Here is a 115,343-nt window from a genome sequence, read left to right on the forward strand (position 1 = left end):
TTTCAACCTGCATTTGATTACCTGGCACCATCATGTAGCTATCCGGACCCTCCAGCTTTCTTTCAATAAACCGGAGAATTCTAGTAACTGTAAATGTCATGATAAAGTATAGAATACACGCCACAAAGAATGACTCAAAATAGCGGAAGTTGTTTCCCGCAATCGATTTTGTTGCGAAGAATAATTCTGATACTGAAATAACGTTCAATACTGAAGTATCTTTAATGTTGATAACAAACTCATTACCTGTTGCCGGTAGGATGTTGCGAATAACCTGTGGTAAAACAACATGTAACATGGTTTGTATATGGTTCATACCAATCGCTTGAGCAGCCTCAAATTGACCTTTATCAATTGATACAATACCACCGCGGACGATTTCAGACATATAGGCACCCGTGTTGATAGATACGATGAAAATAGCAGCGGCTACCCGGTCCATATCTACTCCTAAAGCCAAAGCTGAACCGTAGTATATAACCATTGCTTGTACGATCATTGGTGTTCCTCTGAAAAATTCGATATAAATAGAAAGAATGGCATTAATAATTTTTAATAATATTTTCTTAGAACCACGGTCCGGATTTGGGATTGTCCGGATCACACCTACTAATAAACCTATGATAGAGCCTACAATTGTACCAATAATCGAAATGTATAGCGTTATTCCAGCCCCGCGAATAAACATGGGCCAGTTTTCTGTTATTATTTTTATTACCCATTCAAAGGTCATATTTCCCCTCCTATTTTAGTCAAAACAAAAGGCTGTCTCAAGCACCCCGTACAATTGTACAGATCACCCAGCACCACTAGTTGTAGCTGGACAATTTTGAGACAACCTCTTTCCTTTTCCTTACTGTGCTGCAGGTTGATTTTTAATAGCAGCATCCATAATACTAGTACGTTCTTCTTCTGAGATACCTGCTAAGATTTCATTAATTTTTGGAGTTAATTCACTGCCTTTTGCTAAACCTACTGCGATTGCTGTGTCATCATCTGATGTATCAAATCCTTCTGTAAATTCTACGAAGGCAAATTTTTCGTTGGCAGATGAAGCACTAACAGCCTCCGGACGTTCTGAAACGTAACCATCGATAATTCCTGATTCAAGAGCAACCCTCATCGCCGGGAAATTATCCATTGCAGGCTGTTTTTTAACACCGTCAATTTGATCAATAACTGAATAGTGGAATGTATTTAATTGTGCTGTTACTTTAGCACCATTAAAGTCCTGGATTGAAGTAGCGCTTTCATACTTCCCACCTTTTTTAACGACCATTACTAAATCTGATTTATAGTAGTTATCTGAGAAGTCGATTGTCTCTTTACGTTTGGCTGTTGGTGACATACCCGCAATAATGGCATCGATTTTTCCTGATGTTAAAGCAGGCACAAGTCCATCCCATTCAGTTTTAACAATCACTAATTTTTTCCCTAAACCTTCAGCTAGTTTCTTTGCAATTTCCACATCATACCCGCCTGCAAACTCTGCAGCACCATCTATCGGAACAGCACCATTAGAATTATCCATTTGAGTCCAGTTAAACGGCGCATACCCTGCTTCAAGTCCTACTTTAAAAGTCCCGCCATTTGTAGCTGCTGAATCTGGAGCTCCCGTATTTTCATTCTCAGCTGCTTTATTACCTGTCCCACAGCCAGCCAAAAGAAGCATTACTGAAAGTGAAATGGCAAATAATAATGATAAACTTTTTCTCATACTTTTCCCCTCCTGTAAAATACTTGTATTTACCCTTTTTAAGTATACTAAATTATTACTACTAATTGGAAACTTTAAAGCATAAAAATAATAAAGACCTGAGATAAACTCAGGTCGTAGTAAGCAGATTACCCAAATTCCTCTCTGTTTCCCAATGAGATAGCACACCTCAATAAACCGGGACGTTTATTGAGACAGTCCTGCAGATATTAACTGCAGACCCAACAAGTAATAAATGAGGTTCATTACAAGTTTCGGCGACATTTCCTTCTCTGTAGTTTCATGGCTCCTCGGGCTCCTCTATAGACTGTTAAATATCGCACCTCTACCCCACTGTTTGAAAAGTGAGGTCATTATTTAATTGTTTTATACTATATTTATATATTATTCTTTCAAAATTGTCAACTTTCAATCATTTAGCTGTTTTTCCCAAAAATAAAACCGGCACCCAATTTTAGTGCCAGTTTTATCTTAATTATTAAGCTGCATTTTTAATGGAAGCATAGTATTGTTCTTTCTTCGTATTGTCGAAACGACCTTCCCATTTTGACATAACGATTGCAGCAAGAGAGTTACCACAAACGTTTACAACTGTACGTGCCATATCAAGAAGTCTGTCAACCCCAGCAATAAAAGCAAGTCCTTCTAATGGAATTCCTACTGTTCCTAGAGTTGCTAAAAGTACTACGAATGATACGCCCGGTACACCTGCAATACCTTTAGATGTAACCATTAATACTAATATTAATGTAATTTGTTCACTAATGCTAAGATTGATACCGTACATTTGCGCGATAAAAATAGCGGCAAGCGCTTGATATAATGTTGAACCATCAAGGTTAAAGGAATATCCAGTTGGGACAACAAAAGAAACAATATCTTTTGGACAACCGAACTTTTCCATTTTTTCTATTATTTTTGGTAACACTGTTTCAGAACTTGATGTGGAATATGCCAAAATTAGCTCTTCTTTTAACACTGTGAAAACATGGAATATATTAATACCAACTATTTTAGCTATACCGCCTAGCACCACTAAAATAAAGAATGCCATTGTTACATAAACAAGGATCATCAATTTTCCAAGTGGAACTAAAGATGCTAAACCAAATTTAGAAACTGTAACACCGATTAAACCGAATACACCAAATGGAGCAAACTTCATAACAAAGTTTGTTACCCAGAACATGGCATCTGCTACACCCTCGAAGAATGCAAGCACTGGTTTTCCTTTTTCACCAATTGCTGCTACCCCTAATCCGAATACTACTGAGAAAAAGATAATAGCTAGCATATTGCCATTTGCCATTGCTGATATAACGTTTGTTGGAACTATGCCTACTACAATGTCTAATATACCATGACCTTGACCTGAAACTTGTTCAGTTGTTTCAACATAGCTACCTATATCTGTTTTTGTAAGTTCAGACATATCGATGCCTGCACCAGGTTGGAAAATATTCGCAGACAATAACCCAACTAGAATTGCAATTGTTGTAACAATTTCAAAGTAAATTAGTGTTTTACCACCAAGTTTACCCAACTGTTTAAGGTCGCCAGTTCCTGCTACCCCAATAACTAGTGTAGAAACGATAATTGGAACTACGATCATTTTAATCATATTAAGGAAGATAGTTCCTAGTGGCTTTAAGTAAGTATCAATCGCTGGGTTTCCATAAAAGATTGCACCTACGACAATACCTAGAATTAAACCTACCAAAATTTGATAAGCAAGAGGAAATTTAAATTTTTTCTTCATTAATAGTCACCCCTTTTTTCGTATAGAAAACGCTTACTACATAAATGAGTTCGCTTACATACTCAGTTTAAGGGTAACCTATTGAATCCGACTTAATCCGACATAATGAATTAAAAAAATTTCCTTTTTAATTTTTAACTATGACTGAATTTTTTCATAGTTTCCACATATAATACCTGAAGAAATTTACGAATATTAATTTTGTATTTCGCCTGATCATTCCTGCCTTCCTCAATCATGATCATATGGTTTCTTACTTCTTGAAAATCAAAATAACGGGGTGCATAATATTCAAACTCAGGATTAGTATAATCAATAGCTCCTAATGAAGCTAAATTATTGATCGCGGCTTGAATTGTTCTCCGTATGCGCTGTTCAATTGCTTTACTTTCTTTAGCTATGTCCACATTAGCAGATTCACCTTTCATCGCAATTGCTTCATATAAATCCTTCAATGGTGGTAATTGGGCAGTTTTATCAGTTTGGTTCATCAAAAATTCAATAATGGCAACAATATCATCACTGCCGGCTTCACCAATAACTCCCATATCATTTAAAATGGATAAAACCGTTTCCTTTACTGTAACCTTTCTTTTAATTGTGCCAAGCCCAATTTTTGTGAGGGATTCTTGGATCGCTTGAAGGGAATCTTTAAGTTTATACTGCTCAGCCGTTCTTTTTAATATACTTTGGACCTCTACACGATTAATCGGTTTATTTATAAAAAACTCGACCCCTTTTTCATATGCTTCTGCCACCATGTCTTTATTGACAACCTGGGAGATCATAATAAATAGTCCTTTAAATCCTTCTTTTTTCAGGTATTCAATTGTTTCAATTCCGTCTAACTCCGGCATTAGAAAGTCAATCAAAACTACGTCGGGATGCATCGTAATAATGGATTTAAGACCTTTCGACCCACTTTCAGCCTCTCCAATTACAACCCCAAGATCCCCTTCTGTAATAATATTCTTCAACATCATTCTACTAGCTCTATCATCATCTACAATGAAATACCGCAGTTTTAAACACTCACTTTCGCAAAATAATTGTTGGGATTTTAATTTTAAAAATAGTTCCATTTTCTGAAGTATCTACTTCAACTTGACCTTGAAGAGTATGAACAATCTCTTGTACATGGGAAAGTCCAATTCCTGTGGCAGCAACACCATGATCATTGAATTTTGTTGTATAGCCTGGTTCAAAAATAATCGGGAGATCTGCTTTTGGAATACCAGGTCCAGAATCTACAATAACAAAAAACGTATTTTCCTGCTCCTCAAATATATTTATATTTATTTCGCCTATTTCCTCAATTGCTTCAACAGCATTGGCCGTAATATTATTTAATAAAGCAAGCAGGGGAATTAGTTGAACGGTTTGATAATCAATTGAGATATTTCCTATTAAAATTATTTTCTTTTGTAAAAGCTCACTATATTTTTCATTGGCACTTATAACAAGATCCATGACATCAGATAGTGAGACAGTATTATCCATTTTCTGTTCTCCTATTTTTGTAAGTCCAGCTAATATTCGCTGGGAATCTTTTTTTACCTCATGAATTTCTTGTGCGATATGTAATGCTTGTGCACTTAATTGATTAAAATTTTCTTGCTTTAGCTTACGATAAAGATCATGACTCTCAGCTGTTATTTTTTCAATATGGTTCATTGATTTTTTTAAGTATAAGGTTTCACCATATAATTCTGAGCCGACCTTTAACAGCTCCTCTACTCTTTTTTTCTGTTCGGAAACGGTGATGGACCCATATAATCCTACTACAAAGTAGCTCCTCATTATTGCAACGCCACCTAATAGTGCAAAATCCTTTAACCCTATACCCGGTTGATCCAATAATAAATGCCTTACGAAATGTTCAGACCCGTTTGCAATAACCTCAAATACTGACGCCCATGCACCTAATATCAAAGGAAATGTTTTATACTTTTCGATTTTAATTATATGCAAACCGAGGGCATAGATAAAATAGTATAAAAAGGCCGCAACATGCTTTAAAAAGCTTTTTGAAAACAAAACTTCATAAAGGATAAAATCCTCAATCATCCGAAAACATACGACTGTGATCCCTGTTACCACACCAATACGGATTAGTGAAACTACAGGGGGCCTAACTAGTATGAGAAGGAAAAAGGTGATACTTCCCAACCCAAAACGAAAAGCGTCCCCTTCATAAGGGACGAATCTAAATTCACCGGCAAACGTCGTCAGTAAAGCCGCAACCAATACATATAATCCATTGGCTTGATGTTGATTGTTGCTAAAAAAATTGTTTGTAATAGCCATTGATATCTCCTGTCAACGTCTTCCCTTTTCTCTTAATAATTAATATTATATACATTTCACTTAAAAAGGTCAGCAATGAGTCCAACGATAAATATTACAATAAATGATCCAACAAGCACCGGAATCAACGAAATCCCAAAAACCGTTGGGCCCCATGGTCCGAAAATCACCGTGCCTATCCATTCACCAATAAAGCCCGCTATTATTAGCCCTGCCCAACTTCCCGGCATACTAAAAGGGGATAATTTTTCGGCCACAGCAGCTATTATTAAAACAATAATGGCTGTGAGCAAAAATGAAAGAACACTCATTTAAAAAACTCCTTTTTACTATCATATGCAAGTCCTTTATTTTTGTGTTCAAGGTTGCATATGAAAACAAAAAAGGGGCTCCAATAATCGTCCTCGACTTATTGGATGCCCCTTTTCTTATTTATTAACACAAAGTACTCCACATTCTGCTACTGTCTGCAGATGAGTTTTTTTCAATGATCGAGTATGCCGCATTAGTAATTGCTTGTGCAAGCGTTTCTCCCGTACCAGTTGCATCATTAAAGCTTACCTCAGATGTTCCGTTTGTTTTGTAAGTAAATCCGAACTTTTGTAGTTTGTCTACGATCAACATTGCATGATCAAGATTTTTTTCAGGCTGGAATTCTGAATCATGGATGAAAGTGCGGCTTTCATGATCATACCATCTATCCCATCTATTTAATTTCCAACCAAAGATTCTCCGAGCGATCGCATCAATTTTATTCATTTCCGATTTCCCCTTTTCACAAAATTTTTAAAGTTTTATTTGAAATTTTGTTGTTATATAACAATTTGTTTTATTGATTTTAATTATATAACAGAAATAAAACAATTGCTACACCTTATTTCATAATTTTTCGGAAAAGCGGGACATGTGGTCGGGGGCGGGACACAGGGTCGGGAACTCCGTCTCATTTAATATCCTCAATAAAAGCAGCTACTGCTTCTTCCTTCGTTGCCCATGATGTTACTAAACGGATCGCAGAGTTTTCTGCGTCAACCTTTTCCCAAATATGAAAATCATATTTATTTTGAAGCTCACTAATCACCGCATTAGGCAAAATCGGAAAAATTTGATTGGATGGTGAATCCGTTAAAAAGCTAATATGGGCTCCGGCAAGTTCCTCTTTAAGTTTGTCTGCCATCTTATTTGCATGGGAGGCTAGTTCAAAGAACAAATCGTCCCTGAATAGCTCCAGAAATTGGATTCCTACTAGTCGGCCTTTCGCTAGGATCGCTCCTCTTTGCTTCATATAAAAACGAAAATCATCTTTTAGTGAATCATGGCAAATAACTAAAGCCTCACCAAGAAGTGCACCATTCTTTGTTCCACCAATATAAAATGCATCAACTAGCCAAGGGAGGTCGCTTATTTGTACATCATTTTCTTTGGAGCAAAGAGCGGACCCCAGTCTCGCACCATCCATAAACAAAAGAAGGTTGTTCTCATCACAAAAGGCTCTTAATTGCTCAAGTTCGTTCTTTTTATAAATCGTACCTATTTCAGTAGAATTGGATATGTAAACAAGCTTCGGCTTCACCATATGCTCATCTGTATGAGCATCAAGTACATCCCGCAAATGAGAAGGATTCAATTTTCCATCCGCTACATCGACCGTTACTATTTTGTGACCCGTAGCCTCAATCGCGCCTGTTTCATGTGTATTGATATGTCCTACACTAGCTGCTATGGCAGCCTCATGTGGTCTTAGAAATGCTGATAAAGCAGTAAGATTCGTTTGCGTTCCCCCTGTCAACAGATGGATATCTACGTCACTCCGTTCGATTTTTTTCTTAATCAGCTCTGCTGCCTCAAGGGAATATCGATCCAATCCATAACCCTCTAACTGTTCAAGATTTGTTTCCACTAATGCTTGTAAAATTCTTGGATGCGTACCTTCACTGTAATCATTCTTAAAACTGTACATTCGTAAGCCTCCGTTTACATTATTTTCATAAAGTTTTTTATTAATTTATCGTACCACATTTAGGTTACACAGAAAGAGTTTGTCTTAAATTTTTTATGAATGCTATGATACGATCATTCTTCAAATCCAAAGTTTATTTCACCTATGTAGTGAACAAATTGGACACTGGAGGTGCTGCAATTGATTGCGTCGTATATTAAGTGTCCTACCAAATTTCACAAATAAGTTAGAATTTCAGGATTTACAAAGTAAAATGGGTAGTAAAATTATTATGTTGCTAAAATTAAAGAGATTTAAAATTGCTAGAGTCTAAGTAATTTTTAAAAATAATAAAATGTCTTGAAGGAGATATAGAAATGGCCAAAGATGTAATCACCAAACCTCTAGTGGAGTTAAATAAACCTAAAAAAAGTTGCAAAGATATTTGTGCTGAATTCGAATTGGTTATTAATTCTTTAGATTGTTTGAGTGATTGTTATTTTTCAATAGTCGATGCAACAGGTAAAATTGTGTTCATATCAAAAGAATTTGAAAAATTTGACGGCTATAAAACCAGTGATATTTTAGGAAGAAATGTATTGGATGTATACAATTTAGGAGAACAAAATAGTGTGCATATGATAGCAATTCATGAAAGACGGATCATGAAGAATACGCTATTAAGGTACTCTGCAGCAAATGGTAAAATTGTTGAGCTCATAATGGATATATACCCAGTTTTTTCTGAACAAGAGGTAATTGGTTCTGTTGCAATTAGCCGGGATACAAGCAAAATAAAAGAGCTTACAGATAAATTATCACAACTCCAAAAAGCCCTGTATCACCAAATGCAGAAAACGAACAATAACGGAACCCAGTTTTGTTTTGACGACATTATCGGATCCGGCGAAAGATTGCAAAGAGTTATTAATAATGCAAAAAAAATGGCTAGTTCAGAATCAAGAATTATGATATTAGGAGAAACAGGAACAGGAAAGGAACTCTTTGCCCAAAGTATCCATAACTTCAGTTCAAGAGCTGCTGAACCTTTTATCGCAGTAAACTGCTCCGCCATACCCGATACTTTATTAGAGAGCATCTTATTTGGAACAACGAAAGGTGCATTTACAGGTGCCATGGATAAAGCTGGACTGTTTGAAGAAGCAAAAAATGGCACACTCTTTCTTGATGAGCTTAATTCAATGAGTATCGTTCTTCAGGCTAAATTATTGAGAGCGCTGGAAACAAATCGAATTCGCAGGGTTGGTGGCAACAAAGAAATACCTGTAAACCCCCGAATTATTAGTGCTATGAATATAGATCCAATCGAAGCCATTGAAACTGAAAAACTAAGAAGTGATTTTTATTATAGGCTTGCTGTGGTCACTTTAGATATTCCGCCTTTACGGGACAGAAAAGAGGATATTACCACTTTATCTTGGTGTTATATTAAAAAGTATAACAAAATCTTAGGTAGAAAAATTGACAAGATTTCTGATGAAGTAGTTCAAATGATGGAAAGTTATAACTGGTCAGGAAACGTTCGTGAATTAAGCCATTGTATTGAACATGCAATGAACATTATTGATCCTAACGATACTTCCTTGCAGGCTCGGCATTTACCTCCTTTCCTTCAGGACAAGACACTCAAGAAAAATATACCACCGATCAATGTCTCGAAATTTAATGATTATAAACAAATGATGCAACAGGTTGAAAAGGATATTTTGACAGAAGCATTGAAAAGAAATAACGGCAATATCAACCAAACTGCTAAGGAGTTTAATCTATCAAGACAATGCTTGCATTATAAATTAAAGCGTTTAGATATTGATGTACAGCATGAGATTCATATTGAATAACTCCCCAATCGTATTAGCAAAAAACATGCTGGTACGATTTTTTTATTTTAAATTACTTATTCGCTTTTTCACGGGTGACGTAATCTTTAGCTAGATTTGAATATCCAATCAGAATAACAGCAGAAATAATCATTATACACCCCATCGATGTTTGCCAACTTAGTGGTTCATCTAAAATGAAAATACCCGCCACCAGACTAACCACCGGTTCAAATGTACTAAGTATAGAAGCATTGATTGATCCAATACTTTGTACACCTTTTATAAAGAAAATCATTGCCATAGAAGAACAAAAAAAGCTTAACAAAGTTACATAAAAAAAGCCTTTTAATGTAATCGGTAGCATCATTGACCAATTCCCTCTCATTAAAATGAATATCAGAAATACGAGCGATGAAATTAGGCACGAATAAAATGCTAACACTAGACTGTCCATCTTTTTTAGCTGATGATGGTTAATTAACAAAACATAAATGACAAAAAATACAGCTGAACTAATCGCAAGGGTAACGCCGCGTAGAGAAAAATTACTTCCCCCTGGACTAGCTACTAGATAGATGCCTGTCAAAGATATTACTAGGGCCATCCATTTATAACAGTTTAATTTTTCATGATAAATAAAATAAGCTAACAGCATAATAATTACTGGAAACAAGTAATGTAGCGAGGTAGCAATGCCGGAGCTTATATATTTATAAGATAATGATAGAGTAAGATTGGTGGCGATATAACCAATGAAAATCGATAAAAACAATGGTCTTATCTGTTGTTTCCTTACACGCGAATCAATCCTGCGATAGTGCATAGCTATTCGTATCATAACCGCAGCTAAACCAAAACGAAGAAAGCTAATCTCCGAAATAGAGAGGCCGGTTGCATAGGCCTGTTTGGTCCATATTGGCATAAATCCAAAAAGAGTTGCGGCAGCAATAATTAGACTCATTCCTCGAAGTTGTTTCATAAAATGGACCTCTCATAGATATTGCATAGTTTTTTGGTATCAGAGAAGCCGGTAGCTAGGAGAGAAGATCCCATTACCGGCTTTTATTTCATTTGTGTTGAATTAACAATGGTTTAAGCAAGCTTATTCTTTTTATATTTAAAATCTACAGAACTTGATTGTGCTAACGTTAATCCTTTTGTCTCAGGAGCCATCGCTATTGAAACAATCAATCCAAGCACGGAAATAGCGACCCCAATCATCATTGTTGGTCCAATGCCATGAGAAGCCATGAAAATAGGTAATGTATAAGTGGATAAGACTGTTCCTATCCGACTAAAAGCCATTGCAGCACCTACCGCCGAAGCCCTAATCTCTGTTGGAAAAAGTTCATTTGGATAAAGCCATTGCAGAATACCAGGACCGCCGGAAAAGAATGCGTATATAGCAAAGGCAGCTACGACAACCACTATATTAGCATTGGGAAAGATCCCTAAAACAGCTAATGCCATACTCATGATGGCGAAGCTCCCAATAAGCAAGGGGCGGCGTCCAATTGAATTCAGCCAGAACATAGCAGGTATGCAACCGATTAAGAAAAACATACTGATCACAATATCTCCTAAAATCACCTGTTTTCCAACACCGAATCCAAATGCACTCATAATCTGCGGGCCAAACGTATATAAACCAAACATCGGAACAACCTGACAAGCCCATATTGTTCCAACAAACAACATTCTCTTAAAATAGCCTTTTTCAAAAATCTTGCTATAGCGAGTCTTTTTTACTTCTTCTTTTTCCAATTCGATATCATCGCCAAATAACCTATGAACGATTGCCCTAGCCTCATCAGTGCGCCCTTTGCTCAGCAGCCATCGTGGTGACTCTGGCGTGCCCCATCGACCAATCAGTAAGATCACACATGGAATAAAAGCACTTCCAAGCATAAAGCGCCAACCGTCTTCAACGTCAATGAGATAATAACCAACAACATCAGCAGCGGTAGCACCGATGTACCAAACCGCCGCGATAAAGCCAATTGAAATAGCTCTGTATTTCCTTGGCGTAAATTCTGCTACTAGTGAAGTGGCAATCGGATAATCTGCCCCAATCACTATTCCGATTAAAAACCTCATTATAACGAGCTGCAAAGGAGTGGTTACAAACATGGTTGCAACAGAAATGAGCGCAATGGCAATGATATCGATGGTAAACATTTTTTGGCGTCCAACTATATCTGTTAAATAACCGAATACGGCTGTACCGATAAAAATACCCGCCAATGCCGCTGCACCAACTAATGCATTCCAATGTGCATCTAAATGCAGTTCTGGACCCAGTTGGGCAAGGGCGACTCCTATAATAACGAGAACATAGCCGTCCAAGAATGGTCCGCCACTAGCAAAAAGGATCATTTTCTTGAGAAAAGGCGTTAACTCAAAATCATCAAGTGTTTTTTTCGTCTTCATAGTTTTTATCTCCCTTTTCCTAACCACTATCAACCTGTTTTGCTTTCTACCACAGCAGCCCGTTTACATTTTCATTGCTTACAAAATTCCGCTAACGTTATTATTTCCATTCAATAATGCCAAAGTTCAAATATGGCTTAGCTTGTGTATAAGCATCAATTACTCTGAAATGAATTTTATTGTCCGCCATTTTCCACATTTGCGTCTTAATTGTTGCACCAGGAAGAAGAGAAGCAGTAATACGAGTTTTAAAGCGTGTTAATCTTTCAGGTTCCCCAGGAATAAATGTATTAATAAAATGACGACAAGCCACACCTGCAAAACTCACAGCATGAAGAATGGGCTTCATTTGACCATTTGCTTTGGCATATTCCCAATCGATATGCTGAGGATGATAATCTCCTGACAATCTGTAAATGAGTGCTTGATTCTCAGGAATTCGTTCCTCAACTTCAAAATCAGGTTCTCTATCTGGAATTTCAACGATATCCTTTGGTGGTTTTGGACCTCCGAATCCGCCATCATAAATTAAACAATCCCAGCTTTCGTTAGTGAAGATCTTCTCACCTGTTTTATCAAAAGTTTCTCCTATATGCTGTGCTAATAAGCCTCTGTCCGGGCCGCGATCATATAACCCTTTTAGTAGTACATACGTGCTTAATTTCCCCGATAATTTGGTCAGCGGCTTGTGAAATTGCAAATCAAAGCCCCAATGAAGAGAGCCTGCATAATTATAGCCATAATCAATTGTTTTCGTAACTTCACTATCTACTATTGGCATTGCTGCAAACATAGGAAGGATTTTTAAATCCTTTTCGTAAACATATTGCAAGTCTGTTTTTCCATCAATGCCAGCACCGCAGCCTAGCGCAAACAAAATTAAATCTCTGAAATTGTACTCTCTTTCAAAAGGTCCAAATGTTTGTCCAACCATTTCCATCTTAATAGCCACTTTACTCATCCTCTCGATTATTTAAGTAATTTTTTTTGCACTTTATAAGTACAGGTTCTTGGTAAGGACTTCCTTATTTCTATAAAAGAAGGCACTTTAAATTTTGCCATATGACCCTTACAATATTCTAAAATTTCTTCTTGATTGAGCACTTCACCATCTTTTACAATAATAAAGGCTTTAACCGCCTGATCACGAATAGGATCAGGTACACCGATTACAGCAGCTTCTTCAATTTTCGGGTGAGTCATAAGAACATTTTCAATTTCCGTAGTGGAGATATTTTCACCAGATCGTTTAATCATATTTACTTTTCGGTCAACAAAGTAAAACCAGCCTGATTCATCTACATAGCCCTTATCACCTGTATGCATCCAGCCATCAGGACTTAATGTCTTTCTTGTTGCTTCCGGATCATTATGATATTCCTTCATGAGTGTTCTGCCGGGTACACCTTTTATATAGATTTCTCCGATTGTATTTGGAGGGAGTTCATTGCCTTCCTCATCAATAATTTTCGCTTCATACGTTAATCCTGGCTTTCCTATTGAAGGCCAATGTCTTTCCCCACATGGAGAGTCACCGATTACACCTACGAGAGATTCGCTTAAGCCGTAAGAATTGAAAAGTCTCACATTAAAGCGCTCTTCAAACTCATTCTTTTCCTTTTCTGTAAGCGCAAGGTAAAAAAACACTTCGCGAAGACAATGGTTTTTTTCCCACTTCTGTTGTGGCTGCATCATCATTGTTCGAATCATCATCGGTATACATTCGGTTATCGTTGCTTGATAACTAAAGATCTGCTTCCAAAACCTTCTTGCACTATATTTAGCAACTGAAATTAATGTTCCACCGGCAATTAAGATCGGCATCATCGTGTTGAGTTGAAAATCAACATGAAATGCTGGCATGATCGTTAAAAACCGATCATCGTTCCTTAATGAAAGCTGCCAAGCAGTGAAAATACCTGCAAAAATCATATTGGCATGTGTGATAACAACCCCCTTTGGCATGGAGGTAGTACCTGATGTAAACAAGATTTCCGCAACATCATCACTCGTTAACGGTCTGTTTTCCTTTAATTTAACGGGTTGTGCTTCTTTATTTTCCCAAAAGTTGATCGTACCGGGAGTATGGTCTTTACTTCGGGCAAGTAGTAAATGTTTGATGCCATTATCGGGAATTTGTCCATTGGTATGATAATAAGGCAAAAACTCTTCTTCAATAACGGCAGCAACAACACCTCCACATTTTTTAATGATATATTCACATTCCTCTTGGGTTAATTGTGTATTTAAAGGAACCATGATAGCTCCAATTTTTGCGAGTCCAAACCAAGACATTAAAAACTCCGGGCAATTATAAAGCTGAATTGCAACCTTATCCCCTTTTTGGATTCCTAAATCAAGGAAAAGATTGGCCGTCTTATTGATCTCTTCGTTAAAATGTTGATAAGAAAATTCCTGTATCTTATCATCGCAGCCATGAAAGATCAAGACCGTTTTTTCACCGTTAATCCAGACCATCTCATCCCAGATATCTCGTATAGTCTTGTTCCCCACTATATCTGCCATTTCTTCCACCTCTTAACATAACTCAGATCTTACACCTGTTAGATTTGCTAAGCATCGTTCCTTGTTGTAAATTATCCGTGGCGAAATTCTACTCCCATTGTTCCCTCAGGAAACTCCCATTTCTTGATAATTGTACCTAAGCACAGAATCCTGCATGTACCGCATTCGAGACAGCCCGCGTAATCAAAAGACAGGCTGCCATTTTCATTGAGCTTGTACAGCCCACCTGGACAGGCATTGACGAGCTTCATTTTCTCCTTCATATCTGGGTAATTAGGGTCAATCTCAATATGAGCATTTCCCTCATCAACAAAATACTTATTCACACCTAATTTTTCTTCAATAGATACACTCATACGGATTTAACCCCCTTAAGACCATCTTTCGCTAGATTCATAAGACCAACGGCTTTTAAGTGCTTCATCGCTTTTTTGCGTAATGGAACAGCAGGCTTTCCGTCTATTACAAACATATCTGCCATAATATCTGCTAACATAGCTGGATATTGATTGAAAATGCGTGGATTTTCCATAAATCCTGGGAAGTTTTTATATACATCTAGGTCATTCATAATAAAGCTTTGATCAAGCATTGTTTTGTAGCTTTTGAGAGTCGATGCACTAAAGTTGCCCCTTTTCTTCGCTTCAAGAACCGCCTTGGCTGCCAGTTCTCCGGATGTTATCGCTAAATCCATTCCTCTAACCATATAGCCGATATTCAAACAAAATCCCGCAGCATCACCGCAAATGAGGAAGCCATCACCATATAATGTTGATACCATAGATAATCCTGCTTCAGGAACGACGTGACCGCTTCTTTCAAGAAGCTTGCCATCCTTAATTAAAGGGGCAACTTCAGGATGACTCGTAAATGCAGTTAGCATTTCGTCTATTGTTTTGTCACTTTCGCCGATATGCTCAAGACCTAAAACTAAACCAATGGAGATACTTTCCTTATTCGTGTACAGGAAGCCCCCACCGACAAGTCCGTTGCTTGGGGAACCGGCAAACAAACAGGCTGCACCTTCATTGCCAGTTAATCCAAAGCGGTCTTCAATCACCTCTTTTGGCAGACCATAGACTTCCTTGACGCCAACAGCCACCTGGGATGGCTTGACTCTTTCTCTCAATCCAGCTTTTTCCGCTAGAAGGGAGTTGACACCGTCTGCTAAAATCACAACATCAGCTTTCATTTCCTCCCCACCGCAAATTACACCAGTGACACGATTATTTTCTATAATTAATTCGTCTACCCTTATTCCAGCAGCAGTAACGGCACCTGCTTCTTCCGCCTTTTCAAAAAGCCAGCGGTCAAACTCACCACGCATCACGACATAGGAATCACTCCCATTTTTAGCAAGGCGCGGGGAATGATAATCCATTGTTACTGCATCTTGTTCCGTCATCATGCAAATACGTTCTTTTACAACCCTTCTCTCTACTGGTGCTTCTTCGGCAAAGCTAGGAATTATTTTTTCTAAACTGTGAGCGTAGAGACGCCCACCAGTCATATTTTTGGAACCACCGTAATTCCCTCTTTCAATGAGTAAAACCTCAAGGCCCTCCTGCGCCAAAACATAAGCTGCAGTTGAACCAGCAAGACCTCCCCCAACAATAATGGCGTCAAATCCGTTCTCGCTCAACGCTTCTCACCTCTCTATGAAAATTTTGGTAAAGCCTAGAAAACTCACTAGGCTTTAAGTTTTTCAATAATCTGTGGTAGTACTTTATAAATATCAGCAACAAGACCAATATCAACCTGTTTGAAAACTGGCGCATTTTTATCCTTATTAATAGCCACTAATGTTTTTGCCTGATTAACCCCAACCATGTGCTGAATTTGACCTGATATACCGATAGAAAGATAGATATCTGGCTTAAGTACTACACCTGATACACCGATATAGCGCTCCTTGCTCATCCACTTCTCGCCTTCCGCAATTGGACGGCTACATGCCATTTCAGCCCCTACTAAAGAAGCAAGTTCCTCCGCCATTTTTATGTCATCTTTAGATGCAAACCCTCTTCCGACACCAACAACTCGTTTTGCAGCACTTAAATTAACGACTTCTCCTTGTTTTGGACGAGTTTCAAGAACACGAATTCCAGACTGCTCAGCTTTAGCCTCAAGCTTAATCACATTCACTTGCCTTGATTCGTCTTTTGGTATTGCTTCAAATACACCTGTTCCTGTTGTTACGATCACTGTTTCAGATAATGCTTTTTCCGTTCTAATTGCTGCTCCACCGTAAACCAGATGTTTGACAACGATGCTGCCATCTTCTGCGGCAAACTCAGAAATATTTGATAGAGTGCTAGTACCTAGTTGTGAAGCAATTTTTCCAGCAAGGAGCTTTCCTCTTGTAGAGGAATAAACCATCACAAGGTTGGGCTTTTCTTCACGAAGCAATTCCGCTATAGGTTGTGAATTTGCTTCCATTATGGCATTCCCATTTTGTTCAAATAAATAGACTTGGTCCGCTCCTAGAAAGCTTGCTTCTTCTGCTTGGGCTTGGCCCCCAAATAAAACAGCCGTTACATGCTCACCAAGCTTACGTCCGCCACCGCATAATTCCCCAATAGTATTTTGATCGTCAGTTATTATCCATACTTTTTTTACTGCCATGATATCTCCACCTCTTTTTATCAAATTACTTCAATTCAGCACTAATTAATTTTACAAATGCATCGACAACATCTTCTGATTCGCCTTCAAATATATTTAAACGGCGCTCCACCTGTTCAGGTGCGAGTGTACTAACTACTATACTTGAAGGTTGATAATCTGTTGCCTCAATATCAGCTAATGTGTATGTCGTTACAGGTTTCTTATTTGCTGCAATAATGTCTTTCATTCCCGCAATACGGGGGACATTAATTTCAGATGTAACAGATAATACCGCAGGTAATGTTATCTCTAGAACTTGAATCTCATTTTCTAGCGCACGTTCTACAATGACTTTATCCCCATCAGGTGTAATCTTATTCACGGCATTAACTACCGGAACACCTAGCAATTCACCTAATTGATTACCGACTTGCTGTGCATAAAAGTCAGAGGATCCTGCACCGCATAAGACAAGATCAAAGTCACCCATTTTTTTAATAGCTGTTTCTAATATTTTTGCAGATTGATAGGTATCAGCTTGTACCAATGCTTCATCGGTCACAATATATAAGTCATCCAAACCTCTAGATAGAATATCTTTTTTCAGTTTTGCATTTTCAAGGATTTTTCCTCCAGCACACAAACCAGATAATTGACCTCCTGCAGCCTCAACAATTTGTTTTCCTGCTTCAACGCCGTTGAGATCATAGGATCCAAACTTCCATTCCGCTTTTTCAAAGGAAACTTGTCTATCTTTCGAAATCACAATATCTTGTTCCTCAGGTACCGCTTTACAACATGCAATTACTCTCATCTATTAACACCTTCTTAATAATTTTGTTTGATTTAATATAGATCATTTTTCACTGGACGAGAGGATATGCTCCTCCCATCCATCAATTTGGGTATTAGGATTTTTTAATAATGCCCTTTTCAGCTAGTTCGTGAATCTTTTCACATGAATAACCTATTTCAGTTAAGATACTTTCTGTATCCATTCCAAGGGTTGGCATACCCCGCCAAATTTGCCCCGGATTATTTTTGAACTTAGGGAATATATTAGGACCTTTGCATTTTTTGCCGTCAATTGTTTCCCATTCCACGAATGCTTCACGAGCGATAAAATGCGGATGATTTGGCAACTCTTCAAACGTCATCATTTTATTTGCTGCAATCTTACAATCTGAGAAATCCTTTTCTACCTCGTCAACCGGCATACTTAACAAGTATTCTTCTATTTTTTGTTCGATAAGCTCCGCCTTAGGACCATCCAACCAAAGTGCTGTTGTACCTTCCGGGTATTCATCCGTTCCCCATAAATAACCAAGTCCAATTCTTTCAAGGATCGCCTTATTCTGCTTTGCACCATATAGGCATAAGCTTAAGAAACCATCTTTACACTTGTACACTCCGATTCCACATAAGTTTTGGTGTTTGGCACCTGCACGTGGATAGAGAATTCCTGCATTAAGGTAATCCATCATGTAATAAGCACCCATGCGAAGCATCACTTCATACATGGCAATATCAATGCTCTCGCCAACTCCGGTTTTCTGTGCTTTGTAAAGGGCTGCAAGTGCCGAACCCACGACCATTTGTGAGGTAAAATAATCACCAGTATAAGGTGAAGCAATCATCGGCTGCTCTGGAGATCCGTTTTGACTTAGATAGCCGCTAAACGCTTGAGCTGTTTGGTCATAAGCCGCCCTGTTTACTCTTTCCATGTCGCCATACTGACCATAGCCGGAAACATGCACAATGACTAAGGAGTTATTATGTTCCCATAGCAATTCATCTGTAATGCCACGCCTTGCAAACGCTGGTCCCTTGCTTGATTCAATAAATATATCTGCTGTTTCAATTAGTTTTAGAAATACTTCTCTTCCTTCTTCCGAGAAGATATCCAACGATAAGCTCCGCTGATTGCGGCGTTCGAGTTCTTTCACATAGGTTGTGTCTCTCATTGAATCGCCATTAAATGTATTTTCAATCCAAGTAACATCTGCCCCCCATTCGGCCATTAATTGTGCAGCCTCAGGTCCTGCTATTTCTACTGCGGAATAAACCACTTTTAAACCATGTAAGTTTCCAAATGCCGGCTTGCTTGTTGCGGTTGACATCAACATTACTCCTTTCACCAGGTCCAATATCTATTAACCTATAAGTTTCTTACTATATGTGATTAGCGATATTTTTTTAGTACTGCTCTGCCGGCAGTAAGAATTTGCATTTCGTCTGATCCACCAGAAACTCTATCGACACGAAGGTCACGCCAGAATCTGGTAATACGGTGTTCACCAGCGATACCTACTCCGCCTAAAACCTGCATAGCGTCATCTACCACTTCAAAAGCAGCATTTGCACAGTAATATTTACACATCGCAGCATCTCCGGAATCTGCTAAACCATTATCAATCTTCCAAGCAGTTTCATATAACATGTTGCGCATATTCTTAACTTTGATCGCCATACGGCAAAACTTCTCTTGAATTAATTGGAATCGCCCAATTGCCTCACCAAATTGCTTTCTTTGGTTGGCATATTTAGCTGCATCCTCTAGTGCGCATAGTGCAGTAGCATAATTCGTACAGCCAACTAGGAAACGTTCAAAGTCGAACTCTTCCTTCACACGGTTAAAGCCGTTTCCTTCTTTTCCAAACATATCTTTTTCTTCTAATTCAACGTTATCGAAATAGATTGAACAGCAACTATCCATGCGCAACCCTAATTTTGGAAGTTTCTCAATTTTAATGCCTGGTTTTGTCATATCAACAAACCATTCCGAAAAAGTAGAGTAATTGTCAGAATCTCTCGCCATTACTACTAAATAAGGAGCACCTGCACCACTTGTAATGTAGATTTTTTGGCCGTTTAAATAGACTTTTCCATTTTTGCGAGTGTACGTTGTCTGCAGGCTACCAACATCTGAACCTGCTCCTGGCTCAGTAATCGCTGAATTCCACATTTGTTTTCCTGTGCCGCGCAGGGCCATGATTTTTTCAATTTGCTCTTCAGTTCCTTCCCGAAGAACCGTATTAAAGCCAGGAAGCTGATATAAAACGTATGTTGGTCCACCTAATCTGCCTAGTTCTTCCCAAACAGCTGTTAATGTTACAAGACCTGCATCAAAACCACCATGTTCCTCCGGTAATAAAAGACTATCAATTCCTAAATCAGCAAGCTCCTTAACCCATCTTTCTGGATACTCACTTTTTTCGTCACACTCAAGAAAGTAACTTTCCCAGTTCTCTCTTCCCATTAATTCACGAATCCCTGCAACGATTAATTCCTGTTCATCTGTAAGTCTAAAATCCATTATGAAACCCCTCCATTATATTTATAGAATTTAGGTAATGTATCTACTGATTATCCAGCTCTCTTTTCATCATCATTTTTAGTTTTTTTACTGTTTTTCCAACCCGTTTTTTGAACCTCTTTAAAGAATGAAAGCGGGATAATGATACAAACAATCATCATTGGCAAGCCGCCTAAAACCGAGGCTGTTTGCAAAGGTTTAAGTCCCCCTAGCATCAGCAGTGAAATCGCAAGTACACCCAGTAGTAATGACCATGCGATCCGATTTACTCTTGATGGTTCATCATCCTCTGTGATTTCTTTAGTCGTTACCATCGCCAATGTATAGGCAACACCATTAATGAATGTCGCTGTAGAAATAAAAGCGTAAACAAGAAATACTGGGAGTACAATTTTTGCTAATGGCAACGTGTTATATATTCCGACAATAGCGGCAGCCGGACCAGCTGTTTCCATTATCGTGCCGATATCTACTAGTCCTTCGTAATGGGCGAACATTCCATAGTTTGTAAACACACCGAAGAAAACCATTTCTCCTAGAACAATTGCGCCTAATACTCCTAATGAGAATTCGCGAACCGTTCTCCCTTTTGAAATTTTTACTAGATAAATAGAATAAGTAACAACGCAGTTTAAGAACCAAGCCCAATAGAAAATCGTCCATCCTTGTGGGAAACCAGACTTACCATATGGGTCTGTATAGAATGTCATTCTAGTAATATTTTGCAGCATTGTTCCAAGCGCATCTGTAAAACCATTTAAAATAAATGATGTTGGACCAAACACTGCGACAAAAATAATAACACCAAAAGCTAAATACACTCTTATATCGCTAAGGATTTTAATCCCTTTCTGTAATCCAAAATAAATGCTAGTTGTAAATAAAGCGATCCAAGCGATTAGAATCCATCCATCCATTGACAGCGTATGTGGAATTCCAAATATCTTAGAAATTAGTTCTGCAACAAGCGGTGTACCTAAACCTAATGATGTACCTACTCCGGCAACCATTCCGATAATGTAAAGGATGTCAATTACTTTCCCTGTAAATCCATCCTTTTGTTTTCCTAATAAGCCGCACACACTACTCGGCTTCACAACATTCCTTTTCTTAACAAAGAAGTTATAACCAATTGCTGTTCCGATTACCACATACATAGCAGATGGAATTAGTCCCCAATGGTACATACCATATGCAGAAGCCCATTGTGCAGCTTCAGTAGAAAATGGTTCTGCGCCAAAAGGAGGAGCTTGCATGTAATAATACCATTCAATTGTTGCCCAATATAAAAGGGCCGCGCTTGAAGTTGAAGTGAAGATCATTCCTAACCATGTACTAGTCTTAAATTCCGGTTCGCCATCTCCAAATCTTTTATCCTTGTACTTACCAAAGATAAAGTACATAGCAATAAGGAAAAGAATAATTACGTACCATTCAAATGACCAACCGAGTTTGTCTGTTGTCCAAGCCAAGGCAGCATTTGATATTTCATTTGCTTTGTCCGGATTTTTAATGATTAATCCACAAATAATGGAAATAAATAGTAATGGTGGCCAGAAGATAATATGATCAATCTTCATTTTCTTTTTCATTTGATTTCCTCCTCATTATCCTTTTATCTATTCCTGGCTCGTGAATAAATTCTAATTACTCAATCGGTTGAGCATAATATTGACTGCTCTCTCACCTCCCATATAAAAAATGAAATCTTTAATTAAGTGAAACCATGGTTTTTCTTTCACTAAATTATATAAGCAATAACTGTTCCAACTTTTTCGTCAGTCTCTTAATAAAAATAAAATTTTTCACCTGAAACTAAACATACTTTGTGATTTATTTCACAAAAGATGACACAAACAAAAATCTATGTTGTACCTTTTCGAAAAATATTTTTACATGTTAAATTTTTTTGACGTACAAGTCTGTTGGTATTGTATGGGTTAGATAATATGTAAAAAATTTTTAACAAAAAGTAGAACTTTCTTTCCAAATTGAAGTAGAAAATAAGTTTATAGGAGTTTTAGACTTTTAAATATAGGTGAAGGTTTTGTGAACAAAGCCGTTTTAATAACAAAAAAAGGAAGCAAAGGATGTTTCCCTTGCCTCCGTCTAATATTCTTAAGAAACAAATAATGTATTAGTTCACTGCTAAGCATAGCTACCTGCTTAACATTGTGAGTTTTTTCACATGTTTAAAGTCAATATCGCTTACGTTTAGATGATGAAGGAACGCCTAGTTGTTCACGATATTTAGTTACCGTTCTACGAGTAAGAGTAAGTCCTTCATTGGCAGATAATATATCTAAAATTTTTTGATCTGATAATGGCTTGCTCTTATTTTCATTTTTAACTATTTCAACTATCAAATCCTTAACAATCTCCGAGGATATTTCGTCATTTCCATTTGTACTTATACTTGATGTAAAAAAGTATTTTAATTCGAAAAGACCATGTGGTGTCTGCACATATTTACCGTTAACAGCTCGACTTACAGTTGATTCATGTAGTTCAACCAATTCCGCAATTTCTTTAATGGTTAATGGTTTTAAATAGGAAGTACCTTTTTGAAAAAAGTCATTTTGTTTATCTATAATTGCTTGCATTACACGTACTAAAGTTGTCTTCCGTTTTTCAATTGATTTCTTCAGCCAATTTAAGTGCTCATACTTCTCAGTTAAATAATTTGACTGGTCATACTTTGAGAGTTGATCCATTCGTTCATTATAGTAGGAGTCGCATGACAACTTTGGATAGAGAGCGTTATTTATCTTAACAATAAATCCTTGCCTATCTTCGCTTATGATTAATTCTGGTTTTATGAGTTGAGGATAATCATTTTGATAAGAACTGGCTGGCCTAGGATTTAGATTTTTTAATAAATCAAATACGTTTTGAATTTCTGTAATATCCACCCCCATTTTATTACTAATTTCTCTCCACTTTCTTTCAACTAATAATTCGAAATAATGAGCAACTACTAATTCAGCCAGTTCATTATGATTGCTAACATCTCTTATTTGAAGCAAAATACATTCCTGTAATGTACGGGCACCTACACCAATTGGCTCAAAAGTTTGTAAGCGATAAAGGGCTTGTTCTACCAAATCAACAGGTACTGCAAAGTGCTTGCTAACATCCTGTAAATCTCCTTGAAAATATCCATTTTCATCGACTAGAAAAATTAAGTATTCCATTATTTCTTGTTCTTTAGGTTTAAGTGTTAAAAAACTTAGTTGTTCCAATAAAAAATCATATAAATTTCTCGGTTGCTCAATATTATTTAACCAATCTTTTTCACTATTTTTATCATTTTGATGTTTTTTTAAAATAAGATGGTTGTTGTCAAAAGACTCCATATCTATTAATGGGTTTTCCAGAGCCTGGTCCATTAAAAACCTCTCCAACTCAACCATGGGCATATGCAATAGTGAAAGCTGTTGTTCCATCTTGTTTGTAATAACAAGTTGTAACCTCTGGTTTTGAAAAAGTCCTTGTTCCATAATAAATTGCTCCTCTGATTAGCTAGATATTTCCGTTAATCTATTCGAAAAAATTTTTCTCATATAAAATAAGCTATCATAACTAATCAAAGTCAAATTGCAAAAATATATCCATTTCATTAACTTTTTGTGAAAATTGTATGGATAATTATAATTAATAAAAAGGAAAGGGCTTAAGTGACAACTTTTGCCCTTTCCTTTTTATCTTTTCTCGATTCGGCCAAATTCTGGCTCAAGCCGACTTAGAAATTCCTCTGCAGCACTATAGCCCTGCTGCCTTAAATACCAATTATTTGCGGCGGCCTCAATTAATCCTGCCACATCGCGACCGGGTTGTAGCTGAATTTCTAATGAAGGAATTTTAACACCCATGTAGTCTACATATTCGGGCTCCTGTTCCAAATCATTATTCAGATCGTCTTTCTGCCATTTTGTCAGATTAATATCAAGTGCAATTCTTGTTTCATCTTGAAAAGCTGTTCGTCCGTACATACGAACTACATTTAATAATCCTAAACTACGAAGGGCCAAGAATTCTTTCGTCTTCTCATCATGAGTACCGAGAATTGTTTGTGAACTAAGCTTTTTTAAAACAACAACATCGTCAGCCACAAGTCGGTGTCCCCTGCCGATTAATGTGTGTGCTGTCTCACTTTTTCCAACCCCTGAGTTGCCTCGAAGTAGAATCCCAATTCCAAACACATTCATACATACTCCATGCACAGTCATTTCGGGTGCCAATGCCTTTACCAAATATGCATCTATCTTCAAAATGAATTCCGAGGTTACTTCACGTTTTTTTGTAATTAATAAGGGAATTCCCGCTTTAATACAATGATGTTTTAAATACGTAAGTCCCTCTTCACCAGAAGGCACAATAAAACAAGGCGGATGATAGCTAACAATATTCCCAATTCGGATAATACGTTCCTCTTTACTTAGCTTATGCAAATAGTTTATTTCTTTTTTTCCTAAAATTTGAACTCTTTCTTTTGGAAAAAAGTCAAAGTGTCCAACAAATTCCAAACCAGGCCGATGTACTCGTTGTTGTGTTATTGTATTCTGTAAATGTTCTTCACCAGCTAACACTGTAAGTGAAAACCTTCGAACTATGTCTTCAACCGTTATTTTTTTTTCTATCATAAATTCCACTCTCCCTTTATACCCCAAACCGCTTTCTGTAACCACATTTCCTGCACATTTCTTCCACAGCTTCTCTTCTTGAAAAGCCATCGTATAGATTATTAGCTCGCTCACCTTCGACAATATCGGAGAAAGGTGTTTGATTAATATTACCTAATTTAATTACGCCTTCACCGTCAAGACAACAAGGGACAACAGTTCCATCAACAAGTATAGCCGCTTGGGTTCTTAGGGCATGGCAGAATCCTTTTCCATCATCTTCCGGGGCCTGTAAACTCGGCCATTCAAATTCATAATCCTGGTTGAGATAGATTCGATCAGCAATTTTGACTCCGTTGCCAGGCATAACTTTTTCTTCAATTTTAAAATCAAGATTAAATTCTTTTTCGATCATTTCGAGGGTCTCACGATTCCTTCTCTTTTCCGCACTTGTTGCATTTTCCCGTTGCAGGTTCCATAAACGAAATGAAATTAGAACACCACTCTCAGCTGCTTCACGAGTAAAAGAAAGAATCTGAGACAAGTATTGTTCCCGGTTCAAAGCCCCTTCATTTCCATCAAAACTGTGGAGGGAGAAATTCATCTGGCGCAATGCCGGCTTCCCTAATAGTTTTTCCCTATTTTTAGCAATTAAAGTTCCATTCGTCGTAATATTCACCTTAAATCCCTTGGTATAAGCAGCCTCCAGCAATTCGTCAATCCTTGGATGAAGGAGAGGCTCCCCTTTTACATGAAGGTAAATATAAGATGTATGCGGTTTAATCTGGTCTAATATATTATTAAATTTATCTAATTTGATAAAATTTGCAAGCCGTTCCGTAGGTGGGCAAAAACTACAAGCTAAATTACATACGCTCGTAATTTCCACATATACTTTTTTGAATGTTTTCAAGGCTTGTTCACCCTTCTAAGTTTTTTATAAGGATAAATACACTTTTCTCATTTTAGCAGAATTATTATGTTTTTAACATTTTCAGAATTTTCTATAAAATAAAGGTTACTATTTCTTTAAAAACCTCTTCGGGACGTTCTTCAGTTAGCAAATGACCTGCTTTTTCGTATGTGATCAGCTTCGCATTCGGAAGATCATCTGCCAATCTTTGACCAATACGGTAGGACACAACCCGATCCTCTTTCCCCCAAAGTAATAATGTCGGATTTTCGATTGTTTTCAGGTCCTTACTGTTTAAATCCCCTTCACGATATCGTAATAACCTCATTAATGAAGTGTAAAAACCCTTTTCCTCCAATGGCTTGCCAAATTCTCTAATGTGATTTTCGGTAATAAGCGAAGGATCATAAAAGACATTTTTCAAAACGTCTTTTACCTCTTGTTTATGTACTTGGTGTTTTACATAATGCCCGAAAAAAGGAAGATACGTGCAAAAAATGATTGCTTTGTTTGCCCTTTTTAAATAACCGGAGCTTGATACTAACACCAGTTTGTTAATTCTTTCCGGAACCATTTTCGTCGCATATAAAGCAATTTGTCCACCCATTGAGTGTCCTATGATATTTACATTTTCTAATTTAAAATAATCGATACAAGCTGCGACTACTTTGGCATAGTTTTGAAATGAATATATGAATAATGACGATTTTTCACTCCGTCCAAACCCAGGCAGATCTATAGCAATGATTGAGAAATGGTCTTTTAATAGTGGAATTAAGGAATTGAATGTATACATAGTGGCGGCAACTCCATGGATGAGGAGAAGTGGAGGCCGATTCTCAACGAAGGAATATTCACAATAAATTTTAACACCACAGAGGTCAATATATTTTTGAGTTAATGCCATCATTCACATCTCCAACATAGTTAGTTGGGAATATTTTATGCTTAACGGGGCTTTTCATTCGCCCCGCTGCTTAGACTGTTTTTCGTCTCCTCTTACTCTTTTACGTTTTTTTGACGTTCCCATTCCGCCAAAAAAAGTAGAACCTAAAACGAGTGCACCACCGATCATTTGCAAGAAACTCATACTTTCGCTGAAAAATATCGCAGCAAAGATCACAGCGGAAATCGGATCAATATAACTTAAAATGGCAATCGTATGCCCTTTAAGTTCTTTAATGGAACCAAAATACAAATAATAAGCAAAGCCTGTATGGACAATTCCAAGAATCAAAATGAAAACAATAGACTGAAGGCCAAGCTCTGTTACATAAGTGATGCCCTCTTGCCAATACACATAAGGTGCCAGCACGAGTGATGCCAGCATTAATTGAATTAACGTCGTCTCAAAGCCCGATAATTTTTTAATAAATTTATTCATTAAAATAACGCTCGCATATAAAGCAGCCGCCGAAAGTCCATATAATATTCCAACTGTATGATTATAGGAACCGCTTGCACTGCCTGCTCCATTATTAACAACTAAAAATAAACCGATCATCGCCACAATAATGCTGCTTACCTTACTCGCGGTCAGTTTTTCTTTTAAAATCATAGGTGCAAGCGCCATAACAAATACAGGTGCAAAATAATAGCTGATCGTTGCATTTGATATCGTGGTAAAACGATAGGCCTCAAACAAAAAAATCCAATTAAAGCCAATCGCTGCTCCAGATAAAATTAAAAGAATACCATTCCTTTTAATTGCTTTAAAAGAAAGCTTTTGTTTTACCAAAAAACTAGCACAAATTAAAAATATACTCCCTATCGCACCCCTAAAAAGTGCAATTTCACTCGATGATAGATTTATATTTTTCACAAAAATACCCAAACTACCGAAAATCAACATTGCTGCAATTAATTTTGCCTGCCCCTTCACGCCGGTTGTCCCCCTTGTTGTCCGTTTCCCCATAGAATTTAGTATAACGAAATTTCAAATTATTTTTCCAGTATTTTTCTAAAAGTTGCTACAAAACTCGCGGTTTGCAAACAAAATATCTATTATAATTAAATGGTAAGGAAAAGAATGGAATGAGGGAAAATTTATGAAGGAACGCTGTTTTCAAGAGTTCTTTAAAAAATCTCCTATTGCCTATTCATGTCATAGAGCTATATTTGATAATGAAGGTATACCTTATGACTATGAATATTTATTATTAAATGAGGCTTTTGAAGATTTATTAAAAATTCAAGGAACTGATCTTATTAATAAGACATTCTATCAAGTTTTCCCTGAAGGCTGGGAAGGCGAAGAGCAATGGAAAGAACTCTTACAAAATGCTGTTGTGAATTATACATCTACTCAATTCGATATACATCGTGAATCGATTCAAAAATGGATCCGTGTCCTTGTTTTTCCATTATGTCGCGAAATAATTGGGTGTATTTATCATGATGTAACGACAGAATATGCACTTAACAAGGAAACTCAAAAATTGGAAATGGAGCTCTTTAGGAATAATAGAAGTCTATTAGAACTTACGAAAAAATTAGAGCAAAAAAATAAAATCCTAAACGATCTTGCTATTAAAGATGAATTAACCGGACTTTATAATCGCCATTTTTTAGATCAGTGGATTGAAAAAGAAATGTCCCGTGCGGACCGGGATCATCAACCTCTTTCGATGATTATTTTCGATTTGGATCATTTTAAGCGCGTTAATGACATTTGGGGGCATCCAGTTGGGGATGAGGTGCTAAAAGAAACGGCCAATCTTGCAAATAGCTTAATTTGCGACCCGGATTTCCTCGTTAGGCTTGGTGGAGAGGAATTTGTTATTATCATGCCTGGAAGCTCCATTCAACGAGCACTTGCAGTGGCGGAAACGATTCGTCAAACCTTGGAAAAATATAAATACCCGATTATTGGGCATTTAACCGCTAGTTTCGGTGTTGCGGAAAGAATGGAATTGGAATCCTATTATAGCTGGTACAAACGTTCAGACAAAGCGATGTATCGAGCTAAAGAGGGCGGAAGAAACCGAGTATATCGTTCGGAAGACCAAGACCGCTTACTCAACGCACCCGTTAATATTAAGTGGAAAGCGGAATGGGAAAGCGGTAACCATATGATTGATGAGCAACATCGGGAGCTTGTCGAAAGTGCTAATAGTCTTTTATATCTGTTCCTTGCAGAGTCAGAAAAAGGTAAAATCATGCCAGCGGTCGATAAAGTTTTAGACCGTATAATTAAGCATTTTCATGATGAAGAACAAATATTGGTAGAAACAGGCTACCCTGATTATGAAAAACATGCCGAAATTCATAAAACATTACTTGATAAAGTATTTCAATTTAAAAAATCTTATCAGGCAGGCGATCTTAAACTATCCGAATTATTTTCATTTATTGTGAACGATCTTATTATTGGTCATATCCAAAATGCAGATACAGAATTTTTTCCATATACTCAAACTAAAGCTTTGGAATTGAATAATGCAAGCTATTGATAAAATATCATTCTCTTGACTTCCTTATGAATGTTTTGTATATTTTAAATTATAAAAAAAAAAAAAAAAAAACGAAGCACAAAATGGGGTACACCACCGAAAGGGTGTAAGGGCCATTTTGTGCTTTTTTTATGCAGATTTTTAGAAAGGGTGGAAGAAGTGAAAGTAAATGGCTCATTTATTGAATTAGAAAAACAGCAGACATTGTACGATTTTTTAATGCTGCAAAACTTCAATTTAGGGATTATTGTTGTTGAACGCAATGGAGAAATTGTACCCAAAGATACCTATCAAGAAGTTTTGCTTACGAATGAAGATACGCTAGAAGTCGTCACCTTCGTTGGTGGGGGTTGAGCCACGGGGGTGGTGTGGGACACAGGGTCGGGAACTCCGGCTCAGCATGAGAACAAATGAATTTTAGGAGGATTTTAATAATATGACTGATAAGTTAGTAATTGGTGGACATGAATTTCAATCAAGATTTATTTTAGGATCAGGAAAATTTTCTTTAGACCTCATGAAGGCTGTTATTGAATATGGTGAGGCTGAAATAGTAACGCTTGCGCTAAGACGTGCTAATACAGGTGGAGAAGAAAATATTGTTCATTATATCCCTGAAAATATTACATTACTTCCAAACACTTCTGGTGCCAGAAATGCGGAAGAAGCCGTTCGTATCGCATGTCTAGCAAGGGAGCTTGGCTGCGGTGATTTTATTAAATTAGAGGTTATCCATGATTCAAAGTATTTACTGCCTGATAACTATGAAACTATTAAAGCGACCGAAATCCTTGCCAAAGAAGGATTTATTGTAATGCCCTATATGTATCCGGATTTGTATGTAGCAAGATCATTGGTGGATGCCGGCGCAGCCGCTGTCATGCCGCTTGGGTCTCCAATCGGAAGTAATAAGGGGCTTTCCACCAAGAATTTTATTCAAATTTTAGTTGATGAAATTAACGTCCCTATCATTGTCGATGCCGGTATTGGCCGTCCATCACAAGCTTGTGTGGCCATGGAAATGGGCGTTGACGCAATCATGTGCAACACAGCTGTTGCCACTGCCGGTGATGTAGCTTTAATGGCGAAGGCTTTCAAACTTGCAATTGAAGCAGGACGATCCGCTTATCTTGCAGGCTTAGGACGTGTATTAGACTTTCAGGCAGAGGCATCAAGTCCTTTGACTGGATTTTTGGAGGATTAATATGGCGCTCAACAGAATAGATCATATGGAGTATCTTGATGGTATGGATGTCATAGAATCAGATTTGATGGAAAAGGTGTTATCGGCTGTTGAAAAATATGATTATAGCCAATATTCTAGTAGAGATGTAGAAATTGCTCTACATAAAGACCATCTTTCCATTGATGATTTTGGAGCGCTTCTTTCTCCTGTTGCCTTATCTTATTTGGAGGATATAGCAAGAAAGGCTAAGCTTGAAACGAGAAAGCACTTTGGAAATTCTATTTCCTTATTTACACCTTTATATATTGCGAATTATTGCGAAAATGAATGTGTTTATTGTGGATTTAAAGCAACGAACAAAATTCAACGTGCTACATTGTCAAAGGAAGACGCGGAAAGTGAACTAAAAGCGATTGCGGCGACCGGTCTTGAAGAAATTCTTTTGTTAACAGGTGAATCTCGTTATAAATCCGATGTTGAGTATATCGGTGAAACAATTCAATTAGCAACAAAATATTTTAAAACTGTGGGTATTGAAATTTATCCATTAAATGTAGAAGAATATACCTATCTGCACAACTGTGGTGCTGACTTTGTTTCAGTCTACCAAGAAACGTACAACCCGGATAAATATGCTGAGGTCCATTTATGGGGGTCAAAACGAATTTTCCCTTACCGTTTTTATGCCCAAGAACGTGCATTATTAGGAGGTATGCGTGGCGTTTCATTTGGTGCTTTGCTTGGACTCGATGATTTCCGTAAGGATGCTTTTGCAGCTGGATTCCATGCAGCATTGATCCAGCAAAAATATCCGCATGCTGAGATAGGGTTTTCTGTCCCACGTTTACGACCTTTTAAAAACAATGCGGACAATAATTCTAAAGATGTTCATGAAAAACAGTTACTGCAGGTCATGCTTGCTTATCGTTTGTTAATGCCTTACGCCGGAATTACGATTTCCACTCGAGAACGTGCAGGTTTTCGGGACAATGTAATCGGCTTGGTTGCTACAAAAATGTCAGCCGGTGTAAGTGTTGGTGTTGGTGGCCACGATGAAGAACAAAAAGGTGACGAACAGTTTGAAATTTCCGATGAACGTTCAGTAACGGAAGTTCATGAAATGATTGTTAATAAAGGGCTGCAGCCTGTTTATACGGATTATATTAGGGTATAACTTTATTCAGCAGAAGTCCTTCACTTCCATGAGTGGCGGGATGAACACAAACCAGTATGTAATTCAGTAGAGGTTTCAAGCTCCTACTGAATAAAGTTAAAGCCTCCGGCGGATGCCTCAGATTTTCAAAGGTAGTTTTTCGAGCAAGCTCGAAAAAATCTGGGCGCAAATACGCCAAGGCGCATTTTGATTTAAGGAGAGCCAACATGCTCATTTGTGTAACAAATCGAAAGCTTTGTAAGGATGATTTATTAACACGAATTGCTCAAATAGCTAAAGGCAAGCCACATGGAATCATGCTAAGGGAAAAAGACTTAACTCAAATCGAATATGAAGCGTTGGCTTTTGTAGTTAATAAAATCTGTAAGAAAAATGGGGTCCCACTCATTATTAATCAGAATATAAAAGCTGCTTTAAAACTAAAAATACCGAATATCCATTTCTCCATGGAAAACCTAAGAAGTTTTCAAAATGAATTAGTGGTGTTCTCTCGGGTTGGTGCCTCTGTTCATTCAATCGAAGAGGCAAAAGAAGCTGAAAGATTAGGTGCCACCTACCTAGTTGCCGGTCATATCTTTGCAACTGATTGTAAAAAAGGAGTGCCTCCAAGAGGGCTCCAGTTTCTAAAGGAAGTATGCGGATCCGTTGCGATTCCGGTATTTTCGATTGGCGGCATCACTAAGAATAATGTTACTGAGGTTGCTAAAACTGGAGCAAGTGGTGTCTGTATCATGTCTGAGGCGATGACTTGTGCAAATCCAGTTGAGCTTGCTAGTCAATTTCGGTTTTAAATAGGGTTGGGAGTAGAGTCGGGTTGGTGGGACACAGGGTCGGGTTCTTCGGATTATTGACTCTCTTTGATTCCCGAACTAAGTACCATAAGCAGTAAACGGGAATCAAAGCCCCACTCGCTCCCAACCCACACTAATCAAGTACCACAAAAAGTTCGATATGGTACCGTTGTTGGTACTGGCAGTTCACAATACTCGTCCTGATCGGGCGAATAGGCATATGGATCAGATAGAACTTCAAGAAGTCGGTGCATCACAGTGTAGTCACCGTCGTTTACCGCTGCTTCCAGTGCCTCTTCAACCCTATGATTACGTGGAATTACAGCAGGATTGCTATGTTGCATTAACTTTTGCGAATCCAATCTTGATTGTGACTGTCTGCTGCGTCTTGTCTCCCATTCCGCATACCACTTTTCAAACCCAATAACCTCAGTGAGGCCTGTATCTTCAATTCGATTTAAGGTCAATGCACGGAATGTATTCGTAAAGTCCGCACGATTCTTTTTCATCAAGCTAAGTAAATCTTCAATTAGAGATTCATCCTGTTCTTCTTCATTATACAGGCCGAGCTTTGCTCTCATACCGGATAACCAATGCTTATGAAACAGCTTTGGAAATTCTGATATTGCATCCTGGGCCAATTGAACAGCCTGCTCCTCATCTTCATGCAATAATGGCAACAGGGTTTCGGCGAATCTGGCAAGGTTCCAGCCCCCGATCGGCGGCTGATTTCCATAAGCATAACGTCCTTGCCTATCAATGGAACTGAAAACTGTTGCAGGGTCATACGTATCCATGAATGCACAAGGGCCATAATCGATTGTTTCACCACTTATAGCCATATTGTCAGTATTCATTACTCCATGAATAAAGCCAACTAACTGCCATTTTGCAATCAGCTCTGCCTGCCGTTTTATAACCTCTTGTAGCAGAAAAAGATAACGGCCCGCAGCAATTCCCTTACGCAAGTCAGTTTCAGTAGCATTTTCAAAGTCTGTCGCACCGCCAAAATGTCTCTGCAATGTATAATCCGCCAATGCTCTAACATCCCCATCAGTTCCGAAATTGGCTGCAAATTCAAAAGTACCTACCCGAATATGACTAGACGCCACACGAGTGACAATGGCACCAGGAAGAGCTGTTTCCCGGAATACTAACTCACCCGTTTTCACTACTGCTAAACTGCGAGTAGTCGGTATTCCAAGTGCATACATCGCCTCACTGATGATATATTCACGAAGCATTGGTCCTAGTACAGCCCGACCATCGCCACCTCTTGAATAAGGAGTTCTACCTGAGCCTTTAAGCTGAATATCAAACCGTTCACCTTCGGGACTTAAATGCTCACCTAGCAAAACAGCACGGCCATCCCCTAGCATCGTAAAATGACCGAATTGATGGCCTGCATATGCTTGAGCAAGCGGCGAAGCTCCATCAGGAATCTTATTGCCTGCAAACACAGCAGCACCTTCATTATTATTCAGCACCGCATCGTTCAACCCTAGTGAGGTTGCCAACGAAGAATTGAATAGGACCAACTCCGGTGCGGTAACAGGATCAGGGCTTTGACTGCTATAAAACATCTTCGGTAATCGCGTATAACTATTATCAAAATTCCAACCAGCTTCAATTATTTCATGGCTCATAGTCATTAAACTTCCTTTTATTCTTATTTCACATAAAATTAGTATTCATAATATATCTCTAATTATGCTTTTACCCTAAAATATTGAAATTAAACTACTAAAAAAAAACCTTCGCAAGGAAGGCTTTAATTTTTAAGAATTTATTTATATTTTCCCTTTAATATCCATCGCATACTTAATCATTACAGCAAGACCGCCTATAAAGTAGAAAATTAAAAGGATCCAGCCTGTAGGATCGATCGACATCATTGACCAAAGAACATTTAATGGAAGAACGTAGTATACGATATCTTTTAAATAATTTAGAACAATCGATGGACTGAATGTTCCCGTCCAAAAAGATTTAAAAAATCCTAAGAGAAAATCAATAATCATTAGTCCAAATACAGCCATCATCATATAATTAGACATGCTCACAGCAGTAAATTCCATATATCATCACCACCTTTTTACATTCTATGCATTTGCAAAAAGACAGGTGATGACAAGTTATATAAAATTTTCATATTAGGTTAAACTACGAAGCATATAATCTATCGTTTGTTTTACTCCATCTTGATAAGGTGTTTTAGGAATACTTTTAATCGCCCGCTCTAGCTTCCCACCATCTAAAACTACCGGATCTTCCGTCAAATAGAACATTTCCACAACTTCTCTCATGTTTTTATCAAATAAACCTAGAAACTTTACCATCCCCTTTGATACCGTGCCTACCTTTTTGCTATAGCCAGTATGTTCACACAAGATATCTACGATTTCGTCACCAGTAATGACCCCACTGCCTGGTATATTCCAATGCTGCCCGTAAGCTGAATCAAGGAATGCCAGCTCTACTAAAGCTTTTGCTCCATCCGGAGTAAAAATGTACTCCCTTGAAATTTTCTTATCCCCCACAAATAATGTTTTTTTGTTTTTTATTACGCCTTCCAAAGTGTAATTTAGTATTGTATTGGTGGCATTCGGGCCATAAAAATCAGGAAAATGAGCAATTAAGAAAGGCAGATTCGATTGTTTTACCATTGTCTCAAGCTGCAAGCGAATGTTTCCTTTTTTCGTATGAGGCTTTTTCGGAGTATCCTCCGTAACTAAGTGGCCCGGGTTCTTTCCATAAGCATAGATGTTATCTACCAAAACAAGCTTTGCATTCGCGTGTTTTGCTGTTTCCAAGATATTTTTCATAACAATGTGCAAATCTTGCTCCCACTCAGAATACGGTATACTCATCGCTTGAAAAATCGTATCTACTCCGGCTGAAGCCTCCTTCAAACTCTCCAAATCGAAAACATCACCGGAATTGATCGTGACCCTCGCATTATCCTGAAAAAGCTTTTGAAGTTTTTCCTTTCCACGGGCAAAAGCAACTACATTAATCCCTCTTTGCGCCAATTCCTTTACAATTGAATATCCCATACCGCCTGATGCTCCCAGTACTAATACCTTTTTCATATAATTTCCCCCTATTAATTAACCATTGGTCAATAAAATTCAAAAAAAATTATTTCCTTAACATCGCTCTTAAAATAAAATTCACATGTGTTTCAGCTAAGGAACGCACATCTTTGTACGTTTGGCCACTTCTGCAATAATGGGAAACAAACCCGTGTAAGGACAGAAACATAGACCAAATCTCAGTTAAAGTAACTTGGTTTCCGCATAAAGAGAATACGGCTTTGGCAAATTTCTCATAACTTAGAATTGGCTCCTCTTGCTGACAACTTCTCACTTCTTCGTCTTTTATAAGAAACATAATTTCATAATGACTTTGATGTGTCAGACCGAATTCGATAAATCCTAAGAAAACCTCCTTGAGCTTACTTTCCGGATCTAATGGCTTATTCATAATGTCTTCAAGCGTCTGATCAAGTAAGAAAAAATCTGCCTTCACGAGCTCATAAAATAAGCCTGCTTTATTCTTAAAGTGATAATAAATTGCCCCATGACTATAGCCTAAGGCCTTTGAAATTTGCCTCATTGACACATGTTCATAGCCATTTTTCATGAACAATTCTCGTGCTGTATCCATTATGATTTCACGTGTAAGTTCTTGTTCAACTGCTTTTCTTGGTGACATTTTTATCCCTCATCAAGATTTTATTAACCGCCGTTCAATAACAATATATCACGATCAGTAATATTTTCCAATTATTAATTTTTATTATTTTTTTCCCAATAATCGTAAATAGCTTCTTTTATTACTTCGGCTACATCCTTACTTTTCTGCTTTTTCAGCCATTCAACTTGATCTATAGGTAAAGTTAATTTTAAAGTAACCTTTTCATTTGGCATTTCATATTTCCTTATTTCTTCTAATGTTATTCCCTCCTCTATATTTGGAAATGATAAATCATTCTCATTTACTATTTGAAAATCAATGTATTCACTGACATCACTTATCTCACAGAAAAGATTTAGCTGTGGTAGTCCACCTGACAGACTTTTTAGGTTCATATAAGACGTTATCATTCTGCCATCCTGTAATTCTATTTCAACAATTAAGTTTTCTTCATTTCGATATTTTTTAACGACAACTTCACTAACAATAATATCCAAGTCTAAGGTGTAGCCTGAACTAGACTCCAGAATATAAATAGCGCTATTAAATATATGAATATCTTCACCATCGATTTTTACAGCTTTAACCTTAACCATATTCTATGCTCCCTCCCATACACTATTTCGACAAATAACAGCAATAACCTGTATATAATCTGGACTTTTTAAGTAACTTAACAAAGAAATTATATTTTGATTTTATATATATCAATATAGCACTTACAAATATTTCAATATAATAATTTGTTTCACAATTTCTAATATTCATGTTAAAATAAGTGTAAATTTCTTGTGAACATTTGTCTTCACACGGTGAAATGCCTGTATTTTCTAATAATTATTTTTGGAGGGAAGTCAATGAAGGATTTAATTCGCAAGTGGGACCAAATCAGCCTAGTAAAACGAATTCTTATTGGTATTATTATTGGTATTATCCTAGCTATTACGATTCCAGATGCAGTAAAATGGATCACAATTTTTGGTTCCTTATTTGTAGGTGCATTAAAGGCAGTGGCACCAATACTAGTTTTATTCCTAGTTATGTCAGCCATTTCCAAACATAAAAGTGGTCAGCAAACAAATATGAAATCAATTCTTGGCCTTTATGCAATTGGGACATTCCTTGCTGGGGTTACAGGAGTTATTGCAAGCTTTCTTTTTCCTGTTAGTTTAACTCTTACTACCGGTGCAGAAGGTGTAACCCCTCCTAGCGGTATTGTAGAGGTACTTAAATCATTGCTATTTAATATAGTTGACAATCCAGTAAATGCTTTATTGAATGCTAACTATATCGGCATTTTAACTTGGGCTATTGTTTTAGGTATTGCTTTAAAGCATGCTTCTGATTCGACAAAGGACATGCTATCTAATTTTTCTGATGCCATCTCCCAATTAGTTAAATGGGTTATAAGTTTGGCACCACTTGGAATCATGGGGCTTGTCTTCGATGCTATTGTTACAAGCGGACTTTCTGCTTTACTTGATTACGGAAAATTACTTTTAGTATTACTCGGATGCATGTTTTTTGTAGCTCTAGTAGTGAATCCAATTATTGTATACATGAATACTCGTAAAAATCCATTTCCACTTGTTTTACAATGTTTAAGGGAAAGTGGAATTATGGCATTCTTCACACGTAGTTCAGCTGCAAACATTCCAGTAAATATGAGTTTATGTGAAAAACTTAAATTAGATAAAGATACGTATTCAGTTTCCATCCCATTGGGAGCTACTATCAATATGGCTGGTGCAGCTGTTACGATTTCTGTCCTAACACTTGCAGCCGTTCATACTCTAGGCATTCAAGTTGATTTTGCTACTGCGGTAATCCTGTCCGTTTTATCAGCAATCTCAGCTGCAGGTGCTTCAGGTGTTGCCGGAGGTTCATTGTTATTAATTCCGTTAGCATGTAGTTTATTTGGAATTCCAAATGATATCGCAATGCAAGTTGTTGGTGTTGGTTTCATCATCGGTGTCTTACAAGACTCATGTGAGACTGCACTTAATTCCTCTTCTGACGTACTGTTTACAGCAACTGCTGAATACGCAAAGAATCGTAAAGAAGGAAAAGGACTTGTTAATAAAAAGACTGCGTAAACAGTTTTTATGTTTATAAAATGATAAAAAACCCACTTACAAATATCTGCATTGTAAATGGGTTTTTCTTATGGAGTGTACATATATGAAAGGATCTATTTTCTCTTACATAGCATTATTTTTTGGAGTCTTTGCTCTATCAACTTCAGCCATCTTCGTTAAGCTTGCTGATGCGCCATCGGCCATTATCGCCTTTTATCGTTTATTTTTTGCAACTACGATTCTTATGCCCTTTTTGCTAGTCAAAAGAGAGCTTCGCCAAGAGCTGTTGGGCTTGTCCAAAAGACAATGGAGATTAGGCATCTTGTCTGGTTTATTTTTATCCATTCATTATGTACTATGGTTTGAATCATTACGCTATACGTCTGTGGCGAGCTCGACGGTTATTGTTACTTTACAGCCTTTGTTCACCATCGTTGGGGGATATTTTTTATATAAGGAGCGTTATTCCAAGATTGCATTGTTCGGATGTTTAGTAGCCATTTTCGGAAGCTTCATAATCGGGTGGGGTGATTTTCAAATAAGTGGTCAAGCCCTATTCGGTGATATATTAGCGTTTATTGCTGCCGGGGTAATTTCCGGGTATTTTTTAATCGGACAATCTGTTCGTAAAGATTTATCCCTTGTTCCTTATTCCGTGATTGGCTATGGAAGCAGTGCCGTATTCCTTACTATTTATGCACTTACACAGCAACAATCATTCTTTAATTATTCTACCAATACATGGTGGGCATTTTTTGGACTTGCATTTGTTGCTACTATTTTGGGCCAAACCATTTTTAATTGGTTGTTAAAATGGATCAGCAGTTCTGTTATTTCGATGAGCATTCTTGGTGAAACAATTGGAACTTGCATTCTTGCTTATTTCATACTGGGAGAAATTGTTTCACTGCAACAAGGGATTGGAATCTTTATTATTTTAGTTGGACTTGGATTGTTTTTGGTTAGACAAGCGCAGGCTAAATAACATTTAAGGAGCATAGGTTTAGCCCATGCTCCTTATTAATTATTCTGAGGATAGTTCTTTCTCTCTTTTCCCCATTAGCACACCACCAATAGCAATGGCCACCAACGCCAAAATAAATAATAAAATAAACACCGTGTGCAAACTTGACTCCAATTCATATCCCTTTAATTCATCACTTAACCACAAGCCGGAAACGGCAATTCCAATTGCTTGTCCCAAGTTTCTCATAAGATTATTGGATCCAATAGCTGCACCCCGCAAATTCCAATCAACCGCAGATTGGACGATAACCGTAAATACTGTCAATGCCAATCCAAAGCCAAAGCCAAGAATCGCTGTAACAACCATCATGAATGGCAAAGTTGTATTTGCATGAAAGAAAACTAACCCAAAACAGCCAGCTGCATTAATTGCAATGCCAATAACAGCTAGACGTCCAATCGACATTTTACCAAGCCATTTACCTGTTAAAAAGGCTCCGATTGGCCATGTTATTGACATTGGCATAAGCGTTATGCCTGATAGAGTTGCATTTAAATTGGTAACTCCCTGCACCCATAACGGGATATAAAATGTGACGGCCACCAGAATAAAACCTAACAAAAATCCAACTACATTGGCCACCGTAATAGAGTGAATCTTAAATAAAGAAAGCGGCAGCATTGGTTCTTTTCCTTTTGCTTCAATATAAAGAAATAGACAAACACTAACCAAAGCAATTATAAATAAGGCGAAAATACCAGTTGTTATATGTTTTTCTTGTTTCAATAAAGTTAAAGCATACAAAAAGCTTGACATACTTACGGTAAAAGTAAAAATACCTGCATAATCAATAATTTGTTTTTTCTTCTCCACTTGTTCGTGCAAAGAAACTGATAAAAGAATAAATGAAAGGATTCCGAACGGAAGATTCAAAAAGAAAATCCAATGCCAAGTGATTTGGTCAACAATGAAACCACCAGCAAGCGGTCCAATGATTCCAGAAATCCCCCAGACGCTACTGATCAATCCTTGTATTTTCGCACGCAGCTCAAACGAAAAAACATCGCCAATAATTGTGAACGGGATCGTCGTTAATGCTCCTGCACCAATGCCTTGAATTAAACGAAAAACGACTAATTGATGCATCGTTTGCGAAAAGCCCGAAAGCATGGAACCAATTAAAAAAATGATGACACCAATGGTAAACATCTTTTTCCGCCCATATAAATCGGCTAATTTGCCGAAAATAGGTGTACTTATTACTGTTGCCAATAAGTAGATTGAAATGACCCACGTATATAAATGACTTCCACCTAGATCTTCGACAATTTTAGGCATGGCGGTACTTACAATTGTTCCTTCAATTGCTGTTAAAAACGTAGCAATTAACAAAGAAGTAACAACCAATTTTTTATTTGTTTCAGAATTACTGCTCATTTAATATTCTCCTTGTTCTATGATGCTAAATCAAATTTGTCCTAATCCACTATAATACGGCTTTTTTGTTTAGTCAAAAATAAAAAAAGAGCCTCCAATGGACCAAGGGGTCGGGTTCTCTGGCCCATCCCCCTAAAAACTTGCAAAATTATTCAAACAATAGATTGCGAACGGAATTGTAAACAAACTAATAAGCGTCGTTACTAGAGTATTAAAAGAAACCAAATTGGGGTTTACATCAAATTGAATGGCCAGCATCGTCGTATTGGCCGCAACCGGCATTGCGGCTAATAAAATATATACATATTTAATAGTTTCGTTTACAGGCATGAATGAAACTAACACAGCAGCAAGTAAAGGCGAAATAATCATACGAATTAGTGTGACTGTACTAACATATCTCATTGCAAATACTTGTGGTTTAATTTCCGCTAATTGCATACCAAGAAGTAACATCACAGTTGGAATAGAGGCTGACCCTACTAAACTAACACCATCAATAATCGTTGACGGCAATTTTATATGTAAGACCTGCATTAACATCCCTAAACAGGCCCCATAAAGAACAGGCATCCTGACAACTCTCTGAAGTGCTTCCTTCACCGTAGTCGATTTTTCACTTCCAAACGCCGCAATGAAAATCCCAATTGAATTTATGATAAAGGAGTGGAAAACCATAATGATAACCGCATAATCAAAAGCCAACGCCCCAAAAGCGAACATTGCAACCGGCGCCCCATAATTCCCGCTATTTGGAAAAATACTCCCCAACAACATGACTGACAAATCGGTTTTATCTGCTTTAATAATTTTTCCAACGAGAAAAGTTACAACAATCAACAAAATTACAAGTAGAATTGTAAAAAGAAACATATAAAAATACTCGATATTTAATCGATTCTTATAAAAAGTAGAAAAAGTTAAAAATGGTGACATTAAATAAAGAGACATTGTTGATATCGTTTTAATATTCAATTTAAGGACCTTTTGCCCAATAAAGCCGGTCCCAAAGATTAGAAATGCAGGTAAAACTATTAGAAGTAATTCCAATGCAAAAGCGCTTCCTTCCCTATACTTTTTACTATCATTCTTTAAAAATATGTTACTCTGATAATTTACCATGAATTTAGTATAAGGACTAATATTGGGAGTGTTCGGTTCAATTTTATTTAGTTAATAATCAAGGAATTACAAAAAAAGACCCAGGAATCAGATTGGATGAACTGTTCCCAGGTCAGTATTTATTTCAACTTTTATTAAAAAGTTTATTTATAAGTAACCTATCCTGCTCTTTTATTTGAGCTAAATTTGGCAAATCGCAATCGTTACAATATCTTTGGAATTCACAATCCCAACATCTCTTTTTAGAGCGTGGTTCTGGAAAATACTCCTCATTAATAATTTTCTTTATCATTGAAGTAACTTTGCGAACATAAATTTTTTGCTCGTCGGTAATCACTATTGGATATGCTTTTTGTTTAGGGATGATATAAATGTATCCTTTTTTTACCGGTGTATTCGTCATTTCTTCAATACACAATGCATAAGCGGCCAGCTGATATAGAATATTACTATAAATTTTTCCGTCAGTATCTTTACACTCAATTGGGAAATACCGTTGACCAGTTTTATTTTCTGTATCTATAAGGATATCAATTTTTCCAACTAAATTAAGAGACTGCGAGGAAACTGACGGCCCGTAATATCTTTTCCCCTCTAATAGGTCATACCTCTTCAGCGTTCTTCTTTTTTCTTTCTGATTTAATTCATAATGCTGGCTTCTAGCATACTCCATTTTAAAAGTAACTTTTCGAGGTACTGGCTCAACATAATTATAATAAACCACCCTTGGACAATAGATGAACTGTTTAATATCCGTAATATTGATTGACATATTTCTCACCTTTCTTAGATTGCTTCATCAGAATAGTTAAAATCAATTTTAACAACATTTTCAAGGCTATCTTGGCTTAAAGGAAAAATGATGACACTACTCCTCTCACTTTCTCTCAACAAATGTTTTATACGTCGTGTTAATTCTCCATGCAGATTCCTGCTAATTTCTCCAAAAAACGCACTATACTGTACACGAAAAAGGCCATAATCCTTGCACATATTTGCGGTTTTTGTCCGAAGTTTGTCCTCGGTAATATCATAGATTAAAAGAATTTTCATAATTTACCACCTCGAAATGTATCCTTTGAACTTTTTTCCTTCCCTAAAGAAGGTAGCAATTGATCTCGCCTGTAATTGAATAATAGTACGAAGGTGATAGTCATTGCCCTTAAATTCTTCTTTTGATTCAAGACGTTCATTAATATACTCTCTAAGTAATTTTAGTGTTTTATTATCAAGAAAAGTGGACCCATCTTCCTTCTCCTCTGTTCCTGGTTTATGTCCCCTTGTAATCAGGGAAATTATCGGACGATCAACAATAGATGGTCGAAAGATTTCCATTACATCTAATACAAATGAAATACGCCCAGATCGATCCACATGGAAAAAACCCGCGTATGTCTCAAGTCCCGCACGAATAATGGCAGATGTTACCCGCGAGCGTAATATAGCATATCCATAGTTCAACATCATGTTTACCGGATCTTGTAAATGCCAAGCCCTTCCAGGAAATTCTATTCCTTTTTCAGCCAAGATTATTTTTACTGCCTTCCAATAATGCTTCGCTGCATGTGCTTCAGAAGAAATGATTTGGCTTCTAACATTTTCGATTGATACCCCTTCCACTTCTTTTATTCTTTGAATATACATTTTCATATATTCCGTTTGACTTCTTAGATCATCAGCGATTGGAAGCTCTTTTCTACTTTTTAAAAAATATTTGATCGTATTAATCTGATTTTGAACTTTAGCCGTTAATATTTCTTTAGAAAGCTCAATCCCCCGCTCATCATGGTAGCCTCTTAACTGCTCCCTTCGGGCTTTAACGGACCCGTGGTGTGCAGGTGTATAAAGTGTACTAAATGGCTCTTCTTTAAAATCAACAAAATGGACCTGCGTCCCGTTTTCAATCAATTCTTGTATAAGGCTAATTGAAATCATGCCACATTTGTTGCTAATTATTAAATCCTGCAATTCCTTAATGGCATGTTCCTCCACCACTTTCCCTTGTTTTTTTAAAACTAATCGTTCACTTACCTTATGGAGATTCATTCCATAATCATCAACAATTAATTCTTTTAACATTTCTCTTCCCCCTTTATAGCTTTTATTCTAGTTATCTCCAAAAATGGCAAAAAAAATAAGCCTTTTTTGAGGCTTTTTGAAAATTTTTTAATTTCCTATTTTAATTTGGCTTTTTCAATCCTCTATATTTGAGGTTCTGCTTTAATACTCGTTCTCAGAAAGGATGTTCTAGATTGATTAAAGATCGGTTGCAATCCTTTATAATCGAGACTCCGCTTTAATACTCCTCCCCTAAATACTCATACCAGCCGGTTCTTGCTACGTTGCAATCCTCTATAATCGAGGTTCTGCTTTGATACCTTTGCGGTTACGAACAGCATTGTAACGTCTTTGAATGTTGCAATCCTCTATAATCGAGGTTCTGCTTTGATACGGAACAGTAATTGCTGGATTATTAAGCGGAATTAGTGTTGCAATCCTCTATAATCGAGGTTCTGCTTTGATACGGTACAGTTGGTAGGTTGGATGCAGATGTAATAGTTATGTTGCAATCCTCTATAATCGAGGTTCTGCTTTGATACGAAATGGCATTAAGGCAACAAATTGCCGAAGAATCAAGTTGCAATCCTCTATAATCGAGGTTCTGCTTTGATACGAAGAACAGGCACGAATAGCACAAGCTGAACAAGTGCGTTGCAATCCTCTATAATCGAGGTTCTGCTTTGATACATTTTTGAAGTAGTAGGAGAAGTAGATAACTGTTTTGGTTGCAATCCTCTATAATCGAGGTTCTGCTTTGATACCTTAAATTGGTTATCTAGGTCCCTTATTCTGTAATCGTTGCAATCCTCTATAATCGAGGTTCTGCTTTGATACTGATATAAAGAAACAAACTCATCGAAACTATAAGCTGTTGCAATCCTCTATAATCGAGGTTCTGCTTTGATACAATCGGCGTGGTGGGTCAGATGAACATTACAAAGCATGTTGCAATCCTCTATAATCGAGGTTCTGCTTTGATACAATGAGAGTCTATAAAAAAATGATGCAAACTGAACAGGTTGCAATCCTCTATAATCGAGGTTCTGCTTTGATACCGGTCCTTTTCACCGATTCGCATCGATTCACGGAAGAAGTTGCAATCCTCTATAATCGAGGTTCTGCTTTGATACTTGGTTTAACCAGCACCTCGGCGGAATAACAGCTGCGTTGCAATCCTCTATAATCGAGGTTCTGCTTTGATACTTAATGCACATTCGATTCAAATTGCGAAGTAAGAAGTTGCAATCCTCTATAATCGAGGTTCTGCTTTGATACTCGACGATGACGGAATCACCGGCTTTTAATTCATACTCGTTGCAATCCTCTATAATCGAGGTTCTGCTTTGATACACTTGGGATAAAGATTTAGGTAAATACAAATTGGTTGAGTTGCAATCCTCTATAATCGAGGTTCTGCTTTGATACAGACCATGTTTGACTTATCTATGCAAGAAGCGATTTCGTTGCAATCCTCTATAATCGAGGTTCTGCTTTGATACAGGGATTGACGACATGATTGACGACGGAATGAATCGGTTGCAATCCTCTATAATCGAGGTTCTGCTTTGATACACAAGCTAAAGGCTATTTACCGCTTAACCTTTTTATGAAGTTGCAATCCTCTATAATCGAGGTTCTGCTTTGATACACTGTGGTGGGGCCCCGTTGGGGTGGGGCCGCGGTGAGTTGCAATCCTCTATAATCGAGGTTCTGCTTTGATACCGTATTTTTTCATGACGGTCAAAAGCTTATGTATCAAGGCTTTCAAAATTCTTACAATATATCAATTCTAATTTTAATACGAATATGCTTTTTCTGCAATAAATGCCCCCTCTCCTTCGAAAACATAAAATAACGATATAATGACCACAAAAAATAATCATTCCAATTATAATAAAAAGTACCATCAAAAATCATATAGGTTTGCTGACGGTACCTAAATAAGGTTTCATTTAATAATTACTTTTACACTTCCTAAACCGAATACTGGATTTTTCCCTATATTGCACCATTCAGCTAGTTTCAGCCAAGGTAAATACGGCTGAAAATCTCCTTTGTATATTGCGTTACCCACAATTCCACCCATTTTCAATCTCTGCTTTTGACGATTAGAATACCTTTCCCAGCTTGTCCATTCTACATTTGCATTTAAACAAGTAACTTCTTGCTCGGCTTGTTGAAAAAGTCCATTGAAATCAAAATCAAGTTTTGGTTCATCCTGATGAAAATACAATAATGCTGTAATCCGACGGCAGGCGGACCGTAGGAGCATATGAAATTCAGGCGTAGATACAAATTCCCCTGCATATTTTAGACGTACTGGTGAAATAAAATGAATATGGCATGTTTGAGCCGTTGAATCAGCTTTGGAATTAAAAATATCTTCACCAGTTAGAGGGGAAAAATCATTTCTAAGTAATCGGTCATCAGCTTGATAAATAGATTTAATCCAATCTCCATGCTGATCGACGGTAAAAATCTGTCTTAATTTTGCATGTTTCCTCCCCTTTCCAAATCCTTGCAACCCCATGGCATCAAGCACATATATAAAATAAGGTAAATATTCAATCCCTTTGCCAAACAGAGTAAACCCTAAAGTAAAACGCTCACCGGGTGCATAATATGTTCTCATATCATTTGGAGGTTCCAAAAGGAACGGTCTTGGAATACTTTCATTATTAACTAAAACTTCCGCACCATCTATTGTGGCTGTTTCAAAAATATACCCATAAGCACATTGTTCTAGATGCTTCGAAGCAAAACCATTTTCTCTATGCGGACACGTGCAGGCAACTTCCCGGAAGACATGTCCAAAGCTTCCCCGGAAAGTTGCTCCTTTGTATGGTGGTAGTTCTAATCCATCTGGGCCTGCCTCATAAATGGCCGTGAATTTGGCTAACTTTATTTTTGATAGATAATGAATGATTTCTTGATTACTTTTCATTAATCAATATACCCCTAATCGATTCTCTCATAATGAGAAAAGCCTCTACTAGACTTTGTTAATTTATATGGCACCCCTACTTGCTTAAATATCCTATCTTTCCCAATCGAGGCTGATTTTGAACCATAATTATTAATAGATTCAAATTTAGCCTTTTCACCCATATCGTCTAAGTACTGAATTATTAAAGATTTCGGCATACTTATTTTTTTATCCTCGAGCAGAAAAGTAAAAGTTTGATCTAATGACATTGCTTCTGTTATATCCAAAAATTGAACAAAACAACCCCGTTTGCCTAGTTGATTAATATGTATGAGTAGTTGTTTCAATTTTTGAACATTAGCATTTGCCAACTTCTCAATGTGTATTGCCACATATAGTGAGCCACTGAATAATATATATTCTCTTAATGCAACTGATGATGTAAAAACTTGACTAGGGTCTTCCGCCAATACTTCTTTCCTTGATTCTTTAAGAATTTTTACAAATGAATTTTGAACAGTTGCTTTTTTAGGCGGCTTAAAACGAATATCCAATTCTTTAATCCACTTAAATTCAGCTTCTCCATCCAAACCAATATTATAGGAGGCATTAATTAAAGCCATTTTAAAAGCAAACATTGTCGGCAATAAATTTGTTTTTCCGCCTGAACTAGTTGCTAATGAACTTTTCAAGGAGAATGGAGTTGTAAAAGTGTATTCGGCTATTAGCCATTTCATACCATCACCTTCTAATCCAATTCTTGAATAAGGTCTGTCATAAATTGAGTAAATTCAACCTGGCTATCAAATTTCTTAGCCTCAAGCTTACCTTCATAAATACGATTTAACTGTCCAACAATTCCTTCAACCTCTTCGCGATAATTACTATTTAAGGCACTAATCGATGGTGCGGGTACAGTTGAATTGGAAAAACTTAGAACTCCCTCAAAACCTAAAATATGTGGATTTTGCGTATTTCGGTGCGCACCCAATGGCTTAATGAAGGTAAACAATATACTTTCAAGTAGAGCTTTTGCCCTGTTTACTCTCTCTTCATCAGTCAACACATATTCCCTTGTAATATCATTAAAACCAATCCTGCTTAATTCCAAGTTTACAACAACAGCATATTTCCCTGAACTTGCTGGTCGATAAAAAATATTTTGCCCTAAATTTGCTCCTGTTTGATCACCTGACCCCGCCGCACGATTATTATCAAATTTAACATGAAAATACGATTCCGTCCGCGTAGAATTCGGCAAGCCCACTAACCACCCAAACTCTACAACGGATTTTCTTGACACGGACCTATTATCTCTGGTAATCATAATTCCTTCAAGATCATCTACTGTACAATATGGCAATAACTGATCAATAATTTTAGCGCTATGTTTTTCTCCATCTAGGTTATCAAAAAAGGCATCATCTCTATTAATCCTATTGGCATCAAGCTTCTTACAGCCATCACATAATGCTAAACTTTTATCGATTGAAACATTTGCTAAATGTTCCGCTTGAATATGCTTTAGCATATCTCCACTGATTGCATTCACTACTTGAAGTTCACCCTCCCCATCTATAATATGGACCATTCTGGTTTGTAATTGGTTTCCTTCACCGCCCTCATTGTTTAAAGCATGCATATCAAGAGTTAATAAACCTGAAATTGTCAAATTATTTATCATTCCCCAGTTCCTCCTTCAACTTTTTTAGGTTTTCCATCATAACAGGATGCAGCGGCAACTAGCATAAGTGCTATTGTTTCATGCTTTTTTGGAAATTGATCAAATAAGCTAATAAAGTCATTAAATGCATCTAATGAAACTAACAATCTTCCTTTGTAGTTTTCTCCTTTTTGTTCCATTTTTCGAGCTGTTTCACGATTATATTCAGAAATAAAATCATTAATCACACTGATAACTTGATCTTCAAATTTTGCCTTTCGTTTTATTTCCTGAAATAATCCATATTGAATTTCAAACTGTTGTTTTCCCTGCGTTTTTCTATATTGTTCATTTACAGTCGCTTCACGCATAGCCTTTGCAATTTCTTGAAAGCCTTTATTGCTTATGATTTCCTTATATATTTGACCCACTCTCTGGCACACTCCTTTAAAAATTTCAAAATTATGTTGGGCAAAATATTTTTTTCGTTCTTTCTGGTTTAAATAAAGTCCTGCATAGGAGGACGTGTACTCGAAGTATTTTTTCCAATCTGAAGTTGATAAAAAGTCTCTGTAAGTATTCAACAATTGCATCTCTTCACTTTTAGTTTCATCTAGTTTTCCTAAAACATTTTTATGATCTTGGATTACATTTATCCAAAGATCGGCGTCTTTCTCATTGTTAATTGGGAACCAATCTGGGAAACTAATAAATGAATTATTGATTAATACCCTACCCGATCCTAAACTTTTAAAATAAGCACCTGATAAGCCTGAAATGATCGTTTTAGGCGTAATATCCATAATCGATAATAAAAAATCATCTTCAGTTGTTGCATTAATGAATCTTTCGGAATTTTCAACCAAAAACTTAACCGTATTAAAAATGACAAATATATCATTTTTACAAGATGTATAATCTCTTTGCTTTAAGAAAGAATCATGCAGGATTAATAAACCTGCAACTGTTACATTATTAGGGACTAAAGTTAAAAATTTCAAATCATCCCATATCGGATAAGCATTCAATACTAAATTTGAGCCAATAAATCGGAGCCATTCCTCAAACCAATCAACAAATTTTGCAGGAATCGAACCGACAGAAATTGATTGTGCTTTTGCTTTGTTAACACCTTTTCCAATAATCGGATTATATGCTTGTACTGCTGAAACAGATGGTTTAAACGCTTCTTTATCAATTGCTTCTTGTTCAAGGGATGAATAAATGTTAAGTCTTCCAATAATTGTTTGTTTTAAATCCTTAATTGGGGCTGCTTGAATATCCTTGTATAATTTATTACTGGTGCCAAGTGCCTGCAAAACTCGCAAACTTTGCATTAATAAATAAATTGGATCTGGTGGCAGAGGGGCTTCCTCCGCATTGTCACTTAAGTTAACGTTAGATTTTTTTCTTCCCCTTTCAGCTTTATATAATTCTTGGTCTCTATAATATTTAAAAGCTTGAACGGGTGCTCCTTCTTCATTCTCTGTAAATTGGACATACCGAAAAACAGGATTTCGCTTTAGTTCCTCAATGTCCATTTGTTCGTAGTCAATTTCCTCGGGAAGCAAGCACCTAAAGTAACCAGGCTGCTCTTCAATTTGAATATCATGTCTATGAAAGAGTATGGATAAGAGCCGCGCTAGTCCAACGGCCGCCAGCGCATCCCCATAACTTCCGAATTTTTTTTGAATATAAAATGTCATTCCACCCATTAAATCACCTCCTAAAGTTTTTCTTGTTGAGATAATTGATCTGCTAGTCTAAGTCTTCTACTAAAGAACCAATACAATAGCCAGCCTAACTTCTGTTTTTCTGCAGCATTTAAAACAAATTTTTCATATAGCATTGCTTTCGACGGCCCTACCTCCCTATTTAAAGGAGTTTCATTTTCGAAAAGTCCTTGTAAACTTTTTCTAATTACTTTAGAAGCATCTTCTATCAAACAATACTCTTCCATTTTTTTAGTATAAGCGCCATGGTGCCTTTTTATGGTTGAATACATTGATAGAATTATTTGTCCGGCTATTTCTTTTTCTAGCTGTAAGTTTTTTGTTTGCAATTCTAAAATTGGTAGAACTGCACATGCTCCTTCAGCAGCATGATGGGCTCGTTTAAATTCTTTCTCTTTTTCTTTTTGTAAATGATATGGATTTGATGGGTCAAAATCTGTATGTGCTAAATACTCTTTCGTTTCATCACCAATAATTTTCTTCTGCCATTTTTGGGAAACTAGGACATTCTTTTCAATTAGTTTTCCAGCATCATGCAAAGCGCCAACTAATTCTGCAAGTTCACCTACAAAATTTGAATTACAATTCAATATTTGAGCAAATTGACTAGTTACAACATTATATTTATCATCAGAACTGCGTATTTTTTTCCGGACATCCAAAGCATGTTCCACATATGTTTCTTTTTTATATGAAAATCTTTGCCTTTTTTCAATTTCAGATAAAGTTTCCTTTGAAATAAATTCTCCTTTATCTAAAGAAAATCCAATTTCCTTACTATAACTGGCTATCTTAGGGGATAACGCAACAAATAAATAATTATAAATATTTTTTATATCTTCTACTAAGTTCCAATGGACTTCTTTAGAGTATTTGCTTTGATAATCGTTTGGAAACTCAGGATAAAAGACATACTTGCTTGGCTGTTCAATATTTCTTAAATAATTTAGCAAAGTACTATATGGAATTGAAAAGTACTCTGGTTTTTTATATAAGTCAAGCTCCCAAGGCTTAGGATGGATAAGAACTTGGATATTATCTATATCTCTAATTAGATTTTTAATAGATGAACGATTGCCTTCACTTTGCGTCTTTTCCACCAATTCTCGAACTTTACTAAATGATAAGCTGTTTAATAACTTTTCCTCACGATTTGCATGAACAGTTTCCACCATTTCTAATTCCTCAATCGCTGTCATAAATAATGGAGTTTGTTCTTTCAAATAATCCCCGGTTCGATTTACCAAATCCTCATCATATGGCAAATGATTGTTTATTGCATATACAAATACTTTGCCGATAAATTCTCCATATCTCTCACATCTTCCGATTCTTTGAATTAATGCATTTGCAGGACATAAGTCAGAAATTAATACTGATGCAGATATGTCCAATCCAACCTCAACAACTTGATTTGCGATTACAATTATTTCTTTTTTTGAGCTGCGTTTTAGACAATCCTTTATTTTGAGCTCCAATGTATCTCTATCTTCCTTGAGAAATCGAGCATGAAGACAAACTACTTCAATATCAAAACCACTTCTTTTTATCTTTTCTGTCAACTCATTGTACAGTGCCTGAACTTTCTTAACAGTATTAACGACAACTAATGTTCGATCTTTATGTTGTTTTAAAATTACTTCAGCATCTATCGGAATATCACACCAAATAACTTCTCTTTTCCTTACCTCATTCATAGATGTTTGTAATTGGACAATGTCTTGACCTGATACAACTTGATACTTGCCTTTAATTTTACTAGAAATAGCATCCAAATATTTTTCTGTAGCTGTTGCAGTCATCATACAAGTCCGAACAAAAGGAGATAGAAAATTCATCATATCTACATAGGTAGCTAACGATTTGTCTGCTTCAAGCAAATGGAACTCATCTAATACAATGTAAGATCCCATTAAAGCACCAGGAGCTATATTACTTGCATTTTTAGATGTTCCGTAGGAAAGGCCAAGATAGGCAGCTAGTATTTGATCAATGGTTGTAACAATAACATCTCCTTCAAAATATGGATCTTCATTTTGTCCACCCATTTGAACAGTGACTTTTAAATTTCTTTTTTCTAAAATAGGTTTTATTGTATTTGCCACAGCTGTCACTAAAGTCCGTTGCGGCAATACGTAAAACATACGATCGGCAAATAATATATTATTTTCTTTGGCATATACAAAGGGAATGACGCTCATCCATGTCTTTCCGGAACCTGTCGGGGCCGTTATAACAAACTTTTCATTTTTAAAAATCTCTTGACTTGCTTGTAATTGAAATGGATAAGGATTGTACCCTGTTAGTTCTTTAAATAATGTTTCTATTACCACACACCTCCCCTTTCTAAAAAGCCCCTAAACGGGGAAAAAATAAATACTCACAAATAAATAATAACTTTTTCAATCCTCAATAAGAGTAAATAGCAATACAAGTGGAAACAATTATTATTGGTAGAAAGAGAATTTTAATCTCTTTCTACTTACACATTTTTTTCTGAAGCGCTAAGATAGATAATTGTCTTAGCGCCTTTTTATGTTTTTCTTAATAATTTTTCAATAGTGATTAAACTGAACAATCAATCAATGAGCAATGCATATATTACAAATCCCTCCATTTTCAAACCTCCTTTCACTATTTAGTAATTTCCGTTTTGAGCCTTTATAATACGTTATTTACAAAAAAATATTAACTGGGTGTCATTATTCGACAATATATATCATACTTGAAATTTTCTTCTACCAGGTACGATAACCGTATCGGTAAATTAATATTTATTCATATAAAGAATTCTAAATTTCTTCAATGATCCCTTTTAAATTATTTGAATATTTTGCGTAAAAAATTCAACAAAATAATTTTATAAAAAGAGTCATTATTTTTTCTGACTCACTCTAAATCACTCTTAACTTCCTGTATAATAACCTAATGTTTTTACGAAGTTTAATACACGAGTTGTTTACAAATAATAAATATTTGTTCATGAATCATTGACTTTCGTTTAACTTGTATATTACAGTAACCTTAAGGAGGAATCTACAATGAAAACAATTTTTGAGGCTATTGGCGAGAAAATTACTCTTTTTATTGAAAAACATCATATAACCCAACAAGAATTCGCTGATCGGATTGGGGTTTCTAAGCAAGTAATGAGTAAAATCGTTAAGGGGCAAAAGGCTACAAATATTCAAGAAATACAGAAAATTGCTGATGTAATGAATATTTCAGTTGATGAATTAATCAATCATGAGTCCCAAACAAATGTGATTGAAGATCCTATTCTATTTATGATGGATAGAACCGGAAATTCAAAGATAAGGCAACATTTGCAATTTCTTGACTTTGTTATGGATGAGATCATTGAATTAGAGGAACTTTCTCAAGAATCCAGGAGGATCATTCATGAATAAGATTCCATATTTACCCCATCTGGAAATGAAGGATTTAGAGGAAAAGGCAAATAGTAAATTGATTGAACTCCACAAGACATCTCGCATATTAGGTAGACATGTATTAAATATTGTTAAAAAAGAAGCCACTCTCCTGCAATCTCCTTTCCCAGATGATAATCTCTGTGCGTTTGTTTGTCAAAAAAAAGGGTATTTATTTGTTTATATTAATAGCCAAATACCTGAAGAAAAGCAGAACTTTGCAGCCGCCCACGAACTCTACCACATTTGGTTTGATAAGGATTTTCTTACTAACCCTGAAATGTTAAATAGTACCACTTTAAATGATGAAACTGATAATATTCGTGAATTACGTGCTAATTTATTTGCAGCTTTGCTGTTGATACCAAAGCATGTCCTAGAGCAAGAGTTAATGTTTTTAGAAATTACAAAGAACGAGCTTAAATCAGAACATGTTGTAGAATTAGCCCATACATTCGAAGTTCCATATAAATCAATGGTTCGAAGACTTTATGAGATTGGTTATATAAATAAAACTATGACGGAGCAGCTTTATAGTGAACCATATGTATCAATCATTCGAAGAAAATTACAACTAGAAAATGGAGAAATTATCAAACCAGTTATTCATTACGAAGGGTTAACAAAGAATGCAATTGATCTTTATCAAGAAGGGCTCATTACACCAAAAAGGCTTCGAAATCTTCTTTCCCTTCTTCAAAAAGAGCCAAAAGATTTTGGAATTGAACTTCCCGACGAACTCCCAAGTGAAGATGAAATAGATAAACTTTTGGAGGAAGAAGATGGATAATTTACAATCTTACATTTGGCCAAAAGCTATCTTAGATGCTGATTTTGCAATTAAACTAGGGAGATTAAGAAAATATAAAATTATTGAGAACATCTTGCCAAATTATGTTGGGAATTTACTGATTCATGAATATGTGTATAAGAATGAAATTCTTACGCCCAAGGATACCAAAGACCAGATTGATTCATTGATATACGATAAACGTGCAGAGATAGTTAATGAAGAAAAGTTAGCAAAATTAGGTGCCGTTTTTTTGACTTTGTACCAAGATATAATTGAAAAATTAAGAAAGTCAAAGAAAACTAGGGAACACGGAAGTCACTGGGGAGAAATCGTTTCTATAGCTTTTGCCCAGACAGCTAATATACCCTATTTTCTTTCCGATGAAACAGATCAACAATCATTTATAAATGAACACTTTACCTCCCCTACTCAAGTAATACGAATTGAAAATTTAGTCCAAACAATAAAAAAACAAGGCGGTAAACGAAAAGACGCTTTGCTGATATGGACAATTGCTGGATATAGCAAAGAACGTTTCAAAAATGACCTGTGGCCTCAAAAATAGAGGCCACTTTTTTATATAACTCTCCTAATCAATCTTTTTATCACACCACCAAAATTACCTCATTTTTCAGGTATACCCTCCTCCATTCCTGTCAATACTTCTACTAAACAGATAATAGGAGGGGATAGATTTGGAGGAAACCCGGTTGGAGCAGCTTCCAAATATTGAGTACATTAGTGGCTTTTCGTATTTATTCCGATTATTAAGCCATTTAACAAGTTCAAGAGAATTATTCGAGCATAAGATGCATGTCATTATGCAATTATCAAGCGATTTAACCAGCGGAAATTTTTCTAAAGCTGATATTGAAGCAATGTTCCCTCAATATCACAAAAGACAATTAGATTCTATTATCAATAGTTTAATAGATGGGGGCTGGCTTGATCGACAAGATGGAACACTTACATACGAATTCACTAACCCTGGTATGCTATTTGCCCGTTTTCTTCCTTTTTTATATGAAGGGGATGAGCTGGACAGCATGGCATTTCAGCTTGCCTTAAAAGATATGCTGGAAGCCGCTGAACACATGAATCTTGGAATAATTTCTCTAGAATTCCTTCGCAACCAGTCGATTCACGCTGTAATGAGAAATATTGATGAAATTGAAACTGCACTTATCTCAAAAAATGAAGCCAGAATAAAAGATGCCCTTCATAAGACGGACAAGTTCCTTGATAACATCGGAGATTTCATCAAGCGTTTTAAAGACATAAACCAATACAAACGTAAGAACAAACTAGAAATCACCGAGAAAGATAAAGAGTCTATTCAATGCCTCTTTGATTTTGAAATGAAAATTACTACATTATTTGAATATAGGAAAAGAGCCCTTATACAAGTTGCTTCAATGGGCAATGGTGTATTTACAAAAGAGGATGTTGATCGTTTCTTATATCAGACAACCTTTGACCAGTTATCTTTATTATTATGGAACGCCCATTACACACCGTCCCATTCCAAATGGATTGATACAGATGGAATTGTAGTAGCATTGGAAGAATTCCTTAGACTAAAAAAGTTGCATACATCCAGAAAAATTAGTCCAAGAGTCTATGGTGGGCATGAGGCCCCTAAAAACTTTGAACCGAGCTATATCGAAAAAACTTTAAATCACATTCGTTTGTTATTAGACAAAAATGAAGATATTAAGCTAGAAGACTTTTTATTTCAATTTAACAATCAGACTGATGTCTTTATGTACTTATCATCCATCAACTTTCTTAGTGAAAAATCATTCACACCTTTTGAATTGCATTCAACCGTTCGCACAAAAGAATTTGACCATAAGATATTACGTCTATTGTCAGAAGCTTTATTACAAAGGAGGAAATGATCAATGAAAGGTTTGACCCATTATACTACTGAAGAAATTTGCGCGATATTAACAACAGGGCCAATTCCAAGAAACGAACTTTTGTCTTTACAATTTGATTTTCATTTGAGATCAGAGGTTACCAAAATACTTAGTTGTGCTGGATATGAATTTGTCGATGATCCAATTTCCAATTGTTATGACGCCAGAATAAAAAAAGAGGTTTATAACCTAAACCATATGCTGGAAAAAGAGCTAGGGTCTATGAATCTCACCATGCCGGCCAAAGCAATGATAGCAATTTTATGGTGTTCATTAATACTTCCGAAATTTGATCGGAATTTTCAAAGAAACCTAACAGAAGAACTAACCGTAACAGAAGACCAGCTTTATGAAAACTATAAAGAGCAACTTAGCAGCAAAACAAATTTAAAAAGAATTTTGACTACCCTTAAACAATTAGGCTTTATTGAAACTGTCCGGGGAGAAAACGCATTTAAAGCTGGACCACGTTTAACAACCGCATTAGATTCTACGACTATGTATGACAAAGTAAAAGCAAAGTTGATTGAGTTTTTAGTGAACGAAAACGATGAAAAACATCGGCATGCAAAGAATCTATTTTTACCTGAGAAGAATGAAATAAAGGAGGATACCGATTATGAGTCTGTTAGCTAAAAAAGGTAGATTTATACCCCTTCATCTTTTATCTGTTGAAGCAGAAGGGTTTTCCTACCTTCCTCGGCAGGTTATTTTAATTCATGAAAGCATCACCGTTGTTAACGGGGAAAATGGGTCAGGAAAGACGACCTTTTTAAATATGCTTCGCGTCTTGTTCGGTGCAACCAAATTTGATAATGGTCATACTTTCAAAACTTTTTTTGAGCGTGATCATGTCCATTTTATTTATATCATCGGTCGTTTCGATAACACCATTCATCCTGAATATCAAAAAAGGCCTTTCCAAGAAATCGGGAAATACAATGATCGTGTATCTGTTGTTTGCCGACTAACAAACGATAATCCTGTAAAAAGAGAGTTTCTGATTTTTGACGGGAATTTTGATTTAGAAATTCACTTGAAAGACAACATAAAGTGGCTTGAAGTTGGGCATTATTTATCACATATGGAGCAAGTTGGGATGTCAAAAGCATTGGCAAATGTCTTTAGCCTTTATCAAGGGAACACTGAAAAGCTTTTAGGGCTAAATGAGGAACAACTTGCAGATTATTTATTACAGATTTGCGGAGAACAAGAACGAATTGATAAATTTAACAATATAAAAATTAATCTTGAAGAGCTCTATAAGCAATATCAAGAACTCGGAAGACAAAAACAGCAAGAAGAACTAGTCATTCAAAATGTTAAACAAAAAATTGATCGTATAAAACAAATTAAGCAAAATGAACAGCAATTAGAGGAAAACCAATTTAATAAAGAGTTAGCAGTCGTTAAAGATATGAAGGAAATCATGAACGAGCAGGAAGCATTGTTAAATACGTTGAAAGACGAGAAATTACTAATTGAACAAAACATTAATACAACTAATAATGACATAAATACAACAAATCATGAAATCGAAAAATATAGTAATGCACTTTCTAACGTTAATAAAAAAATTGATGATAATCATAGGCAAACGATCTCGTTAACAGAAAAGAAAATAAATTTAGAAACGAAAGCAAATGATTTACTCAGGTTTATTAACAAATATAAGCACATTGTACCTGTCTCATTAGAAAAACTAAATCACGAGCTATCAGATATAACCGATTTATATAAAAGACAAGTTACCATTGTACAAAACCTTCAGCATAAAGAAGATACGATAATGGGTAAAATTCATCATATTAAGACAACGCACTCTGCCCATTACCCAAGTATCGTTTCCAAAATGATTGAAAAGTTAAAAGAACGACAATTAAATCATTTATTACTCGCGGAACAACTTGAAATTACCGATAATAAATGGCGTCATGCTATTGAGGCTTTACTTGGGGCGGAACGTTTTACAATTACTGTTGATGAACATGCGATCATTGAAACTATGAAAATTGCGCAAGAAATTGGATATCCTTACTGGATTTCTCCTTTCAAACCCGTTTCACTTTCATATAAAAATGAGTCAATACTGTCAAAAGTTAATGTCCTGGATGAGCGTATCACAGGCTACATAGAAAGATTTAAAAATTTTATGATGGCTGAAAGTATGGAAGCAGCATGGGATTGGGTCCAGAAAGACTTTAACGCATTGCTATACAAACCTACACCTTATCAAGTTATCAGTCGCGGCGGCCGTTCAATTCACCCTAATGGGATTTATTGTGGAAGAAAGTCGTACCTCCTCCAACTGGAACAGCTGCAAGAAGATTTAAATAATATTCAACAAAAACTGGACTCAGAGAAAGCAAAAGAAAATGAATTACAAATTGAACTAGAGAGTGTTAACAAAGCCATCGAGGATCAAAAAATGCGTGCATTGATACCAGACAAAGAAAATGAACATCTTTCTTTAACAGGAGATCTCCAAATAGTTTTGAATTCACTCACAGATTTTAATGTACAAATCCAATCTCTAAGGAAAGAGAGAGAAAAGGTTCAACAACTTGCTTCAAAATATTCAAGGCGACACGGGAAATTAAACTATGCATTAACTAATTTACAATCAAAACAAAAAGAAATTTTTCAAAAACAATCTGATATAATGACATCTCTTGATACTTTAAAATCTCAATATAATAGTACAGTTTCAAAACTATCAAAAGATCAAATCAAGAAACTTTCAGATTGTTCATATTTAGAATCAATTAAAACCGTTGAACATTATACAACCTTGATTAGCAGCTTGCAAAATATGATTCAGCAACTTCGAAACACAGGTGAACCCATTCAGCCTGGTGAAGAAAATATTGTTGCACTTGAGGAAAAATATAATATCCACTTAAAGTTGCTGCAAAACCATCTAAATGAAATCTCGGAAACTGAAGCAAAACTAGAAAACTTGAGAAAAAAACATGATGAAGCCCAAGAGGAGTATCTTGAAATGGTTGAGGAAGTCTTTAGAAAGGTAAAAAAATCGTTAGAAGAATTGGCGGCACAAGGCAATATAAATGCTACATTAAAGTTAATTAATGTAGGTAATGAAAGGTGGAAAATTGACTATAAAGTTGGTTTCCACGGGAAGGTTCCTGTTAGCTATAGAACAAAAACTGCATTTAGCGGCGGCCAAAAGGTAATTATCTCTTTACTTTTAACACTATCAGCAATTCAAGCAGATGGTATGTTAAATTTCATGATCTTAGATGAGCCATTTGCTCATTTAGATCAGGAAAGAACAGAATTAGTCAGTCAGTTCCTTAAAAAGACCGGCGCACAATATATAATTGCAATGCCTTATTCAGAAAACCTGAAGCTATTATATCCTTTTGCCGATATGTCACTTAACTTTAGACCAAAACGGGAGAATCAAGAAATGGCTCCTCCAATAAACTACGGAATAGTGAACGATGAATTCATTAAACAACAAACCCAGTACAAAGCATCGTCATAATATAACCTACCTGCAAGAGTGGGGGCAATGGGAACGGAAAGATGGATATTTAGTTCGGGAAAAGAGAAGGTATAGTTTTTGTGGAGATTGTGGCTATCGTAAAAATCTACGTAGCGAAGAAATTGAAACTGTCGGCGGTAATGACCTACAAATGCATCCGATCAATTTTCTTAACGCTAGTGAAATAAAAATTGCAAATCATATTTTAAAAGAGCTCTATAAGTCCAATAATAAAAAACGCTGGAATTCTTGGAAGGATTCATTATTTAAAAAATGGAATTTTGGTCTTGTAGAAATAACTATCGATAAGCTACATATGCATGGTTTTATAATTAAACGAAAAAGAAAGGATAAAACAAGAATCAATCATTGGAACCTTCATTGCATATTGTTTAATGAAGATTTTATGGTATCAATTGAAAGTTTTTTAAAAATTAATAAAGTAAAGAAACAAAAGTGGGAGGAAGTTCCCTTCCCTCCCCTTTCACCTGCTGGCTTAGGTAATGCAAAAATTCTGTTTGACTTAATCCAGACAAATCAAAAGCATTATAATAATAATGGTGGAGCGTTAATTGAATGTATAAATGGTGAGAAACTTGTTTTTCCAAAGAGTTCTGGAAATGCTTATTTGAAAATAGTTAGAGGGCTTCATGGTTTATATCAACTAACACTATCAGAGCGCCACTTATTTTTAAGGGAATTTTCTCAAGAATTTTTCGGCGATACAAAATTATTTTCTAGGAATGACCGGGATAAAGTGGATCGAATTGTTGGGGACGTTGAAAAATTTGGGTTGCTTCAATCGAGAAACGAGGTTTTGATTTCTGGAATTTTTGAATGGGCATGGAATGGAGAAATCGGGAATTCTAGGGCAATTAAAAATTACCTTGCCCTCCCTCGGGATATGGTTTCCGAAATTAAATTAACACAATGGCAAGGAAAAAAATTATTAATTATAGAAAACCAAGATTTATTTATTAGTGTGGCTAAAGGCAATGTGCTAAATAAAAATGAATGGATTATTCTATTTGGCAGCGGTTATTTATCTGCAGAAGAATATACTATTATTCGAGAGTTAATTCCTTTAGGTCTTCAACAAATTTATTTTTGGTGTGACCTTGATCCCTACGGATTTTTAATTACTGATAATTTTATAAAAAACACAAACACTAACATACCGATCTATTTATTTGGCTTTAACTCCAATTGGTTTTCAAAGTTACCAGTATATAAGGAACTATTACAGACAGATAAAAGTGAGATAGATAAATTACTAAAGGAAGATATCCCGTTTCAGATCAAAGAAGTATTATTCATGATGAAGGAAACTGGTTTTAAAGGTGAACAGGAATATTTCATCAACTTCCTTGATAGAAAAACTTTTGAAAAAACAATCCTTGCTGAAAGTATAAAACTTAATTAACTTTTAAAAACACGGTAATTCATGGCCGTGTTTTTATGCTTTGGGTAAAACCCTATTAATAAGTCATCTTCAATACATCAAAGGAACCAACGGTGTGGGAGAAATCCTTTCCATTCTGGATATATTTTTAGGACTTTAAAATTGAAAATATCAGTTTATCATGGGTTTCAATCCCCTATAACGGGTCATTATCTTTGCTACGGCTTTTTGACGTAATAAGCACTAATAAACGCTAATAATGTTTCAATCCCCTATAACGGGTCATTATCTTTGCTACGGATCACCTGCAGATGTTACGAATATCAACAGTGTTGTTTCAATCCCCTATAACGGGTCATTATCTTTGCTACGACAAATCTAACTGTTGCAAAGGCAATACCAATTCCAAGTTTCAATCCCCTATAACGGGTCATTATCTTTGCTACACGATGGATTGGCCATACTCCCGGTGTGGCGGGTTCAGTTTCAATCCCCTATAACGGGTCATTATCTTTGCTACGATATATCTGTTTACAGAAAGAATATGTCCGCAAGTGTTTCAATCCCCTATAACGGGTCATTATCTTTGCTACTATTTAACACTCGATGTAAAGCAAGAACTTGTAAATAAGTTTCAATCCCCTATAACGGGTCATTATCTTTGCTACAGGCTCCATTTTATTTATGCAATAGGGTTTTAAAAAAGTTTCAATCCCCTATAACGGGTCATTATCTTTGCTACTAGAAGGGGCTGATCTGGATTGTCTGAAAGATTGAAAGTTTCAATCCCCTATAACGGGTCATTATCTTTGCTACTTCGTTATCGCCAACTACAACCAAATAACATGTCAATGTTTCAATCCCCTATAACGGGTCATTATCTTTGCTACTACTTTTTAGTTGTATTGAGATTGGCAGCATTGTATGTTTCAATCCCCTATAACGGGTCATTATCTTTGCTACAAACGAGGCTAAATTAACAACTATTTATGTGACAAATAAGGTTTCAATCCCCTATAACGGGTCATTATCTTTGCTACTAGCGATAGGTTGCGTGTTGGGAAGTTATTTAGAATCAGGTTTCAATCCCCTATAACGGGTCATTATCTTTGCTACTACATACATAAATATAGTGAATGGCAGCCATTTAAAGTTTCAATCCCCTATAACGGGTCATTATCTTTGCTACATATACCTTCCTGCGCGCTTTGCTTGCCGTTGTTTAGTTTCAATCCCCTATAACGGGTCATTATCTTTGCTACAAGAAAATCCACCTATAGAAGAAAATCCACCAGTTACGTTTCAATCCCCTATAACGGGTCATTATCTTTGCTACAAGCTATGCAAACAATGAGTAACCTGGGCGCGGTCAGTTTCAATCCCCTATAACGGGTCATTATCTTTGCTACAGCTAAAGGCTATTTACCGCTTAACCTTTTTATGAAGTTTCAATCCCCTATAACGGGTCATTATCTTTGCTACCGTGCAGCTTATATGATGGGGGCTCCCCAGAGGATGTAGTTTCAATCCCCTATAACGGGTCATTATCTTTGCTACCTGGATGCAACTCTATCCAGAAGAAGATTGCTTGCTTAGTTTCAATCCCCTATAACGGGTCATTATCTTTGCTACCTTATACTGTTTTTGCATGATTAACACCGCCAATAGTTGTTTCAATCCCCTATAACGGGTCATTATCTTTGCTACAAATAAAGAGTACTTCTGAATTAATGAGGTATATTATGTTTCAATCCCCTATAACGGGTCATTATCTTTGCTACCGCAAATTTGTAGCCCTCATAAACATTATTATATCAGCATTTTCGAATAATTGTAATGTAGATAATTAAGCTATTTTTTCGAAGATAATAAAATTGCATTAATTATAGGACCGCCTTCGAAAAACATTTAAATCCTATATTTGATATGCTGCCTTTATTTTCTCCAATAAATTAGCATCAATTATTATTTATAGTATTACATCAGAATATTTTCTCCAGAATGTATGAAGAGGAAGCTGGATACTGTGAGGTACAGGCTTTCCCATCAGTAGCGCATTTTCTAAGCAATGCTATACAAACAAGAGGACCTTTTAAAGTACCAATAGACAGTTCGGATTTTCTGTGTAAACTTGGTGAATAAAGCGCATTTGTCTTTGTGGATAAATAAACTAATTTGTAGAAAACTACAAATAATTGATTTCTACTAGGAAAGGAGCAACTATATGAACACAACCGGACAACAACCCAAAAAGAATCAAAGCTTTGAGCAACAACAAATGGCAGGGCAACAGCAGCAACTACAAGAAAACCAGCCACAATTAGAACAACTATTTAAAGAACAAAAGAAACAAGCTCTACAAGCAATGCTGCAGGCTGAACAAACACTACAACAAAGTGCGTCCGTAAACAATCTACAATCAATGCAACAAGCACAACAAAGTCTTAACCAAGCCACCCAACTATTAAATCAAATGCAAGGAGCGGCAGTCACATACTCAACAACAGCAAAGCAGCAACAAATAGAACAGGTTCAACAGCAAATCGAACAAGCATCGCAAACCCTCAGTCTGATTGAGTCACTGAATGATCAAAATAATAGCTTTCAAAAAGGATAAAAGAATCCCGGCTTTTTAAAATAGCCGGGTTTCGTATTTTACAGAATTCCTTCCTTTAGAACCGTCTTAACCGCATCCTTTATTTCCTGATACCCCGTACAACGACAGAGATTAGAAGCCATCCATTCTTCAATTACTTCATCATCAGCATCCGGGTGTTTAGTGGCCAGTGCATGACAGTTTAAAATAAAGCCAGGCGTACAATATCCACATTGGATCGCCCACTTTTCAACAAATGTTTGCTCAATAGGAGAGCCCATTAAACCTTCTATTGTTGTAATTGGTTGATTAATGGCTTCGACAGTCAAACAAAGGCATGAATGCATGGGCTCTCCATTAACAAGGACTGTACATGCTCCGCAGTCCCCATTTTCACATGCATTTTTTGCACCGCTCAAACCTAACTGTTCCCTTAATGTATGTAGTAGTGTATCCGCTGATCGAACCATTACATCTTTACTTTCTCCGTTTACATGAAGACGTAAAACAGATTTTGAAGAACCATTCGATATCATGCATTTTCCTCCTTCAAGGTTTGGATTACATCCTCCAGCATATTACGTAAAACAAATTCCCTATACTCTGCTGAACCTTCGAAATTATCCACTACCCTTGAAGGAAGTTGGGTAAGCACCTTTGTAATACGATCATCAACAGATAAGGTATCATCATTCAATGTACTCTCTATATCAATTGAACGAAATGGATATTCACATACACCAGTAATCGCCGCTCTTATCTGATTGTCTTTTTTTAGTGCTGAAACCGATGCAAGCGGATACCCGATTTTAGATAGTCTTGTTTTCTTCAGACTAACGCAAGGGCAATCAAGATAAGCTTTTTCAATTAAAATTTGAACGAGAAACTGTCCATCCTTTAGCTCCATATTATTTTTCATTACATCTTCCAAAGAGAGAATCTCTTCCCCTTCTATGCCCACTACTATCACCTTAGAATCCGTTAAAAGAAGGGCCAAAAGCCCTTCTCGATATTTAAGCTGGCTGAAAAGATTGCCTCCAATCGTGATTTTATTTCTAGATGTATGGTCGGCAACCTTCTTTACAGCTTCCCCAAGAAGCGGAAAAACCTTCGACTCTGTTATTTTATTTAATGAAACCGCAGCACCAATGACCAATTCATCTCCTCGAACTTTCAGTAGGTGACATTCGGGGATTCCTTTAAGATCAATAATTGCATCTGTTGTAATTTTATTGGTTCTCGCAAATGTTATGAATTCAGTTCCGCCACTAATATAGGTAGCTGTTTGTCCCCTATTAGAAATCGTTTGATAGAGTTGAACAGCTTCAGAGATCGTCGATGGCTTGTAGTATTCAAAGTCAAATGAAATTATACTAAGCCCTCCCTTTTTGTCTTCCAAATTAATTCAGGTGTGAGAGGCAAATGATTTAGCTCCACTTGCGATGCATTTGAAAGAGCATTAGCGAGCGCTGCTGGTACACCGATTACTCCATATTCACCTATTCCTCGTGCACCGTATGGCCCATCTGCTGCCGGGGACTCGATAAAGTCTACAAGGTATTCACATGGTTGTTGACCAAATCTCAGCATTTGATAGGTACGTAATTGAGGGTTCTGAACAATGCCTTCATCGTTAAAAACAAAGGTTTCACTGCTAGCAAAGCTTAGTCCTAAATACATACCCCCTCTCATTTGTTGAGTAGCCATCGCCGGATTGATAATGGTTCCACCATCCAGGACTATTGCAACTTTTAAGATTTTATATGTATAATCCCGTGTATCCCATTCAACCTCAATCGCCTGAACTCCTACTGACCACCAAGGTCCGGGTTTGCCGAAGCCTGTTTCTTGATCCATTGGAGTTAAATGTCTTTGAATATATTTTCCGTGACCCACAATTTGACCTTCAATTGCATGACCATTTGGAAATTTGTAGCCAATCGCTATATCCTCAAATTTAACCCCATATTCAGGGTTCGGTTTCAAGTAAACACGACCGCCACCAATATCTAAGTCTTCAACTGAGCATTGCAAAACTATAGATGCTGTCTTTTTTAATTGGGAAACCGCATCATCTGCAGCTGCCATAACAGCCCGGCCTGCCAAGAAGGTTGTACTGCTGGCAACAGTTCTCCATTGGTGTGGATCATACTGGGTATTTACCTCCATGATTACATGGATTTTATTGATATCAATTTTTAGTTTCTCAGCTAAAATTTGCGCTAACGTTGTTTTTGTACCTTGTCCCAATTCGATTGCAGCACAATTTAAATTCACACTTCCGTCAGGTTCAAATGTTAAAATAGCTCCTGACTGTGCATTGGTAGCCGTTGTTGATGTCTTCCAAAACAAACTAATACCTTTAGAAATGACTTTGTTCTTTTTTGCTTCTTGAGGTTCCTCGTCCCACTTTATTAATTCCTTCGCGCGATCCATACATTTTTTCGCGTCTCCAATATTATTCGCCGTAATAACAGATTGTGTTGGAGAGGAATCTCCAGGTTTTATCGCATTAATCATTCGTAGTTCGGTAGGGTCTATGTTTAATTTCTTTGCTAGCTGATCCATCGTACGTTCGACAGCAAAAGTTAGTTCCGGGTGCGCATATCCCCGAAAAGACGTAGCAAATGGATGATTTGTAAACATACAGTACGAATCACACCAGACGTTGGGCACATTGTAAGGCCCTGTACAATCAAGCGCCATTGCTCTCGTAATACCTGCGGCCTGATCGGTATAGGCACCCGAATCTATCAAATACGTATATTGTCCAGCAATGATTTTACCCTGTTGATCGACTCCGAGTGCAACCGTAGCTTCTAGGCCAATATGACAGGGCGCTGTTATCAAATCCTCTTCGCGTTCAAAATTTAATCTCACCATTTTTCCACCAACGGCCTTAGAGGCTAAGTATGCAAGAGGCTCTAACTGTACAGTTCCCTTTCCACCAAATGCCCCACCAACCATCGGGGCATGGACAATGACATTTCCAACTTCGATATTAAAAAATTGATTCAATACTTTTTTAATCGTGTAGGGTGATTGGGTTGTAGAATGAACGACTACTTTCCCTAGCGGGGTAATCTCTACCCTTACACAGCGTGTTTCCAAAGCAGCATGGTCCGATAGATTAAATGAATATGTAGCTTTTATCTTTTCCGTACATTGGCCCCAGGCAGAAACAAAATCGCCTTTGCGAATTTTAATATGACTTCCTATATTTGTACCTGAAACTGGATACACATTGCTGATCAATTTCATATATTGTCCTGCATTTTCATGAACTAATATATCCTTATTTTGAAAGGCTTCTCGAACAGAATTGACGACTGGCAACGGTTCGTATTCAACTTTAACTAATGAAGCAGCCCTTTTCGCTTGATGTTCATGGTCAGCAACAATAATAGCGATTGGTTCACCATAATATCTCACCTTTTCAAATGCCAATGGGGGGCGGTCTGCTAAAATCGGCCCAATATGGTAGGGAAACATTTCACCTGTAACAATTGCCCGTATCCCTTGAACCTTCCATGCTTCAGTACTATCAATGGACTTAATTTTGGCATGTGCATATTCGCTTGTAACCAATTTAGCATGTAACATACCCGGTACCGTTAGATCACCAATGTATCGTAAAGTACCTGCGGCCTTTTCCACCGTATCAATCCTTTGTATCGTTTTCCCTACTGATGACCTTATTTTATTTTCCAACATGAGCGCCCTCCGTTCCACATTACATGTTTATTTCAGTGTGCCACTATGATCATCGTATCCTCATTAACTTCGTGTGCTGAAGCATCGAGGGTTTTTTCTAACATCGAGCTTGTATTTTGAAGTGATTCCGCATCCTTGGTTATAAAAATTGGAGCACCGCCAGCTAATACATTTTCAGGTTTTGTCGTAATGATCGCGATTATTTTAGTTGGTTGTTCCATGATCAATATCTCCTAAATTCATTTTTATTGTTTCCCTTTATCCGATTGACGTGGAAGACGAATCGCGCTGTCAAGAATAGGTACATGTTTTAGTACCTCCTTAATTTGTTTAAAATCCTTCTCTCTTGGTAAAAAAAATAATGCAATTCTTCCATCTTCCATATCTCTTTTTGATAAAGGAATCAAATCTGGCTCACCTGAATCAAGGTATGAACCGAGCACATTTGAAATATGATGAAGCATGGCCTGCCTTTGTCCAAGATGAGATAAAGTTACAATGCCATTTTCATTTTTAGGTGTAATGATGGCACCAACTGCCTTTTCTTTAATGATCTTACGACTTTTCACTAGTCCAACATTTTTAATATGAATATCACTTACAAAGAGGTTAGGACCTTCAAAACGAATTTCCCCTTCTGAAATCTCAGCCATTTGTATCAAAACTTTCCCTTTAATTCTTGGTTTCACAATAATAACAAGTACAAGTCCAACTACCATTCCTAACCATATATTATAGACAGCAACCAATGTGGAAATAAGGGCTGAAAACATGACAACATAATTCCGACCTTCAAAAGCTTGAGCCATTCCTTCAATAAATGCTTCTCCTCTTTTTACTAGTTCCTTATTATCAATTATTTCTAAAGTCTCCCTTTCCATTTTCCGAACTTCTCGGAACTGTGTCGCGGCAAGACCCAAAAATGTTACAGCAGCCCAATTAGATTCTAAAACGGAAGGCACAGCAACAGCCCCAATAAAGGCCGCAATGAATCCAAACGAAAGATGAATAATTCTGCCCGTCGGATATGTTGGATATTGTCTGAAATCAGTTCGTAACAAGATGATTCGCGCAACAAAACCTACCAAAGTGCCAACTATAACGGGTAGTACATATTTCTCCATTTATATAACCCCCCTGCTCCACGTTGATTAAGAACCTAGACGGTAATTAGGGTAACCAATATAAAAAATGTTATGACTTTCCAAATTGCCCTTTTACCGTAATTTTCAACTGAATGGAACCCTTTTCAAATTGTCACAATATATCCATAACATCATATAGGAAGTTAAAGAAAATCGTAGAATTTTTAGATTTAGGGGTAAAAGAGAGGTGAGTTTTGCCGTGGTGAAAAAAATGTGGAATTGGTTTTGGTATCGGCCTGAAAAGGTAAGTTATCGTATTTGGATTGACGATGATGGATACATTGCATCTGCATCGAATGAAGCTTTAACCGTTTATAATTATGGTAGTACCCCTGATATGGCAAAAGAAGCAGCGCTTTTTCAACTTCAACAAACTTTAAAGAAGAAAGAAAAAAGAGAACGTAAATTCATTACCAGAGGGAATGGTTATGTATTATACAGAGTTAAATAAGACAAAGCCCTTCCACACAGGAAGGGCTAATTTTTATTTACGGCGTACATCAATTCGTATTGAAGTATCTTTAATTCGAATAAAGTTAATGGATCGCGATAAATTTCTGGGTTTTCCCGCATGTACTGTAAGGATTCTTTATGCTGTTCAATATTGCTCTGTGCTTCCTCACTTGTTCTATTTAATATATCAAATGGATTAGAGAAAAACATGCTAATATCCCGTTCTATCGATCTCTCAAATAATTCTAATTGCTGAATGAACGGATGTAAAATGGAATGTGCCGTTTGATTGTAATCAGCATTTTCAATAAAGTTCTTGTATGTACTATGAAGTTTTTCTTTGCTTTTTGATATCGTGCCAAACAGTTTGCCAACACTTTTTAACAAAAACTGCAATGGAGTATTGCGTAACATTATATTTTCTTGTTCGAGATGTACAATCCCCCTTGTTAATCGGTCCATATCCCTCTTCCAATCTGCCAACACCTTTATGTCACAATTCAATGCAATTTTATCTTCACCACATATATTATTCAAACTTTCGCTTATTTCATCTAAATAAGCCTGAGTGCTCTTAAACTCTCCTTCACAATCCGCAATCCATCTTTGAATTTCATTTTCAAATTCAAGCAACGCTGTATTCTCCATATAATCCGCAATCCGGCGATTCATTTCTTCATTTAGCCTAACATGAATTCTTCCAAAATCACTGTCTAGCTTAACTATGTCAGAACAATTTCGAAGCACTTCAGGGATCGTGATCATCGAATTCTCTATCCATTGATTTTTTATTTTTTTGAATGAAGATGTAATAGCTTTATCTTTACTCTCTTCCATATCATTCAGTTGATACTGTATGCCATTAATCTTAATGAGTAGCTCTTCATTTAAATTAATGTTATCAATAATGGTATTTTCCTCTTCAACTTTTTTACCAATAAGAAACCCAAGTGCCTTTTTTATAATATAAAGAAGCTTAGTGGTGCCAACCTCTTCTATATTGGACCCTTCCATCATCGGCTGAATAAATAAAGATAACTCATGCAACAAGCCCTCTTTGTCAGCCCATTTCTTAATAGATTCGAAAAGCCACTTCCCATCGTCTAAACCATTTTGATCCCAGCTTGAACTCTTCAGTATATTTTCAGCCTCACTAACTAAAGAAGCATCAAGATGCGATGGGAAGATCTCGTTCCATGCAATGATCGCGGATAAACAACCCAAAGAATCAGAACCCGAAAATAGCTCCTTCCAGTTAGCGAAATGACTATGGATGATCTCAGAAATGTCCTTTATTAAAAACTTTCCACTAATCAACTCATAGTACGTTTCATTAAACAAGCTCGGAAACATCTTCCAAATATAAGATCCTTCCAAAGTATTATTCAGAAGAAGGTGATTGATCTCTTTTAGCCACTGAAAATAATAATCACTTTGTTTATAACTATTCCATAATGCTGTTGCCAGTCTTTCAAATCGAAATTTATCAATGTTAAATAAAGTCATTAATGCTTCATTAAAATAGCTAGGTTCTATACTAATTGTCAGACCCTGCTCAATATATCCTTCCAAAACAGCAAACCATTGAAGTGACTTTGTCCGGATTGCCTCAGTGACAGTAAGCTCCACAGCATTTCCCCAATCCTTGCACTCCTCAAAAAATTCACGAGCCATTTCAGTCACACAAGAATAGTCTGGATTTAAATTAACTGCATTTTTTATGATATCGATCGCAGCTTCAAGTTTTCCTAGTTTTTTATATGCTGAAAATAACTGCAAAAAGACCTCCATATTTAACACTTCCGAATCAGTTATAACGGCCTTATAGATATCCACTGCCAATTCCAGCAAATTCAATTCAAAGTGTGCATCGGCAATATTTTTTTGAGCCCACGGTTTTAGATTTTCATCTAAAACATTTTCCCATTTAAATATCGCAGCTTCATAATCTTGATTTAAAAAATAAATCTCCCCTTGTGCAAAGCGGATCGAAGAAAAGTCTGGTATTTCATTCTCCTTCTCATCCATATACATTTCACCCAAAACTGGGATTGGCTGTCCTGTTTTTTTATCTATTATTATTTGATAATAGGATTTATTGATTAATTCTTTCTCATTCGTCATCATGAACCCCCACATTGCTATTTAGATTGGTGCTTTCCATTTAAGATAGTGACAACTATAGCAAATTCACTGTTACTTTATTATTCGAAGCAGTAATCTGATTTGTGAGGATAAACAAAAAAAATGAGTCCAATCAATGAACTCATTTTTATAAGTATGATGTTTTTGTACTATCCTTTATGGGCCCCGCCGGCGCTGGCGTTGCTGCTGCAATTAATGCTTTTGTATAGGGATGTTTCGGATTTTGAAAAATTTCCGTACATTTGGCCGCTTCAACTATTTTTCCACCATACATGACGATAACTTTATCAGCAATATATTTAACCAATGGCAAGTCATGTGAGATAAAGATCATGCTAACTTGTAGATTGGCCTGCAGTTCCTTTAATAAATTCACAATTTGAGCTTGGATAGAGACATCCAATGATGAAACAGGCTCGTCAAGAATGACCATTTTGGGATTCACTGCAAGGGCGCGGGCAATCGCAACTCTTTGGCGCTGTCCTCCACTCATTTCATGAGGAAAAACGTGGTACTTATCCGGTGGAATTCCAACTAGTTCAAGTAATTCTATCACTCGAAGCTTACCCTCTTTTACCTTCCACCCTGCGACAAGGAGAGGCTCTAATATCGCTTCACCAATACTCATTCTTGGATTTAGACTTGAGAAGGAATTTTGAAAAACAAAACCAAGTTGTTGATGAAATAATTCTTGGTCCTTCTTCTTTGACAATGGCTTCCCTAAAAAGTTCACAGACCCCTCAGTTGGCTTATATATTCCAACTGCTGTTTGCCATAAAGTTGACTTTCCACAGCCACTTTCTCCGACAATAGCCGTAATTTCACCTCGTTCAACAGTAAAGCTTACACCATCAACGGCCTTAAGCTGCTTTCGTGAAAATAAACTTCCTACCTGAAAATGCTTTGTTAAATGATTCACCTCTAAAATAGGCGGTTCATTTTTTATTGAAGATTTTCTTTCCAAATCCCTAGTCCTAGAATGTTCAGAAGTAACAAAATGCATTTTATACTTTTGTTTTTCTTCATTTGATAACGAACAGCATGCTTTATGCTCATGACCAAATGACAAAGAAAAGGATGGCTCTGTTCTCATGCATCTATCTTTCGCAAAAATACACCTAGGATGAAATGGACACCCATCTGGTAATTGTAGCGCATTAGGAGGCTGTCCTTCTAAAGCAAATAATCTATGCTTATTTGAATCCTCCATTCGCGGGAAGGCCTGAAGTAACGCCTGTGTATAAGGATGCTGCGGATTTTCTAAAATATCTTCCGCTAAGCCAAATTCAATCATCTTTCCAGCGTACATGACCATTATTTTATCCGCAAGCGTTACAGTTTCAGCCAAATCATGTGTAATCAACAAGATGGATAAATTCATTTTTCTTTTTAATTCTGCCAGCAATTCTAGTATTTGTTTTTTGATCGTACTATCTAATGCTGTTGTTGGTTCATCTGCAATCAGCAACTGCGGTTTACTTGCTAATGCAATTGCAATCATCACGCGCTGACGGATTCCACCGCTCAGTTGGTGTGGATATTGCTTTAGTCTCAGGGATGGTTCTGTGACACCAACCTGTTTTAATAGAACCATACATTCGTCATGAACTGCAGCCTTCGTTATTCCTTTTTCTTTTCTTAATAAAATTGCTTCCTCTAATTGACGACCTACTTTTAACACAGGGTTTAGCACACTCATCGGGTCTTGGAAGACCATTGCGATTTGCTGGCCACGGATTTTATCCCAGTCCTTTTCCGTATTCCCAACCAATTCGTTGCCGGAAAAGCGGATGCTTCCATTACCTATTTTTCCATTTTCAGGAAGCAACCCTATGACTGATAAAGCTGTGGCTGTTTTCCCTGAGCCGGATTCACCAACAATTGCTAACGTTTCCCCTTTTTCCAATGAAAAATCCAATCCTCTAACAGCCGGTAATTTTCCATTCGCAGTCTGATAGAAAACCGATAAATTTTCTACCTGTAATAATGGATCGTTCATGATATCCGCTCCGTTTATAAGACTCTCTTTTTTTCGTTTGAATAATGCTATACTTTGAGATGACTAGGATCATATACATCCCGAAGTTTTTCACCCAAAATTGTGAACGCCGAAACTACGATCATAATTGCTAAACCGGGAAAAAGAAGTAAATATCCATTATCACGCATGTATGGTCTAGCTTCGCTAATCATCATTCCCCATTCTGCTTGTGGGGCTTCAACTCCTAATCCCAATAAAGAAAAGCCCGCTAATGCCACCATAATCCAGCTTATATTTAAAGCTACGATAACTAATAGCTGTGGCATTACATTCGGTAAGATATGTTTCCTAATAATTTTCCATTTAGGTTGCCCATAAAGCTTGGCAGCCAACACATATTCATTTTCCTTAACCGTTAACGTTACTCCCCGGATGACCCGTGCAAAGGAAACCCACCACGATAATATCATCGCAATACCGAGGTTAACTAAGCCAGGTCCAATAATCCCGACAACAACCAATGCTAAAATACGGCTAGGAAAGGCAAATAATAAATCGACAATTCTCATTAATAGACTATCTACCCATCCACCGGCATATCCTGCTGTCACCCCGACTATCGTCCCAATCATAAAACAGCCTGCCGTAATGATAAGGGCAACGACCATTGTTGTTCTTGTTCCATAAATGATTCTTGAGAACAAATCACGCCCCATATGGTCAGTCCCAAGCCAGTGTTCAGAACTGGGAGGAAGCAACCGGTTCGACAATATGCCAACATTTGGATCATGCGGGGCAAGCCAAGGGGCAAAAATAGCTATTAAAAATAAACCCGCTATAATGATAAGGCTGGCTGTTAACCCTTTATCCTTTGAAAGTTTCTTAACTTTTTTGACCCTAGACATGATTAGTTCCTCCTTTAGAATTCATTCGAGGATCTATATATAAATAGATAAGGTCAACTACTAAATTGATAGAAATAATAATAATCGTAATCAATAGAACATAACCCTGAAGCAGGGGAATGTCCCGGCTGACAATGGCCTGCAGTCCTAACCGCCCTAACCCTGGCCAATTAAAAATACTTTCGATAATGACTGTGCCGCCTAATAAAAAGCCGACACTTGCCCCTAGTTGAGTAACAACTGGAATTAGAGCATTTCGCAGCGCATGTTTAAACATAACCGTACGCCTTGATAATCCCTTTGCCCTTGCCATCTTAATATAATCTAAGCTTAATTCCTCTAATAAGCTGGCCCTTAAAATTCGAGCCTTCCCTGCACCTAAACCAACCCCTAAAACAATGGAAGGCAGGACAACATGCTGCCATGTACCGTACCCAACAAGTGGAAATACAGACCAGACATAACCGAATAAAAACAATAAAACAAACGATAATAAAAAGTCCGGAATGCAGTTCATTGTTAAGGAAAATCCCAAAATTGCACGGTCAATAAACGAATCTTTATAATAGGCCGCCAACATTCCTAATATAAATGTAATGAAAATACCAATCACAACAGATGTACCTGTCAGTATTAGCGTTGGAGCGATTCTTTGTGTTATTTCTTCCATGACAGGTTGTTCCGTAATCCATGATGTTCCCAAATCAAATTTCAGTGTTTGTATCAGCCAATGTCCATATCGAACTAAAAGAGGATGATCTAGCCCTAATTCGACTTGCACATCCCTGATTAACTCAGGTGTAGGCTGTCCTCCATTTCGCAAAATCATATCCTCAGCGATATCACCGGGCACAAAATTTGTCAGTAGAAAAGTGAGGAAAGAAATAACCAATAATAGTATCGGCAAAATGAGCAAACGCCTGATAACCATTGCCATAAAGAAATCACTCCAAATTTATTTCATTAAAATACTTGCTAATTGTCGATACTTATTTGCCAATTCGGATTCGGGAGCACCCTCAATCACCGTGACACTTTCTTTTTCACACTTTTGAACAATAGGGTCACGCGGAAATGTAAAGGCAAGTTTGGTTCCAATTTCCTCTAATGATTCTAAAACTCTTTGTTCCTCGTTATTTCCACCTTTAGAGTTAAAGATCAATCCCTTTAGCTTTGCATAACCACGATTACGGAATTGATGAACCGCTTGAGAAATATTGTACGCTGCGAATAATGACATTCTTTCACCGGAACTGACGATGTACACATCTTCTGCATAACCATCACGCAATGGAACGGCAAAACCTCCACACACAACGTCCCCTAACACATCATAAATGACAACATCCGGTTGATAAGTTTCAATCGCCTTTAATTCATTCATTTTTCCAAAAGCACCAATGATCCCTTGACCGGCGCAGCCCACTCCAGGAGTGGGGCCGCCTACTTCTACACATAAAACGCCGTTAAATCCTTCTATCACAAAGTCTGATAAGGCGATCTGATCTTGTTTTTCCCTAATAACATTTAATACTGTCGGTACTTTGCTTCGTGAAAGCAGCATAGTCGAATCAGCTTTTGGATCACAGCCTATTTGCATAACCTTTAAACCTTGTTCACTTAATGCGGCACTAAGGTTAGCTGATGTCGTTGATTTCCCAATTCCACCCTTACCATAAAAAGCAATTCGTTTGATCGGTTTTTTATTTGATGACATACGGAATCCTCCTAGATCGTAAATGTTTATCTCAAAGCGCAACGACTTATTTGATTAAATAACGCTTGAGTTAACGATTGATACCCTGCCCAACCGACTAATGGATTCCCATCATAAATAGTAAATCTGTCATAGGCTGGGGTTGTAATCCGCAACTGAACGGGAGCTTCTTTTGCTAATGTTGTATCATCTGCACTTCCCATTAAAATAAACGGCTTGATTTCCTTAAGCACGCTTTTCCACTCTAGTTCGTCCGGAGTTACAAACACTCTTTTAACCCCTAAAGCTTCTAGTTCGTCGAGTTCACTATCCTTAGGGGTACTTGTTAAGCGAATAACTTCCAACGGAAAACCCCAATCTTCCTGCACTAATTGAGCAAATCCCTTTGCCATTGCTGGAGGGCAGGAGAGCGCAACTGTCCATTTTCTTTGAAAAAACTCCCCGCCCGAGATCATTTCAATATAGTGATGAAAAGAAAATGATCGATCATTTACGAACCCGTTAGCCGGCACTTCTTTTTTCACTGCCTCTGCTACCTGTTTCATCCACTCTTTCGTGCCTTTTTCTCCATATGGCAGGCCATAAATATAAGGGATTCCGAAATGCTCCTCTAAATACCTTGCAGTCTTTAATCCCGCTGCTCTACTAACAATATTGATATCTGCATTCCCCATAGTCTTTAGTTTTTCCGTCATTGTTTCATAGGTTAAAACTGTGTTTACTTCGATTCCGATTAATCCTAGTAATCTCCTAAGCTCTTGTTCATCCGCGCTCCAGTTGAATGTTTCAGCAGTTGGACCAATAATATTAGCTTTCCAAGTACCACTCACCCGACGAGCTTTTTGTTCTGATGACTCCGGACAATAAAAACGGATCAAACTAAAAAGGGCTTCTTCCACACCATTTTCCGCATCTTCTTTCCAAGCTTTATTATTAAACGATAGGATTGGTTGCTTGATATGTGGTGCAACCTCTCTGGCAATGGCCTCAACATCGACCCCAATCAATGATGCAACAGGATTAGAAACTATAACAATTAATGAAACATGATCTTTAGTTGCGATTTCTTTAATAGTCGCTTTTAGCTTCTCTTCACCGCCACTAAGTGCAATATCTTCCTGTTCAAGGCTAGTACTCGCAAAACGGTTATAAATCAACTCTCTTGTTCTTTTCGATGCTGTCACTAGTTCGTAGAAATTACAACCTGCCGTTCCATGATTGATAACAGCAACATCTTTAACCCCAGCAAGAGTCCATAAAATTCCTAAATATTCATTTGTCGGTAAAAATACCGATGAGAGTCTACTCATACTACTCACAATTCATCCCATCCTTAATCAAATGAGCTATATTTTCAAGTTCTTGTTCCACAGCCAAAAAACCAGGACCAGTGAAGGTAGCACTAGGGTGACAATGGCTAACATTTCTTGCTCGCAACAGTTCAGAAAGGCCATGTCCAATAAAAATTTGCGGATGATATTGATTTAATAACTCCTCTAATCTCGATACTTTATTTAAATGTATAACCGGTAAATCAATCCCTTTTTGTTTTAATTCCAAAATATAAGGATTCTCATTTGTAACCGGCATTCTCGTTTGCAAAAATTGCGGTTTCATTCCGAGATTCGTATAAAACAAGGCTGCTTCAACATTGCTTCCTTCTACTGAACCGATAGCAAATGAAACGCCTGCCAACTGTTTTTTCATCTCTTCCAAGAATTCCAAATGCTTTTCAGCTCTTTGAGTAATTTCCTGTTCCAAATTTACCCCTAACTGAATTCCAATTTTTTTGTATCCTTGAATAATTTGTTCGGTTAAATACGAGTACTCATAGGATAGATAGGGAATTCCAAATTGCTCTTTCATTTTTTCAGCCAACTGCTTCGCTGCTTTTCCTATTACAATATTTAATGCAGCTGCAGGTGCGCTTTCTATTTCACTTAAACTACCTGCCCCTGGCAAAACAGAATTGACATCAACACCAGCCCGTTCCAATACTTGAACAAGTTCTGTTTCCTTCCAGTTCGTTGATCTAAGTCCTATAATATTTACAGAATGGGGTTTGACTTTAACAGGCTTCATCACGCCGATCAGCGACGCTAAGAAGTCACTTCTCCCCTTTTGCTGATGCAAGCAGGAATATCCATTTGTTTTTACGACTAATAGCTTTGCACCCATACGGTCTTTCATTGATTTCAGCGCTGCTCCATCAAATCCAATGATTTCTGGAGTACAAGTGGAAATTAGAAAAATGATTTCCGGTTGCAGCCGTCGATCCAACTCTTCTAGAGCATCCTCAATTACCCTGTCAACCCCGAATATCATATCTTCCTGCTTCAAAGTTAATAGGTAAAGATGATCTTCATTACTATTTGGAGCTTGGCCGCGCCGCATTTGCAAAAGCTTTGCATGATATAAGCAGGATGGCGGTGCAATGATTAAAGCTGCACTACTTGGGAAAAAAGGTGCCATCATCGCAACTTCGAACAATCCGCAATGCGCTCCCGGAAACTGAGCCACATCACTTAAATCTTTTTTCACTTCACTCATATTTCATGCCTCCAACTATTCTCTTGATAGTTTGTAAACAAAGCGGAGTGGATCCATCGTATTAGCAAAGTCCCAACCGCTAATGTCCTTTTTCATAATTGTTACTCGATGTGGGTGAAGCAAAAATGCTCCAGGAGCTAAATCCATAACTTCACGCTGAATTTCGTTATAAATTTCACTTCTTTTATCCTGATCAATTGTTGAAACAACATCACTTACTAATTGATCCATCTTTTCATTATTCGTTAAAACCGTTCCACTACCGCGCGTCGTAAAATAGTATTGGAAAAAGTAATAAGGGTCTGCTGCACTTTTGCCGATGCTGCCCAAGCCAACCATATTAAATTGCCCTTTTTTCACAAGCTCGCGAATCACACTGTTATCCCTTAGTTCTAAATTGACCTTGATCCCTAGTTCAGCTAGCTGATTTTGAATAGCTTCTCCCGTTGGTTTCCACGTTCTAGTACCCTCTAATAAAAAGGTTAGCTCTAAAACTTGTCCATCTTTAACTAAAAAGCCATCTTTATTGCGATCCTTCCAACCTGCTTCAGCCAATAATTGCTTTGCCTTTTCAAGGTCATACTGATAGCCTTGAATGCTAGTATCTGTCCAAAGAATTGACTCATCGAAGCCAATTGGACCCACTGCCGGAGTAGCAAAACCTTCATAGATGAACTCCGCTATTTGTCCACGATCAAGGGCATAATTGATAGCTTTTCTAACATTTACATCTTGAAGCGGTCCTGTATTACTATTAAATCCAACCCATTCCAATGAACTTGAATCTGCGTTCATAACAACAGTAAAATCTTTATTATCTTGTAATCTCTTAATTTCTGCCTGAGGGATACCATAACCATCAGCACCGATTAAATCAACTTCACCAGACTCTAACGCCAACACCATCGTTGCTGGATCGGAAATATAGACAACCTGTAACTCATCAATGCTTGGTTTTTCACGCCAATGGCTATCATAAGCAATAAATTCAACTTTTTCTTTACTTTGACTCTTTAATGCAAATGGTCCTGTTCCAATTGGCTTAGCCAAATTTCCTTGTTCATCAAACGAATTCGGACTTGGAATAACACATTGGTAAGACCCGACTAAATTTAAGAAAGGTGCAAATGGTTTTTGCAACTGAAAGACCACTGTGTAGTCATCAGGAGCTACAATATTTTCAATCGGGGCTCTTCTTGAAAAATTTGGATCCTCCATATAGTGATTAAAAGCCTCTAAAACTGCACTGCTTGTAAATGGAGTTCCATCATGGAAAGTAACACCCTCACGTAAGTTAAACGTCCATTCTGTACCTGTCTCGTTAACTGACCATGATTTTGCTAAAGCGCCTTCAAATTGACCTTTAGATGTTTCCAATGCCAATGGTTCAAACACAACTGTCCGTAATACGGTGTTCTCACGGCCATTCCCATAAGGGTCCACACCTAAATAATCTAGTCCATGGCCTAAAGCAATGATTAAACTTTGATTTTCCTTCTCCGTGTTGGCATCCTTATTTTTACTGACATCCCCACTGCTTTGATTACCGCTGCAGGCCGATAAAATTAACACAAAACTAAAAATCATGAGCCATACTGATAATTTTTTTTGCCCAAAATAAAATAAATTCATAATAAAAACGATCCCCTTTCAACTTTTTAGCAAAAATATTTATGATATTAAAAATACTCTAACAATCGTTATTGAAATAACTTTGAAATTACTATGGGTGTTTTACGTAATTCTTGTTAATTTTTATGTAGTGTGGGTTTTTAAAAATTTGCTCTGTAAGGGACGTATAGTTTTTATTGTATTTTAGGCAAAAAAATACGAGTTTGCATTAAACAAACCCGTAACATTCAGGAAATGAGAGTTTCTTATTTGAAATTCCAATCGGACGTTTTCAATCACCAATTTTGCTAGCCTATCGTGATTGTTTTTAGTTTTTGTGAGTCGTTTAGTTAATTGCATGTATGTGTTTTGATGCTCTGGAGACACAGCAATTCTGCATAGAATTTCATCTAATTTCCTGTACTTTTGGCTCTCTTCCTCAAATTGCGCCTCCACATCTTTCAACTGTTTCCCCCATCGACTTTTATTATCGTAGATGGTTGACTTTGGATTTCTAACGAGCTCATCTTTATGGATTTTTTCCTCTTTTAACAAGGTTATAACCCGATGATTTAACAAATCCAACATTCTTAAAGCGGACTTCAACTCACCTTTTTCAATCAGCAATTCAACCAGAATCTGCTGTGCCGAAACAGGAAGATGTTTTTGAATTTCATTAGTAGTGAATGATAAGTGACGAGCATAAGGGTTTAAACGACCAAAATTAGCCCCTGTGCCAAGAATCCAAACAGGAATTAAGGTCTTAAAACGAGATCCTAAATCCTCAAAAGATAACTGTAGAGCCTTTTCCATTATTCAAACCCTCCCTTATTGACAATACGCCCGATAGAAAGGGGGTGAGAGTATGGTGTCATTCGAAGCAGCAAACTTAGCATTAAGCTTTGGTGCATTTACATTAACATTAATCAGCGTAATAATTGCGCTAATGACACTTAACAAAAAGAAATAGACCACCTCGCCAAAGGAATGGTCTATTTCTGACTACAACTATTGAGCTGTACTGCTCATGCAGCTTTGAATTGTTCAAGCCGTTTGGGATTGCCGTCCCAACGGCTATTTTTTATAATTATCTTATCTAAATAATATTATACCACGAAGGAAGAAATCAAAACAAAGTTTTCCTTCTTTTGTTTAGTTGAATGTTAAAACTACTATGGCTTTATATTATTAACTCCAACCAAGCAACATTTTCTATATGGCTCGAGAGGACAGAATGAATGTCATTTGAGCGTGTCCGTTCTCGGGAATATATCCACGATGCTTTTTGCACCTTCGGTAGACGGGAACATATCCACTACACTCGTAAAATATAAAGGATGTTCACTACTGCTCTGTCGATTTAAATGGCTCACTCCAAACATTATAGGCAAGTATTTTCCCAGTATCTGAATACTGCTATCAACCTTTTTCTGAACGATACTTATGCTTAAGAGCATCAGTTACTGTTTCAATAATTGAAAATTCAAAATCCCTCTTTGACATTTCTATCGAAGACAAGAACTTCTTGTTTCCTTTGAAAGACTTCCATAATAGTGTCTTATCTTTTTCATCAAGATTTATCTTAAACAAGAGATTGGAGAGAGAAACAATCAAAGATTTCTGCTTATCATCAAACTTCTTTTTACTGAAAGCTATGTATTCCTTCAGATCACCTATGTCGTATTTTGGTTGCAATCCAGTTATCGGATTAATCAACAATTGAGTAGAGGAATTCATCAGATTTACATAAGAACCTAATTCATATTGCTGTGCCTCTGTCATTAAGTTGTAGTCCAGGCCATATGCTCTTGTTCTTTCGCTTGCACAATTGAGTTTTTGGCTTTCATCTTTAATGCGGCTTATACGCTCATTTAATTCTACAATAGCAAGTTCGTATGATTTAACATCACGCTTGCTGATTAGGGTGAAAATCTCCTCAAGACGGTTCTTATCACTTTTCCCTTTCCACAGCAGAAGCCCGCTGCCCACAAGTGCAACTCCGGCAATCGCCCAACCGACTGGTCCGGCAAGAGCCAAGAATGCATTTCCGGCAGCCATTCCTCCACCACCGGCCGCAAGCGCACCTCCGCCCAACCAAGCTAATGCCGCGTTGGTAGCTGCAGCACCACTCAATGTAGATATAGCTGTTCCTGTTGAAGCAATACCAAACGTTGTCGCAATTCCCATTGCGGCAGTAGGGCCAAGGGCTGCAACTGCGACTCCGATGCCTACACCTGCAGCACCTTTCCCAGCATTTTTTGCGGCGGCATTTTTGTAATCTGATTCAATCTTTTCTGCTTGCTGCTTCCAGTTTAGACGGATTTTTTTCAGTTTTTCATACTCTAATCGCTTCTCGCTTGGAACATTTCTAATACCGTCAAAGAGTTCTTGTATGGTGTTTAGTTCATCATAAAGCTGGCTGGTGTATGCGCCCAACTGGCCTATTTTTTCATTTGTTTTCTTGATAGCCGATTCTGCCTGCTCTTGGGCAAGTTTTAACCTCGATTTTTTCTTGTTCATTGTCTGTTACCCCCAAAATATGAATCTATATCGGATTTTGTCCTAAGTATATTATTATCAGGGACCTTTCTGAGTTCTGCCAACCGGGCAGATTTCTGGAATGCCTGAACATACATATCACTGTTCTTAAAGTCATCAACAAAATCTACAAGATCCTTATCATCGTATAACTCGGATAATAATGAGAGTCCGCTCAGATAGTTTTCTACGATGGTTATTTCTCTTCTTGCAAACTGAGCTTCAGACTCAGCTTTTCGTATTACAACGACCTGCTTCGCTTCGCCATACAATGAAATCGTGAAACGACCCACCCCCACTATGTTAAGCCGAAGGAAAAATTCAGTCACATCGAAGTTACCACCTCCGGTTATGAAGGCCCGTATGGTTGCATCGCCGAGATCCATCATGCAGAAGGTGCCGTGCGCTATTGTAAGCATTCTTTTTACGGTGGGATTTGAGAATGGCTCACAAGCTATCCACATAGCGGATGCCGAACGTTCTTCTTTCCCTGTTGTTACGAAGTATTTTACCAATCGCCTTATCGCATATACCAACCTGACAATGATTTCATTGATAAAGACTGGAATGACTTGGGTGGTTTGAAAGCGGATATCGTATCCTTCTTTGTATATGCTCAGAGCCAGCTCATTTATTGTGTTGTCAAACTGTGAAACGGGAATGTTCAGTTTTCTCTTTATTGCAATAATATCATTCGTCCATGCCCATAACGGAGAAGGTATTCCCATACCTCGACCTTTACTGCTAGATGATCCAGATATATCGGAAATCAAATGGCCCAACCAGTTGACGAATCCACAAAATAATTTTTCCGGAACATTACTGCCACGAAGTTCAAATTTTCCATCAGCATTCTGTAAAGATATCAGTTCTCCACCGGAAACAAAGTGCGATTGATTTGTAAACTGATCTAATATCGAAAAAAACAAACCAAGCAAAGTCGGATTATGGCCAAGTGATTTGAAATGATGATTTGAAGGAGTCAAGTCAAATACTATACTTCCAGCATCACCGGCTCCGCGCTGGTCATATGGAATTTTAAATCTCTTCTCAAGAAAGCCAATTGCTGATGACAGTGAATCATTTCCTTTGCCTTCCCATCCGCAAAGTTTAGCGAAATCAGTTGTCCGATTTGCAAACCACTTATCAGTAACATCTCCAGCCGGTGACTCTCCAGGTTTTCCAACCAGGAAAATATCAATGATGCCACAGAGAACTCCTGAACTTGCAGCCAACGCATAATCCAACTTATCACAGTTCGGTCCGAGACTCTCAACTGACATGATTGTCTCTTTCAGACTCTTAATTTCAGTTTCCGCAGATATTAATGCTGTTTCGATGGAAGATGAAAAGCTAAACCCATCATCAGCAACACTCATTCTAAGAACGAATCGGTCTGTTCCTTCTGCTTGATTCATGCTGTTATACTCCCTCCCTTTTTTTAGTTTGCGTTATATCCGAATATCTGGTTGAATCTTATTTTTAGGTTATCAATCTCCTTGAGGGTAAAGCCGAGAAAGTCAATAGACCCGACATTTTAAACACCTTTCATTTTTCCAATTACGGTTTCTGCTTCTTTATTCAATTGTCATCACATTGTAAATGTAAGAATATGTAGTTTGATTTTCATTTCAGCCTAACAACACATCTACGTTTTCGTAGAATTTTCCTTTTTCAAAGGAATAGTACATAATCAGTATTTCTTTTACCTCAAATATTGTATGGCAAGTGCAATTAGTGATAAACAACGATTAAAAAAATAGTCGTAATAACGGACATCAGTAATATCAATCCTATCAGTTTCGTGATGCCGTATGCGATATTTATTTCCAATGTCCGTCAACACTTTAAATTCATTATTAAACAAATCGGCAAAATCATCATTTCCGTTTGCCATATCATTTACTATTTTTTTTGATGAATGTTTCTTATCTAATGTTGTATAGTAAGTTTTTAGACGTTCTAACGCATCCCATATCTTTTCCACTGAATCTTGTCGCGCTGCAGGATTTGGTGTCTTATATAATGCAACGGCATCTTTCAACAACTCCCTTGTACCTACCTCATGTACTGCTGCAAAATTATTTTCAATTTCCATTGTAAGTGGACTGTTTTCAACAATTCTTTCAATAATTTTGTCATCTGTAAGTTCATAAAGTAGCCCCGACTCAGTAAATATTTCATTTATTGCCTTCTGGAAATTTTCAAATACATCTGAAGTATTATGGCAATCTATCGTTTGGTAATTTCGGTATCTCTCATTATTCCATCGTTCTGAGATATCCTTAATATTTTGTGCAAAGAACTCAATAAGGTCTAAAATTGCATACTGGTCATATTCTTCGTCATATGCTGGGGCACAAATTCTTTCGTACTCATCCCGAAATAGAGACGGGATTCTTATTTTAATTCTAGTTATAAATCCTTTTTCATCAAATGCAACATAATCACTATCTGTAAAGTCATGATGACAATTTAGAGTGAACATATGCGTTAAGTTTTTTTGATATCTTTTACAGCAATCTAAAAGTAATGAATACATATCTCTGTTAATAGAATATGTCTTTTCCAGTGGGGCTCTTATACCATACCTCTCAGAATATAATTTCATAAGCCATCTCCCTAAATTTAAGTTTTTATATTAAAACTATTAAAATAACTATTGTTATCCCAAGTTCTATCTATTCGCATACCACAAGAAATGGTCAAACTTTCTTCTTCTAAATGGAATGTGAATATTGTGTTCATCAAGTAAATTTCCAACACATTCATTAAATGATTTATAATCAAGATTTACTCGCCACTTATCTATCTTATTAACTGTTAGACCTGGGATATAGTATGGAAGTGTATTTTTAACGATACCATCAAATATAGAATAATCATCTCTCCTATAAACCTCTACGTTATGATATGTACAGTACTTGGATGCAAACGAGAACATGTTAACTGCACCAATGTTTCTAGCAATAATATTTACAAGCTCAGGGTCTCCCTTAGCCAAACGCTCATCAAAATTAGGAATCTCCAAAATTACTTTAGCTAGATCATATAAGGACAACTTACTTTTATATTGAGAAAGATGAGTTGAATTTGTTACATCAATTACTGCAATTTTCATAGCAATAGTATTTAAGTCATTATGAAGAGGAAATGCATTCAATACATCGTGTATTATCAGACCCTCTTTTCCATAATTAGAGCTTGCCTCTACAAACTTATGTTGTTCCTCAATGTTTTCTTCAGTTATTGGTAGATACTTCTGTTCAGACTTCTCAATTTCCCCCTGTTTTATTAAAAATGGATCAGACTTTACATCAGAAGCTAAAAACAGGCGGAATCTTCTGAGATGTGACAAGTAACCACTAACAAGTGAATTTACATTACCGGTCGAGTACTCAGAAAGAGCTTTTATCAATGCCTTCTTTGCCTCAGTCTCAAAATCAGTTGCGTTCACTGCATTCCAGAATAAATCTTTGCTTCCTTTTCTCCAAAGATAGAAGGTGTCTACAGAAGCAGTATTGATTGTTGCTTTTGAAATATTTTGGCTATGTAAGAAGTTCCTATATAAGACACGTAACTCATCATACGGTAGAGCTTTCATTTTATTAATATCCAATGTCTATCCCCTTTACCCGATATTGCTTAATCTTTTAAGCCACTTCAATTAATCTCTTTTCATAAAAAGTATTTATTCGTTCCTTTTATATTGAGTAATTCTTCTTTGTCTTTTTCTGTTAACAAATCATCTGGATGTTTACTAGAATCCTGAATCCAATTAGCTTTATTCATAGCCCATTCATATTCATCTGTTGTTTCATCCAGCTCGGCAGAAATGTATTCCTTTATTAGTTTCGAGTAAAAATAGTTTATCGAGTTAGTTAGCAAATCCTCAGTTTTTTTATGTTCCTTTTCTCTCCGTTCTCTAAGTAATTCCCTCTCCCGTTCTTCTATCATTCTTCTTTCTTCCTCTAGGGCATGGGCTTTTTCTTCTTCATCAATGATTGGCGGAAGTGAAAATATGTATAAGAATACCTTTCTTAATAAATCTTCAGGTGTCATAGTTTTCGTTTGTTTTATTAACTTTTCATGCTTGCCCCATTTACGCCAATACAACTTATAACCTACTTCAACATTTATTTTCCCTATTGTTTCATACTTAAATGTGTTGTAACGTGAATAGTCCTTGTCACCTGGGGATAATGTGACTTTTTTGCAAGGGAGCCTAAAATTCAAACTGACTGTATACTTTTTATACAATACTTGTATTTCATCATATTTACTAACGATTTTTGCTCCAGCCATTTCAAGCGCTTTAAATAAACTATCAATGAAAGGTAAAACTTCTGGAATGATTTCACCCGAAGCTGAATTAATTCTTAATTTGTCTTCTCTATATGATTGAGTTTTTCTGCGGTATCCCACTATTTCCTTATGGGGTTTATTGGATAAAGTCTTATTAACCTTTAATGAGTTGTATATTTTAGTTAATTTTTCTTGGTCAGATTCTAGGTCAGGAAAGTAGGACGGCTTTTCCTTTTCTATCTTCTTTGTGGGTGAAGTAGCGTTCTTTTCTGCAGGGGGGCTACTGGACTTTTTGTCATTTACTGCAACTGTTATTTTTTTAGGCACCTTTGTAATTTGTTTTTTAGCTGTTTCAATGACAACTATTCGATTATCATTTGGATTTGATAGTTGCGGTTGGACTGGCTTCTCATTCCCCATATGTAAACTGCTCCAATAAGATGCTGTAGGCAATGGAATATCATTACCAGCACATGCGATTTTCAATTTATTATAAGGTACATTTAATTCTTTAGCCGTTTTAGTAGTACCAATAGTCCATAGCTTTTCGTATAAATCTTTTCTCGAGATTGATAGCATGATATTCCCCTCCCTGATCCTTTGCTTTATTTTATATCTACTAGATTTTTCGGTCAATTAAAGACACAAATAAGCCCATGTATGCATCAACATGGACTTAAGTAGATTATATTTCACATTTCTATTCGAATACCTGATTTGAGTTCAACGGTCAGCTTATCATCGTGTACCGTAACTTTTTCAATAAGCCGCCTTACCAACTGCTCATCATACTCATCTAACTCGTGAGACTGTTCATTCAAGAAAGCAGTCATTTCAGCGATTCGTTGCCTTTTTCCTTCACGCTCGGCATTTTCTACAAGTGAATTTTGCTTCATCTCCCGAAGGCGGTATATCTCATCAGCAACATTATCATAGTCATTTTTTGACTTTGCCTGTTTAAGAAGCTCTATCTGCAATTCTTCCAACTTGCTATCAATCTCATCCGTATCATTATCACTTTCTTCATTAAATATAGTGTCGATATTTTTCTGTAATGTTGAAAGGAAAGGTTCTTTGTTAGCCAAAAGTTCGTTAATAGCCCTGACCACTGCTGTCTGTAATGTTTCCTCGTTTATGGTAGGGGCAGTGCATTCAGACCCTTTTTCCTCCAATCGGCTAACGCATCTCCAGACAATAGACTTATAGCCTCGGTTATTCCAATGTACCCGTCGGTAAATATCGCCGCAATGACCGCAGTAAACAATACTCGATAAAGCATACTTGCTGCTATAGACTCTCTTTTTACCGCCTTTCCCGCCACGAAGATTCGCTCTCCGAACCATCTCTTCTTGAACCTGCATAAAAAGCTCACGTGGAATGATAGGCTCATGGCTGTTTTCCACATAATACTGGGGAACAATGCCGTTATTCTTGACTCGTTTTTTAGAAAGGAAATCAACCGTATATGTTTTTTGTAGAAGGGCATCACCGATATACTTTTCATTCTGCAATATCTTTTTCAGTGTTTCTGGTCTCCATTTGGCTTTGCCTGCCGCTGTAAGAATACCGTCTGTTTCCAGCCCTCTTGCTATCTGTAAAAGGCTTGCTCCCTCAAGGTACTCTCTGTAAATCCGTTTAACAACCTCAGCACCCTTTGGTTCAATCACTAGCTGCTTATTTTCATCCTTCGTGTATCCAAGGAAACGCTTGTGGTTGACCTGTACTTCACCTTGTTGATAGCGATACTGAATACCTAGCTTAACGTTCTGGCTTAAGGATTGGCTTTCTTGTTGGGCAAGGGATGCCATAATGGTCAGCAAGATTTCTCCCTTGGAATCCATGGTGTTGATATTCTCTTTTTCGAAGAACACAGCAACATTTTTATCCTTTAATTGACGGATGTATTTAAGGCAGTCCAACGTGTTTCTAGCGAATCGGCTGATGGATTTTGTGATAATCATATCAATATTGCCCGCCATACACTCTTCAATCATGCGATTGAATTCATCACGCTTTTTGGTATTTGTACCTGTGATACCGTCATCCGCAAAAATTCCTGCCAATTCCCATTCCTTGTTCTTCTTAATATAATTTGTATAATGTTCAATCTGAATGTCATAGCTTGAAGCTTGCTCCTCACTATCCGTTGAAACACGACAGTAAGCAGCCACTCGTATTTTTGATTTGCTTTCACTATTTTTATTATTTCCAACCCGTTTAATTGCCGGAATCACTGTTACATTCCTACTTACCGCCACTTGTTAGACCTCACTTTCTATCAAACTGTAGGCATATTCTGCCTGCTTATATGGGTCGTCGTATTTTTGCACCAGGGGGTTTGCTTTGAACTTTGCAGGATAATCCACTTTCGGTGCATCTTTAGGTTCCCGTATCCTTCCGAGCCTTTCTGCCCGTTTTCGTTTTTCTTCCCCAGCTTTTTCGAAGATCTCCTCATCGATAATTGGAGGGTAAAATTCATCGCCAAGGTATTGCTGGTTCTGTAACATCTTTCCTGCAGTGGCATGGTAGCATTCAATACCAGCTCTTTTAGCAGCATCCTTCAAAGAAAATCCTGCCAAGTATCCTGAAAATAATTCTTTTACCTGCTCTGATGCTTTTTCATCCACAACAGCCTTTCCATCTTCAATTCTATACCCATAGAGTGTGTGACCCATCTAATTCACCAACCTTTCCTTCAATGTGATCCCACATTTTAATTCAAATCCGACTTCCTCCCGTGAAAAGACAATAATCTTCTCTACGTATTCTTCAAACAGCTCATCCTCATAGGATGTGAGCATTTTGGACTTAGTGGTAAACTTAAGTAAATGGTCAACCTCGTCTACTTTTGCAAAATTGCCGTTGACGGAACGAGTAAGTTGATCCTTTTCATCAAGAAGTCTTTCTCTTTCTGCTTCCAGTGAATTCTTTTCTTTATTAAACAGGGCAGGTTCCAGATATCCTTTGGCCATTAAACCCGTCAGCATTTGGCTCTGCTCCATGTTGTTTTCAATCTTAGTTTCCAACTCTCTGATTCTGCGAAAACCCGCTGCATTATTCTGGTTACGTAGCCCATCCATAAGTGGTCTTAATATGAATTTCTGACCGAAAATGAGTTTATTCATCATCGAAACAAATGCAGTCTTTATATCATCATCTCGAATGAACTGCATGGAACATTCCGTTATCTGGCTTATATGCTTACTGCAGCACCAAGCAATGTATTTTCTTGGGCCAGATGAATGAATCCGTCTTTTAAAGGTACTGCCACATTCTGAGCAGATAATTTTACTAGAGAAAGAATATCGGTTTAGATATTTGCTATTGCGCTTTTCGATCCCTTTTTCCTTTGCTCTCTGATTGAGAACGGCATCGACAGCTTCAAAATCTTTATGGCTGATAATCGCCTCATGATGGTTTTCTACTAGATACATATTTTTCTCACCATAATTGGTGTGCCTGTTAAAATGGCTGTCAGTATAAGTCTTTTGCAAAATAACATCGCCAGTATATTTTTCATTGGTCAGAATCCCTCGAATCGTCGTAGCCGTCCACCGACCACCTCTTTTTGAAGGGATACCCTTTTGATTAAGATCATTTGCAACTTTCTGTGTGCCTTTACCCGATAATACCTCTACAAAAATATACTTCACAATTTCAGCCTGCTTGGGGTTTACTATCATCTGACCGTCAATGTTTTGATAGCCATATGGTGGGTAGGAAATTTTAAAGGTACCGTTTTGAAATCGTCTTTGAATTGCCCACTTAGTATTTTCAGAAATGGAAATTGACTCACTTTCTGCAAGCCCACTTAAAATGGAGAGCATCAACTCGCTTTCCATTGACCCTGTATTGATGTTTTCCTTCTCAAAATAGATATGTACCCCAAGGTCTATCAGTTTTCGAACCATCTCCAAGCAGTCTGTAGTATTTCTCGCAAATCGGCTAATTGACTTTGTAATAATTAGGTCAATCCTCCCGGTTTCACAGTCTGATAACATTCTAAGTAGGTCAGAGCGATTTTCCTTTTTCGTGCCACTAATTCCCTCGTCATAATATAAACCTGCATATTCCCATTCTGGATTTGCCTTTATGTAGCTCTCGTAATGGGCCTTTTGTGCTTGCAAGCTGACAAGTTGTTCATTACTATCTGTAGAAACTCGGCAGTAGGCAACTACACGTGTTTTTGGCTTAATAAAGGAGTTGGCCGTTTTTCCTTCTATTTTTGTTATCTTTTTCATCCTCTCACCTCCTCCTTGGTAGGTCACATATTACCTCTGAAGCCCCTATATATCAACGATTTCAGGGCATTATCTCTACTAAAAAGGGGGAGAAAGTTTGGCGATTTAGTGCATCTATCTTGTTGAATTCCACTTCAGTTATTAAGCCTTTTCCAAGCATCTTTCTGAGTAATTTTTCCGCCAGGATATAATCAAACTCACGCTGTAGCTGTTCCTGTGATACTCTCTTTAAATCGATACTTTTGTCTTTAATCTCATCTGAAATCTTTGTAACCTTTCTATCCTCGTACTGATTCACTAGGAATCACCTCCTACCTAATAGCCGTGGGAACAGGTCGGAGTTGAGGATTTGTAAAATTTAATTGGAATCAGAGCATAAAAAAAGAGCCTGCAAGGGAAGAACCCCTACAGGCTGTTAAATCTAATAGTTTAATATTTTATTTGGGATGTCAGATAAAATTCAAGCAAACACCACTCTTTAACTCGCACCTTTTGATTAATCATACTTAATAAATGCATCAGTAAAACCTGCCTTTTTAGCTTTGACAAGCTGTGCTTCAGCATTTGCTTTGTCCGAATATGCACCGATCTGCACATGGTAATATTTCTTTTTCACCGGCTCCGCTGCTTTATTTTCTGTACTCAGTAGCTTCTTCACATCTGCCCGAAAGGTATTCATACTCTTTCCATGCTTAGGAAACCAGTGCATCACATCTGCATGATTACTTGCGATACCTAGTTTATGGCCCTCCGAATGGCAAATGATATCCTCTTCTGTTAAATTATATTGTCGGCACAGCATCACACAAAGTTCCACTGCATTCTGCCAAGCCTTTCTAAAATAAGCTTCATTCTTTGAAACATTGTAGCCAACCATCGTGGATCCTTTACCATAAGAAAAACCACCAGGCTCACAAATTTCAATGCCAATATGAGTGTTGTTCCCTGTTCCACCGCAATGCCAGCCTCTATGGTTCCAAGGTAAGTACTGCCATACTTCTTTATCATCAACAAAAGCGTGAACACAAACTTGACGATTGGTTTCACCCGACTTGTACGACTTATTCCAACGACTGAACCAATCTGCTGCCATCACACCAGGAGTTGCAGTCGAGTGAACCATAATTCCTTTTGGTGTGATTTTCTTCCCTACCGTAAAACAATCATTTCTCGTCATATATTTAGCGTTTAGTTTCATTCTTGTCATCCCCCTTGCCATGTAATTGAGCTAAGACATCTTTCAATTTTTGTGGAATTGGAAGCCCGATTCTTGAGCCATTATCCATTATGCTGATGCCCTCATTTGAGAGATAAAAAAAGATTACGGCTGTTCGAATAACACTGCCCTCACCAATAAGTCGGCTGTCAATAATATGAGCAATCCCGACAAGGATAAAAATAAGGATCTTTTTGAAAATCCCCCGAGCACCAATTTCACTGGAAAGCTCTTTATTAATAATGGCCACCATAATTCCAGTAATATAGTCTACAATGACAAAAATAATAAGAGCGTATAAAAATCCATCAAGGCCACCGAGAAACCAGCCCAACCAACCGCCCAATGCTGCAATTACAGTTTGTAAAATTACCCAAAGTTCTTTTATTGCCATGTTCTTCCCTCGCTCCCCAAACTGTTTAAAATCTATATAAAAAGGCGCCTGTGACAAGAGAGCCACCAAGCGCCTGTATTTTTATTATTTAATACGGAGCATAATACACATAATCACTAGCTTTAACATAAAATCCGTCACCCGGAACATAGATGGCCCCGCCAAATGTATCAGAATTGGTAGTAGTAAACCCAGGTTGCTCGACACCTTCCCAATTCAGTCCATCAGCAGAAACATACAGCATACTTTCATTAAAAAGAGCATATTTTCCCCAATCCTGCATCCAAATGATGTTTTGCGGATTTGGGATGTTATTATTAGCAAGATCCCCAACATGAGAAAGATTTGTTTCTGTAATCTCAGTAGCACTGTCATTCATAACACACAGGTTCACATGAAAGATTCCACTAACATAGCGATATTTCATTACAAAGAGTTTGTCGTTAACTGAACGGATATACATATAATATGTATTTAAATCCTCTGGAATAGTTGTTGTCCAAGCACCTGGACTAGATGTACTTGCTACGGCAATGGAACGATCACCGCCCACAACTCCGACAAACTTCCCTTTATGAGTTGTCATATAACTAAAAATAGGAACCGATGAACCATCCGCTCCAACCAATGTCCAGGCGGTTCTTTCTGTTAAGGAATCAAAACTGTAATACACCGGCGACTTATAGTACCACCAGCTAACGACTCCAGAACCAATACTAGAATCATAGGCCCCTGTGGTCATGGAGTTTTGTGCCCCTTGGCAGTACCCAGCGTTATGCCAAGTGATGCCATCAAAAGAAGCAATGATATTAGCAAGCCCTACTATCTTTGCTAAAAACACTCCACCACCAGCATACAAAATTTCTGGTTGGCCATAGCTCCACCAAGGAACATCCACTACTGTCCATTCTCCTGTACCCTTATTGAAATAAGACATATACGGTGTTTTGGCATAATACACAGCAATCTGTGCATTCCCATTATCATGTACCTTTATTTGCTTCTCGCTGCCATACTGAGTATAACCAAAATCAGAATAATATTTCTTTTGCCAAATCAATGTGGGGATTGGAAGAATGAGTTCACCTCTGCCACCAAAAGCGGCCCAAATGGCTAATGTATTATTAAAATTCCTGTGATAACTCATCCTTCCACCACCTTTTCAATCCCAGTAATTCGACCACTGCTATCTGTTGAATAGTTGTAACTTGCTGTCTCTCCATCAGCATAGACAATATCAAACCTCGCAGCATCCACCGTCAAAGTCGATACTTCTTTTAACAACAACTCCGAAAAAATATCTTCCAAAGTAATACTTGTGATTCGTCCATTACTATCTGTTGTGTAGCTATAATCAGCAAAGTACTGATGGGTATCCCCTTTTTCAACTTCATAGGTTACATGAATCATGGTTTCATCAATCGTCAAATTCTTTACTATAGTATAAGAAACGCCAAGCTGATCCAATTGGTACTGAAGACCATCTACAGAGCTACCCACATCATTTAGCGAGCTTTCCACCTTATTCATTGAGTTTTCAATGCGGTAAAAGGTATCAGAAATACTTGGTTTATACCTTCCTACTTCCACTCGAATGTCATAGCGATAAAAAGGGGCTGTCTGATAAGTCCTTAAAATAGAGAAAGTGGAGAAAACTAACTCGGTTTTCTCCACTTTCTTTTCTGTTTTTTGGATTATGATCTGAAAGTAGCTGGCGGATAGCTGCTACTTTCAGGATATTGTGGGCTAAAGCCACAATTCCAAACTCGATATGTACTTTGTCGAGACCCCGCAACGAAAATCTGCGGAACGACCGATTGCCCTTGATGTGACCGAACACGCTTTCTACTTCGACTTTGCGTCGAGCGTAGATTGCGGCCTTCTCCTCACATTCAAGGGCTGTTTTGGCTTTTGCTTTCATCTCTTCAAAGATGGTATTCCAGTGAACTTGACGATTTCCCTTTGCCTTTGTGCATTGTTCCTTTAAGGGGCAATCTGTACAATCTTCACATTCATATATTTTGAAGCTTTGCTCATAGCCAGATTTATTCTTTTTGTTTTGGTATTTTTTAAACGTTATCTTTCTTCCGTTCGGGCAAATAAAACAATCATCTTGTTCTAGATAGGTCCAGTTTTTTGCGTTCTTGATATCCTTTTTAAATTTCCGTGTCTGTTCTTGAAGGTAGGTGCCGTAAGGGATCAGAAAATCAAATCTTGGCTCTTTTTCATCCCCAACGGCATAGACGTAGTTTTCCTCGCTACCATATCCCGCATCTGCGATGACTGTTTTAGGCATCGGTAATGAAGTAGATGCCAGTTTCTCCATATGCGGTATAAAACAACGCGTGTCCGTAGGTCGTTGGTGAATGGTATAAAATAAAATAAACTGATTTTCCGTTCCCATTTGCACGTTGTATCCCGGCTTGAGTTGGCCGTTCTTCATATGGTCTTCTTTCATACGCATAAAGGTTGCGTCTTTGTCTGTTTTGGAATAGCTGTTCCGGTCTCCAAAAATTTCATTTTGTTCCTTGTATTTCGCTAGACGTGGTAAGAAATTTTCCCTGATCAACTTTAATGGCTTTTTCCATTTACTACGTTCTTGACGCTTTTCCTTACGGACTGTTGAATCTGATTCTCTTTCAATCTCTTCCGTTAAGGCTTCCACTTTTTCTTCTAATTCTTGAGCGATGGTTGCAAGATGATATTCTTCCATTTCTTCATTTTGCAGTATTTCCTTCTGAACTGTTTCGACCTCTGCTTGTGTTAACTCATGGATGTGCTGAAGTACTTCTTGAATCTTCTCTTTTAATTTTGCCTCAAATTTCGAAGTTGACTTTTTCCATACGAAGGAATACTTATTGGCATTGGCTTCGATCTTGGTCCCATCCAAAAAGTAGTTTTCCATTGTGATATAATTTTCTTCAATTAATTTATGTATCATGGCTTCGAATAACTCATCCATCATAGCTTTCATTCGTTCCCCACGGAACTCATTGATTGTGCGGTAATCCGGCTGCTGCATCGCTGCCAACCACATGGCGGGGAAATTTTCCGTTGTCAACTTTTCAATTCCTCGACAAGAATAAACCTTTTGGGAATAACCAAAAAGAATGATTTTAAGCATCATTTTGGGATGAAAAGAACTACGACCGCCGCCTTTATAATAAGAAAACAGTTGTTCATCTGGCACAGCTTCAACCATTTCATCTACAACACGAGCGACGTGGTGTTCTGGAATAAGGGCTTCCATATCAAAAATGGCTTGAATTTGATGGTTGTCATATGGTTTGAAGGTAGGGGTTAATTGTCTTTTGGGTTTCTTTTTTTCGTCTGTCGCTGGAAGAAGTGTCATTTGAGTGTTATAATTTTCTGTAGTAATCATTGGATTGCTCATAAAAAATCGTCCTTTCTCGAAATGTTGGTTTGGTCACTTACATTTTACTAGAATCGACGATTTTTTTGTGCATTTTTTTAAAGAAATTAAAATAGAAGGGTTGCCAAAAAGTCAGTTAACTATGACTTTTTGGACAGCCCCTTGTTTTCACGTCAATACCGAGTGGTTTAAACAAAATATGCACATTATCTCCGACTGCTAAATTCAATAGTTTAAAGAAAGAGATATAGTACGAAGAGGCATTTTCCCTTGAATCATGGGAAACAGATACATCGGTGACGTTTTTCGAACCCATCACTGGCTGATACTCGCTACTTCCTCGATGCTGTCGAACATTAATCAAATAGCCGTTGTATTCAATCTCACCACCTAATATAGCAATGTACTGCATGAGGGCAGCCCTTCTTGTTACTTCCTGATTGATTTTCATTGTACAGCTTTCGGTAAAATCTACCATTCCTGCTGAAAAAGGAGTTCCTGATAATAGCTGATTCAATCCAGCTGCAGGATCTCCCGTAAAATCAAAAGCATCTATATTAAAAATCTCATCATTTAAAATGTAGGATACATGTTCACAAGTTACAGAGCAGACTGGCAAACTACCTTGTAATGACTTCGTAATCTGTACGATCTCAAAATACTGATTGTTTAGCTTGGCCAGCTGTTTCGTTTTTAAAGCAAGAGCAAACTTGGCTAAAACTGTAAACGACAGCGTGAATTCTCCTTCAAGTGTTTCTCTTATATTTGCTGACATCACTTTTCGGATAGTCTGTATTAATGTGCTTCCTGCATAAATTTCAATCACCAATCTACCCTCCTTTTACGAGCCAGCAACACCTAAGTTTCTGACGGTCACTGTATTTTGATGCCATTGAAGCTGAGCAATAATTCGAGTTAGCACATTTCCATCAATCGTTAGTGGAATCGTGACATCAAATACTGCACCGTTACTTCCTCCCTCGACACCCGTAACCACACTATCTATATTTAAATCAAAGTCTGTAGGAATGGCGCCTTCCATTTCCTTTTCTACATTACCCATAGCATCTGAAAAACCGACTCCAATTCCTTCCCCCATGTTTTCACCAATCCCAGCAAAAACTCGTGAAGGGGAACGAATCCCAAGAACACCTTTTACACTACTGACGATGCCACCGACAAAACCGCTAACCTTATCTTTTATCCATCCAATCATAGAAGAAATCCCATTCCAAAGCCCTCGGACAATGTTAACCCCTACCTCACCTATAGAAAGGGCAGCTTTACCTATTCCAACAAGGAGAGCGGAAACAATCTGCGGTAGCTGGGCCACCAGTTGAGGGATGGCTCTAATAATTCCGGCTGCTAACTGTATGATAAGATTAATTCCCATCTCAACAATCTTAGGTAGATTTGCGGTAATAAAATTGATAAGGGTTGATATCAAAGTTGGTAAAGCTTCTATTAACCTTGGTAATGCATTTATAAGTCCTATTGCCAAACCTTCGATAATTTTAAAAGCGGCCTCCAGCACCATATCGAGATTATTAATAATAGTTTCCACTATTAGAAGTATGGCTGCTACTATAGAAGGGATAAGGTTTGGCAATGCCTCACCAATCCCAGTCGCTAGTGTGACAATCATTGTCAAAGCCGCTTCGATTAAAGCAGGGAGGTTAGCAAGAATACCATCTACTAAACTAAGAACAAGATAAAGTGCCCCTTCTGTAATTTGAGGGAGAGCCTCGATGATGCCTTGAAGCAGAGTCGTCACAATTTGCATGGCTGAATCAATGATCATTGGGAGGTTTTCGACAATGGCACCAATTAAGGACATAATAATTTGAAGTCCTAACGTAACGAACTGAGGCAATTGCTCGGTAATGAGTTCTGTTATACCAGCAACAGTCTCTCCTATCACTTCAGCAATTTTTTCAAAATCCCCATCCGCTTCATTAATTCCATTCGATAAGCCAGAAAACAAATCTGTAATTCCTGCCGAAACTTCACTTACTGCTGGTAGAAACACCCCTTGTAAGGAACGTTTTACGCCCTCAATTCCATCAGTTAGGTTATCGTATTTGACTTCTGTTATTTGAGCCAACGCATCCCCACTCGCGATGGTACTATCTTTTATCCCACCAAGAACTGGTAGTATACTGGCTTCTAAATCTTCAAACTGTGTGCCAAATAACTGCACACCAATTGTGTTTTTAAGAAGCGGATCTTCAATCTCTTGAAGTTTTTGAATGACACTAAAGAATGCAGCATTAGCTGTTTCCCCACCTTGGGCAAACTGCTTCGTCATTTCTTCTGCATTAAGCCCAAGAGCGGTGAAGGCTTCCATACTCGACTTACTGCCGTCTTTGGCTCGGATATTGAATTCCTTAACTGCATCCCCAACCTTATCAATACTGAAAGCACCACTTTCTGCTCCAGCTACTAAACTAGCGATAAACTCATCTGCACTAAGGCCAAGTGAAGCATATTGAACGGAATATTCATTCAAGGTATCTAATAGATCGCCATTTTTATCGGCACCGTTTTGAGCACCAACCGCAATAATGTTATAGGCCTCATCAGCCGAGATACCGAAGTTCTTCATAAGAGCACTGGCTGCCCTTGCCGATTCCTGCATATCGAAGTCAAAGGTTTTCCTCAAAGCAAAACCGGACTCGGTGGCTTTTTCTAGCTCTTCACCCATGAGTCCGGTTATCTTTTGTACCTCTGAAATTCCTACTGCCACATCATCCAAGCTGTCACCGAAATTATGCTTGTACACGTTTTGAGCAATTTCTCCCAACTCTTCAAGTTCGGCACCTGTTGCACCAGTTGAAGCAGAAATTTGATTGACGGCCATGTTGTACTCATCACCAAGTTTAATCAGGCTAACCCCTGTGGCAACGGCTGCAGTTCCAATGGCGGCTACAGCTGCTCCAATGGTTGCACCGATTCCTTTTAAGACACCTCCTAGCTTTTCAAATCGACCAGAAGCATCTTCAGTCTGATCCGCTGCATTCTGTACTTCATTAGCAAACTCCTCTACTTCTCCTTCAGCATCGTTGAATCCTTCATTCAAATCTTGGATGGCTTGATTGTTATTCTCAAGTTCTCGCTCCATCTTCATCAGTTCAGACTTGGCGTTATTCAGCTGAATTTGCCAATTTTGTGTTCGTCTATCATTCTCACCAAAAGAATCTGCTGCGTTTCTAAGTGCCGCCTCTAATGTACTAATTTTGTCCTTTTGTGCATCAACTGATTTTGCGAGTGCTCCGTTTCTTGCAGTTAGAGCTTCAATTGATTGATCCTGCCTATCAAATTGGGCGGTGACAAGTTTCATTTCACTTCCTAACACCTTGAAATTTTGATTGATATCTCTCAAGGCATTTTTGAAGTCCTTCTCACCTTCTACACCGATTCGAAGTCCAAAGTTATCAGCCACGACTCCACCTCCTCTCTTTTTGGGCATAAAAAAGACACCCCGTTTAAAAGAGTGCCTAACGATTTATCATAAATAGTACCTAATGATTAATCTAGAACCAAATCCTTTTGTCTCTGTATTACCAGCCTTTGGATTTGGTAATTGAACTACTTCATCGCCAGGATTCATGCTTTTATACATTGCTCTACAGCAGCTTGCCATTCTAGCATTTTTCCCTTTATGATCACCCATCATTTTATGAAGTATGCCACTACAAATTTCGATACTGCTTTCTCCAGACTCTTTTGCATCCACCTTCAATTGCTTAATCTCTTTCACAAAATCCTCAAGCTTTGGAATCACCATTACTACAACCCCTTTCCCTTTTATTGGGATTGTATCACAAACACTTTTTTGTAAGTCAAGACAGTGACTGTGTATTGTGATTAGTGTTGTGACTGGGAAAAAGGCTTGATTTACCAATGATTTAGAGCAACTTTAGGGCTTGAAGTTTTTTTCAAACACTAGTATATATCCTATATCCCTACAGGAATAACATCATCAATCGAAACTTCCATCAATGGCTTAGCAATTCCGGTAAACTGCTTATGACATTCCCATAAATCCATTAAATACCCCATTGGCATGAGCCACACTTCTTCTTCACTTCGGTTTAACTGAGCGGTGCCATAATAAATAAGTCGGATAAACAACTCTTCATCGCTTACCCGACTTCCACGTTTTTTGCTGGTTCACTCTGTATATGCCGTTTTGTGCCTTTCAACATGGAAGCCATAATCGCATTCTTGTACTCTGCCAATTCAAAAGGAGTAGTCAATAGTTCCACTTCATCCTCTTTCAGCAATTCCTTTTTATCCACTTTATTTTTCAGATTATGAATCAGGATTGACTGATTGGCTAATAACGTAATAAGCCAGACAATCTCATCCAAAGCTAGTTCAAAATCCTTTGAATTCATCAGCTTCGTTCCCAGATTCTCTAAGCCACCATATCGTTTTGCAATTTCTTTCGTAGCCTTTGTAGTCAAAATCAATTTATATTCCATGCCACGAACTTCAATCACTGCACTTCTTTCGTCAGCTGCAGGATCAATTTCCAATGGTGCCGCCTCTTTATTCTCATTTCCCATTTTTCATCATCCTCCCTCGAATTAAGATACATCCACCGTAGCCACATCTGTCTTAACAGTACTAGCACCAACTGAACTCAAAACACAGTAGTAATAATAGGAACCTGCAAGTAAATCCGTTGGGATATCAAAACTTGCTGACGTTTCCCCATTAATAGCGGTTCCACCTGTCGTGCTATCGGTTGTATTTTCATACCACTGATAAGTGACAGGATAACTAGTATTCGTGCTTGCAACAACCGATAAACTGCCAGAAATGCTACCTTCTACCACTTCTGTTAAATCTGCGGGCTGCACGGTAACCGTAATTGTTGGAGTTACTGGTGAAAAGTCGGGCTCATATACAGAACTAAACCATTTGGTTATGGTTTCTTGCGCTACACCATTGTCCCCTTCTGTGACTTCCGCCTTCCATGGATGTTTATTTTCACCATCTAGCTTATTTCGTCTAAACACGGTTCCTTCTATGGTGGGACTGCTGAATGTAATTGATTCACCTTTTGTCGTAAGGTTGGTTGTAGGAATGCTAAAAATAACCCGATACAACCAAAAGTATCGATACTTTCCATTCGCTTTCTTGGCACGAAACCCAACTGCCACAGGATTCCCACCATCTTCACTTCTTGAAACCACGACATTGTTGCTATCAATCTTACTTCCTGTTAAATCTTGTGCTGCTATGGAGCCGATATCATCAATTCCAAGGGTTAATGTTCCACTATTAAATTCCTTTACAATTTCTGATGCGCCATCATCCGCATAAAGGATAGCTTCAATGAGTTCAACACTGAGTTCTGCGGACATGGCTTTCGCTAGTATTTTTGGAGTTCCATATGTTTCAATACCATTCTCATCTTCTGTGATCTTGGCATAAAATAAACGGTCCAATCCGATTGTTGCCATTTAATATTCCTCCATTTCATATTCTTTCAAGACATCAATGGAATAGTGATGATATTTAGTATCATCTTCAAATCCGATATACTGTCGATCCGTAATGGTTATATCCGCTTTTAGCAGGATCTTTGTAAGCTGTTTTTTTAATGGTTGGTAATTCTTTTTTATAAAAAGCGATAGCCGTGCTTCCTCGATAACTGAATGGGCTTGATTATCGGCAAAGAAGTCCAACCTGTCTGACATCGGTGTAATTACGATGTACTCATCAGGCGGTTTCTTGGAAAAGACACCTGTTTCAATGGGAATCCCGATGGGTTCAAGTAAGGTATTCAGGTCTTTTAATAGACTCATAGTTTCTCAATCTCCTTATCCAGTGCTTTCTCCATCGCCTCTGCACAGGCTTTTCTTGTAGCTGACTTTGTAGGCTTTAGCCAAGGTCTAGGAGGTTGGCCGGATTTCCCATACTCCAATACAGCTGCCTTCAATGCATTCGAAACTCCCTTACTGTCCTTTGTTGTAGGAATACCCACCCTAAGGTTCCAGTCCCCTTTTGCATCTTGGACTGCCTTTGTTGTTTCAAGGGATGCTAATAATTCACCAGTAGATTGAGAAGGTTCCTTCGTTCCCTGTCCAATTCTTGCAGCTAGATTACTTTTAGCTTTCTGAATCACTGGCTCTGCTCCCTTTTCTAATACTCTTGGAACAATGTCATCAAAGTGACGATTTAATTTTGCGATTCTTTCTAGAAAGTCATCTGGCATTTTTACTGCTGCTCTTGCCACAGCCTCACCCCTTTGACCCTGTAATTTTCTCAGCTAACACTTCTACATACATGCCACGTTCTTTAATATCCTCAACACTTAAAATGTTGTATCGTTCATCCTTACAGCCAATGACTAAATCCGTGGTTAACTCAAATCCCCGAGGTTTTCTAAAGCGAAAAAGAGAGCTAGCCTCAGAGAAACTAGCCCGATTTTTCCAAGCTTCACTCCCATGACGATTTTCTTTATAAGCCCTCACCGAAGTTAAAAGTTGCTCCCCCTCGGTGGCAAATCCTTCTTCATCTTTAACAGATACAATGCTAAAAATTTCAATCTGGACATTCATTTTTCCTAAACTCATATGATCACGTCCTTATTAAGACGAAGGAGCATATTGACCACATTCCATACTTGTTTACTCGCTTCGACATTGTCAGCAAAAAAGCCGCCAGTGCTACCATCTCGACTTTCATAAAAGTGAGACGATAGCATGATGACAGCCTGTTCGGTCGTAGGATGCAAAGGATTTTCTTTGTAAAAGCCATCAGGTTTCTTTTGATAGCTTTCTGCATAGGAAACAGCGGCAGTGATGAATCCAGAAAGCAGTACATCGTCCTCATCATGGTTTAGAATAAGGTTTTGTTTTACCTTTGATAACAACTCATCCATCACCACTTCCTCCCTTTACTATTCAGCATTCATTAGACCAGCTGTTTTCAGTTTTGCTAGTAAAGCATTAAAGTCAGTAACAAGTCCAGCTACATCTACAGCAGTACTATCTGCTTGAAGTGTGGCTGGACTTAATAGTGTTCCGTCAAAAGCTAACTTTCCTTCTGGAGTTATATCTAATTCCCCACCAATGACGGTTCGATTTCCACCTTGTTCTGTATAATTTTTGACATTACTCATGAACGATCACCTACGCTTTCTGTTGAAGGACTTTAATCGCTTCAGGAAGAATCAACTTTCCATCCACCCTCTGTGATGCCTTGAAACCAACTTGTCCTGTTGCGGCATATAATTCATTTAATCTCTGGAAAGAACGACCTTGTCGATCTGCGACCCAGTAGTATCCAAAATCACCGAACGCAATCGTCTTAGCACCCGCTTCTACAGTTGGAACATATGCAGATGTTTTAACTGGACGATTTAAAATCGTATCTGGTTGTCCCGCTTGGATCGAAGGCTGCCATAGGTACTGGCCATTCCCGTCTTTCAACTTTCGAATCAGTTTGACCGTCGCATCATTCATGACAAAGATGGCTTTTTTACGGTAAGGCGACTTCAATGAGTAGAACAAATCCATAATCTCATCGACGGAAACAGCCGTTGCAGAAGTTCCAGTCACACCAAGTTCGGCTCCACCAGTGGCATTAAAAATGCCAGTCGGTTTTCCGGTACCATCTCCAACAAAGAAGGCTTCTTCTTCTTTGGCACCAATCCGTCTGGCAAATTCTTTTGCAATATACGCTTCAAGATTAAATACACTGTCGTTTAAAAGTTCTTCGGACACTTTAATCATGGTGGCTAATTTATAAGCTCCAATCGAAACTTGTCCAAAACTATCATCCGATTCAGGAATCAATCCTTCTTCATCCACCCATGAAGCAGTTCCTTTTGAAGCAACCACCGGAATTTTCCGATCTCCTGATGAAGTCGTGATGACCTTGGCTAATGAACGGAAGATATTTTCCTCTTCCAACGATTCAATAAGGGTTCTTTCAAACTCATCTGGAGCAAGATACCCACCCTCAGAGTCTGTTCCAATTTTTAAAGCGTTCTGTACATCGTAGTTACTTTTGTTTCTCATCGATTTCCAGAATGCTTCCCTGTATTCATCTGTTGCTCGGCCTGTTTTTTGCCCCTCAGTTCCTGTTGGCTTTGAAGTAATAGGCTGATTAATCGGTTTTGAAAGTTCTAAATCGATGGCTTGTTGTCTTTCCAATCGATCAATTTCTTTCCCGAGATTAACGACTTCTGCCTCCATTTTTTCATAAGTGGACGTATCCTCGGCAGAGAGAATTCCATCTTCTCCTCTTTTGGAATCAAGAAATGCTTTAGTGCTTTCCCATGCTTTTGCCCGTTTTTCACGTAGTTCTAATACTTTACTCATCCAAATCTCCTCCTTAATATTTCAAGAGATCAAGTCTCTTGTCTAATATGCTGATATCTGTTCCAGTTTTCTTCTCTCTTTGCGGCAGTTTGTGTAAAAATGAATTCACAACAGCCATCTGGCTATAGATGATTCCTTCCTCTGGTGATGCTTGTTCACTTTCATTTGTGAATAGGATGCCATCCGCAAAGCCCAGCTCCATTGCCTTTTTTGAATTGAACCAACTTTCCTCATCCATCAAGTTTGAGAGTTTTGTCCTTGGTAGACCCGTTTTCAATTCATAGGCATTGATGATACTTTCCTTTACTTCACCCAACATCTGAATGGCTTTTTTCATTTCAGCTGTATCTCCAAAGGCAATCGTCATCGGATTATGGATCATCATCATCGAAACAGGCGACATCAATACCTCTCCACCTGCCATCGCAATAACGGAAGCAGCACTTGCAGCAATCCCGTCTATTTTCACGGTCACATGACCCTTGTAATCCATCAACATGTTATAAATCTGGCTTGCAGCAAACACGTCACCACCTGGAGAGTTAATCCAAATGGATATATCCCCGCTCTCATTGAATAGTTCAGATTTAAATTGCTTCGGTGTGACTTCATCGCCAAACCATGTCTCTTCAGCAATGACACCATCAAGAAATAGCGTTCTGCCATCTTCGTTCTTGACCCAGTTCCAAAATTTCCTCAAGGGTTATCCCTCCTCATATTTTTCTGTCCAAGCTCCGGCTTTTGACATATCGACGAAGTTTCCGTTCACTAAATATTTGCCTCCACCCTGTTCTTCTGGGATCAGGTTCATCTCTTCTAGTTCCCGGATATCGTTTGCTGACATCACTCCGTTTTGCCGCATGATCTGATAGAATTGAGCTCTTGAACCTGCATCTCCTCGGAGTCGTCCATTCAGATTAAACTTGATAAAGTACTCTTTCTTATCTGTTTCACTTAACAGCGCCTTCTTCATAGACTGTTCAATTCTAGTTACCCAAGGCATGATCGTATTGTCGATAAAGCTAATGGATTGATGTTCAATATTACTGAAAGTCGCTTTATCCAGATTGGCTACAAGGTGAGGAGGAACCCGAAAAATTCTACAAATCTCTTCTGTTTGAAACTTCCTCGTTTCTAAGAACTGTGCTTGTTCTGGTGGGATGCCTATACTTTGAAACTTCATTCCTTCCTCAAGGACTGCAATTCGATGAGCATTGCTACTTCCTTGATAAACGGCATTCCAGCTTTCCCGGATTTTCGATGGATCTTTAACCACACCGGGATGTTCCAGCACACCACCTGGATTAGCACCATTCGCAAAGAACTTAGCTCCATACTCTTCGGTGGCCAGTGCCATTCCAATCGCATTTTTAGCCATAGCAATTGGTGAATATCCCATAAGACCATCAAAGCCAAGCCCAGGAATATGAAGAACCTCTTCATTTCGAAGGATGACCGAGCCAGTGTCCTTTCGATATTCATAGTAAAGTTCCCCTGTAGAAGTTCTATCCACCGCCATCCTATCTGGAAGTAAAGGATAAAGAGAAAGCACATTTCCTCTGCCATCTCGAATAATCTGTGCATAGGCATTTCCCCATAATAAAAGATGACTCATCAGTGTTTCTCTAAACACAAACGATGTCATCTCGGCATTTGGCTCATCATGGAGCATGTAATATAATTTATGTTCTACAGCTTTTTCCTTACCATTGTCAGTGTATCTGTATAAATGAAGCGGCAAACTTGCGATTGTTTCTGCTAGAATTCGTACACAAGCATAGACGGCAGTGGTTTGCATCGCCGTTCTTTCATTGACTGTTTTCCCGCTAGTAGTACCGCCAAAGAAGAAGCTGTAGGTGTTTCCTAAAAAGCTGTTCTTTGGACCATCTCTTGATTGAAAGAACTTTGATAATATCGGTATCTTCATGACTTTCACTCCTAAAAATGCGTATGAAAAAAGCACTTTGAATCAACAAAGTGCTTAGAAATTATTTATTAATTAACTAATGGTTCCAAAATAGACTTAAAATCCAGTAGCCTCCTACTCTTTACCGCATAACCAAGATTCATCATTACATTAGTTCTTGCTATAGGGACAACGGAAGTTGGAATCGTCACTGTTTGTATTTCACCTATTGCAGTTTGCTGAGGCCCTGCATATAAAATCCCTAATAATAAGAATCTGCTGCCTATTATTATACCATCCCCACTTGCATACGAGCCTTGATTAAATATACAAATTGGAGAGCCACTTGAACCAGGAAAAGAAGCAATGTCAACAACAATATCAGTTTTATGATTATAGTCAAATTTTGGATGGACAGCGGTTATTCCTCTTCGTATTATTGGTAGGTTATTCGCCTCATCCCATAGACCATTGGGATAACCGACCATAATAACATCTTCTAATGCAGAAAGGTTTCTAACCTGTTCAGTAGAAGGTATTATTGATTCATCTAATGAAATTGTAAAGAGATTTTTGTTATGTCTAGCCCTTGCATCCTCTATTACTGGAAACATTGGCATAATACACAAATCAACATTATCATCTGGATGAAATATAAAGGATTTTTCAAAGTCTTGTATTATATAAGAAAAAGTCTCCCCATATTTAGGAATATTTCCTTCAGTGGCAATTGTAAATACTAACCTTCCTAATTTAGCATCCCTAACCACGTGTTTATTTGTCACTAAAACGGGTACATTATTTTCACCTTTTATACTATATAGAAAAAAGAATCCTGTACCTGTACTTTGTATTTGACCCGCACCATTTAGAACTTCTATTCTAACAGTACTGTGCATCAATTGCTCCGACATAGATAAATTCATTATTCTACTTCCTTTCTCTGTCCCTCTCTTTCATACCACTATTATACTAGCTTTAATATTTTTCTACAGTATCAATATCCCTCGACCATCATAAACACTTTCCCTATTTTCATTCCTGATTGCCCTATCGAGAGCCATAATCAAAGCAACCGCACCATCAATACGCTCCGTACTTTTCTCTTTGTCAGGCTTTATGTTCCCTGCTGGATCCGTTTTGACAAAGATGTTATCCATCATCCATCTTAAAACTGGGTTTCCACCGTGAACGATTCTTTTCTCAAGGGTTATTTTCATCAGTTCTTTTGATGCTGGAGACATATCTTTATAGCCCTGTCCAAAAGGAACAACGGTGAATCCCATCCCTTCAAGGTTCTGCACCATCTGTACAGCTCCCCATCTATCGAAAGCAATTTCTTTAATGTTGTACTTCATTCCTAGTTCTTCAATGAAAGCCTCAATGAATCCGTAATGAACAACATTTCCTTCTGTCGTTTTGATATATCCTTGCTGTTCCCAAATATCATAAGGAACATGATCTCTTCTAACTCTTACTTTCAAGTTTTCATCTGGTATCCAGAAGTAAGGCAGAACAATGAATTTCTCATCATCTGTCCTTGGTGGGAAAACTAACACAAAAGCTGTTATATCTGTTGTGCTCGAAAGGTCAAGTCCTGCAAAGCATTCTCTTCCTCGAAGACTATCTAAGTCAACCGGATCATCACAAGCATCCCATTTCTCCATCTGCATCCAGCGGGTGGATTGCTTCACCCATTGATTCAGTCTCAGTTGCCTGAAGATATTTTCTTCAGCTGGATTTTCCTTCGCACTAATAAATGCATTTCGAACTTTCTCTATGTCAATGGTATGGTCCAATGATGGATTGGCCTTATACCAGTTCTTTTCATCAGTCCAATCATCGTCGTCTTTGATTCCGTAAATGACCGGATAAAAAGTAGGGTCAATCTTTCTTCCCTCGATAATGTCTACTGCTTTTTGATGGACTTCATAACAGATTGAATTTCGATCTGTACCTGCAGTTGTGATTAAAAAGAACAACGGCTGAAGTCGAGCATCCCCAGAACCTTTCGTCATTACATCAAACAACTCCCGGTTTGGCTGAGCATGCAATTCGTCAAAGACCACAGAATGAACATTCAAACCATGTTTCGTGTATGCTTCAGCGGATAGCACCTGATAAAAACTATTGGTAGGTTTATAGACTAGCCGTTTCATTGACATTACGGGCTTGAACCTTTTCCTAAGGGCTGGCGACTGATCCACCATCTCCACCGCAACATCAAAAACAATCGAGGCCTGTTGTCTGTCAGAGGCACAACCATAAACCTCTGCTCCCCACTCATTGTCAGCACATGTCATTAATAAAGCTACGGCAGCAGCAATTTCACTCTTTCCATTTTTCTTTGGTATTTCAATATAGGCGGTATTATATTGTCGATATCCATTTTCTTTGACCGTACCAAATACATCTCGGATGATTTTATCTTGCCAAGGCAGAAGGTCAAAAGGAACCCCACGCCACTGACCTTTCGTATGTTTTAAGCAGTTGATAAAGTTAACGGCATGCTGGGCCTTTTGCTCATCATACACTTTTACCACCACCTTGAAAGAGCATAAACTCCATTGGATCATTCGCATCACTTGGCTTGTCCGCCACAATTCTACTTCTTGATGAAGGGGTTAACCCAAACTGTTCACAGAACCGATTCATGATTTTTAGATAACTCTGGGCAATGGATACCTGTGGCACCTGTTGCCAATATCCTGAAGGGGTTTTAACAATGGTTCCATGTTTTGTGATAAATTCTTCTGCTTCTTTCCACCTTGCATAGGCTTGGCAGTATCCCGCAAAGGCAGCCATATCCACTTCGGTCAGGATACCTAATTGCTCCAGCTGCTTGACCATCCTCCGCCATTCTTTCTTTGCTTCAGGTTCTAGCCAAGTGGGACATCTTGGTGCTTTCTTTTCTGGTATAGGCTCATTCTGATTCAACTGTCGCTTTCCAGGATTGCCTTCTAAGGCCTTTATTGCTGTAGGTTTGGGTTTCCTTCCACTTTGGGCCACAGGCGCCACCTCCTTTCAAATTTGGCGTAAGAAAAGAGCCTATCTCCTGACAGACTCACTTTAAATCGTTTTTTTGGTTCCTCTAGTTCTTCCATATTTCGATTTTAAATTCGCCGTTAAAGACCATCCAGCGTACTTCACCATCTTCAAGTTTAAGAACCAACATTCCCGGTAAAAAATAGATTTGATTATCTTGATATCCTGAAGCTTCTAAATCCCGCTTTTGCTGTAGAAGAAGCTCCATCCCTCGTACTGCATCAACGTTCCCCTGTAGCATTTGAACCGTATCCCTAGTCATTTAAACAACCTCCCTGTGTTTTGGTATGTCTATACATCACTCTAAACACAGGGATTAGCAAGTTAATTATCTCCTTTGATGCCTTTAAAATTGTAATTGCCCTTTTTGATTTCCTCATGCTCAACTTTGACAGCCTCACCATAGTCGACCCGCTTGGTTTCCTTCTCCTTGCAGCTTAAGCAAAGGCAATCTGTATTGTACATGGACATAATCCGTCCGTCTTTTAAGCTTTCGCCACAACGATCACAGTGCGTTTGTGTGAAGAACTTATCCATTAGGTTCACTCACCTTTCTAAAGGCTCCGCTTCCTTCAAGGTTTTGCAGCAGTACCTTCCTTGTTGTTTTATACTCAGGGCCATTCATCCCAAGCCGTATGAGCCAAGTTCTAAAGGAATATTTTGGATTATCATCCTGGGCTCGTTTGAAAGATGCTCGCTTTTGCTTTTTAGCATTTTGGTTGATGAATGCAGCAAGGTCTTGAAAGGCTGTGACTTTCTCTGAATCCAAGTTTTGAGCTGCTAGTTTGATAGTGAAGGTTTCATTTTCAAAATCAAAGGCTAAGCCGGGGATCCTTTCAAGGCCAAGTTCAGCAAGAGCCTTCTTAAATTCCTCAAAGGTACTCATTTCCTTTTTACTCAAATCCTCTGGAAAGGTTTCATCCATCAGCGACTCGGTTGTTTCAAAAGCCATCATGATCAGGTGCTGTTTGCTATAAAGCATGTTTACTAGATTTTTTAGTGTATTTCCGGTGTGTCCCTCTAGTGGAAGTGTTACCTCTATTCCATCAAGGTCAAGAACCGCTGGCTTTTCTTCATCCCTAGTCTCAGGCTCTGGCGGGTTTATAATTTCTTCAAAAGTCTTCACTTCCCCGGCTGAGTTTGTAATCGTGCCCTGCCTATCAATCGTGTAGGTTTCTTTCTCCGTTACAATTTCGTAAGCAAAGGTTGGAGCATTGAGATACTTTGGTTTCACTCCTAAAAATTCGCCTAGCTTTTTGACCATTTCTTTTCGATCCATTTTCATTACCTCCTGTGTTTTGGTGTAGTACATATATCACTCTAAACACAGGTAATAGCAAGTCATTCCTGACCAAAATGCGTATATTTATAGACCAATAGAAAAAGGCCCAAGAAGGCCCCACTCTAATCGTTTTCAATTGCTGTGTATCTTGGATAACTGTAGCCTTCGCTGTTTACAAGCACCTTCTCACCAGTATCTTTATTGGTGACTCTGATGCAGCATGCCTCTCTGTTCTCATTCACTCCGCCATCTTCCCGTGTGATCCAAGGCTGGTCGTTGAAGAAATCATTTGCAAAGCTATGAAAATCTCTATCTTCAAGCTCCACTTCTTTTGTCACAATGTAACTTTGTCCTTGCTGACCTTGCTTAATAGCTTCTTCCGTGATTTCCTTCAGCTCCGCTAGGTTACTAACTTTCCTTCCAAACAATGCTTTCACTTAAATCACTCCGCTTCAACGTATTCCATGATGATTTGGAGGGCTTCACCATAGGAGCCGGATGCCATCACCCGCTCACTCACTTCTTTAACTTGTTCGGTTTTTCCATTTTCCTTTAACGTCCTACCCACTCTTCCAAGGATTGAAAAAATATTCCCGTCTTTCCCGACAAGTTTACATGTAGGTTTATTGCTTTCTTTCATCACTCTGCCTCCAATCTCTTCAAGGTAGTAGCATATTGCCATACACGTTGAAGCATAGCAACTTTGTCCGGCTATAATATTTCATCAAGTACAGGTTTAGGAACATCTGAATACGATAGTTTTTGTCCGTCCCTTTCCAGGAACACATTTGCATCATTTCCCACATGTTCGATATACCTTTTGACAATTGCATCTGCATATTTTTCATCCAGTTCAATCGTATAGCAGATTCGGTTGGTTTGTTCGCAAGCCATAAGAGTGGACCCGCTCCCACCAAAAGGATCTAAAACGATGCAATTGCTCATGCTGCTATTCTGAATCGGGTAGGCACACAGGCTAACTGGTTTCATCGTTGGATGGATTGCATTCTTCGACGGCCTGTCAAAGTTCCAAATGGTGCTCTGCTTTCGGTCGGCATACCAATTGTGCTTTCCATCTTTTCTCCAGCCAAATAAAATCGGTTCATGTTTCCATTGGTAAGGACTCCGACCAAGTACAAGGCTCTGTTTAGCCCAAATGCAAACACCTGATAAGTAAAACCCTGCATCCTTGAATGCCTTTCTGAAATTGTAACCTTCCGTATCCGCATGGAACACATAGATGGATGCATCCTTTTCCATACTTGCGGCCATATTCGTATAAGCTTTAAACAAGAAGTTATAAAACTCTTCATTCTTCATGTTATCGTTCTGAATGCTGCCTGCTTGCGAAGAGTAATTTACATTGTAAGGCGGGTCCGTTACGACAAGATTTGCCTTCTGCCCATTCATGAGAACTTCATAAACATCTGGGTCTGTACTGTCTCCACAGATTAAGCGATGCCTACCAAGTAACCACACATCACCTTTTTGAGTGATAGCCGGTTCAGCAAGTTCTTTTTCAACATCAAAATCATCTTCTTGAATTTCCTTATCATGAACCTCATTGAAAAGCTGATCAATTTCCGGCGGGTCAAAACCTGTAAAAGCAACATCATAATCTAATGACTGTAAATCCTGAATCAAGTCAGCTAACAACTCTTTATTCCATTCGCCACTGATTTTATTCAAGGCGATATTCAGAGCCTTTTCCTTTGTCTTATCAACATCAATGACGACACAATCAATTTCAGTATAGCCCAACGTTTTTAAAACCGTAATTCGTTGATGGCCACCAATTACTGTCATGTCTTGATTGACGATAACAGGCTCTACATAACCAAATTCCTCAATACTGTTTTTTATCTTTTCAAATTCACTGTCTCCCGGTTTTAACTTTTTCCTTGGGTTGTAGCTAGCGGGAATTAAATCTTCAATGGGCAATTTTTTAAATTCCATCTTCTTCACTCCAAAATCTCGATTTTATATAACAATCATGACTGCAGAACTTTCGTCTCTTGTTCCCGTAGCAACTGAACGTTTCCCCGCATTGTGGACATGTATAGTTATAAATAGCTGTTTCTCTTTTCTTTCTTGCTTGGGGATTTTCATTCCACCATTTTCTGCGGCATTCATCAGAACAAAACTTCCGAACCCTTCCTCGTTTCTTTTGTTTAATTGGTTTACCGCAGGAGGAGCAGAGGAGATGATTTTTCATTTGCTCTTTCACATTCAATGCAACAACTTTTGCATCCCCATCTAGACCATGTTGTTTACAAAAGACTCGTACCGTATCACGGGATTTCCCCAATACTGCAGCGATCGCTTTATAACCAACTCCTTTAAGACGAAGATCATAAATTTGTTGCTTTTCTGCTTCTGTCATCACTCCACTCCTTTCTGCGTAAACAGTATTGAAAAGGACCATAAAAAAACGCATTAATCAGCTATTTAACAAGCTAAAGATGCGTTTCACTCGTGTTTTTCGTTTTCCAATCAAAACTGTCAAAACCCCAGTCCTGATAGGGGTTGAACACCATTTTTATCAATTCCCCAATTAAACAATTTCGCAAAATATTAAACAGCCTAATTCCTTACCGCTATTGTTTGAACTTATATTCAGCCCCTCAAGAGTAACCCCCCTTGTTTAATTCTGCGAAAATTCACGTAAAGGGGGCGCGCGGTCGCCATATAATTAGTTGTAGAGATTTGACCTCCCCTACCCCGTCCATTAAAACGTATAAACTGGATACTGATCTTCTGTTCTTGTCTTTCGATCATGACATCTTTTACACAAAGGTTGCCAATTGCTTTCATTCCAGAACAATCTCTGGTCACCTCGATGTGGTTTGATGTGGTCAACCACCGTTGCTTGAGTGAGCTTTCCTTTTTGCTCACAGCGTTTGCAAAGAGGGTGAGCGTTTAAGAATCGTTTGCTCGCCTTCCTCCAACGGTTATCATAGCCACGCTCGCTTGCGATCGCTCTATCATCCACATGAAGCTTCGCATGAGACTCACAATACTTATCATCAGTCAACAAAGGACAGCCGTTGTGTTTGCACGGCTTCTTTGGTTTCTTTGGCATTGTTCTCAACTCCGTACTCCAATTAAAAAAGCCCCGAAGGTTAAGTCCTTCAAGGGCTCGTAACTATGCTACTTCTACAGCTTATACTCTATCACATTTGTAGGATGGCTTTTAATGGCTTTTAATGGCTTTTCATGGCGTGTTTGTAAAAGTAAAAGAAAAACCCTGAAAGGAACTGGACCTTCAAGGGTGTTGTGGGTACTCCAGCATTCATAAACATTCCACCGGGCTGCTTTCCAATCGTTCATTGGCTTCCTTCAATGCCTTTCGATGTAACCGATAAGTCCAACGTAAATCATAACCCATAACAGCGGCGACCTCCTCCCAAGTGCTGCCCCCAAGATAACGGAGCTCTAGGAGCAACCGGTGAGAAGGGCTTTCGATTTCGGCAATGAAGTTGGATAAATCACGCTTTAAGTCTATCAACCGATCAATGTCAGCATTAATCTCTTCTTCAAGGCTCATTAACTTCACAAGAGCATTTTCCATTGGCGATCGCTGCTTTATGCCTTGAACTTTATCATCTTGTAGGACCGATGTTGTTTTTAAAGCGAGGTCCCTTAGCACTGACACTTGTTCCAATTTACAATTGATTCTTTGATCAAGGTTAAAAGCCTGAGACAAATATTCTTTAGCGTTCACCGGCAATTCCTCCTATCTTTCCACAAGGCAAACCCTCTTTGTATTTATTTATTTCCGCCTTCACCGCTTCAATCATGGCCGCTTGCCTCACGTCTTTACCTTTCAGCGCTTTCATTACACGTTCATCTATTGTCCCTTTTGCTATCAGGTGGTGGATAACCACTGTATCCTTTTGCCCCTGTCGCCAAAGCCGGGCATTGGTTTGCTGATAAAGTTCCAAGCTCCATGTCAATCCGAACCAAACAAGAATAGAGCCTCCAGCTTGCAGATTCAGTCCATGCCCCGCAGATGCTGGATGAATGATGGCAACAGGAATTTCTCCTTTGTTCCATCTCCTTATGGAATCAGCACTGGATAATACTTCAACATCAAAGCTGTTCTGTATCCGAACCAGATCATGCTTAAACCAGTATGCAATCAAGACAGGTTTTCCATAAGCTCCTTCGACTACATCCTCTAACGCATCCAGCTTATGATCGTGTATATGAATCACCGCACCCTGATCATCATAGACTGCTCCATTAGCCATTTGGAGGAGCTTTCCAGATAATGCAGCCGCATTGGCTGCAGTAATTTCCTCACCTTTGACTACTGTTATAAGATCCCGTTTCATACTGTCGAGAATTTTCATTTCCTTTTCGGAAAGCCTGACTGAAACTTCGTTTATGACTAGCTCCGGCAGTTTAAGATAATCGGATCCTTTCATGCTGATAGTGATATCCGAAATCTTTCGGTAGATAGCTTCTTCTGCTCCTGGCTTTGGTTTGTAGGAGTATATAACTTGCTGATTGCGCTTATCCGGCACAAAATAATCTTCCCTGTATCTACCAATAAA

112 protein-coding genes, 2 CRISPR repeat arrays and 1 riboswitch (1 of these 115 running past the window's edge) are annotated in these 115,343 nt (G+C 37.8%); of the genes, 18 read left to right on the forward strand and 94 right to left on the reverse strand.

The window, feature by feature from the left end:
• The 8 genes from P9E47_RS17610 to P9E47_RS17645 form a co-directional block, all read right to left on the reverse strand.
• Positions 1 to 733: amino acid ABC transporter permease (locus P9E47_RS17610; RefSeq protein ID WP_326164173.1), on the reverse strand; the 733-nt coding region annotated here is incomplete at its 3' end.
• Between the two features lie 120 nt (positions 734 to 853).
• The gene (locus P9E47_RS17615; RefSeq protein ID WP_003330624.1) at positions 854 to 1,717 is read right to left on the reverse strand and encodes a transporter substrate-binding domain-containing protein; all 864 of its coding nucleotides are present in this window, start codon (positions 1,715 to 1,717) and stop codon (positions 854 to 856) included.
• A 152-nt stretch (positions 1,718 to 1,869) separates the two neighbouring features.
• Positions 1,870 to 2,053: riboswitch (Lysine riboswitch) on the reverse strand.
• Positions 2,054 to 2,195: 142 nt separating this feature from the next.
• Complete coding sequence (locus P9E47_RS17620) at positions 2,196 to 3,476, reverse strand: cation:dicarboxylate symporter family transporter (protein WP_003330625.1); 1,281 nt, start codon at positions 3,474 to 3,476, stop codon at positions 2,196 to 2,198.
• Positions 3,477 to 3,610: 134 nt separating this feature from the next.
• Positions 3,611 to 4,498, reverse strand: coding sequence for a response regulator (locus P9E47_RS17625; protein ID WP_039957131.1), 888 nt, complete (start codon positions 4,496 to 4,498; stop codon positions 3,611 to 3,613).
• A gap of 10 nt (positions 4,499 to 4,508) precedes the next feature.
• Entirely contained in the window at positions 4,509 to 5,783 is a 1,275-nt protein-coding gene (locus tag P9E47_RS17630; protein WP_003330627.1) for a sensor histidine kinase, read from the reverse strand.
• Between the two features lie 56 nt (positions 5,784 to 5,839).
• A complete protein-coding gene (locus tag P9E47_RS17635) occupies positions 5,840 to 6,094 on the reverse strand; it encodes a GlsB/YeaQ/YmgE family stress response membrane protein (RefSeq protein ID WP_003330628.1) in 255 nt (84 codons plus the stop codon).
• A gap of 124 nt (positions 6,095 to 6,218) precedes the next feature.
• Positions 6,219 to 6,542, reverse strand: coding sequence for a BC1872 family protein (locus tag P9E47_RS17640; protein WP_003330629.1), 324 nt, complete (start codon positions 6,540 to 6,542; stop codon positions 6,219 to 6,221).
• Between the two features lie 184 nt (positions 6,543 to 6,726).
• Positions 6,727 to 7,743: a threonine aldolase family protein gene (locus P9E47_RS17645; protein WP_003330630.1), complete on the reverse strand. Its 1,017-nt coding sequence runs from the start codon at positions 7,741 to 7,743 to the stop codon at positions 6,727 to 6,729.
• Between the two features lie 356 nt (positions 7,744 to 8,099).
• Here P9E47_RS17645 and P9E47_RS17650 point away from each other — a divergent pair, with 356 nt between their 5' ends.
• Positions 8,100 to 9,584 carry a sigma-54 interaction domain-containing protein gene (locus tag P9E47_RS17650; protein WP_003330631.1) on the forward strand — a complete coding sequence of 495 codons (1,485 nt, stop codon included), beginning with the start codon at positions 8,100 to 8,102 and terminating at the stop codon, positions 9,582 to 9,584.
• Between the two features lie 52 nt (positions 9,585 to 9,636).
• Here P9E47_RS17650 and P9E47_RS17655 read toward each other — a convergent pair whose 3' ends face one another.
• The 16 genes from P9E47_RS17655 to P9E47_RS17730 all read right to left on the reverse strand — a co-directional run bounded on the left by P9E47_RS17655 (position 9,637) and on the right by P9E47_RS17730 (position 27,862).
• The gene (locus P9E47_RS17655; RefSeq protein ID WP_003330633.1) at positions 9,637 to 10,545 is read right to left on the reverse strand and encodes a DMT family transporter; all 909 of its coding nucleotides are present in this window, start codon (positions 10,543 to 10,545) and stop codon (positions 9,637 to 9,639) included.
• A 113-nt stretch (positions 10,546 to 10,658) separates the two neighbouring features.
• Positions 10,659 to 11,996 carry an MFS transporter gene (locus tag P9E47_RS17660; RefSeq protein ID WP_003330635.1) on the reverse strand — a complete coding sequence of 446 codons (1,338 nt, stop codon included), beginning with the start codon at positions 11,994 to 11,996 and terminating at the stop codon, positions 10,659 to 10,661.
• A gap of 100 nt (positions 11,997 to 12,096) precedes the next feature.
• Entirely contained in the window at positions 12,097 to 12,948 is an 852-nt protein-coding gene (locus P9E47_RS17665; protein WP_326164174.1) for a MaoC/PaaZ C-terminal domain-containing protein, read from the reverse strand.
• Positions 12,949 to 12,965: 17 nt separating this feature from the next.
• A complete protein-coding gene (gene caiC, locus P9E47_RS17670; RefSeq protein ID WP_003330637.1) occupies positions 12,966 to 14,522 on the reverse strand; it encodes a crotonobetaine/carnitine-CoA ligase in 1,557 nt (518 codons plus the stop codon).
• A gap of 71 nt (positions 14,523 to 14,593) precedes the next feature.
• Entirely contained in the window at positions 14,594 to 14,878 is a 285-nt protein-coding gene (locus P9E47_RS17675; protein ID WP_003330638.1) for a ferredoxin family protein, read from the reverse strand.
• Positions 14,875 to 16,164, reverse strand: coding sequence for an FAD-dependent oxidoreductase (locus P9E47_RS17680; RefSeq protein WP_003330639.1), 1,290 nt, complete (start codon positions 16,162 to 16,164; stop codon positions 14,875 to 14,877). The genes P9E47_RS17675 and P9E47_RS17680 overlap by 4 nt, the downstream gene beginning before the upstream one ends.
• Positions 16,165 to 16,211: 47 nt before the next feature.
• Entirely contained in the window at positions 16,212 to 17,147 is a 936-nt protein-coding gene (locus tag P9E47_RS17685) for an electron transfer flavoprotein subunit alpha/FixB family protein (protein ID WP_003330640.1), read from the reverse strand.
• A 25-nt stretch (positions 17,148 to 17,172) separates the two neighbouring features.
• Positions 17,173 to 17,943 carry an electron transfer flavoprotein gene (locus tag P9E47_RS17690; protein ID WP_003330641.1) on the reverse strand — a complete coding sequence of 257 codons (771 nt, stop codon included), beginning with the start codon at positions 17,941 to 17,943 and terminating at the stop codon, positions 17,173 to 17,175.
• Between the two features lie 94 nt (positions 17,944 to 18,037).
• Positions 18,038 to 19,249: an L-carnitine CoA-transferase gene (gene caiB, locus P9E47_RS17695; protein WP_003330642.1), complete on the reverse strand. Its 1,212-nt coding sequence runs from the start codon at positions 19,247 to 19,249 to the stop codon at positions 18,038 to 18,040.
• Positions 19,250 to 19,311: 62 nt separating this feature from the next.
• Complete coding sequence (gene caiA, locus P9E47_RS17700; protein WP_003330643.1) at positions 19,312 to 20,445, reverse strand: crotonobetainyl-CoA dehydrogenase; 1,134 nt, start codon at positions 20,443 to 20,445, stop codon at positions 19,312 to 19,314.
• A gap of 50 nt (positions 20,446 to 20,495) precedes the next feature.
• A complete protein-coding gene (gene caiT / locus P9E47_RS17705; protein WP_003330644.1) occupies positions 20,496 to 22,037 on the reverse strand; it encodes an L-carnitine/gamma-butyrobetaine antiporter in 1,542 nt (513 codons plus the stop codon).
• 606 nt (positions 22,038 to 22,643) lie between these two features.
• Positions 22,644 to 23,945 carry an RNA polymerase factor sigma-54 gene (rpoN, locus tag P9E47_RS17710; protein WP_003330645.1) on the reverse strand — a complete coding sequence of 434 codons (1,302 nt, stop codon included), beginning with the start codon at positions 23,943 to 23,945 and terminating at the stop codon, positions 22,644 to 22,646.
• Between the two features lie 201 nt (positions 23,946 to 24,146).
• Positions 24,147 to 25,088 carry an HPr(Ser) kinase/phosphatase gene (hprK, locus tag P9E47_RS17715; RefSeq protein WP_003330647.1) on the reverse strand — a complete coding sequence of 314 codons (942 nt, stop codon included), beginning with the start codon at positions 25,086 to 25,088 and terminating at the stop codon, positions 24,147 to 24,149.
• Positions 25,089 to 25,104: 16 nt separating this feature from the next.
• The gene (locus P9E47_RS17720) at positions 25,105 to 25,980 is read right to left on the reverse strand and encodes a radical SAM/SPASM domain-containing protein (protein WP_326164176.1); all 876 of its coding nucleotides are present in this window, start codon (positions 25,978 to 25,980) and stop codon (positions 25,105 to 25,107) included.
• 91 nt (positions 25,981 to 26,071) lie between these two features.
• Complete coding sequence (locus P9E47_RS17725; protein WP_003330649.1) at positions 26,072 to 26,887, reverse strand: alpha/beta fold hydrolase; 816 nt, start codon at positions 26,885 to 26,887, stop codon at positions 26,072 to 26,074.
• A 54-nt stretch (positions 26,888 to 26,941) separates the two neighbouring features.
• On the reverse strand, positions 26,942 to 27,862 hold the full coding sequence (locus tag P9E47_RS17730; protein ID WP_326164178.1) for a DMT family transporter: 921 nt from the start codon (positions 27,860 to 27,862) through the stop codon (positions 26,942 to 26,944).
• A gap of 166 nt (positions 27,863 to 28,028) precedes the next feature.
• Here P9E47_RS17730 and P9E47_RS17735 point away from each other — a divergent pair, with 166 nt between their 5' ends.
• The 5 genes from P9E47_RS17735 to P9E47_RS17755 all read left to right on the forward strand — a co-directional run bounded on the left by P9E47_RS17735 (position 28,029) and on the right by P9E47_RS17755 (position 32,583).
• Entirely contained in the window at positions 28,029 to 29,432 is a 1,404-nt protein-coding gene (locus P9E47_RS17735; RefSeq protein WP_326164179.1) for a bacteriohemerythrin, read from the forward strand.
• Between the two features lie 159 nt (positions 29,433 to 29,591).
• A complete protein-coding gene (thiS, locus tag P9E47_RS17740) occupies positions 29,592 to 29,786 on the forward strand; it encodes a sulfur carrier protein ThiS (RefSeq protein ID WP_039957135.1) in 195 nt (64 codons plus the stop codon).
• Positions 29,787 to 29,868: 82 nt separating this feature from the next.
• Positions 29,869 to 30,636: a thiazole synthase gene (locus P9E47_RS17745; RefSeq protein ID WP_326164181.1), complete on the forward strand. Its 768-nt coding sequence runs from the start codon at positions 29,869 to 29,871 to the stop codon at positions 30,634 to 30,636.
• 1 nt (position 30,637) lies between these two features.
• A complete protein-coding gene (gene thiH, locus P9E47_RS17750) occupies positions 30,638 to 31,792 on the forward strand; it encodes a 2-iminoacetate synthase ThiH (RefSeq protein ID WP_326164183.1) in 1,155 nt (384 codons plus the stop codon).
• Positions 31,793 to 31,998: 206 nt separating this feature from the next.
• Positions 31,999 to 32,583 (forward strand): thiamine phosphate synthase, encoded by a 585-nt coding sequence (locus tag P9E47_RS17755; RefSeq protein ID WP_003330656.1) that lies wholly within the window; start codon positions 31,999 to 32,001, stop codon positions 32,581 to 32,583.
• Between the two features lie 137 nt (positions 32,584 to 32,720).
• On the opposite strand, the gene P9E47_RS17760 is transcribed toward P9E47_RS17755, so the two are convergent.
• From P9E47_RS17760 to P9E47_RS17780, 5 genes are all read right to left on the reverse strand, one after another.
• Positions 32,721 to 34,235 carry a protein adenylyltransferase SelO gene (locus P9E47_RS17760; RefSeq protein WP_326164184.1) on the reverse strand — a complete coding sequence of 505 codons (1,515 nt, stop codon included), beginning with the start codon at positions 34,233 to 34,235 and terminating at the stop codon, positions 32,721 to 32,723.
• 138 nt (positions 34,236 to 34,373) lie between these two features.
• Entirely contained in the window at positions 34,374 to 34,661 is a 288-nt protein-coding gene (locus tag P9E47_RS17765; protein WP_326164186.1) for a hypothetical protein, read from the reverse strand.
• Positions 34,662 to 34,736: 75 nt separating this feature from the next.
• Complete coding sequence (locus P9E47_RS17770; protein WP_326164187.1) at positions 34,737 to 35,675, reverse strand: SDR family NAD(P)-dependent oxidoreductase; 939 nt, start codon at positions 35,673 to 35,675, stop codon at positions 34,737 to 34,739.
• Positions 35,676 to 35,724: 49 nt separating this feature from the next.
• On the reverse strand, positions 35,725 to 36,300 hold the full coding sequence (locus P9E47_RS17775; protein WP_326164189.1) for a TetR/AcrR family transcriptional regulator: 576 nt from the start codon (positions 36,298 to 36,300) through the stop codon (positions 35,725 to 35,727).
• Positions 36,301 to 36,374: 74 nt separating this feature from the next.
• Positions 36,375 to 36,878, reverse strand: a complete 504-nt coding sequence (locus tag P9E47_RS17780) for a hypothetical protein (protein WP_003330661.1) — start codon at positions 36,876 to 36,878, stop codon at positions 36,375 to 36,377.
• A 261-nt stretch (positions 36,879 to 37,139) separates the two neighbouring features.
• On the opposite strand from P9E47_RS17780, the gene sstT reads away from it, so the two are divergent.
• Positions 37,140 to 38,378, forward strand: coding sequence for a serine/threonine transporter SstT (gene sstT / locus P9E47_RS17785; RefSeq protein WP_326164190.1), 1,239 nt, complete (start codon positions 37,140 to 37,142; stop codon positions 38,376 to 38,378).
• Positions 38,379 to 38,463: 85 nt separating this feature from the next.
• Positions 38,464 to 39,345, forward strand: a complete 882-nt coding sequence (locus P9E47_RS17790; protein WP_003330663.1) for a DMT family transporter — start codon at positions 38,464 to 38,466, stop codon at positions 39,343 to 39,345.
• Between the two features lie 39 nt (positions 39,346 to 39,384).
• On the opposite strand, the gene P9E47_RS17795 is transcribed toward P9E47_RS17790, so the two are convergent.
• From P9E47_RS17795 to cas3, 10 genes are all read right to left on the reverse strand, one after another.
• The gene (locus P9E47_RS17795; protein WP_003330664.1) at positions 39,385 to 40,764 is read right to left on the reverse strand and encodes an MDR family MFS transporter; all 1,380 of its coding nucleotides are present in this window, start codon (positions 40,762 to 40,764) and stop codon (positions 39,385 to 39,387) included.
• A gap of 132 nt (positions 40,765 to 40,896) precedes the next feature.
• Complete coding sequence (locus P9E47_RS17800) at positions 40,897 to 41,814, reverse strand: AEC family transporter (protein WP_326164191.1); 918 nt, start codon at positions 41,812 to 41,814, stop codon at positions 40,897 to 40,899.
• Positions 41,815 to 42,010: 196 nt separating this feature from the next.
• Entirely contained in the window at positions 42,011 to 42,658 is a 648-nt protein-coding gene (gene cas4, locus P9E47_RS17805) for a CRISPR-associated protein Cas4 (protein WP_326164193.1), read from the reverse strand.
• A gap of 14 nt (positions 42,659 to 42,672) precedes the next feature.
• Entirely contained in the window at positions 42,673 to 42,939 is a 267-nt protein-coding gene (gene cas2, locus P9E47_RS17810) for a CRISPR-associated endonuclease Cas2 (RefSeq protein ID WP_003330667.1), read from the reverse strand.
• Positions 42,940 to 42,942: 3 nt separating this feature from the next.
• Positions 42,943 to 43,965 (reverse strand): CRISPR-associated endonuclease Cas1, encoded by a 1,023-nt coding sequence (gene cas1 / locus P9E47_RS17815; RefSeq protein WP_326164195.1) that lies wholly within the window; start codon positions 43,963 to 43,965, stop codon positions 42,943 to 42,945.
• A 111-nt stretch (positions 43,966 to 44,076) separates the two neighbouring features.
• Positions 44,077 to 45,669: a CRISPR direct-repeat array (repeat unit 37 nt; unit sequence GTTGCAATCCTCTATAATCGAGGTTCTGCTTTGATAC).
• A gap of 226 nt (positions 45,670 to 45,895) precedes the next feature.
• Positions 45,896 to 46,891 carry a CRISPR system precrRNA processing endoribonuclease RAMP protein Cas6 gene (gene cas6 / locus P9E47_RS17820; RefSeq protein ID WP_003330669.1) on the reverse strand — a complete coding sequence of 332 codons (996 nt, stop codon included), beginning with the start codon at positions 46,889 to 46,891 and terminating at the stop codon, positions 45,896 to 45,898.
• Between the two features lie 14 nt (positions 46,892 to 46,905).
• Positions 46,906 to 47,610 carry a type I-A CRISPR-associated protein Cas5a gene (cas5a, locus tag P9E47_RS17825; protein WP_003330671.1) on the reverse strand — a complete coding sequence of 235 codons (705 nt, stop codon included), beginning with the start codon at positions 47,608 to 47,610 and terminating at the stop codon, positions 46,906 to 46,908.
• 11 nt (positions 47,611 to 47,621) lie between these two features.
• A complete protein-coding gene (locus P9E47_RS17830; protein ID WP_003330672.1) occupies positions 47,622 to 48,557 on the reverse strand; it encodes a DevR family CRISPR-associated autoregulator in 936 nt (311 codons plus the stop codon).
• Positions 48,554 to 50,251, reverse strand: coding sequence for a hypothetical protein (locus P9E47_RS17835; protein ID WP_003330673.1), 1,698 nt, complete (start codon positions 50,249 to 50,251; stop codon positions 48,554 to 48,556). Before P9E47_RS17835 ends, P9E47_RS17830 begins: the two co-directional genes overlap by 4 nt.
• Before the next feature lie 11 nt (positions 50,252 to 50,262).
• Positions 50,263 to 52,602, reverse strand: a complete 2,340-nt coding sequence (gene cas3, locus P9E47_RS17840; protein WP_003330674.1) for a CRISPR-associated helicase Cas3' — start codon at positions 52,600 to 52,602, stop codon at positions 50,263 to 50,265.
• A 708-nt stretch (positions 52,603 to 53,310) separates the two neighbouring features.
• On the opposite strand from cas3, the gene P9E47_RS17845 reads away from it, so the two are divergent.
• The 8 genes from P9E47_RS17845 to P9E47_RS17880 all read left to right on the forward strand — a co-directional run bounded on the left by P9E47_RS17845 (position 53,311) and on the right by P9E47_RS17880 (position 63,942).
• Positions 53,311 to 53,679 (forward strand): helix-turn-helix domain-containing protein, encoded by a 369-nt coding sequence (locus P9E47_RS17845; protein WP_003330675.1) that lies wholly within the window; start codon positions 53,311 to 53,313, stop codon positions 53,677 to 53,679.
• A complete protein-coding gene (locus P9E47_RS17850) occupies positions 53,672 to 54,490 on the forward strand; it encodes an ImmA/IrrE family metallo-endopeptidase (RefSeq protein WP_003330676.1) in 819 nt (272 codons plus the stop codon). The genes P9E47_RS17845 and P9E47_RS17850 overlap by 8 nt, the downstream gene beginning before the upstream one ends.
• A complete protein-coding gene (locus P9E47_RS17855) occupies positions 54,483 to 55,058 on the forward strand; it encodes a PIN domain-containing protein (protein WP_326164197.1) in 576 nt (191 codons plus the stop codon). Before P9E47_RS17850 ends, P9E47_RS17855 begins: the two co-directional genes overlap by 8 nt.
• Positions 55,059 to 55,188: 130 nt before the next feature.
• The gene (locus P9E47_RS17860) at positions 55,189 to 56,394 is read left to right on the forward strand and encodes a hypothetical protein (protein ID WP_003330678.1); all 1,206 of its coding nucleotides are present in this window, start codon (positions 55,189 to 55,191) and stop codon (positions 56,392 to 56,394) included.
• A gap of 3 nt (positions 56,395 to 56,397) precedes the next feature.
• Positions 56,398 to 57,051, forward strand: a complete 654-nt coding sequence (locus tag P9E47_RS17865) for a hypothetical protein (protein ID WP_003330679.1) — start codon at positions 56,398 to 56,400, stop codon at positions 57,049 to 57,051.
• On the forward strand, positions 57,035 to 59,923 hold the full coding sequence (locus P9E47_RS17870; protein ID WP_326164199.1) for an AAA family ATPase: 2,889 nt from the start codon (positions 57,035 to 57,037) through the stop codon (positions 59,921 to 59,923). The genes P9E47_RS17865 and P9E47_RS17870 overlap by 17 nt, the downstream gene beginning before the upstream one ends.
• The gene (locus P9E47_RS17875) at positions 59,880 to 61,346 is read left to right on the forward strand and encodes a Wadjet anti-phage system protein JetD domain-containing protein (protein WP_326164200.1); all 1,467 of its coding nucleotides are present in this window, start codon (positions 59,880 to 59,882) and stop codon (positions 61,344 to 61,346) included. Before P9E47_RS17870 ends, P9E47_RS17875 begins: the two co-directional genes overlap by 44 nt.
• A 164-nt stretch (positions 61,347 to 61,510) precedes the next feature.
• Positions 61,511 to 63,106: a CRISPR direct-repeat array (repeat unit 37 nt; unit sequence GTTTCAATCCCCTATAACGGGTCATTATCTTTGCTAC).
• Between the two features lie 443 nt (positions 63,107 to 63,549).
• On the forward strand, positions 63,550 to 63,942 hold the full coding sequence (locus P9E47_RS17880) for a hypothetical protein (RefSeq protein WP_326164202.1): 393 nt from the start codon (positions 63,550 to 63,552) through the stop codon (positions 63,940 to 63,942).
• A gap of 38 nt (positions 63,943 to 63,980) precedes the next feature.
• Here P9E47_RS17880 and P9E47_RS17885 read toward each other — a convergent pair whose 3' ends face one another.
• From P9E47_RS17885 to P9E47_RS17905, 5 genes are read right to left on the reverse strand one after another with little or no spacing between them, the layout of a single operon-like run.
• Positions 63,981 to 64,457 carry a (2Fe-2S)-binding protein gene (locus P9E47_RS17885; RefSeq protein ID WP_003329418.1) on the reverse strand — a complete coding sequence of 159 codons (477 nt, stop codon included), beginning with the start codon at positions 64,455 to 64,457 and terminating at the stop codon, positions 63,981 to 63,983.
• Positions 64,454 to 65,320, reverse strand: coding sequence for an FAD binding domain-containing protein (locus P9E47_RS17890; RefSeq protein ID WP_326164203.1), 867 nt, complete (start codon positions 65,318 to 65,320; stop codon positions 64,454 to 64,456). Before P9E47_RS17890 ends, P9E47_RS17885 begins: the two co-directional genes overlap by 4 nt.
• On the reverse strand, positions 65,290 to 67,635 hold the full coding sequence (locus tag P9E47_RS17895; protein ID WP_326164204.1) for a xanthine dehydrogenase family protein molybdopterin-binding subunit: 2,346 nt from the start codon (positions 67,633 to 67,635) through the stop codon (positions 65,290 to 65,292). The genes P9E47_RS17890 and P9E47_RS17895 overlap by 31 nt, the downstream gene beginning before the upstream one ends.
• 32 nt (positions 67,636 to 67,667) lie before the next feature.
• The gene (locus P9E47_RS17900; protein WP_003329415.1) at positions 67,668 to 67,856 is read right to left on the reverse strand and encodes a capping complex subunit for YIEGIA; all 189 of its coding nucleotides are present in this window, start codon (positions 67,854 to 67,856) and stop codon (positions 67,668 to 67,670) included.
• A 24-nt stretch (positions 67,857 to 67,880) separates the two neighbouring features.
• Positions 67,881 to 68,759, reverse strand: a complete 879-nt coding sequence (locus tag P9E47_RS17905) for a YIEGIA family protein (RefSeq protein ID WP_003329414.1) — start codon at positions 68,757 to 68,759, stop codon at positions 67,881 to 67,883.
• 208 nt (positions 68,760 to 68,967) lie between these two features.
• Here P9E47_RS17905 and P9E47_RS17910 point away from each other — a divergent pair, with 208 nt between their 5' ends.
• Positions 68,968 to 69,231 (forward strand): hypothetical protein, encoded by a 264-nt coding sequence (locus tag P9E47_RS17910; protein WP_326164206.1) that lies wholly within the window; start codon positions 68,968 to 68,970, stop codon positions 69,229 to 69,231.
• A 26-nt stretch (positions 69,232 to 69,257) separates the two neighbouring features.
• On the opposite strand, the gene P9E47_RS17915 is transcribed toward P9E47_RS17910, so the two are convergent.
• The 9 genes from P9E47_RS17915 to P9E47_RS17955 form a co-directional block, all read right to left on the reverse strand.
• Positions 69,258 to 71,357 (reverse strand): tetratricopeptide repeat protein, encoded by a 2,100-nt coding sequence (locus P9E47_RS17915; RefSeq protein WP_326164208.1) that lies wholly within the window; start codon positions 71,355 to 71,357, stop codon positions 69,258 to 69,260.
• A 148-nt stretch (positions 71,358 to 71,505) separates the two neighbouring features.
• Positions 71,506 to 73,377, reverse strand: a complete 1,872-nt coding sequence (locus P9E47_RS17920; protein WP_326164209.1) for an ABC transporter ATP-binding protein — start codon at positions 73,375 to 73,377, stop codon at positions 71,506 to 71,508.
• Between the two features lie 47 nt (positions 73,378 to 73,424).
• The gene (locus P9E47_RS17925) at positions 73,425 to 74,264 is read right to left on the reverse strand and encodes an ABC transporter permease (protein ID WP_003329410.1); all 840 of its coding nucleotides are present in this window, start codon (positions 74,262 to 74,264) and stop codon (positions 73,425 to 73,427) included.
• Positions 74,257 to 75,201: an ABC transporter permease gene (locus P9E47_RS17930; protein WP_003329409.1), complete on the reverse strand. Its 945-nt coding sequence runs from the start codon at positions 75,199 to 75,201 to the stop codon at positions 74,257 to 74,259. The genes P9E47_RS17925 and P9E47_RS17930 overlap by 8 nt, the downstream gene beginning before the upstream one ends.
• Before the next feature lie 18 nt (positions 75,202 to 75,219).
• Positions 75,220 to 75,981: a nucleotide-binding protein gene (locus P9E47_RS17935; protein WP_003329408.1), complete on the reverse strand. Its 762-nt coding sequence runs from the start codon at positions 75,979 to 75,981 to the stop codon at positions 75,220 to 75,222.
• A 26-nt stretch (positions 75,982 to 76,007) separates the two neighbouring features.
• Positions 76,008 to 77,291, reverse strand: coding sequence for a nitrogenase component 1 (locus tag P9E47_RS17940; RefSeq protein ID WP_326164274.1), 1,284 nt, complete (start codon positions 77,289 to 77,291; stop codon positions 76,008 to 76,010).
• Position 77,292: 1 nt separating this feature from the next.
• Positions 77,293 to 78,531 carry a nitrogenase component 1 gene (locus P9E47_RS17945; RefSeq protein ID WP_326164210.1) on the reverse strand — a complete coding sequence of 413 codons (1,239 nt, stop codon included), beginning with the start codon at positions 78,529 to 78,531 and terminating at the stop codon, positions 77,293 to 77,295.
• Positions 78,532 to 78,546: 15 nt separating this feature from the next.
• A complete protein-coding gene (locus P9E47_RS17950; protein ID WP_326164211.1) occupies positions 78,547 to 80,163 on the reverse strand; it encodes an ABC transporter substrate-binding protein in 1,617 nt (538 codons plus the stop codon).
• A 183-nt stretch (positions 80,164 to 80,346) separates the two neighbouring features.
• The gene (locus P9E47_RS17955; RefSeq protein ID WP_326164212.1) at positions 80,347 to 80,955 is read right to left on the reverse strand and encodes a hypothetical protein; all 609 of its coding nucleotides are present in this window, start codon (positions 80,953 to 80,955) and stop codon (positions 80,347 to 80,349) included.
• Between the two features lie 52 nt (positions 80,956 to 81,007).
• Here P9E47_RS17955 and P9E47_RS17960 point away from each other — a divergent pair, with 52 nt between their 5' ends.
• Positions 81,008 to 81,112: a putative holin-like toxin gene (locus P9E47_RS17960; RefSeq protein WP_157382038.1), complete on the forward strand. Its 105-nt coding sequence runs from the start codon at positions 81,008 to 81,010 to the stop codon at positions 81,110 to 81,112.
• A 449-nt stretch (positions 81,113 to 81,561) separates the two neighbouring features.
• On the opposite strand, the gene P9E47_RS17965 is transcribed toward P9E47_RS17960, so the two are convergent.
• The 41 genes from P9E47_RS17965 to P9E47_RS18165 all read right to left on the reverse strand — a co-directional run.
• The gene (locus P9E47_RS17965) at positions 81,562 to 82,662 is read right to left on the reverse strand and encodes a hypothetical protein (protein ID WP_326164213.1); all 1,101 of its coding nucleotides are present in this window, start codon (positions 82,660 to 82,662) and stop codon (positions 81,562 to 81,564) included.
• A complete protein-coding gene (locus P9E47_RS17970; protein ID WP_326164214.1) occupies positions 82,659 to 84,098 on the reverse strand; it encodes a hypothetical protein in 1,440 nt (479 codons plus the stop codon). The genes P9E47_RS17965 and P9E47_RS17970 overlap by 4 nt, the downstream gene beginning before the upstream one ends.
• 287 nt (positions 84,099 to 84,385) lie before the next feature.
• Positions 84,386 to 85,291 carry an AbiJ-NTD4 domain-containing protein gene (locus P9E47_RS17975; protein WP_326164215.1) on the reverse strand — a complete coding sequence of 302 codons (906 nt, stop codon included), beginning with the start codon at positions 85,289 to 85,291 and terminating at the stop codon, positions 84,386 to 84,388.
• Positions 85,292 to 85,357: 66 nt separating this feature from the next.
• Complete coding sequence (locus P9E47_RS17980; protein ID WP_326164216.1) at positions 85,358 to 86,299, reverse strand: hypothetical protein; 942 nt, start codon at positions 86,297 to 86,299, stop codon at positions 85,358 to 85,360.
• Between the two features lie 59 nt (positions 86,300 to 86,358).
• A complete protein-coding gene (locus P9E47_RS17985; protein WP_326164218.1) occupies positions 86,359 to 87,564 on the reverse strand; it encodes a nucleotide exchange factor GrpE in 1,206 nt (401 codons plus the stop codon).
• Positions 87,565 to 87,677: 113 nt separating this feature from the next.
• Positions 87,678 to 89,243 (reverse strand): recombinase family protein, encoded by a 1,566-nt coding sequence (locus P9E47_RS17990; protein ID WP_326164220.1) that lies wholly within the window; start codon positions 89,241 to 89,243, stop codon positions 87,678 to 87,680.
• Between the two features lie 3 nt (positions 89,244 to 89,246).
• Positions 89,247 to 89,660, reverse strand: coding sequence for a recombinase family protein (locus P9E47_RS17995; RefSeq protein ID WP_326164222.1), 414 nt, complete (start codon positions 89,658 to 89,660; stop codon positions 89,247 to 89,249).
• On the reverse strand, positions 89,661 to 91,226 hold the full coding sequence (locus P9E47_RS18000; protein WP_326164223.1) for a recombinase family protein: 1,566 nt from the start codon (positions 91,224 to 91,226) through the stop codon (positions 89,661 to 89,663). It lies immediately after the preceding gene.
• 61 nt (positions 91,227 to 91,287) lie between these two features.
• Positions 91,288 to 91,524, reverse strand: a complete 237-nt coding sequence (locus P9E47_RS18005) for an SHOCT domain-containing protein (protein ID WP_326164224.1) — start codon at positions 91,522 to 91,524, stop codon at positions 91,288 to 91,290.
• Between the two features lie 198 nt (positions 91,525 to 91,722).
• Positions 91,723 to 92,424 (reverse strand): N-acetylmuramoyl-L-alanine amidase, encoded by a 702-nt coding sequence (locus P9E47_RS18010; RefSeq protein ID WP_326164225.1) that lies wholly within the window; start codon positions 92,422 to 92,424, stop codon positions 91,723 to 91,725.
• Positions 92,408 to 92,836, reverse strand: coding sequence for a phage holin family protein (locus tag P9E47_RS18015; RefSeq protein ID WP_326164227.1), 429 nt, complete (start codon positions 92,834 to 92,836; stop codon positions 92,408 to 92,410). Before P9E47_RS18015 ends, P9E47_RS18010 begins: the two co-directional genes overlap by 17 nt.
• An 88-nt stretch (positions 92,837 to 92,924) precedes the next feature.
• Positions 92,925 to 93,983 carry a hypothetical protein gene (locus P9E47_RS18020; RefSeq protein WP_326164228.1) on the reverse strand — a complete coding sequence of 353 codons (1,059 nt, stop codon included), beginning with the start codon at positions 93,981 to 93,983 and terminating at the stop codon, positions 92,925 to 92,927.
• On the reverse strand, positions 93,980 to 94,426 hold the full coding sequence (locus P9E47_RS18025; RefSeq protein WP_326164229.1) for a hypothetical protein: 447 nt from the start codon (positions 94,424 to 94,426) through the stop codon (positions 93,980 to 93,982). The genes P9E47_RS18020 and P9E47_RS18025 overlap by 4 nt, the downstream gene beginning before the upstream one ends.
• 7 nt (positions 94,427 to 94,433) lie before the next feature.
• Complete coding sequence (locus P9E47_RS18030) at positions 94,434 to 96,188, reverse strand: IS1182 family transposase (protein ID WP_407697202.1); 1,755 nt, start codon at positions 96,186 to 96,188, stop codon at positions 94,434 to 94,436.
• A gap of 157 nt (positions 96,189 to 96,345) precedes the next feature.
• Positions 96,346 to 97,035 (reverse strand): prophage endopeptidase tail family protein, encoded by a 690-nt coding sequence (locus P9E47_RS18035; RefSeq protein WP_326164231.1) that lies wholly within the window; start codon positions 97,033 to 97,035, stop codon positions 96,346 to 96,348.
• Positions 97,036 to 97,050: 15 nt separating this feature from the next.
• Positions 97,051 to 99,651: a phage tail tape measure protein gene (locus P9E47_RS18040; RefSeq protein WP_326164232.1), complete on the reverse strand. Its 2,601-nt coding sequence runs from the start codon at positions 99,649 to 99,651 to the stop codon at positions 97,051 to 97,053.
• A 66-nt stretch (positions 99,652 to 99,717) separates the two neighbouring features.
• Positions 99,718 to 99,996 carry a hypothetical protein gene (locus P9E47_RS18045; RefSeq protein ID WP_026561385.1) on the reverse strand — a complete coding sequence of 93 codons (279 nt, stop codon included), beginning with the start codon at positions 99,994 to 99,996 and terminating at the stop codon, positions 99,718 to 99,720.
• A 170-nt stretch (positions 99,997 to 100,166) separates the two neighbouring features.
• Complete coding sequence (locus tag P9E47_RS18050; RefSeq protein ID WP_173719797.1) at positions 100,167 to 100,343, reverse strand: hypothetical protein; 177 nt, start codon at positions 100,341 to 100,343, stop codon at positions 100,167 to 100,169.
• Positions 100,344 to 100,354: 11 nt separating this feature from the next.
• The gene (locus P9E47_RS18055; protein WP_326164235.1) at positions 100,355 to 100,780 is read right to left on the reverse strand and encodes a hypothetical protein; all 426 of its coding nucleotides are present in this window, start codon (positions 100,778 to 100,780) and stop codon (positions 100,355 to 100,357) included.
• 21 nt (positions 100,781 to 100,801) lie between these two features.
• Complete coding sequence (locus P9E47_RS18060) at positions 100,802 to 101,683, reverse strand: major tail protein (RefSeq protein WP_456115118.1); 882 nt, start codon at positions 101,681 to 101,683, stop codon at positions 100,802 to 100,804.
• Positions 101,684 to 102,028 (reverse strand): hypothetical protein, encoded by a 345-nt coding sequence (locus tag P9E47_RS18065; protein ID WP_326164236.1) that lies wholly within the window; start codon positions 102,026 to 102,028, stop codon positions 101,684 to 101,686.
• Positions 102,025 to 102,459 carry an HK97-gp10 family putative phage morphogenesis protein gene (locus P9E47_RS18070; protein ID WP_326164238.1) on the reverse strand — a complete coding sequence of 145 codons (435 nt, stop codon included), beginning with the start codon at positions 102,457 to 102,459 and terminating at the stop codon, positions 102,025 to 102,027. Before P9E47_RS18070 ends, P9E47_RS18065 begins: the two co-directional genes overlap by 4 nt.
• Before the next feature lie 4 nt (positions 102,460 to 102,463).
• Positions 102,464 to 102,799: a head-tail adaptor protein gene (locus tag P9E47_RS18075; RefSeq protein ID WP_326164239.1), complete on the reverse strand. Its 336-nt coding sequence runs from the start codon at positions 102,797 to 102,799 to the stop codon at positions 102,464 to 102,466.
• Entirely contained in the window at positions 102,796 to 103,107 is a 312-nt protein-coding gene (locus P9E47_RS18080) for a head-tail connector protein (protein ID WP_326164240.1), read from the reverse strand. The genes P9E47_RS18075 and P9E47_RS18080 overlap by 4 nt, the downstream gene beginning before the upstream one ends.
• An 18-nt stretch (positions 103,108 to 103,125) precedes the next feature.
• The gene (locus tag P9E47_RS18085; protein ID WP_326164241.1) at positions 103,126 to 103,347 is read right to left on the reverse strand and encodes a head fiber protein; all 222 of its coding nucleotides are present in this window, start codon (positions 103,345 to 103,347) and stop codon (positions 103,126 to 103,128) included.
• Between the two features lie 10 nt (positions 103,348 to 103,357).
• Entirely contained in the window at positions 103,358 to 104,551 is a 1,194-nt protein-coding gene (locus P9E47_RS18090) for a phage major capsid protein (RefSeq protein WP_326164242.1), read from the reverse strand.
• A 13-nt stretch (positions 104,552 to 104,564) separates the two neighbouring features.
• On the reverse strand, positions 104,565 to 105,251 hold the full coding sequence (locus P9E47_RS18095; RefSeq protein WP_326164244.1) for a head maturation protease, ClpP-related: 687 nt from the start codon (positions 105,249 to 105,251) through the stop codon (positions 104,565 to 104,567).
• Between the two features lie 3 nt (positions 105,252 to 105,254).
• Positions 105,255 to 106,478: a phage portal protein gene (locus tag P9E47_RS18100; protein WP_326164245.1), complete on the reverse strand. Its 1,224-nt coding sequence runs from the start codon at positions 106,476 to 106,478 to the stop codon at positions 105,255 to 105,257.
• A 68-nt stretch (positions 106,479 to 106,546) separates the two neighbouring features.
• Entirely contained in the window at positions 106,547 to 107,383 is an 837-nt protein-coding gene (locus P9E47_RS18105) for a S1 family peptidase (protein ID WP_326164246.1), read from the reverse strand.
• A gap of 63 nt (positions 107,384 to 107,446) precedes the next feature.
• The gene (locus P9E47_RS18110; protein ID WP_326164248.1) at positions 107,447 to 108,991 is read right to left on the reverse strand and encodes a terminase large subunit; all 1,545 of its coding nucleotides are present in this window, start codon (positions 108,989 to 108,991) and stop codon (positions 107,447 to 107,449) included.
• Positions 108,984 to 109,466: a phage terminase small subunit P27 family gene (locus P9E47_RS18115; RefSeq protein WP_326164249.1), complete on the reverse strand. Its 483-nt coding sequence runs from the start codon at positions 109,464 to 109,466 to the stop codon at positions 108,984 to 108,986. The genes P9E47_RS18110 and P9E47_RS18115 overlap by 8 nt, the downstream gene beginning before the upstream one ends.
• Before the next feature lie 82 nt (positions 109,467 to 109,548).
• Positions 109,549 to 109,764, reverse strand: coding sequence for a hypothetical protein (locus P9E47_RS18120; protein ID WP_326164250.1), 216 nt, complete (start codon positions 109,762 to 109,764; stop codon positions 109,549 to 109,551).
• A 62-nt stretch (positions 109,765 to 109,826) separates the two neighbouring features.
• On the reverse strand, positions 109,827 to 110,039 hold the full coding sequence (locus tag P9E47_RS18125; RefSeq protein ID WP_326164252.1) for a hypothetical protein: 213 nt from the start codon (positions 110,037 to 110,039) through the stop codon (positions 109,827 to 109,829).
• Positions 110,032 to 110,781, reverse strand: a complete 750-nt coding sequence (locus P9E47_RS18130) for a hypothetical protein (RefSeq protein ID WP_326164253.1) — start codon at positions 110,779 to 110,781, stop codon at positions 110,032 to 110,034. The genes P9E47_RS18125 and P9E47_RS18130 overlap by 8 nt, the downstream gene beginning before the upstream one ends.
• A 125-nt stretch (positions 110,782 to 110,906) precedes the next feature.
• Complete coding sequence (locus tag P9E47_RS18135) at positions 110,907 to 111,221, reverse strand: DUF6329 domain-containing protein (RefSeq protein ID WP_326164255.1); 315 nt, start codon at positions 111,219 to 111,221, stop codon at positions 110,907 to 110,909.
• 5 nt (positions 111,222 to 111,226) lie between these two features.
• A complete protein-coding gene (locus P9E47_RS18140) occupies positions 111,227 to 111,424 on the reverse strand; it encodes a hypothetical protein (protein WP_326164256.1) in 198 nt (65 codons plus the stop codon).
• Between the two features lie 71 nt (positions 111,425 to 111,495).
• Entirely contained in the window at positions 111,496 to 112,740 is a 1,245-nt protein-coding gene (locus tag P9E47_RS18145) for a site-specific DNA-methyltransferase (protein ID WP_326164257.1), read from the reverse strand.
• Positions 112,730 to 113,167, reverse strand: a complete 438-nt coding sequence (locus tag P9E47_RS18150) for a helix-turn-helix domain-containing protein (RefSeq protein ID WP_326164258.1) — start codon at positions 113,165 to 113,167, stop codon at positions 112,730 to 112,732. Before P9E47_RS18150 ends, P9E47_RS18145 begins: the two co-directional genes overlap by 11 nt.
• A 345-nt stretch (positions 113,168 to 113,512) precedes the next feature.
• Entirely contained in the window at positions 113,513 to 113,866 is a 354-nt protein-coding gene (locus P9E47_RS18155) for an HNH endonuclease (RefSeq protein WP_326164259.1), read from the reverse strand.
• Positions 113,867 to 114,076: 210 nt separating this feature from the next.
• Entirely contained in the window at positions 114,077 to 114,508 is a 432-nt protein-coding gene (locus P9E47_RS18160) for a DUF1492 domain-containing protein (protein ID WP_326164260.1), read from the reverse strand.
• On the reverse strand, positions 114,498 to 115,343 hold the 3' portion of the coding sequence (locus P9E47_RS18165; protein WP_326164261.1) for a DEAD/DEAH box helicase. 552 nt of this gene lie beyond the right edge of the window; the window shows 846 of its 1,398 coding nt (coding positions 553–1,398); its start codon lies off the right edge, out of view; the stop codon is at positions 114,498 to 114,500. Before P9E47_RS18165 ends, P9E47_RS18160 begins: the two co-directional genes overlap by 11 nt.

The organism is Schinkia azotoformans, assembly GCF_035811335.1.
GTDB lineage: Bacteria > Bacillota > Bacilli > Bacillales > Bacillaceae_J > Schinkia > Schinkia azotoformans.

What these genes read in the sequence shown, in the direction of transcription:
- P9E47_RS18030 (WP_407697202.1), bottom strand. Translation starts at nt 96,188, where the DNA reads ATGACACTTCTTCCAGCGACAGACGAAAAAAAGAAACCCAAAAGACAA.
- P9E47_RS17925 (WP_003329410.1), bottom strand. Translation starts at nt 74,264, where the DNA reads ATGTCTAGGGTCAAAAAAGTTAAGAAACTTTCAAAGGATAAAGGGTTA.
- P9E47_RS17770 (WP_326164187.1), bottom strand. Translation starts at nt 35,675, where the DNA reads ATGAAAAAGGTATTAGTACTGGGAGCATCAGGCGGTATGGGATATTCA.
- P9E47_RS17790 (WP_003330663.1), top strand. Translation starts at nt 38,464, where the DNA reads ATGAAAGGATCTATTTTCTCTTACATAGCATTATTTTTTGGAGTCTTT.
- P9E47_RS17970 (WP_326164214.1), bottom strand. Translation starts at nt 84,098, where the DNA reads ATGAATCAAGCAGAAGGAACAGACCGATTCGTTCTTAGAATGAGTGTT.
- P9E47_RS18140 (WP_326164256.1), bottom strand. Translation starts at nt 111,424, where the DNA reads ATGAAAGAAAGCAATAAACCTACATGTAAACTTGTCGGGAAAGACGGG.
- P9E47_RS17950 (WP_326164211.1), bottom strand. Translation starts at nt 80,163, where the DNA reads ATGAATTTATTTTATTTTGGGCAAAAAAAATTATCAGTATGGCTCATG.
- P9E47_RS17880 (WP_326164202.1), top strand. Translation starts at nt 63,550, where the DNA reads ATGAACACAACCGGACAACAACCCAAAAAGAATCAAAGCTTTGAGCAA.
- P9E47_RS18130 (WP_326164253.1), bottom strand. Translation starts at nt 110,781, where the DNA reads ATGGATCGAAAAGAAATGGTCAAAAAGCTAGGCGAATTTTTAGGAGTG.
- caiC (WP_003330637.1), bottom strand. Translation starts at nt 14,522, where the DNA reads ATGGCAGATATAGTGGGGAACAAGACTATACGAGATATCTGGGATGAG.
- P9E47_RS17845 (WP_003330675.1), top strand. Translation starts at nt 53,311, where the DNA reads ATGAAAACAATTTTTGAGGCTATTGGCGAGAAAATTACTCTTTTTATT.
- P9E47_RS17760 (WP_326164184.1), bottom strand. Translation starts at nt 34,235, where the DNA reads ATGACTATGAGCCATGAAATAATTGAAGCTGGTTGGAATTTTGATAAT.
- P9E47_RS18145 (WP_326164257.1), bottom strand. Translation starts at nt 112,740, where the DNA reads ATGGAATTTAAAAAATTGCCCATTGAAGATTTAATTCCCGCTAGCTAC.
- P9E47_RS17685 (WP_003330640.1), bottom strand. Translation starts at nt 17,147, where the DNA reads ATGGCAGTAAAAAAAGTATGGATAATAACTGACGATCAAAATACTATT.
- P9E47_RS18085 (WP_326164241.1), bottom strand. Translation starts at nt 103,347, where the DNA reads ATGAGTAATGTCAAAAATTATACAGAACAAGGTGGAAATCGAACCGTC.
- cas6 (WP_003330669.1), bottom strand. Translation starts at nt 46,891, where the DNA reads ATGAAAAGTAATCAAGAAATCATTCATTATCTATCAAAAATAAAGTTA.
- P9E47_RS18105 (WP_326164246.1), bottom strand. Translation starts at nt 107,383, where the DNA reads ATGAATTTATCTATGTCGGAGCAATTGATGCACAGTACTGTTAGAATA.
- P9E47_RS17930 (WP_003329409.1), bottom strand. Translation starts at nt 75,201, where the DNA reads ATGGCAATGGTTATCAGGCGTTTGCTCATTTTGCCGATACTATTATTG.
- sstT (WP_326164190.1), top strand. Translation starts at nt 37,140, where the DNA reads ATGAAGGATTTAATTCGCAAGTGGGACCAAATCAGCCTAGTAAAACGA.
- P9E47_RS17945 (WP_326164210.1), bottom strand. Translation starts at nt 78,531, where the DNA reads ATGAGTGAAGTGAAAAAAGATTTAAGTGATGTGGCTCAGTTTCCGGGA.
- P9E47_RS18045 (WP_026561385.1), bottom strand. Translation starts at nt 99,996, where the DNA reads ATGGTGATTCCAAAGCTTGAGGATTTTGTGAAAGAGATTAAGCAATTG.
- P9E47_RS18020 (WP_326164228.1), bottom strand. Translation starts at nt 93,983, where the DNA reads ATGAGTTATCACAGGAATTTTAATAATACATTAGCCATTTGGGCCGCT.
- P9E47_RS17745 (WP_326164181.1), top strand. Translation starts at nt 29,869, where the DNA reads ATGACTGATAAGTTAGTAATTGGTGGACATGAATTTCAATCAAGATTT.
- P9E47_RS18155 (WP_326164259.1), bottom strand. Translation starts at nt 113,866, where the DNA reads ATGCCAAAGAAACCAAAGAAGCCGTGCAAACACAACGGCTGTCCTTTG.
- P9E47_RS18080 (WP_326164240.1), bottom strand. Translation starts at nt 103,107, where the DNA reads ATGGATGAGTTGTTATCAAAGGTAAAACAAAACCTTATTCTAAACCAT.
- P9E47_RS18125 (WP_326164252.1), bottom strand. Translation starts at nt 110,039, where the DNA reads ATGGATAAGTTCTTCACACAAACGCACTGTGATCGTTGTGGCGAAAGC.
- P9E47_RS17735 (WP_326164179.1), top strand. Translation starts at nt 28,029, where the DNA reads ATGAAGGAACGCTGTTTTCAAGAGTTCTTTAAAAAATCTCCTATTGCC.
- P9E47_RS18090 (WP_326164242.1), bottom strand. Translation starts at nt 104,551, where the DNA reads ATGAGTAAAGTATTAGAACTACGTGAAAAACGGGCAAAAGCATGGGAA.
- P9E47_RS17850 (WP_003330676.1), top strand. Translation starts at nt 53,672, where the DNA reads ATGAATAAGATTCCATATTTACCCCATCTGGAAATGAAGGATTTAGAG.
- P9E47_RS17660 (WP_003330635.1), bottom strand. Translation starts at nt 11,996, where the DNA reads ATGAAGACGAAAAAAACACTTGATGATTTTGAGTTAACGCCTTTTCTC.
- P9E47_RS17765 (WP_326164186.1), bottom strand. Translation starts at nt 34,661, where the DNA reads ATGGAATTTACTGCTGTGAGCATGTCTAATTATATGATGATGGCTGTA.
- P9E47_RS17855 (WP_326164197.1), top strand. Translation starts at nt 54,483, where the DNA reads ATGGATAATTTACAATCTTACATTTGGCCAAAAGCTATCTTAGATGCT.
- P9E47_RS18060 (WP_456115118.1), bottom strand. Translation starts at nt 101,683, where the DNA reads ATGGCAACAATCGGATTGGACCGTTTATTTTATGCCAAGATCACAGAA.
- P9E47_RS17885 (WP_003329418.1), bottom strand. Translation starts at nt 64,457, where the DNA reads ATGATATCGAATGGTTCTTCAAAATCTGTTTTACGTCTTCATGTAAAC.
- P9E47_RS17975 (WP_326164215.1), bottom strand. Translation starts at nt 85,291, where the DNA reads ATGAAATTATATTCTGAGAGGTATGGTATAAGAGCCCCACTGGAAAAG.
- P9E47_RS17620 (WP_003330625.1), bottom strand. Translation starts at nt 3,476, where the DNA reads ATGAAGAAAAAATTTAAATTTCCTCTTGCTTATCAAATTTTGGTAGGT.
- cas4 (WP_326164193.1), bottom strand. Translation starts at nt 42,658, where the DNA reads ATGTCAATCAATATTACGGATATTAAACAGTTCATCTATTGTCCAAGG.
- P9E47_RS17960 (WP_157382038.1), top strand. Translation starts at nt 81,008, where the DNA reads ATGGTGTCATTCGAAGCAGCAAACTTAGCATTAAGCTTTGGTGCATTT.
- P9E47_RS17905 (WP_003329414.1), bottom strand. Translation starts at nt 68,759, where the DNA reads ATGGAGAAATATGTACTACCCGTTATAGTTGGCACTTTGGTAGGTTTT.
- P9E47_RS17640 (WP_003330629.1), bottom strand. Translation starts at nt 6,542, where the DNA reads ATGAATAAAATTGATGCGATCGCTCGGAGAATCTTTGGTTGGAAATTA.
- P9E47_RS17645 (WP_003330630.1), bottom strand. Translation starts at nt 7,743, where the DNA reads ATGTACAGTTTTAAGAATGATTACAGTGAAGGTACGCATCCAAGAATT.
- P9E47_RS17875 (WP_326164200.1), top strand. Translation starts at nt 59,880, where the DNA reads ATGAATTCATTAAACAACAAACCCAGTACAAAGCATCGTCATAATATA.
- P9E47_RS18100 (WP_326164245.1), bottom strand. Translation starts at nt 106,478, where the DNA reads ATGAAGATACCGATATTATCAAAGTTCTTTCAATCAAGAGATGGTCCA.
- caiA (WP_003330643.1), bottom strand. Translation starts at nt 20,445, where the DNA reads ATGGATTTTAGACTTACAGATGAACAGGAATTAATCGTTGCAGGGATT.
- P9E47_RS17615 (WP_003330624.1), bottom strand. Translation starts at nt 1,717, where the DNA reads ATGAGAAAAAGTTTATCATTATTATTTGCCATTTCACTTTCAGTAATG.
- P9E47_RS18120 (WP_326164250.1), bottom strand. Translation starts at nt 109,764, where the DNA reads ATGACTAGGGATACGGTTCAAATGCTACAGGGGAACGTTGATGCAGTA.
- P9E47_RS17725 (WP_003330649.1), bottom strand. Translation starts at nt 26,887, where the DNA reads ATGGCATTAACTCAAAAATATATTGACCTCTGTGGTGTTAAAATTTAT.
- P9E47_RS17690 (WP_003330641.1), bottom strand. Translation starts at nt 17,943, where the DNA reads ATGAGAGTAATTGCATGTTGTAAAGCGGTACCTGAGGAACAAGATATT.
- rpoN (WP_003330645.1), bottom strand. Translation starts at nt 23,945, where the DNA reads ATGGAACAAGGACTTTTTCAAAACCAGAGGTTACAACTTGTTATTACA.
- P9E47_RS17650 (WP_003330631.1), top strand. Translation starts at nt 8,100, where the DNA reads ATGGCCAAAGATGTAATCACCAAACCTCTAGTGGAGTTAAATAAACCT.
- P9E47_RS17780 (WP_003330661.1), bottom strand. Translation starts at nt 36,878, where the DNA reads ATGGTTAAGGTTAAAGCTGTAAAAATCGATGGTGAAGATATTCATATA.
- P9E47_RS17635 (WP_003330628.1), bottom strand. Translation starts at nt 6,094, where the DNA reads ATGAGTGTTCTTTCATTTTTGCTCACAGCCATTATTGTTTTAATAATA.
- cas2 (WP_003330667.1), bottom strand. Translation starts at nt 42,939, where the DNA reads ATGAAAATTCTTTTAATCTATGATATTACCGAGGACAAACTTCGGACA.
- P9E47_RS17795 (WP_003330664.1), bottom strand. Translation starts at nt 40,764, where the DNA reads ATGAGCAGTAATTCTGAAACAAATAAAAAATTGGTTGTTACTTCTTTG.
- hprK (WP_003330647.1), bottom strand. Translation starts at nt 25,088, where the DNA reads ATGATAGAAAAAAAAATAACGGTTGAAGACATAGTTCGAAGGTTTTCA.
- cas1 (WP_326164195.1), bottom strand. Translation starts at nt 43,965, where the DNA reads ATGTTAAAAGAATTAATTGTTGATGATTATGGAATGAATCTCCATAAG.
- P9E47_RS17835 (WP_003330673.1), bottom strand. Translation starts at nt 50,251, where the DNA reads ATGGGTGGAATGACATTTTATATTCAAAAAAAATTCGGAAGTTATGGG.
- P9E47_RS17675 (WP_003330638.1), bottom strand. Translation starts at nt 14,878, where the DNA reads ATGAGTGTATCTATTGAAGAAAAATTAGGTGTGAATAAGTATTTTGTT.
- P9E47_RS17630 (WP_003330627.1), bottom strand. Translation starts at nt 5,783, where the DNA reads ATGGCTATTACAAACAATTTTTTTAGCAACAATCAACATCAAGCCAAT.
- P9E47_RS17920 (WP_326164209.1), bottom strand. Translation starts at nt 73,377, where the DNA reads ATGAACGATCCATTATTACAGGTAGAAAATTTATCGGTTTTCTATCAG.
- P9E47_RS17915 (WP_326164208.1), bottom strand. Translation starts at nt 71,357, where the DNA reads ATGACGAATGAGAAAGAATTAATCAATAAATCCTATTATCAAATAATA.
- P9E47_RS18065 (WP_326164236.1), bottom strand. Translation starts at nt 102,028, where the DNA reads ATGAGTCTATTAAAAGACCTGAATACCTTACTTGAACCCATCGGGATT.
- caiB (WP_003330642.1), bottom strand. Translation starts at nt 19,249, where the DNA reads ATGTCAACCGCAACAAGCAAGCCGGCATTTGGAAACTTACATGGTTTA.
- P9E47_RS17985 (WP_326164218.1), bottom strand. Translation starts at nt 87,564, where the DNA reads ATGCTATCAATCTCGAGAAAAGATTTATACGAAAAGCTATGGACTATT.
- P9E47_RS17935 (WP_003329408.1), bottom strand. Translation starts at nt 75,981, where the DNA reads ATGTCATCAAATAAAAAACCGATCAAACGAATTGCTTTTTATGGTAAG.
- P9E47_RS17965 (WP_326164213.1), bottom strand. Translation starts at nt 82,662, where the DNA reads ATGAACAAGAAAAAATCGAGGTTAAAACTTGCCCAAGAGCAGGCAGAA.
- P9E47_RS17955 (WP_326164212.1), bottom strand. Translation starts at nt 80,955, where the DNA reads ATGGAAAAGGCTCTACAGTTATCTTTTGAGGATTTAGGATCTCGTTTT.
- P9E47_RS18150 (WP_326164258.1), bottom strand. Translation starts at nt 113,167, where the DNA reads ATGACAGAAGCAGAAAAGCAACAAATTTATGATCTTCGTCTTAAAGGA.
- P9E47_RS17940 (WP_326164274.1), bottom strand. Translation starts at nt 77,291, where the DNA reads ATGAGTAGACTCTCATCGGTATTTTTACCGACAAATGAATATTTAGGA.
- P9E47_RS18015 (WP_326164227.1), bottom strand. Translation starts at nt 92,836, where the DNA reads ATGGCAATAAAAGAACTTTGGGTAATTTTACAAACTGTAATTGCAGCA.
- P9E47_RS17755 (WP_003330656.1), top strand. Translation starts at nt 31,999, where the DNA reads ATGCTCATTTGTGTAACAAATCGAAAGCTTTGTAAGGATGATTTATTA.
- cas5a (WP_003330671.1), bottom strand. Translation starts at nt 47,610, where the DNA reads ATGAAATGGCTAATAGCCGAATACACTTTTACAACTCCATTCTCCTTG.
- P9E47_RS18075 (WP_326164239.1), bottom strand. Translation starts at nt 102,799, where the DNA reads ATGAGTTTAGGAAAAATGAATGTCCAGATTGAAATTTTTAGCATTGTA.
- P9E47_RS18055 (WP_326164235.1), bottom strand. Translation starts at nt 100,780, where the DNA reads ATGGGAAATGAGAATAAAGAGGCGGCACCATTGGAAATTGATCCTGCA.
- P9E47_RS17900 (WP_003329415.1), bottom strand. Translation starts at nt 67,856, where the DNA reads ATGGAACAACCAACTAAAATAATCGCGATCATTACGACAAAACCTGAA.
- P9E47_RS17995 (WP_326164222.1), bottom strand. Translation starts at nt 89,660, where the DNA reads ATGGGTCACACACTCTATGGGTATAGAATTGAAGATGGAAAGGCTGTT.
- thiH (WP_326164183.1), top strand. Translation starts at nt 30,638, where the DNA reads ATGGCGCTCAACAGAATAGATCATATGGAGTATCTTGATGGTATGGAT.
- P9E47_RS17895 (WP_326164204.1), bottom strand. Translation starts at nt 67,635, where the DNA reads ATGTTGGAAAATAAAATAAGGTCATCAGTAGGGAAAACGATACAAAGG.
- P9E47_RS17865 (WP_003330679.1), top strand. Translation starts at nt 56,398, where the DNA reads ATGAAAGGTTTGACCCATTATACTACTGAAGAAATTTGCGCGATATTA.
- P9E47_RS17830 (WP_003330672.1), bottom strand. Translation starts at nt 48,557, where the DNA reads ATGATAAATAATTTGACAATTTCAGGTTTATTAACTCTTGATATGCAT.
- P9E47_RS17870 (WP_326164199.1), top strand. Translation starts at nt 57,035, where the DNA reads ATGAGTCTGTTAGCTAAAAAAGGTAGATTTATACCCCTTCATCTTTTA.
- P9E47_RS18000 (WP_326164223.1), bottom strand. Translation starts at nt 91,226, where the DNA reads ATGAAAAAGATAACAAAAATAGAAGGAAAAACGGCCAACTCCTTTATT.
- P9E47_RS17655 (WP_003330633.1), bottom strand. Translation starts at nt 10,545, where the DNA reads ATGAAACAACTTCGAGGAATGAGTCTAATTATTGCTGCCGCAACTCTT.
- P9E47_RS18010 (WP_326164225.1), bottom strand. Translation starts at nt 92,424, where the DNA reads ATGAAACTAAACGCTAAATATATGACGAGAAATGATTGTTTTACGGTA.
- caiT (WP_003330644.1), bottom strand. Translation starts at nt 22,037, where the DNA reads ATGAAAAAGAAAATGAAGATTGATCATATTATCTTCTGGCCACCATTA.
- P9E47_RS17775 (WP_326164189.1), bottom strand. Translation starts at nt 36,300, where the DNA reads ATGTCACCAAGAAAAGCAGTTGAACAAGAACTTACACGTGAAATCATA.